The organism is Lysinibacillus sp. NPDC093210 (assembly GCF_044753985.1).
In the GTDB taxonomy this organism is placed as follows: Bacteria; Bacillota; Bacilli; order Bacillales_A; family Planococcaceae; genus Lysinibacillus.
This window is the reverse complement of the sequence record NZ_JBIVOE010000003.1, coordinates 146,401-261,743: the sequence shown is the minus strand read 5'-3', so window position 1 is coordinate 261,743 and position 115,343 is coordinate 146,401. Positions and strand designations below refer to the sequence as shown.

Here is a 115,343-nt window from a genome sequence, read left to right as displayed (position 1 = left end):
TGATATAGTCTGATCTTATGTGAAAGCATAAGAATGTGGCAGAAATGACCGCATCGCAAAAGTATTTTAAAATACTTTTATGTAACAAAAAGCGTGGGGCACAAATGATTATGCTGGCAGATTGGCATCCTGATATCGTAGAATTTATTATTTCAAAAATGCAAAATCCGCGTATTCTACGATACCTAATGGAAAATACAGCAGATGAGACGATTATTCGTCTAGCAAAAGAAAAATTAAACTTTAAGCCACTTTCAATGCAAGAAGAAGCAATGTATCAAGGCATTGTTAATTATAAAGGTATTGAGGGATTAGGCGGATTCGACAATGGGATTATCCGTGAAGCAGAAAATAAATTACGTGACGGTGGTACGTACACAGTTCATAACTCTGAGTTTTTAACAGGTGCTAATATCTCTGTGACGTTAACAAAAGAATTTATGGAAGCTGTTGAAGCAGATGCTGACTTTGAGCTTCGTTTCCCAGCAGTTGAAGAATATTCAAAAGAAGAAATGGCTATATACAACAGTGAATGGCATAAAGTTGGAGACGTACGTGAATGGGAGAAGATGGGCTACAAAGTTCGAACATATCGTACAATTAAAGCAAAAGAGCTTTGGAATCTAATCAACGTATGTGCAACATACTCTGCAGAGCCAGGTATTTTCTTTATCGACAATGCCAACGATATGACAAACGCTAAAGCTTATGGCCAAAGCGTTGTTGCGACAAACCCATGTGGGGAACAACCACTTGCACCATATTCAGTTTGTAACTTAGCAGCTGTTAACTTAGCACAATTTGCAAATAAAGAAAACCAGACAGTTGATTATGAAGCATTACGTGAAACGGTCCGTGTTGGTGTCCGTATGCAGGATAATGTAATCGATGCAACACCTTACTTCCTAGAAGAAAACCGTGTACAAGCTCTTGGTGAGCGCCGTGTTGGTTTAGGAGTAATGGGCTTAGCGGATTTACTTATTTATTGTGAAAAAGAATATGGCTCAGAAGCGGGCAATGAACTTGTAGATGAAATCTTTAAAACAATTGCAGAAACAGCATATGAGGCTTCTACAGAGTTAGCAAAAGAACGTGGCAGCTTCCCGTTCCTAGTAGGAGCGACAGAGGAAGAAACAGCACGTTTACGCAAAGCATTTACGGAAACAGGCTTCATGCAAAAAATGCCTGCACACATTAAAGAACAAATTTTAGAAACAGGTATCCGTAATTCGCATCTACTAACTGTTGCGCCAACAGGTTCTACAGGAACAATGGTAGGCGTAGCAACGGGTCTAGAACCGTACTTCTCATTTACTTATTACCGTTCTGGCCGTTTAGGTAAATTTATTGAAGTAAAAGCGGAAATCGTTCAGGAATACTTAGACCGTCATCCAGAAGCTACAGAAGATAAACTGCCTGAATGGTTTGTGACTGCAATGGAATTAAAACCAGAAGCGCATGCAGATGTGCAATGTATCATTCAAAAATGGATTGACTCTTCGATCTCTAAAACGGTGAATGCACCAAAAGGCTATACAGTTGAACAAGTAGAAAAAGTATACGAGCGCCTATATAAAGGTGGCGCTAAAGGTGGTACGGTCTATGTTGATGGTAGCCGTGATTCACAAGTTCTTACACTAAAAGCAGAAGAAAATGATATGGATCAGTTATCATTTGAAGAAGAATTAGTAGAAGAGCACACAAAACGCCCAGTCGTATTAATTGATACGATTCAAGCACTTGAATCTACAACTGTTATTGGCTCGGATGTTGGAAACACATGCCCAGTATGTCGTAAAGGTACCGTCGAAGAAATGGGTGGCTGTAACACTTGCACAAACTGTGGTGCACAATTAAAATGTGGTTTGTAAATTGAATTAATATAAAGATGATGTAGATATAAATCATCTCTCCTCTATAGATTATTAGAGGTGAGATGATTTTTTTGATGTATAGTTATGTTACTATCATTGTAAAGATTATGAAGAAGTTATTTTAAACTTCAAAGTAGGTTTCTTAAAAAAATTGAGGGGAGAAAGTAATGGAGCGTTCATCGTGTAATGTAACTAAGATGGTAGGTATTGCGTTAGCTATTTTTTCGATTTTTTATGTTCGAAAGTGTTTGGCTGGGAAAGCTCTCTTTATTTCTAGTGGTATTAAAGTTGATTACCCTCTTATTAATCTGGAAAATAGTGAAGTCACTGCCTATGTGACCTATAAAGGAAAGACATATATGCGTATACAATATAATGTGTTAACCGAAGAAACAAATGTAAATGGAAGTATAGAAACATTAAAATTAAATCGTTTGTTTAAAAATGGTATTTCATTAAATGATGCTGAGTTTATAGAAACGGTTCAAAGTTCAGCACGTTTTTTTATTGAAAATGAAATCACTAATCCTCTAGATTATTACGGTCAAAATTAAGGGATTTATTAAACGGGCGAGGAGTTTTAGTTCTATATGCTACTATTTGTTTCACCAATCCCAATCAAAAAACTGCATCCATTTGGATACAGTTTTATTTTTTTCGAATTAGTGTATCCCCAAGAGGGATGCCAATCACAACAACTAAAACTGTTAGAATTAATAGCCCTCTAAAAATATAATACGCAACTTGGTCAAACATTTTATCCCTCCTTCTCTTCTTCCTATTTCCTACCTATATTCTTTAATACCCAACTGCTGATGAGCCAAACTAAACGAAATAAAGCGCAAAATTATCGTTGCTTGCTTTATTAGTTTAGTTTACTTCGTTACAACATATGTATGCAGCCATTACTTTTTATTTTGGAATTTTCAACAAGACGCCATTGTTTAATGCGCATCGCTGTATTACGTAAACTAATGAGGCAGAAAAGTGGAAGAAAAATATTATAGTATCAACTATTAGTATCTGGTGTTAAAATTAGAATTGGGATTTTAAATTAATTGTTAGGGGGGAAATAATAATGTTAGATACTCAAAAAATTAAAGAAATAATTAAACATCGGTATCCATTTCTTTTAGTGGATAAGATTTTGGAATTAGAAGAAGGAAAACATGCAGTTGGAATTAAAAACGTGACTGTAAACGAGGAATTTTTTAACGGGCACTTCCCTCATTACCCAGTTATGCCGGGTGTATTAATTGTAGAGGCATTAGCTCAGGTGAGCGCTGTTGTGATGTTAACTAAAGATGGAAATCAAGGGCGATTAGGGCTATTAGCAGGAATAGATAACTGTCGTTTTAAACGGCAAGTAAAGCCTGGAGACCAACTCCGTCTTGAGGTGGAAATCACTCGATTAAAAGGTCCTATTGGAAAAGGGAAAGGTATCGCTACAGTGGACGGAGAGTTAGCTTGCGAAGTAGAAATACTATTTGCCTTTGGTGACTGAAGCCATTTGAGTGAATTAAATAATAAACAATTATGAGCCTGTAACTATGATTTCTTAATATCTTAGATACAGGTTTTTTTGTCAGTTATAATTATAAGAATGTTTGCCGAGAAGAATAAAAATACTTGTAAAAATAAATATTTTTTGGAAATTGAACCTATGTTGATTTGCGTATCGTCTAATAGCCGAATTTGAAGTAAGTAGAAAGGGAGGGTAGTAGAGTGGATAGAGAAGAAAAAGATTTTTTACTAGAAAAAATAATGATTGAATATGGAAATGAGTTGGTACGGTTGGCATTTTCTTATGTTAAAGATTCGGAGACTGCTAAGGATTTAGTACAAAACGCGTTTATCAAATGCTACAAAAGCCTTGATTCGTTTCGATTTGATGCACAAATAAAGACATGGCTCTATCGGATTACAATTAATGAATGTAAAGATTATTTAAAAAGTTGGCATTACAAAATGGTACAGGTAAAAAGTTTTATAAGTGAAACCGCAAAGTCGATTCACCCATCAACAGAAAAAATGGTTATCGATAAATACAAAAATGAGGAAATAAAAGATACGATTTTTTCTCTTCCGAAAGTTTACCGTGAAGTCGTTTATCTATATTATTTTGATTCGTTAAAGTCTGAGGAAATTGCTGAAATTTTGGACGTTCCAGTTAATACTGTGAAAACGAGATTAAGAAGAGCAAAACAAAGATTAGAGTTGATAATAAAGGAGGCGGAACTAAATGGAAGATAAACGCTGGAGTGAAAAATTGCACAGGACATCTGAACAAGAGCTAAGATTTACGCAAAAAGATCGTCATGAAGTATTTGAACAAATTCGTCAATTGGAGAAGAACAATAATAAAGGAAAGAGCTCTCTTATTTCTGCCCCAAAAAAATTCGTGCTACTTACAGTTTCTTTATTAGCGTTAGGGTTGTGTCTGTTTTTGTTTATTCCATCGCTTTTTCCTGGAAACGTTAATAAAGAACTGAACAGAAGTGATGCAAGTGGAACAGCTGTTCAGGAAGATCAACTTTTAACTACGCTAATTACTGTGAAGGCCGAAGAGGAGAATAATAGGATACCTTTTAACCTTTTACTTACATATAGTAAAAATCAAAAGATGATGAAAGTTGTTTCTATTCCGAGTGAAACTTATACACCGATAGATAACAGTGATGGAACGACCACGTACGATAAATTGTTATTTGCTTATGCCTTCGGTTCGGGTGGAGCTGAAAATGTTAGGGCAACTGTTTCAAAATTATTTGATTTACCAATTGATTATTATGCAGTTATAGATTTAAAAACCTTTACCGCATTGATTGATGCTGTGAATGGGATAGATTATGACTTGCAAGAAGATACTCGAGTAAGAGCTATAACGAGAGTAGGATTTGATTTCGAAAAAGGGACGAATCGTTTAAATGGGGAAGAGGTTGTGGCATTAATGATGGCAGCAACAGACGGCAGAAATTTAAGTGAAGATAACCTATTAAACCTCATTCGTGCAGTTATTCATAAAACAGAAAACGAAATGCCACAAACACAATTAAAAGAACTTTTGTCCCCAATTGAAACTAATATTTCGTTTGATCATTTGTTTGAGGAAAAAATAGACGTATATTCAATAAAATCGTTGTCTTTAAGTGATGGAATTAGAGAAGATATGAAAGGTGGGAAATACTTCGTTATGTTTGAGAAAGATTATTTAAAATCTGTTTCAGAAGAGTTAACTACTTTTAACTAAGTGAAAATTGGTCATGTTGGTATATTTAGGGTTGTAACTTTATACTAAGAGAAAATACAAATGTGTGTTAATGAATTATAGATTAACACACATTTTTTCATTTGCTGTCAATAGAGATGTGGTTACTACATCTCAAGTTAAAAGGGGATGTTCAACAATCCATGTGATTGTTGATTGATTGTTCCCGTACACCGGAACAGGATTGTTAAAGAAAACAAAAATAAAATTAAAAGAGGGATAATATGAAACACTATCCTATTGTAAAAGATATTATCGATAATTGGGATCCAAAGCGATTTTTACATTTTACACCTGATGATGAATATGACCCGGAAATAAGGATGATTGTAGACCTTTTACCATCAGCAACTTCTGTTGAAAAATTAGCGGTTGTCATACATGAGGTATTTGTCAAAATGTTTTCGGTAGATGAAGTATATTCGATTAATAATTGTTATCCAATTGCGTTGGAAATTTGGACCAAAATCAACAATCATTATACGCGGGGTGTAATGGAATAAGTCAAATTAAAAATTGAGCATCCTTGATAATTAAAGTAACTAGTGTCTAATCCCAAATAAGCGGATAGACACTTTTTTATGTAAACCGACCAGTCGTCGTGAATCCATTTGGAGATAAAATAAATTATTTCATAAAGTAGGGATTTTGTAATCTTGCTAGAATCTTTAATAAAAAGGGGGAGAGAATATGTCACGTTTACCTATTATTGTAGCGCCGATGTTTTTAGTATCTAATCCAGCAATGGTCATTGAGGCGAGTCGAGCGGGGGCTATTGGCTCGTTTCCGTTATTAAATGCAAGACCGGCGTCTACTTGTGCCGAATGGCTACAAGAAATAAAAGAAGCATTACCAACAGAGCCGTGGGCTGTCAATTTCATTTGTCATCCTGTAGCAAATGCACGTTTTGAGGAAGATTTACAGTTAATTGAAGAATATGAGCCGCCTATCGTTATTACATCACTAGGCAACCCGAAGCGGGTCATCGACATTGTTCATAGCTATGGCGGTAAAGTCTATGCGGATGTAGCAAACGTTAAGCATGCTGAGAAATCAGCCGCAACGGGTGTAGACGGCTTGATTCTTGTTTGTGCAGGGGCAGGTGGACATGGTGGACAACTAAATCCATTTGGCTTTGTATCTGCCGTTAAAAAATTCTTTAATGGAACGATTATTTTATCGGGTTCAATCTCTAGTGGTGCAGATGTTTTAGCAGCGCAAATAATTGGGGCGGACTATGCCTATCTAGGCACTCGTTTTATCGCTTGTCATGAAGGAAATGCACCAGACGATTATAAAAAAATGGTCATTGATAGTAAAACGGATGATGTTTTGTATACGGATGCCTTCAGTGGGGTCCATGTTAATGTGCTAATTCCATCTTTACTAAAGGAAGGCATTGATCCATCGTCATTGAAGCCAAGAGAAGACATTGATTTAACGCACCTTGTGAATGTAAAAGCTTGGCGTGATATTTGGTCGGCAGGGCATGGTGTCACAAATATTGAAAAACGTGAGTCAGTCCTTGACATAATCACAACATTACATGAGGAATATAAAAGTGCAAAGCAGCAACTGAATGCTGTACAGTCTTTATAGGGCAAATATATTATGAAAGAAAGTAAAACGCACAATGCGCTTCAATCAACACATTGTGCGTTTTTATATTGAAAAATTTTTAGTCGTGATTTAATGTAGCAGCAATTTCTGGCTGCTGTTCGACTTGAAGTAACATATTGAATGATGCAATCGCTACTTCTACTTGTTCGTCCAGAGGCTCTCTTGTTGTTAATAATTGTAGCCATAGACCTGGATAGCCTAAGTAGCGTAGCAGAGGAATGTTACGACATGCATTTGTTGCCTGTAATACTTCAAAGGATACCCCGAGTACAACAGGAATTAATAATATACGGTCTACAATTCGTAACCATAGTGGATCTGTTGGCACGAAGAAATACAAAAACATACCAACAAACACAGTGAATAACATAAAGCTACTACCACAACGATAATGTAAACGAGATTGCGCTTGTACATTTTCTACAGTTATATCCAGACCAGCTTCATAGCAATTGATCACTTTATGCTCGGCACCATGGTATTGGAAAACGCGTTTAATAATCGGTGTTAAAGAAATAAAATATAAATAGGTAAGCAGTAAAAGAAGCTTAATGCCACTTTCAAGAAGGACTTGACCTACTTTACCTTCTATCCATCTCGAGAAGAAATCTGCAATAAATACAGGGATTAATGTAAAGGCGAATTTTCCGAATAAAAAGGAAAGGATTCCGACAACAGCTACTCCTAAAATCATTTGTAGCTTCGAGCCGCCTTCTTCTATATTCTCTGCTTCTTCGCCAGGTGTAACGTCATAACGATCTCCTGAAAATTGCATATGACGTGAACCTAAACCTGCTGATTCAATAAGGGCAATAACGCCACGAACGAATGGAATTTTTTTTAGCTTCTGCAGGATTGGTTTTTGTACCTTTTTAAAATGATAATAATCAATGGAATCATCGTTACGGCGAATGGCAGTAATCGTATGTTCCTTTCCTCCGAACATCACACCTTCTAATTGTGCTTGTCCCCCGTAAACAGGTGAATTGCTCAAGGCTAACACCACTCTCTTTATATATTTCAACTGTACCATTGTACTAAATTTAGCGAAAAACCTCTAGAGGTACGCATAGTAAATTTTCTATATGGTTACACTTATTGTGTAATTTTGTATTTTCAGAAAGTGTGCTTTGCTATTAAGCAGTGTCGTAAGACTTTGAGCCGTTGTGATAAGGATAATGCTGCAATGCTTGCATACATAATGGTCAAAATAGGAGGGGTAAATATGAAGGTAGGCTTAATTACTGCAGTTGTTTATGCTATTGTTTTAGCATTTTGTTTAAAAGGTCTTCATTATTTTCATTTAATTTCTTGGAATCCGATTGGCTTTTATAAAAAGTGGGACTTGTTCGAGGATAGCTCCAAACTATTTCATTGGAGTTTTCTAACATTAGCGCTATTTATAGTAGGTTTCTTTTTATATATGACTTTGCGATATACGCATATTATACCGGCAGTGTTGACTTCTTTTTTGATAGGTCTAATTGTAACGATCACATTAGAATGGTTCGTGTTGGACTTGCCATTACAATCGACATCGTTTAAAAAACTATCAATTCCTTTTATCGTTGTCGTTATTTGCCTACTGCGTTTTTTACTTGAAACAGCTAATTTTCATCAGAAAGAGCATACAGCACAAAAAGGAAATTAGTTGCTGTATGCAATTGGTATGATAAAATAAAAAGCAAGTACATAGAAAGAGGCGAATACTGCGTGAAGTTATTATGTTTGAATGGACCAAACTTAAATCGACTAGGGAAACGAGAGCCCCATATATACGGACATGAAACACTAGAAGATGTAAAGAATAATGTTCAAAATCTCGCGGCTTCTCTTGGTGCTACAGTCGAGTTTCGTCAATCAAATCATGAGGGTGTCCTTGTTGATTGGGTACATGAAGCAGAAGATGAAAAGTATGATGGTATTATCTTTAATCCAGGTGCATATACCCATACAAGCGTAGCATTACATGATGCAATTGCAGGAGTTGCTGTACCAGTTATTGAAGTACATATTTCCAATATTCACAAACGTGAGGCTTTTCGCCATCATTCCTACCTTGCACCAGCCTGCCTTGGCCAAATTAGTGGACTTGGTACGAAAGGCTATGAACTAGCACTACGCACTTTTATTGAGAGGGAGAAATAATTATGTTGAAATTACAAAAGCTTCGTAAAACACTTCAAGAACAAAACATCGATGGCATTTTAATTACAAATGGGTACAACCGTCGATATATGACAGGGTTTACAGGGACAGCAGGTGTGGCAATCGTGTCACAAAATGATGCTGTATTCATTACTGACTTCCGATATACAGAGCAAGCAGCTGCGCAAATTAAGGATTTCCGAATAGTGCAGCACGAAGTAACGCTCCTAGAAGAAATTGCGACACAAGTTAAAGCAATGGGTATTAAATCATTGGGATTTGAGAAAGATACTGTAAGCTTTGGCACATATGAGTTATATAAAAGTGTGATTCAAGCTGATTTAGTGCCCGTTTCTGGATTAATTGAAAAAATTCGCTTGATTAAGACTGAACAAGAGATTAATATTATTAAGGTTGCGTGTGAAATTGCCGATCACGCATTTACACATATTTTAGACTTCATCAAGCCAGGTAAAACAGAGCTTGAAGTTTCGAATGAATTAGAGTTTTTCATGCGACAACAAGGGGCAACACAGTCCTCTTTTGATACGATTGTAGCGTCTGGTCTTCGCTCAGCACTACCACATGGTGTTGCTACGAATAAGGTTATTGAAAAAGGCGACTTTGTCACACTAGATTTTGGAGCACTATACAATGGCTACATTTCGGATATAACACGTACAGTGGCAGTTGGTGAGCCATCTGAAAAATTAGTAGAAATGTATAATACAGTACTTGCATCACAACTTTTATCACTTGAAAAAGTTGGTCCTGGTTTAACGGGTATTCAGGCAGATGCAATTGCGCGTGACTATTTAACAGAAAAAGGCTATGGTGAGGCATTTGGGCATTCTTTAGGACATGGTATTGGTCTTGAAGTACATGAAGGCCCTGGCTTATCGAAGCGTTCTGAAACGGTATTAGAACCGGGTATGGCCGTTACGATTGAACCAGGTGTTTATGTGCCAGGAGTCGGTGGTGTGCGTATCGAAGACGATATTTTAATCACTGAGTCAGGTAATGAACTGCTAACACATTCGACTAAAGAACTCATCATCTTATAAACAATGGAGGAACACAAATGATTTCAGTAAACGATTTCCGTACAGGTCTAACAATTATTGTTGATGGCCAATTATATCGCGTGTTAGATTTCCAACACGTTAAACCAGGTAAAGGTGCTGCATTCGTACGTTCTAAATTACGTAACCTACGTAATGGTTCTGTGAATGAAAAAACATTCCGTGCTGGTGAAAAAGTAGAAAAAGCACAAATTGATAACCGTAAAATGCAATATTTATATGCTCAAGGTGATGAGCATGTATTTATGGATTTAGAATCATATGAGCAAACTGAACTAGCTTCAGCAGCGATTGAATATGAATTAAAATTCTTAAAAGAAAACATGGAAGTACACATCCAATCTTATCAAGGCGAAATGCTAGGTGTAGAATTACCAAACACTGTTGAATTAGAAGTAACAGAAACAGAACCAGGTATTAAAGGTGATACAGCTTCAGGTGGTACAAAACCTGCAACACTTCAAACTGGTCTTATCGTTCAAGTTCCATTCTTCGTTAACCAAGGTGATGTGTTAATTATCAACACTTCAGAAGCTTCATACGTATCACGCGCATAAGCAATGACGAAAAGAGGCTGCGACTCTTTGGGAATAAAAATATAGCAGATAGTACTAGTTGATGGTAGCGGAGGCGGACTCCTGCGGGAATCCAGGCAACGTAAGTCGCAATAAACCGCGCGTGTGCGAGGGTTGCGGCTTACTGCGCTGAGCGGAAAGCATCCGCCGTAGCGGACATCAACGGTATAATAGAAAAAGTGTTAGATTGATTGCAGTCAATCTAACACTTTTCCTTTTTTTCATACATATATCGCAAAGTACAAAAATATGTAAAAATTTTGCAGGTATAATAGCGAAATAACGTTTACAATACAAGTAAGGGGTGAATGCAATGTTACTAAAATTAGAGATGCAATATCCAATAATTCAAGCACCGATGGCTGGAGTTACTACACCTAAATTTGTTGCAGCCTGCGCGGAGGTAGGTATTCTGGGATCAATAGGAGCGGGCTATTTAGATGGAGAGCAAACTAGAAGCTTTATAAAAGAAGTGAAAAGGCTTACTGACAAACCATTTGCGGTCAATTTATTTGTACAGGAAGAACCGCGTATTGATATAGATGTCCTCCAACAAGCGCGGATGGCGCTGCAACCTTACTATGATGAGTTAGGATTATCGCCTGTACAAAGTGTGACTTCTACTGAAGTGTTTGAAGGGCAATTGCAGGCAGTATTGGAAGAGCAGGTAGCTGTTTGCTCGTTCACATTTGGCATACCTTCTACAGAGGTTATTCAACGTCTACAGGACAACGATGTTTATGTCATTGGCACAGCTACTACGTTAGAAGAAGCTATTCATATTGAACAATCAGGTATGGATGCAGTGGTATTACAAGGTGGCGAGGCTGGTGGTCATCGTGGATCTTTTATTGAACCACTGCAATTAATTGCTCGAGAAGATTTATTACAGCAAGTAGCGGGCAAAATTTCAATTCCTATCATTGCAGCTGGTGGAATTGTCTCAAAAGAGGATGTGAAGCATGCTCTTTCTGGTGGTGCACAGGCGGTACAAATCGGTACAGCTTTGTTAGTAGCAGATGAGTGTGAAATATCATCACTATACAAAAATGCTATATTACAGTCGAAGGCACAACAGACGACAATTACGTATGCGTTTACTGGCAAAGCGGCACGTGGCTTAGCTAATCGCTTTACAGAACATATGAAGGATGCTGTCGTAGCACCTTATCCATTACAACATTATTTAACGTCTACTATTCGTAAAGAAAGTACATTGCAAGGAAATGCACAATATTTATCGATGTGGATGGGTGAAAATAGTCATCTAGTGCAACCAGGCACTGTAAAAAGCATCATTGAAAAATTAGTCTAGGTGCCGTCTAGGTGTCAGGCACTCAAACAATTCTGAATTGTTCCGCGGAAAGCGAAGTGGATTTTTGCGTTTTAGAAGCCTGATATTGTATTGGGAATCTTGTAAAGTTCCATATACGAGGTGTCAGGCACTCAAACAATTTACCATGCATTTTATAATTTACCAAGTAAAAATCCACGTAGACTCCTGCGGGAACAGCACCAGTTGTAAGACGCAACAAACCGCGCGACAGCGAGGGTTGCGGCTTACACTGTGCCTGCGGAAAGCGAAGTAGATTTTTGCGTTTTAGAAGCCTGATATTATGTTAGGAATCTTGCGAAGTGCCATATACGAGGTGTCAGGCACTCATACAATCATGCTATATTGCCAATTACCAACTTTTGTCGAGAAGAAGAGATCTCTATACATATTGTATAGAGGTCTTTTTTATTGGGGAGCAACATATATTGCTGTACACGAGGGGGCGTATGAATGGAATTACAAGACGTATTAAGAGTCGCTGGAGTGGGACTAGTAGTAGCGCTTCTTCATGTTTTTTTTGATCAAACAGGGAAGAAAGAATTTTCATTTTTCTTATTTTTTATTGCCTACTTATATATGACAGCAGAATTACTCCGATTTTTGCGTCTGTTTTTCACTGAAATATTAACATTCTTTCAGTGGTTGACCTCATCTGGGTAAGTAAATGGAAATTGTCATTGTTGCTGTTGTCATGCTGCTTTTATTGTTGCTTATAAAAGAAGTCATACAGCCACTCCACGCGCTAATTAGTGTTATGTTCTCGTTTTTGCTGTTCAGTCTTTTGTTTACGACACTCCTGTTGCCATTCGTCAAACAATTACTCGGAATGCTTACATTTTTGCCTTATGCAAAAGCCATTGTTATAAGTGCGAGCCTTTTTTATGTAGGGCAATGGGTGTCTATGTTACTAGTGGAGAATAGCTATAAAGTTCTCGGCAGCGTTGTTTTCGATGCTGTAAAAATTGTTATTTTGTTGTATTGGTTTAAAGAATTTTTGGATGTTTTACAGGGGGTGTCAGCTATTTTACAAAGGTTAAACTAAGGGGCGAGGCCGGTGCAGGAGCAACTCATTTCGTTTTTCATCGATCCATTTTTTCTCTTGCTCAAAATGACGCTTATATTGTGTGGCTACGTCATCATTTTTTTGATTGTCAACATGATATTACCAGAATTTGAAAAAGGGACAAGAATACTTTTTTTTCTCATTGTATTAGCGACTATAGGGCCAGTAGTCGTCAATTCATTTCAACTAATTGATGAGATTGCAAAAGGACTTTCACATATATTCACGGCATTTTACCCCATTCTTACTTCTAGTTTTTTGTTATCTAGTAGCATAACAGCCATTGCTTCTTGGCAGCCTTTTTTGCTTTTTTTTGTACAAGTCCTAACGATTATTAGTAGTAAATGGCTTATTCCAGGTGTGCTTTTTGCCATTGTTTTCGATGTATGTAGTGTCATTGTCAAAGAAATATCTTTTACGAGAATTGCAGAGTTAATTCGTTTTACCATTATGAGCATTGTTTCAGCGTCCGTCATTTGCTATATCATTTTAATGTCGGCAAGTGGAGTTGCTGCATTTAGTGTAAATAAAGCTGTTGCAGAGCCAGTAAAAAAATTAATAGAAGAAAATATTCCAGTAGTCGGTTCCTTTATCGTTGATAGTTTTTCGATGTTTCAGCATATGACCCAATTTTCTACTTCAATTAGTAGTATAAGTGCCTTTATCGCGGTTATCACGGTATCGTTTATACCAACTGTCCAGCTAGTAGTGAGTGCGTATTCGTTGAAACTATTAGCGGCTATTTTAGAACCGATTGCTTTTGATGATATTTGTAAATTACTCGATCATGTTAGTAAATCTCTATTCACTTTATGTGCAGTATCATTTCTAATTGCTTTTTCATTTATGTTTTCTTGTTTTTTCCTTATCGTTTTCGTGCAAGTGATGGCTGGGGGGAGATAGATTGATTCTTTTATTGGCGTTGCTCTTTATTTGTCAATTTTTTGTATTTCTAACTGATGACCAACAAATAATTTCACTAACAAAACTCGTCATTACGTTAGTATTTTTGCAAATGCTATTAAAGATTCCATTTATCAATTCATAGGAGGAAACAAGCGTACATACACTTGAAAAAGAGAAGATGAAAGGAGGCAATATAGAAGTGATGTGGAAAAGGTACGAAAAAAAACAACGTCATTTATCGTCTTAATGCTTATTGCTGCCTCCGTAGGAATTTTCATCGTGTTTCCAATGTATCAAACGAATTCAACAAATGAACGAGTAACACCGAATACGAATGAAGAAAAACTTGAGCAAACGCTTAAGGCTATGCAAGGCGTTGGGGAGGTAAAAGTATATTTTTATTACGGAGAGATGACAGATGCGAAGGATGAAAATAAACTATTTAGCCAGTATTTTCGAGGGACTGACCAAAGTACGAAAGATGTAACAGGAATGCTAATTGTTTCAGAAGGTGCATCAGATATTTTTGTCAAAAATGAAATACGTGCTGTCGTCAGTCAAGTGATGCAATTACCCATTCATCGAATTATTATCGTTCCAATGGAAAATAAGGAGGAAAAGTAAATGCGCGTACGTAGAAGAACAGTTTGGTTTATGACATTATTAAGTCTTGTAGCAGTAATTTCAGTTTATTATTTGGTTGATCCTGCAAAACAATTTAATGGCTTAACAATCTTTACAGATGATACATTACAGCAAACAGCAATTACGGGTGTTACAGATCAGGAGGCAACTAATAAAGATGTAACACAAGAAGTATTGTCTCCAAGTCACTTATTTGAAGAAATGCGTATGCAAGTTAGTGATGAAAGAAGTCAATTACGTCAACAACTAACACAAAAAATTGGTTCAGAAGAATATACTGCTGAAGAAAAAAATGAGGCTTATAATGAAATAGACGGTTTGATTAAACAGGAATCGGCAGAGGCAATGCTTGAAATGCTCATTAAATCTTTAGGCTATTCCGATGCTTTTGTTAGAGCGGAAGGTGAGAAAGTTTCTGTTACAGTTATGGCAGAAGAGTTATCAAAATCACAAGCAAATGAGATTATTTATTTAGTGAAAACAGAGTGGGAAGGCGCAAATGACGTCCAAGTTAAATTCAGTGCAAACAACTATTAAAAAATTTAAAGAAAAAAACGAATATTCCGTTTATTAACTTGCGGTTGTTATATATCAGCATAATGAAAAGGCTTTCGTTTAGTAAAAGAAAGCCTTTTATTATGTTTATATTTACTTAATTTTCATTTAAGTGTTTCAAATTGTGTCAAAAAAATATAGAATAGTGATTGTAGTAGATTTTATTTCATAAGGAGAGTTAGAAATGTTCAAAATTCAAGAAATTCGTGAAATTATCAAATTAGTAGATTCTTCTTCAATCGACGAGTTCGTTTATGAAGTAGATGGCGCAAAAGTTAAATTAAAAAAGAATGGTGTTGTTGTTACTGAAACTGTGGCACCTAAAAAAGAAGAAATTGCCCCTGTTGTACAACAATCTGCACCAGTAGCACCTGTAGCAGCTCCAGCCAAAGTCGAAGAAGCACCAGCACCCGCAACACCTGCAAGTAACGACCCATCGTTACATAAAATTGTATCACCAATGGTAGGTACTTTCTATGCAGCTCCAAACCCAGATTCACCAGCATATGTAAAAGTGGGCGATAAAGTAGGCGACGAAACAATCGTGTGTATCGTAGAAGCAATGAAGTTATTCAACGAAATCGAAGCAGAAGTTAAAGGTGAAATCGTTGAAGTACTTGCTAAAGATGGCGATTTAGTAGAATACGGTCAACCATTATTCCTTGTAAAAGCTGAGTAAGGAGTGCTAACCATGAAAAAAGTTTTAATCGCAAACCGCGGCGAAATCGCTGTTCGTATTATTCGTGCCTGTAAAGAGTTAGGCATCAAATCAGTTGCCGTATATTCTGAAGCAGATGCAGATGCATTACATGTGAAGTTAGCAGACGAAGCTTATTGTATCGGTCCGAAGCTATCAAAAGATTCTTATCTAAGCTTCCCTGCATTATTAAGCGTAGCAGAAAAAACAGGAGCAGACGGTATCCACCCAGGTTACGGTTTCGTTTCTGAAAATGCTGATTTTGCTGAAGCATGTGAAAATGCGGGTATTAAATTTATTGGTCCTTCATCTGATTCAATTAAAATCATGGGGATTAAAGACGTTGCTCGTACAACAATGGAAGCAGCAGGTGTTCCACTTGTTCCAGGTACTGGAATTGTACCAGATATCGAAACAGGTAAAGAGTGGGCTGCGAAAATCGGTTACCCTGTTATCATTAAAGCAACTGCTGGGGGTGGCGGTAAAGGTATCCGTGTAGCTCGTACAGAAGAAGATCTTGTAAAAGGGATTGATATTACGCAAAAAGAGGCTGCTGCAGCGTTCGGTAACCCTGGCGTATATTTAGAAAAATTCATCGAATACTTCCGTCACTGTGAAATTCAAGTGTTAGCTGATAGTTTCGGTAATGTCGTACATTTAGGCGAGCGTGACTGTACAGTTCAACGTCGTATGCAGAAGTTAGTAGAGGAAGCTCCATCTCCTGCACTATCATCTGAACGTCGTGCAGAAATGGGTGCAGCAGCGGTGAAAGCAGCAGAAGCATGTAACTATGAAGGCGCTGGTACAATCGAGTTCATCTACGACTATCAAGAGGACAAGTTTTACTTCATGGAAATGAATACTCGTATTCAAGTAGAACACCCAGTAACAGAAATGATTTCTGGTGTCGATCTTGTTCAACAACAATTAAAAATTGCATCAGGTGAGAAACTTCCATTCACACAAGATGACATTAAAATAAATGGTTGGGCAATTGAATGCCGTATTAACGCAGAAAATGCATACAAAAACTTCATGCCATCAGCTGGTACTGTAGACACTTATATTACACCAGGTGGCTATGGTGTACGTATCGATTCTGCTGTTTATGCAGGTTATACAATTCCTCCATACTACGATTCAATGGTAGCAAAACTTATCGTTCATGCAGATACTCGTGAAGAAGCAATTGCAAAAATGAATCGTGCGCTTAGTGAATTTGAAGTTGCTGGTCCTGGTATCAATACAACAATTCCATTCCACCAAGCACTTATGAACAATGACGTTTTCAAATCTGCGCAATTTAACACGAAATTCTTGGAAGAAAACGATGTATTAGGGACAAACAAATAATTGTCTTGTTCACCCTTCTGACTTTTATTAGTCAGGAGGTTTTTTTGTGTTTAAAAGAACTAGTGTTCACCTTTCATTTTCTATTTTATGTTAAAATTATAAAACATTAGAAATATAGGATTAGCAGGAGGATAACATGGTTTTTAATAATTTCGAAGAATACGACGACCCACCTATATATGATAAAGAAAATGAAACATACATGCCTGAATTGCCATTATTGCTAAAATGGGCATCAATTACACAAGGCACAATTATTGAGTTAGCTTGTGGCACAGGGAGACTGACGATTCCAATGGCGAAAAATGGTTGTAAACTGATAGGGGTAGACATACATAAAGGTATGTTAAACGAAGCAAAGAAAAAATCAGCGAATCTTGGATTACCAATTGAATGGGTGGAACAAGACTGTATGAAACTAAACTTAACAACAAAAAGTAATTTCATTTATTCAGTAGGAAATTCATTTCAACATTTTCTTACTAACCAATCGCAAGATAACTTACTTTCCTCAGTGAACAAACATTTGGAAATAGGAGGCATCTTCATTTTTGGTACAAGGTTTCCAAGCGTTGAGGAATTACTTCAACCAAGTACGGAAGAATATTGGAGAACGTATACTGATCGTGATTCGCTTCATATTGTTGATCTTTATACAATTAGTCATTATGATGCATTAAGTCAAATTCAACATTATACGACGATTAGAAAGTATAAAAGCAGTGATAGTCAAATTGTGGACGAAAAGAGCACAAAAATAAGTTTAAGATATGTATTTCCAAAAGAAATGGAAAGAATATTATTTTACAATGGTTTTAAAATTGTGGATGTATATCAGGATTGGCATGAAACTTCAGCAACGAATGATAGTTATGAGTTAATCTATGTTTGTAAAAAATAAGCTAGAGATATTTGGTCATATTCACTCTTCCTTCTGACTTTTACTCGTCAGGAGGTTTTTATGTCAGAGCATCACTTGAAAAAGTTGAAGTTTCGGGGCAGATATAGAACTGGCGTATATGAATGAACCCATCTTCGTAAGTACCTCATCGTTTAATTATAGGAAATTTTTAAAGACGAAAGCATTTAGTATCCAACTAATTACTGAAACGATAATAATACTCCACGCATATTTCTTACGTTGTCTAACGCCAACAATGCCCATAATGGCCCCTAATAATGGTGATAATAATAAACCGATAATATAGGCAAAAATATTGTAGGTTTTATAACCGTAAAGTTCGTTTTTTTCATTTTCAATAGTTCTACTATCCATCTTCAATCCCCCCGTCTCGGCTGTCTGGAATATCTTTCTAATAAAGCAATTGTAGCACGGAGGGGGAGTAAGTAGTAGATAAAATAGAATTGTTAAAAACATGAAACAATTTTTTTCTCTAATTAAAACGACACCTGCAACAAAATATAGTATTAAATTTAAAACATCAACGACAGCTTCTGAAAAATCATCAATTAAATTTGGTCATCCATTTCATTCCTTCTGTAGCTGTTTTCATAATGTTGAAGCTTCTTTATGTAACTTTTAACATAGCCCCAAGGTAAATTGGATGTTGAATAACATGTGTTAAGAGCTGTTTCTGAAAATCTTGCAAAACTTATTGTATCTTTTAAATTTGGACGTTTTTGGATGGAAATGATTGAATGTGATTTTTTGATGTACTATAATAAAACCGTAATACGAGTGTCAAGTGGCAAGGTTATTTGTAATCGTTTTATTGCAAATGATAGGAGGAAATAAAGTTTAGGGCGAAGTTTATCGATATACAGTACTTATGTGTTCAAAAACAATAAACTTAGAACGATATTAGAAATCATCCAAAAGCATTCGCGATAATAGTCCATTTAAACTTCTTGATAAATCATAGGAAAAATTTCTAGGGGGATATCAAAATGAAAAAAACATTCAAAATTACAGTGCAAGAAGGATTACATGCAAGACCAGCAACAATACTTGTAACAACAGTATCAACGTTTGAATCAGAAGTATCCATTACATACAAAAAAAAATCTGCGAATTTAAAATCCATTATGGGTGTTATGTCCCTAGCCGTATCACCAGGATCTATCATCGAAATTGCAGCGGAAGGTTCAGATGCAACTGAATTATTAGATAAAGTAACTAAAGTAATCATCTCTCAAGGGATTGGTGAAGAATGCTAGAAATAAACGGAATTGCTGTTTCTGATGGTATCGTCGTAGCAAATGCTTATTGTTTAGTAGAGCCAGATTTGTCGTTTGAAAAAGAAAAGATTACGGATATTGATGCAGAAAAGGCTAGACTAAAAAGGGCATTATTAAAAGCTAAATTAGAATTAGAAGACATTCGCACTATGGCCGATAAAAAATTTGGCGCAGAAAAGGCTGCTATTTTTTCAGCGCATTTACTGCTGTTAACTGATCCGGAAATAAATGCAACAATTGAAACAAAAATTAGTGATGGTTGGAATGCAGAATTTGCTGTCCAAGAAACCGCCAATACATATATTGAACTGTTTGAATCAATGAATAATGAATACATGCAAGAACGAGCAGCAGATATTCGCGATGTTTCAGCGCGCTTACTCGCTCATTTGCTAGGGGTAGAAATACCGGATTATAGCCGTATAACTTCTGATGTCATTATTGTTGCAGAAGATTTAACCCCATCTATAACGGCTCAATTTGATACAACCTATGTAAAGGGCTTTATTACTGATATAGGAGGTAAAACTTCACATTCAGCTATTTTAGCGAGAATGATGGAAATTCCTGCAGTCGTAGGGACTAAAACTGCTACGCAAGATATCGTACAAGGGGCTCCAGTTATAATTGATAGTACGTGTGGTAAAGTTATTGTGAATGCGACGAAAGACGTACTCGATGACTACTTAGAGAAACAGAAAGCTTTCTATGAGGAGAGACAATTACTGAAGCAGTACCGTTTTGTTGATAGTGTGAGTGCTGATGGTTATCATGTGGAGATCGCAGGGAACATCGGGAAGCCAGAGGATGTAGATGTAGTACTTGAAAATGGTGGGGATGGAATCGGACTATTTCGTACAGAGTTTTTATATATGGATCGCCATGAATTACCGAATGAAGAAGAGCAGTTTATAGCATATAAAACGGTTCTTGAAAAAATGCAAGGCAAACCAACCGTTGTTCGCACTCTAGATATTGGTGGCGATAAAAACCTTTCTTATTTAAAACTACAACATGAGATGAATCCTTTTTTAGGTTTTCGTGCTTTGCGCCTTTGTTTAGCGAAGCAGGACATTTTCCGTACACAATTACGTGCCCTTTTAAGAGCAAGTATTTACGGTAATTTAAAAGTTATGTTCCCAATGATTGCAACACTAGACGAGTTTAGAGAGGCAAAAGCTATATTATTTGAGGAAAAACAAAAACTTTTTGATGAAGGGATTCCAGTTTCAGAAACAATTGAAGTTGGTATGATGGTTGAAATTCCTTCAGCAGCCATTATTGCTAATGTCTTCGCGCAAGAGGCTGACTTTTTATCGATTGGAACGAATGATTTAATACAATATACATTAGCAGCAGACCGTATGAATGAAAAGGTTTCCTATTTATATCAGCCATATCATCCAGCCATTTTAAGACTTGTAAAAACTGTCATTGAGGCTGCACATAAAAACGGTAAATGGGTAGGGATGTGTGGTGAAATGGCTGGCGATGATATAGCCATTCCGATTTTATTGGCACTTGGATTAGATGAATTTTCAATGAGCGCTCCATATATTTTAAATACACGTGCCCAAATTTCTAAACTTTCTAAACCGGAACTAGCTGAACATCTTGAACAATTATTTACTCTAACAACAGCTATTGAAGTAGAAGCTTACGTTAAAAAGTATTTGTTAAAATAATAGCAACATAATAGAACGATAATTGAGGCTATAGTAAAAATCGAAGCTTTTGAATTTACCTGCAGTTTTTATAATCAATTTAAATATTGATTTTGCATCTGAAAGCAAATAAGAAAATGAATGAATAAATAAGAGGGTGTAGGATTATTATTACAGCGGAACGACATCATATGATTTTAGATTTGTTAACTCTTAAAGGTGTAGTTGAGTTGCAGAATTTAGTCCAAAGAACGAAAACATCTGAGTCCACTATAAGGAGAGATTTAGCACTTTTAGAAGAGCGCGGACTTTTGAAGCGGATTCATGGAGGTGCAACTCATCCATATTCAAAAATTGAAGAGCCAACAATGCAAGATAAATCATCTAGCAATCTTCATGATAAGCAAATTATTGCTAGAGCTGCAGCGAGCATGATTCGTGATGGAGATTGTGTTTATTTTGATGCGGGCTCAACTGTTTCTGAGATGATTCCGTTTGTCGTCAATAAAAAAATTGTCGTGGTTACAAATGGATTGATGCATGTTGATGCATTAACGTCAGCCGATATTACGACTTACTTCTTAGGCGGTAGAATAAAAATGAATACGAAAGCAATAGTGGGCTCTGTTGCACAAGAAAATTTAAAACAGTATCGATTTGATAAATGTTTTCTAGGTATGAACGGTGTAGATATAAAGTATGGATTTACAACACCTGATCCAGAAGAAGCTGCACTCAAGAAAACTGCAATGGAATTATCTGAAGAAACGATTGTTTTGGCTGATAAGAGTAAGATTTCTGAAATTTACTTTGCAAAAGTTGCAGAGATAGAAAAGGCAAGTATTATAACGACGAATATCGATAATGAAACCGTTGAAAAATATTTAGAAAAAACAAACTTGAAGGTTGTGACACCATGATTTATACAGTAACGTTAAATCCTTCGATTGACTTGATTGTTGAGGTTGCGGATTTTAGGATTAATCATTTAAATCGTATAGAGCGTGAGAGCAAATTTCCAGGAGGAAAAGGTATTAATGTAGCTCGTGTTTTAAACACGATTGGCGTCCAATCTGTTGCATTAGGTTATATTGGAGGCTTTACAGGAGCATACATTCAAAACGCATTGGAAAGTGAAGGAATTCAAACAGATTTTGTAAAAGTACAGGAAGATACACGAATCAATATAAAGTTGAAAACAGGAGACGAGACTGAAATTAATGGTCAAGGTCCTGCTTTAACTGAGCAAAATTTGCAGGATTTATATAAAAAGTTAGAGCGCTTACAATCAGGCGATTTTTTAATATTGGCAGGCAGCATTCCTCCTTCACTACCTACAACCTTTTATTGCGATTTAACGGAGAAATATCGTATACGTGGCGTGAAAGTAGTAGTGGATGCGGGTGGTAAGGTGCTTGCTGAAGTGTTACAACATAAGCCTTTTTTAGTAAAACCAAATCATCATGAGTTAAGCGATTTGTTTGGAGTACCGATTAAAACGATGGATGAAATCATATCATACGGCAAAAAGGTTGTAGAAATGGGAGCGGAAAATGTGATTGTGTCAATGGCTGGCGACGGTGCACTGCTTTTTACCAACGGTGAAGTTTACAAGGCTTCTGTTCCAAAAGGAGAAGTAGTAAATTCTGTAGGCGCAGGTGACTCGCTAGTAGCGGGCTTTATTGGGACTTATGCGAAAGAACAAAACTATAGTAAAGCGTTCCAAGTTGCAGTTGCAACAGGAAGTGCTACTACTTTTAGTGAAGACTTAGCTTCAAAAGAAAAAATTGATTTTTTATTAAATCAAATTATAATCAAAAAAATTTAATATAGGTGGTGTAGTCGACTATGAAAATTACGGATTTATTAAAAAAAGATACCGTTATTATCAATTTGGCTGCTACTAGCAAAGATGCAGCTATAGAGGAAATGGCAAAAAAGTTAGATATAGCTGGTCGTTTAAACAATTTTGATGTATTTAAAGAAGCGATTATAAAGAGAGAATTTCAGAGTACTACAGGTATTGGAGAAGGTATTGCAATTCCCCATGCGAAAACAGAGGCAGTAAAAACACCATCTATTTTATTTGCAAAATCTGAGGCAGGTGTAGATTATGAGGCATTAGATGGACAACCAGCACATCTTTTTTTCATGATTGCGGCAAGTGCTGGTGCGAATAACGAACACCTTGAAACATTATCTCGTCTTTCTTCCTTATTGATGGATGCAACGTTGCGCAAGAATTTACTCGCAGCTCAATCTCCAGAAGATGTGATTCGAATAATTGAAGCGAAAGAACAAGAAGATGATGACCATGAAGAGGTCAATGCAAATAAAAAAGACAGCGATCCCCTCATACTAGCTGTAACTGCATGTCCTACAGGTATTGCCCATACATATATGGCGGCTGATGCCTTGAAGGCAAAAGCAAAAGAAAGAGGAATTACCATAAAGGTTGAAACAAATGGTTCAACAGGTGTTAACGACGCCTTAACAGCAGAAGAAATTGACAAAGCCACAGCGATTATCATTGCGGCAGATAAGCAAGTTGAAATGAACCGTTTTGTCGGTAAGCATATCATTAAAGTACCTGTTGCAGCGGGTATACGCAAACCAGATGAGTTGCTTGACTGTGCTTTAAATCAAGATGCACCAATTTTTAATGTCACAGGTGAATCTAGTGGCAATAGTGAAGAAGCCATCGTTGAAGGGAGGTTTAAGGAATACTTCTATAAACCACTGATGAATGGTGTTTCTAATATGTTACCGTTTGTTGTAGGTGGCGGTTTATTAATTGCCTTATCTTTCTTAATCGGTGGTATAAATGCAGAAGGTCCTTTTGCTAAAGCCTTAAATGTGATAGGTGGCGGAAATGCTTTTGCATTACTAATTCCCGTATTAGCTGGATTTATTGCGAAGGGGATTGCAGATCGTCCCGGTTTAGCACCAGGAATGGTTGGTGGTTTTTTGGCAGCTTCAGGTGGTGCAGGGTTTTTAGGGGGGTTAGTCGCAGGGTTTATGGCAGGTTATGTTGTAATCGGTTTAAAAAAGATATTCTCTCGTTTACCTCAGTCATTTGAGGGGGTCAAGCCTGTATTGTTATATCCGTTTTTCAGTATGGTGACTGTTGGCTTAATGATGATTTTTGTTATCAATACACCAGTCAAATTAATTATGGATGGATTAACTTTCTGGTTAAATAGTTTAAGTGGCACAAATATCATATTTTTAGGTATCCTCCTTGCGGGTATGATGGCAGTTGATATGGGAGGGCCAATTAATAAAGCAGCCTTCACATTCGGAATTGCAATGATTGATGCCGGTCATTATGCACCTCAAGCAGCGGTCATGATTGGTGGTATGATTCCGCCTCTTGGATTAGCTCTTGCTACAACATTCTTTAAAAATAAATTTACGTTAGCCCAACGTGATGCGGGGAAAACAAACTATGTAATGGGGCTTTCCTTCATAACAGAAGGAGCCATTCCATTTGCAGCAGCAGATCCGATACGTGTAATTGTAAGTTCTGTTATTGGTGCAGCAATTGCTGGTGGTTTAGCTTTGTATTTCGGTTGTATGTTACAAGCTCCACATGGTGGCATCTTTGTCATTTGGGCCGTGCATAACCCACTTATGTACTTAGTGTCGTTAGTAGTTGGCTCAGTGGTAACAGCAACCATCGTTGGATTGTGGAAAAAACCTTTGTTAATTAGAATGGAGAACAATATTTCTACACAGAAATAGCAATGATATCAATATACTTGTTCTTTTTAAAAAGAGCAAAAGAAGCTATGGTCCAGTTGTACACAAAAAATGAAAAGCGTCTTTCCTAAGCCAAACCTTCCTTTTTATAGTATAATAAGCATAACAACAGCATTTGCTTGCGATGCGTAGTGGAAAGGATGATATTGTATGGCAGAGAAAGTAGGACAATCTTTCGTACAACCAACACCTTCTGGTAAAGAAGAGCTTGGGAAAATTGAAGTAGCTGCAGAAGTAATCGAAATTGTAGCTGGAATAGCGGTTAACGAGGTAGAGGGTATCGCAGCAACTCGTGGCAATATTGCAACAGGCGTCGTTGAACGCTTCGGCAAAAAAGTACACAATAAAGGCATTAAATCAGGTGTCACAGAACATGGTGAAATCGCTATTGATGTATTTTGTTCTGTAAAATATGGCTTTTCGATTCCGAAAGTGGCAAAAGATGTACAAACGCAAATTCGCCAAGCGATTTTAAATATGACTGCACTTGAAACAGCAGAGGTGAATGTACATATTACAGGAATTCACTTCGAAAAAGAGGAAGTAGTAATACATTAATAAAAAAGAGGAGTTGCCAGCTTGGTGAATATTTCACCATAGCAGGCAACTCCTTTTTTATTTTGTATAACCACGCAAACGGTTTATAAAGCAATATCTTTTGGTTTCTTCCAGAAAAATGCGAGGATAATACCAAAAACTAAGACGATCGTAGCGAAATAATATGGATAGTTTAAATCAATGTCGAATAACATGCCGCCAATGATTGGTCCAAATATATTTCCGAGACTTGTGAACATTGAGTTCATGCCTCCGACAAAGCCTTGCTCATTCCCTGCAATTTTTGATAAATAGGAGGTAACAGCAGGTCGGATTAAATCGAAGCCGACAAAAATAAAGAATGTAACAAACAATATAGCGAAATAATGATTAACCATTGTCATCGCAAAGGTCAGAGCGGCAGAAAGAATGAGTGAGTATCGGATAACGTTGATTTCACCCATTTTCTTAGTAAGCCAATCAAATAATAATAATTGTGCAAGCGCGCCAATAATACCACTTCCGGTAATGATAATGGCAATATCTGATGGTGTAAATGCAAATTTATGATCGACGAATAAACTAAAGAGTGATTCGAATGCTGCGAGACCAAATGAAAGGACAAATATAAGCACAAATGCTATGAAATACAAAGGGCTAAAAATACGCTTAGCACTGCTTAAAATAGAAGGTGCAGTTTCTGTATCATCCTTTGCACGCGAAGGTTCTTTTAATAGTGTAAACGACAATAGTGCTGCAATGAAACCGAGTACACCTGCTGCGTAAAAGGGTACACGTGTGCCATATTCCGCTAAAAATCCACCGAGACCTGGCCCGATAATAAAGCCAGTGCTAATGGCTGCACTCATATAGCCAAGTGCCTTTGGACGCTGTGCCATTGTTGTGATATCAGCGATAAATGCAGTTACTGCTGGCATGATAAAAGCAGCACTAACACCACCAAGCATGCGTGATAAAAATAAAATTTCAATTGAACGACCCATACCGAATAATAATTCCGAAAGACCAAAAATAATTAGACCAACAACAATCATAATTTTTCGACCAACTCGATCGACTAGTCTACCTGCGATAGGCGATACAATAAGTTGGGTAATGGCAAATGCTGCAACCATATAGCCAACGACAGAGCCTGTTATATTCAGTTCATTCATGATAGTTGGCAATACGGGAATAACCAACCCTATCCCTAAAAAGGCAATGAATAAATTGGATAACAAAATAGTTAAGGTTAAAGCTTGTTTCTTGTTCATTTTTCTCTCCTTCAACAGTTCACGATACATGAGATTGATAATCTACTAGATGATTTCCTTCTAATACAATAAACCCTATAGTAACTATAGGGTCAAAAGATTTGTTTTTATTTTTGTATTTATATTCAATGCGCTATTAGTGTGGAAGTAAAACGAAATAGTTATACTGCGTACATCAATTAAATTCCTGTTAAAAGAGGGGTTTGAGCGCTAGAAAGATTGCTAAATAAAAAACTACTCTAAAGCATTTTGTCTAATTTTTAATTCGACAATAAATTTCTTTTCACGCTCAGAAGAGATTGTTGTAGGCATATATAATTCATAAACAGTTGATTCAAATGATGCTTGATGTGAATCTACATATTTTTTAAGCTTTTCATAAAAAGAGAAATACGTGTCAGGGTGATAAATAAAAGCGATGCAAGCATATTTGCCTTCCTGTACAATCGTTTGTTTTACATTAGAAGAAAGTTTAGAAAAAGTTCGTTCAGTTAATAGTGGTGTAAATATTGCATCATAAATAATATCGTTTACATCCTTGTAATAAGCGAGCGGATAGATACATCCATAACGACTGTTTAAAACACTTCCTTCATTTTCAATAATTTTTGTTAATGTTCCATAGTACGTATTGGTGCTAGACGTTGGTGTAAGTTCAGTCGTAGTGACCTGTAAAATTGGCATTTCCTCCTCGAATCGCGTGTATACCTCTCCAAAGATAGGAATTTCAATTTGCTCTTGCATTTGTTTTTTCGTTTTCAGAAGGGTATATTTCACTTCGTTGAGTCGTGAAATTTTTTCTTCTAAACGTTGCTCTTGTTGTTCTAAAAAGGCAAGTAGCTCTTCAGATGTCAGCATAAGTGCCTTTTTAATGTCCTCAAGCGAAGTGCCGATATATTTTAGCGATTTAATTATATCCAAATAAAAAATCTGACTATCTTTATAGTAGCGGTAATTGCTAGCGGTATCCGTATAAGCAGGTTTAAACAAATCTATTTGGTCATAGTATCGGAGTGTCTGCACAGAGAGATTTGCTAATTTTGCGACCTCACCAATAGTATAATAATGTTCTTTCATAGTTGGCCTCCACTAGAGAATAATGTTACATTTGCTTTCGTTTATTGATTTTTGAAGATGATAAAAAGTTATGTTGGATATATTATAAATCTTTTTTGACCTGTATCAATTATATAATTTTATGTAGGATCTAATAATAAGGAAGTCAATAGATAATTATGATTGTGAATGTAGATACAGTTTAAAGTATTTTCGGCTGAAAATTAAAATGGTTTAGTCACGTGGTACAATGTTTCAAAGTTTAAGCGATTGCTTTCACCGTGTAGAAGAAATTTCGGGAAATCTAAGATTATCTTCGATTTTGGGGAACTTTAAAAGGTGTTTTTCCGTATAACTAATTGAAAGATTTATCAAAGGAAAAATAAAGGTAGCATTTCTTTTTTTTTATATCAACAAAGTTGAAGGTAAAAATAAGTAGAAAGTTGCTTGAAAAAGGTTTCAGATTATTGAAAACTTGCTTGAATTCGTGTTTCTCGTATGAATTTATGCTATTATAAACCTTAATGCCACTTAAGAAGGAGAGCTTTACATGAAACGACATGAAGCACGTGAAAAAGCGTTGCAAGTTTTGTTTCAGCTAGACAATACTGATCTTACAGTCGAAGAAGCAAAAGAACATATTAAAGGTCAACCAACAAATGCTTTCTACGAAAAGATTGTAAATGGAACAGCTGAACATTTAGAGGAAATTGATGCGGTATTATCGCAGCATCTAGAAAAGTGGTCACTTGCCCGTCTACCAAAAATTGAGAGAACAGTTTTAAGACTAGCTGTATACGAACTTTTATACATGCAAGAAACACCAAAAAGAGTAGTACTTAATGAAGCAATCGAGTTATGCAAAACATTTGGAGACGATGGATCGTCAAAATTTGTCAATGGCGTACTTTCTAAATTTACAGAACAATAAAAACGTGTTGAATTGGAAGGAGTAACTAAGGTTTATGTCAAGTGCAATTATTAATGGTAAAGAGATTGGTCAAGAAATTCGTAATTCAGTAGCAGAGCGCGTTGCTCGATTAAAAGAGCAAGGATTAACACCAGGCTTAGCAGTTGTTCTAGTTGGGGACAACCAAGCTTCGGCTACATATGTGAGAAATAAGCAAAAATCTTGTGAAGCTATCGGGATGTTTTCAGAGCTAATTAAGCTACCTGAGGAAACTACACAAGAAGAGCTTTTAGTGCAAATTGAATTATTAAATAATCGTGAAGATATTCATGGAATTTTAGTACAATTACCACTGCCAAAACATATTGATGAGAATATTGTTATAGCTACAATTGCTGTTGAAAAAGACGTTGATGGCTTCTCGCCTGTAAGCGTTGGGAAGATGATGCTTGGCCAGGAAACATTTTTACCATGTACACCATTTGGCGTGATGAAGCTTCTTGAATATTCAGGAATTGAAATCGCAGGAAAGCATGCAGTAATTGTTGGTAGAAGTCATATCGTTGGCAAACCAATGGGCCAACTATTATTACAAAAAGATGCAACAGTGACATATACACATTCAAAAACACCGGATTTACCTTCATTCACAAAACAAGCGGATATTTTAATTGCAGCGGTTGGTCGTGCTAATTTTATTACAAAAGAGCATGTCAAAGAAGGGGCTGTTGTTATTGATGTCGGTATTAACCGTGATGAAAACAACAAACTATGCGGAGATGTAAACTTTACAGAGGTTGATGGTATTGCATCTCACATTACACCCGTTCCAGGCGGTGTAGGACCGATGACAATCACAATGTTACTCTTCAACACAGTGCAAGCGGCAGAAATAAAACTTGCAAATAAAATGAAGTAATAAATTGAATAGAATCTTTCGTTTGCTTAGAGAGCCATCTCAGTACTTTTGAGGTGGCTCTCTTTTTGCAAAGTACATAGTTGGCGTGTTTCAATAAGAGAAATTTCGACAGAGCAAATTGAATCGCCCATAGAACAGATGAAATCGCCGGTAAAATAAAGCCAATCGCCGATAGAACAAATCAAATCGCTGATTAACTAAAGACAATCGCTGAAAAACAGACATATAGTAGCGACTTTAATACGCGCCAAGATGGGAATAAATATGTTACAGTATAGTTTTCAAGTAGTCTGAAAGATAGTCGTTTTTTCTAGTGAAACTGTATTTTCTCACGTCATGTGCAATAAAAAATGTTATGATAAGTGTAGTTTTGTGAAAAACTTGATTTTAGTAAAGGAGCCGAAAATTATGTCATCAGCTTCTTATTTAACTGTAAAAGCGTTAACGAAATATATTAAACGAAAATTCGATGCAGATCCACATCTGCGTGAAGTTTATGTCAAAGGTGAGTTGTCAAACGTTAAAATCCACCAATCTGGGCATATTTACTTTACTTTAAAAGATGATGGAGCACGTATTGCTGCAACTATGTTTAAAACCGCAGCAACAAAATTAGCGTTCGAGCCAAAAGATGGCATGCAGGTATTTATCCGAGGGGATGTAAACGTTTACGAAGGCTATGGTACATATCAATTATATGTGCAGGAAATGCAGCCGGATGGTATCGGTAGCTTGTTTGTTGCCTTTAACCAGCTGAAAGAGCAGCTCCAAAAAGAAGGGCTTTTTAAACCTGAATGGAAGCAACCAATTCCAAAGTTTCCTGAAAAAATAGGGGTCTTAACGTCCACTACTGGCGCTGCCATTCGTGATATTTGTACAACATTAAAACGACGTTATCCACTAGCGGAAATCATTATTTATCCAACGCTTGTACAAGGAGCACAAGCTGCACCAAGCATAGTACAAAATATTGAACGTGCTAATCAAGATGCTTTTTGTGACGTATTGTTAGTTGGACGTGGTGGAGGATCAATTGAAGATTTATGGGCGTTTAATGAAGAAGTTGTTGCACGCGCCATATTTGAAAGTCGGATTCCAATTATTAGCGCAGTAGGGCATGAAACCGATACGACGATAGCAGATTTTGTGGCAGATTTGCGTGCTCCAACTCCTACTGCAGCAGCTGAAATGGCTGTTCCTGATCAACAGGAGTTATATCAACGCGTACTGACGCAAAAATCACAGCTTCACCAAATTGTGAGGGCGCAACTAATAACAGAGCGACAACGTCTAAATAAGCTACAGCAGTCTTACCCTTTATCGATGCCAGATAGATTGTATCGTCCATTTACAGAACGATTAGCACAGCTTGAGGCGACGTTACAAAAAGCAATGCAGGTTGATCTGATGAAAAAAGAAGCTAAGCTTCAAAAATTGCATAGTGCTGTGGAGCAGCAATCACCGAAAAAAGCACTTGTTTTTCATCAAAGAGAGCTGGAACACCGTGTTCAGCAGTTAACACGTTCGGCTTCACAGTATGTGACAAAGCAAAAACAACAATTTGAGGCGTCTGTGCGAACACTTGAAGCTTTAAATCCACTTGCTATTTTAACTCGAGGATTTACAGTAGCTTACAAAGATGACAAAATGTTGAAATCGTCTACTGACTTAAAGCGGCAGGATCAACTAACACTGTCCTTCCACGATGGGAAAGTAATTGCAGAAGTGACAAATGTCTTGCCAAATAATAAGGAGGAATAGAAATGGCGAAAAAGCAACAAACCTTCGCAGAAGCAATGACGGCACTTGAAGAAATAGTCCGCCAATTAGAACAAGGTGATGTACCATTAGAAAATGCGATTGATTTATATAAACAAGGCATGGAGCTTTCGCAATTTTGCCATAGTAAACTACAGCATGCCGAAGAACAATTAATTTCAATTGTCCAGGAGACCGGTGAAACAACAGCATTTGATCCGCTAAAGGGAGAGAACTAGTTAAAATGAACGAACAATTAAAACATTTTATTCAAAGCAACACACCACAAGTAGAAGCTGAAATGTTTGCACTTGTTGAAAAAATTGACGCACCGACCAATTTAAAGGAGTCGATGCTATATTCATTAAATGCAGGAGGCAAGCGTATTCGCCCACTGTTTGTATTAGCCGTTTTAGAACTATACGGTAAAGACATAAAAGCAGGGCTTACAGTCGGTGCCGTTATTGAAATGATTCATACGTATTCTTTAATCCACGATGACCTTCCAAGCATGGACAACGATGATTTCCGTCGTGGTAAGCCGACCAATCATAAAGTATTTGGAGAGGCACTAGCAACACTTGCAGGTGATGCATTAAATACACTTGCCTTTGGCATTTTAGCACGCATGGAGATTTCAGCAGAGCAACGAATTGAACTTGTTAATCTTCTAAGCGTCGCGGCTGGTGCCGAAGGGATGGTTGGCGGACAGGTATTGGATATGGAAGGTGAGCAACGTCAGCTTAACCTAACTGAACTAGAGCATGTTCATGTCAATAAAACAGGTGCACTATTAAGATTTAGTATTGAATCAGGTGCAGTTCTAGCCAATGTATCACAAGAAGATCGAGCTACTTTAAAGGAATATGCGCATCACATCGGCCTTGCCTTCCAAATTCAAGACGATATTTTAGATATAGAAGGAACAACGGAGGAATTAGGCAAAACTGCAGGTAAGGATGTAGCTAGTGATAAAAGCACATATCCTGCATTATTAACCTTAACTGGTGCTAAAGAAAAACTTGCTGACCATTATCAGCTCGCAATAGCAGCGCTTGATAAGTTACAAGTAGATGTAAGCTTATTGCGTGAGTTTGCGGCCTATATTGTTCGTCGTAAAAACTAAGAGAAAAAATGGGCTTTACAGGTCAAGAATATGCTAGAATAGGTGGGGACGTTTGCCAATAGGCAAACAAAAAAGTGTTCGTACTGTTAGCATATGGATAACACTGTTATAATGGTGGAAACACGATTGCGGTGAATAATTTATTGAAAAGGTGTGTGAGAAAGGTGGATTTAAACAACATTTCTAGTCCATCCTTTTTAAAAAACTTAGATAAGAGAGGGCTTGAACAGCTTGCAAAAGAGATTCGAACTTTCTTAATCGAAAAATGTTCTGTCACAGGTGGTCATATCGGACCGAACCTAGGTGTTGTGGAGCTTACACTTATGCTTCATAAAATGTTTGACAGTCCAAAAGATAAGTTTTTATGGGATGTTGGCCACCAAGCTTACGTGCATAAAATTTTGACAGGTCGTGCGAGTCAATTTGACACATTACGTCAGTTCAAAGGGCTTTGTGGTTTTCCAAAGCTTGTGGAGAGCGAACATGATGAATGGGAAACAGGTCATAGCTCGACATCGTTGTCAGCAGCCATGGGTATGGCAGCAGCACGTGATATAAAAAACGAAAAAAACTTCGTCGTACCGATTATTGGGGACGGTGCTTTAACAGGCGGTATGGCGCTTGAAGCTTTAAATCATATTGGGCATGCAAAAACAAACATGATTGTCATTTTAAATGATAATGAAATGTCCATTGCTCCAAACGTTGGAGCATTACACAGCATCTTAGGACGCTTGCGTACTGCGAAAGAATATTCAAAAGCAAAAGAAGAGCTAGAATCGTTAATCAATAAAATTCCTGTTCTAGGTGGCAAGCTTGCCTCTACTGCAGAGAGATTAAAGGACAGTTTGAAATACCTAGTGGTTTCTGGTGTCTTTTTTGAGGAATTAGGTTTTAAATATTTAGGTCCTATTGATGGTCACGACTTTGAAGCGCTTGAAACAACATTATCATATGCTAAAAAAGTAAAAGGCCCAGTTCTTGTTCATGTCATTACGAAAAAAGGTAAAGGCTACAAACCAGCTGAAGACGATACAATTGGCAACTGGCATGGAACAGGTCCATATAAAATGGAGACTGGTGCATTTGTAAAATCAGAGACAAAAGGTCCTGCTTGGAGCAGTTTAATCGCTGAAACAGTGCGTAAAATTGCGCATGAAGATGAACGAGTTGTTACAATCACACCTGCAATGCCTGTTGGCTCAAAATTACAAGGCATTCAAAAAGATTTTCCAAAACGCTTTTTTGATGTGGGCATAGCTGAACAACATGCTGCAACAATGGCTGCAGGTCTTGCTACTCAAAAAATGAAGCCGTTTTTAGCTATTTACTCAACATTTTTACAACGTGCTTATGACCAAGTACTTCATGACATTGCACGTCCAAATTTGAATGTTTTTATCGGGATTGACCGTGCCGGCTTAGTTGGTGCAGATGGCGAAACACATCAAGGCGTCTTTGATATTGCATTCCTTCGTCATATTCCAAACATGACGATTATGATGCCAAAGGATGAAAATGAAGGTCAGCATATGGTGAAAACAGCCATTGATTATAATGGAGGTCCGATTGCTCTTCGCTATCCACGAGGAAATGGGATAGGTGTCCCGTTGGATGATGAGCTTATGGCTTTACCAATTGGAAGTTGGGAAGTATTACGTGAGGGGAAAGAAGCTACCATTTTAACATTCGGTACAACGATTCCTATGGCAATGGAAGCAGCACAAATGCTAGCTCAAAAAGGCATAGAAATTGAAGTAGTGAATGCACGTTTTATTAAGCCAATGGATGAGGATATGCTTCATCGCATATTTACTAGCAATAAGCCAGTGCTAACGATTGAAGAGGCAGTATTACAAGGTGGCTTTGGTAGTGGTGTATTAGAATTTGCACATGACCATAGTTATTTAAATGCAATAATCGATCGAATGGGCATACCTGATCAATTTATCGAGCATGGAAATGTAGACCAACTGCTTGAGGAAATTCATATGACAGCAGAAGATACAGTGGCACGCATGCAAGTGTTACTACAACAAAAACAGCAAGTAGGTTTAAACAAATAATGACAAAACAACCGAAAGAACGTGTAGACATTTTACTTGTTGAGCGTGGACTATGTGAAACACGTGAGAAGGCAAAAAGATCCATTATGGCGGGTCTTGTCTTTTCCAACGAGATACGTATTGACAAAGCAGGAGAAAAGATCGCAATCGATGCTCCGCTACAAGTAAAAGGTTCTGATTTAAAATATGTGAGCCGTGGTGGCTTGAAGTTAGAAAAAGCTTTGCAAATTTTTGATATGTCTGTAGAAGGGAAGCTGATGCTTGACATCGGCTCTTCTACAGGTGGGTTTACAGACTGCGCCCTACAAAATGGGGCTAAACATTGTTATGCCCTTGACGTAGGTTCGAATCAGTTAGCATGGAAAATTCGTTCTGATGATCGTGTAACGGTTATGGAAAAAACAAATTTTCGTTACACAACAGCTGCTGATTTAACAGAAGGCTTACCAGAGTTTGCCACAATTGATGTCAGCTTTATCTCTTTATCCTTAATTTTACCAGTACTAAAAACGGTATTAATGCCAGGTGGCGATGTAATGGCACTTGTTAAACCTCAGTTTGAAGCAGGTAAAGAAAATGTAGGTAAAAAAGGCATTGTCCGTGATAAAAAGGTACATCTCGATGTTTTAGAAAAAACAGCTGCTATGGCAACGAAAGTTGGCTTTGTGGTGAAAGATGCTTCTTATTCGCCGATTACAGGTGGGGAAGGAAATATTGAATTTTTATTCCATCTAGTGAATCCAATTGCTGATGAAGTGATCCCGCCATATACAGCTTTTAATGCACTCGTTGAAGAAGCGCATAGTGCACTAAAATAACACGTGCTCAGTAAGTAGAGCCGTGTTTTTTCTTGTGCTTTTATGCTGGAGATGGTAGTGTAATTATACAAATATTTAACTATTTATAAGAGGTGAATGATATGAATAAAGGACAAAGACATATACGTATTCGAGATATTATTGCGAATCACGAAATCGAAACGCAAGATGATTTAGTCGATTTTTTAAAGGATGCGGGCTATAATGTGACACAAGCAACCGTATCGCGAGATATTAAAGAACTGCACTTAGTTAAAGTGCCTTTGCAGGATGGACGCTATAAATATAGCTTACCCGCAGACCAACGATTCAATCCAGTTCAAAAATTACATCGTGCGCTAGCTGATGCTTTTGTAAGCATTGACGGTGCATCGCATTTTTTAGTCATGAAAGCACTTCCGGGTAATGCAAATGCAATTGCTTCATTACTTGATCATTTGGATTGGCCAGAAATTCTAGGTACAATTTCTGGAGATGATACAATTTTAATTATTTGTCGCGATGAAGGTGAACGAGAAAATACAAAAAATCGCTTATTAGACATGCTATAAACTGTAACTATAATCGAACGAATTTGATTGCTACAGATGCTTTGTTTTTCACGTTATTGGTGTTGAAGTGGATATTTTTGCATCTGTTAGTACGAATTTTAATAGCAGTTGAATTTAATTCAGAGGTGACATTTTGTGTTAAGAGAGCTTAGTATTCGAAATTTTGCCATCATTGAGGATTTAACGGTTAGTTTTTCAGATGGTCTAACTGTGCTAACAGGAGAAACCGGTGCTGGTAAATCCATAATTATTGATGCGGTACATTTACTTGCTGGTGGTAGAGGCAATTCGGAATTTATACGTCATGGTGCTAAAAAAGCTGAGTTAGGTGGGCTATTTCAAATTTCAAGTAGTGCACATCCTGTATATAAGAAGCTAGAGGAAGCAGGCATTGAAATAGAAGAAGATTCCATTATTTTGCGTCGGGACTTAAATGATTCTGGCAAAAGTGTATGTCGGGTTAATGGCAAATTAGTGCCTTTATCGGTTTTACGTGACATTGGAGCAAGTCTTATTGATATTCATGGACAACATGAAAACCAAGAACTGATGGATGAAAAGCAACATATTCATTTACTCGATCAATTCGCAGAAGAGCAACTATCACCAATTCTTGAAAAATACAGTAAACAATATAACGAATATCGTGCATTGAAAAAAGAATTAGCTACAATTTCTATAGATGAGCAGTTAATGGCCCAGCGCATTGATTTGTATCAGTTCCAAATGAAAGAACTAGAGGATGCAAATTTAAAGCTAGGAGAAGAAGATGAGCTTCTTGATGAACGTCGCCGTCTAATGAATTTTAATAAAATTTTTGAACGTTCCAGTGCGGCTTATGAAGCGATTCAGGGTGAAACAAAGGGTCTTGACTGGATAGGCACAGCCATGGGAGCGCTAGATGATGCTGCGCTGATTGACGAGCAGTTTAAAGAGGCTTCTGAGTCGGTAACAACAGCCTTTTACGCATTGCAGGATGCAGCATACCAAGTGAAAAATGTTTTAGATGAGCTGGAATTTGACCCAGCACGTTTAAATGAAGTAGAGCAACGACTGGCGCTGTTCCAAAACTTAAAGCGTAAATATGGCTCAACAGTCGAGGAAATGATTGCCTATTACGAAAAAATTAAAACAGAGCTAAGCGAGCTTTTAAATCGCGATGAAATTTTACAAGTAAAAGAACGTAAAGTACTTGAGATGGAAGTTATATTAGGCGAGCTTGCTGAAGAACTTTCAGTTGTTCGAAAAAAAGCGGCAAATGACTTAAGTGAAGCCATCATGGCAGAGCTCCGTGAATTACATATGGAAAAAGCGAAATTTATCGTAAATTTTGATGTTTTACCTTATTTTGATGTTAATGGTAAAGACCAAGTTGTTTTTTATATTTCAACGAATGTCGGCGAACCACCAAAATCTTTACCGAAAATTGCTTCTGGTGGAGAACTATCACGTATGATGTTAGCACTTAAGACGATTTTCTCTTCTTCAAATGGTGTTACGTCGATTATTTTTGATGAAGTGGATACCGGAGTAAGTGGTCGTGTGGCGCAAGCAATTGCAGAAAAAATTGCAGCCATTTCTGTTAATTCACAAGTGTTGTGTATTTCGCATCTTCCGCAAGTGGCTGCAATGGCCGACCATCATTACTTTATTAAAAAAGAGGTTGAACATGATCGCACATATACATCATTAGCTGAAATCGATACCCATGCACGTATTGAGGAAGTGAGCAGAATGATGTCAGGTGCAGAAATTACCGAATTAACTTTACAGCATGCGACAGAATTGTTAAAAATGGCTAACGAACGAAAAAAACAAATGCGTTAATTTTATAAGGAATCCAGAGGCAGGTCAACTGTTTCTGGGTTTTTTTCATTTTGCGCAAATATTTACCGCTTATAAGAACGGTACAACAACACATAGTATAAAGACAAAATTCAAAAGGAGGTGTCGTATGAATCGTCGTTGGCGTCAATTTGTCATTTTGCCTATGCTCATCGTTTTGTTATTTATGCCCATACAGGCTTTTGCGGCCAAAAAATTAATACCGATGGGCGAAGCAATTGGAATTCAGCTTCAGTTATCACATGTCTTTGTTGCTCATGATGTGTTGTTAGCTTCCAATCAATGGATGAAAGGAGGCGCTGTTATTGAAAAAATAAATGATACAACAGTAAAAACACTCGCTGAGGCCAAGCAAGCAATTGCTCGACAAGGGCAACAAAAATGGACGATAAAAAGTGAAGGAAAAGAAGTAACAGTTGACTTACAAGAACAAGAAGCAGAACATGTCATCTCTTTTTTAAAGGATGAAACAGATGGAGTAGGGACATTGACATACATTGATCCAGAGACACAAAATTACGGAGCGTTAGGCCATCAAATTGTTGATTCAACTCTTCAAGAAGCACCTGTCTTCAGAGCAGGCTCCATTTTCTTAGCATCCATCCAGCAAATCCGTAAAAGCCTACCTGGTCAACCCGGCTATAAAATATCCTCAATTGAAAAACATCAGGAACGATTAGGTAGTATTGATAAAAATACGGTATATGGAATTTTTGGCCGTTGGGAAGATAGTTATCAACAAAGATTGCCAAAAGCCATCGAAATTATGCATGCAAAAGATATAAAATTGGGACATGCTGAAATTTACACAGCTATTGAAGGCAGTAAAGTCGAAACATTTTCCATCGAAATTACAAAAGTAGAAAATGAACGACTTGAATTTATTGTCTCTGACGAAAAGCTCATTGAAAAAACAGGTGGAATTTTACAAGGCATGAGTGGTAGTCCAATCATACAGGACGGGCGTTTCGTTGGTGCTGTCACACATATGTTTGTAGAAGAGCCAAAAAAAGGGGCAGCTATTACAGTGGCTGAAATGTTAAGAAAATCATCATGAATGAAATGGGGCTGCCTCTGGTAGCTCCGTTCGTTCTTTCTTGAAAAAAATAGGTTAAACTAGCTCTTTCCCTAAGTATTTCATGCTTATTACTGAACACTTTAGCGATACTTAAAAAAAAGTGTAGTTTTATCTCAGTTTTTTCACTAAAATAAGTGGTAAGAGCATTCGACAATTTGCTGTTAAGTATCGTAACTTGTCGATAAAAAAAGAAAGTATCGGACTACATACTCATTTTTGGAAATAGAAAAGGTTTTTAAAGCAAAAATGTCGAAAATTCCACAGTGTGTCAAAATAGACATTAGGGGTAAAAGGTTTTGTGCTTTGAACAGTCAAAGCAAAGTCCAGAAGGAGGAATTGAAATGACAAAGGTAAAAGTGGCGATAGCAGATGATAATCGTGAATTATTAAAAACAATGGAGCAGTATTTTCAAGGTCATCCCGAAATTGAAATAATTGCAACTGCCTCAAACGGGAAAGTATGTCTTCAAATGCTTGAAGAGTTTTCTCCTGATATTTTATTATTGGATATTATTATGCCTCATTTAGATGGGTTAGCTGTTTTAGAGGCGATGTATCAAAATGATCGAATGTCTTCAATACAAGTCATTATGCTAACTGCATTTGGTCAAGAAGATGTGATGAAGCAAGCGGTGGATTTAGGGGCTTCTTATTTTATGCTAAAGCCGTTTGAATTCGACCAGCTCGTTCAAAAAATATTACATTGTGCTGGACAAAAGGCAGCTATACCAAAAAAGTCAAGTGTATTACAGCCGACAACTCCTCAAAAATTAAATCAACATCAACTTGATAGCACCATTACAGCTATTATTAAAGAAATCGGAGTTCCAGCACATATTAAAGGTTACTCTTATTTACGTGAAGCTATACAAATGGTGTTTGAAGATATCGAGTTATTAGGATCTGTGACGAAAATTCTTTATCCTGAAATTGCAAAAAAATTCAATACAACACCATCACGTGTAGAACGTGCAATTCGTCATGCCATTGAAGTTGCATGGAATCGTGGCAATTATGAGTCTATTTCGTCGATGTTTGGATACACAGTCCATCATTTAAAGTCTAAACCAACAAATAGCGAATTCATCGCCATGATCGCAGACAAAATTCGTATTGATATGATGGCGAGCTAACGGTTTTAAGGGCATTTGGCTTAATGGGGAATTAGACCTTCCATCTATTATAGATACCGCTTATATAGCGATTCGTAACGCCTTTTTTAGACAGTTTGCGTCGACTGTTTGAGGGGGCGTATTTTTTATGTCTTAATGCTGTATATTTATAGATAAAACGCTCGTAAAAGGATAAGTTGTAAAGAAAACGGCGTTATGCGCGAGGTTTATGGAAAGTCATAACTATTCAATAATTGGCTATGTAGTAAGTTGCGTAATATTCTATTGATACTTTAGTCTGTAATATTGTAGTAAAATGTAATATATACTATATAAAGGTTGAATAAGTGGAGGGGAACACAAATGGGGCTTTTTGATGGTTTGATGGGGAATGCAAGCGAAGTGAATTTGGATAAATTACAGGAAGAAATGAAAGAGATTTTAATACCAAATGAGACAATTCAAAATGCTTATAAAATCATTAGAGATACATTTATCTTTACGAATAAGCGACTGATTTTAATTGATAAACAAGGCGTAACAGGTAAGAAAACGGAATATCATTCTATTCCATATAAGAATATTCTACATTTTTCAGTTGAAACGGCGGGGACATTTGATTTAGATGCAGAGCTGAAAATTTGGGTTTCAGGTAGTCAGCTACCAATTCAGAAAAATTTCAATAAATCCACTAACATCTACAAAGTTCAAAGTGTATTAGCAGAATACGTGTTAGGATAATATTCAATTTTGACGGTTAACAGTATTTAAGCTGTTAATCGTCTTTATTTGTATTAACTTGTCTGGACGTAATTACGCCGAGAAGTAATTGATGCGATATAATTTAACGGGGTGATATAAATGAAAAGTGTAAACTTTCAACTTGACCATCATAATTCATTAGAATTAACACAAATAAATGATCAGTTGTTTGAGGTACGACTTGAAATGAATGGCCGTATTAGTATTTATTATATGACGCGCGAACAGCTGGGCTCTGATGACCGAATTGAAGCCATGCAAAAACGATTAGTAAGTGACTTTTTTTCGGATAATAAATCAATCTAAACCTATTAACATGAACATTTCATTTATAGCTCTGCCAGTCAAACGCCTCTTTAAGTAGGGGTGTTTTTTTAGTAGGCAAGACCTAAAACATAAAATTGTAGCTAAGTGGATATAGCCATTTACTTTTTTTATTTGCTTTATTGCGGATTACCTAAAATGCTACTGTGATTTTAAGCATTAATGGCATTTCCACATTTGAAATGAAGGAAAAGGTGTTTTTTTATAGGATATATCGTCTATTTTTTAGAGGAAAATCGTATGAGCTATATGTAGGACTTACTGATAAAGTAGGGGTATTTTCTTTATGAGTAGTGACAATTGTCTCTAAACAAATGTAAATAGATTGTATATACTTACATATAGAGGGAAGGAGGAGGTAGCGTGATTCTAGTTCGAAATGATAACTTCGAAATATCTGAAGAAAACGGAAAGGTATTTATGCTTACATACAGTGCGGGATTTCCATTAAAAGAATTTGATGGTATCTTACGTAGTCATCCACGACTAAAATTATCAAATTTTTCTATATTAAAAACTGTACTAGCGACAGAAAGCACAAGTCCTGTTGAAATTGGACGCTGGCTTCCAAATGTTGAAGCGGAAATTGCACGAGATAAAATGTCTGCCTCTATATTTATATATGAAACACATGATTATATTCAAAAAAATAAAGAGAAATTAACAGAACAAATTACAGACACACTAGCAAGCCAAGGGATAATCTATGGCATTTTAGAGTTTGATATTTTAAAAATTGAGCCAGGAAAAGCCTTTTTAATTGCCCAAGGAACACCACCTATCGCAGGCATAGATGCACAAATTACATACTTACCAAAACCGGAGAGAAAACCTGTCATTCGTGAAGATGGGAAAGCTGATTACTATGACATGAATTTTATTTCAGAAATTTCTGAAGGTTCTTGGCTTGGGGAGAAAATTCCTGCAACGTTGGGCAAGCCTGGTCAAAATGTACTCGGTGAAATTATTGCGGCAACACCAGGTCGTGATTTTCCCATTCGATACGATAAAAAGTCAGCCTATGAAGTAGAAGAGGACGATAAAATTGTCATTCGTTCAAAAATTGCTGGCGTGTTAGACGACGTCAAAGGTATGATTGGTGTTAACCGACATCTACCAATACATGGAGATGTGGGTGTTGAGACAGGCAATTTAGAATTCAATGGCTCTTTAAGTATTAAAGGAACCGTTACAACAGGCTATACAGTTATTGCGACTGGAGATATATCAATCGAAGGAGCAGAAGGTGTAAGTGGCGCTAAACTGATTAAATCGATCGAAGGTGATGTTTACATTCGTGGAGGAATTTTTGGTTTGGGCTCAACACTTGTAGAAGCGGGTGGTAATATTTTCGTTAAGCACGTAAATGAAGCTAATTTAGTAGCAGACGATAGTATCCATATCGGCTTTTACTCGCTTGGATCCCAACTTACTGCGCATTCTATATTTGTAGATGAGCGAAAAGGTAAAATTATCGGCGGGCGTGCTGTTGCTAAAAATACTATAGTTACAGCAATCTCTGGAAACCGACTTGAGCGTAGAACAGATCTAATCATAGAAAGTGTCAACAAACAAGAAAGTTATGCATTGATGCAAAGCAAAGCAACACAGCTAAAGCAACAGCAATCTGAAATTTCAGAACTCGAAGCAAAGATTACGAGTTTATTACCACTTCTTAAGCAAATGTCTACACAGCAAATTGCCTCATTTGAAGAAACAAAACAACGATTGTCAAAATTGAAGGCAGAAGCGGTTACAATGGATCGTGAAATTAAGTTAATGATGGACGAAATGCGTCACGCTGGAAAGGAAGAAATCATCGTAACAAAAGAAGCCTACCCAGGTACGTATATTCAAATTGGTAAGAAATCCTCGTTACTAAATAACATGACGAATGGAAAATTTCTGCTTGAGTTCGGTGAGTTAAATGTATAAGGAATCTTTCATCCCTGTGTTTGCGCATCGAGGGGCGTCAGCTTATGCTCTCGAAAATAGTTTCAAAGCATTTGAGAAAGCGTTAGAGTTAGGCGCAGATGGGATTGAATTAGATATTCAGCTATCAAAAGAAGGAACTCCAGTTGTCTACCACGATCCGCAGTTATCAAGATTAGTAGGCTCTAATAAACTGGTAAATGAATGCACAGTAGCGGAACTACAAAGCTTTAAATTAGGAAAGCCTTTGAGAAGATTTTTTTCAGCGTATCGAATTCCAACATTTGATGCAGTTTTAGCATGGGCGCATAAACAGCAGCTACCTCTTAATATCGAATTAAAATCGACCATTCTTGATAATAAGGATGCGCTCGTTCAAATGCTTCACGGACTTATATTACCTAAAGGCAGTCATTTTTCCTCATTCCATTATGAGCTTTTAGAGGTTGTGAAACGTCATGCGCCACAGTTTGAAACAGCTTTAATCGCTACTAAAAAATTGAAATGGGATTTGCTATGTGATTATAAGGCAATTGATTGTGTCCATATGCATAAAAGATATTATAAGCCCCGTTATTTAGAGGCTTGTGTAACTAGTTCTAAGACATGTCGCTTTTATGCGATTGACGGTAGTGAAAACTTTTTGACGAATCCTCATTCATCAGTGATTGGGTGGATTACAGATTTTCCTGATAAAGTAATCACCGTTCAGCAACGTCAATAAAAATAGCTATCCAGTAAGTCAAGATGAAGTGACTTATTTGGATAGCTATTTTTATTTTTTTTGGAAGCGCGGAGCCACTTTTCCGTTTTTTCGATCGCGGTGTAATAAAAAGCCTGCGAAAAAGCCAAAGCCGACAACAAAGAAAATGATGCCAACAACAAATTGCAGCCATAAAAATGGAAAAGGTGAGATGAGCTTACCGAATAATGTATCACGCATAAATTTAATGCCACCTGCAGCCATTAGACCTGGAATAAGCATTACAATAAACGCAGCAAATCGAGCCATGCATGTCCCTCCTCATACCTAAATATAATTGTACCTGTGGATATGGGAATGTCAAGAAACCCTATGAATCTTAGAAGTCTGGGAAGAGAGAAGGAAGAAGTTCAAAAACTATTAACTGTAACTGAATTTTTAGAAAATTCTTACTTAGTAGGAAAAGTGTAATAATAGTTGCGAAATTGTGAATTTGTCAGTATTGTAAAATTAAATGGAGCGATAATATCCATTGCAAAACATATTTATCATTGTTTTTAAATTTGATTGGGATGGGCATTAGGGGTTGCACTTTCCAAAGCAAAGGGGCGAGTTTTCATGGAAATCTTCAAGTATATGGAAAAGTATGATTATGAACAATTGGTATTTTGCCAAGACGAAGCATCTGGGTTAAAAGCGATTATCGCTATCCATGACACAACACTTGGACCAGCATTAGGTGGTGCTCGTATGTGGACCTACGCGACAGAAGAGAATGCGATAGAGGATGCATTGAGATTAGCACGTGGGATGACATATAAAAACGCGGCTGCTGGTTTAAACCTTGGCGGTGGAAAAACGGTCATTATTGGGGACCCATTTAAAGATAAAAATGAAGAAATGTTCAGGGCTTTAGGGCGTTTCATCCAAGGGCTTAACGGTCGCTATATTACAGCTGAGGATGTTGGTACAACAGTAACAGATATGGATTTAATCCATGAAGAAACGAATTATGTTACAGGAATCTCACCAGCGTTCGGTTCATCAGGTAATCCGTCACCAGTAACTGCTTACGGTGTTTATCGTGGTATGAAAGCAGCTGCAAAAGAAGCATTTGGTACGGAGTCGCTAGAAGGTCGCACAATTTCGGTTCAAGGGCTGGGGAATGTTGCATACAAGCTTTGCGAGTACTTACATAACGAAGGTGCAAAACTTGTAGTAACTGATATAAATCAAGCTGCGATTGATCGTGTTGTCAATGATTTTGGTGCTAGAGCTGTAGCGCCAGAAGAAATCTATTCACAAGAAGTTGATATTTTCTCACCTTGTGCATTAGGAGCAATTTTAAATGACGAGACAATTCCGCAATTAAAAGCGAAAGTTATAGCTGGTTCTGCTAATAACCAGTTACAGGATTCACGACATGGAGACTATTTACATGAGCTAGGTATTGTCTATGCACCTGACTATGTTATTAATGCGGGTGGCGTAATAAATGTTGCTGATGAATTATACGGCTATAATCGTGAACGTGCGATGAAACGTGTAGATGGGATATACGATAGCATTGAAAAAATCTTTGAAATTTCAAAACGAGATGGCATTCCTACTTATGTAGCAGCTAATCGTTTAGCAGAAGAACGCATTGCTCGCGTATCGAAATCACGTAGCCAGTTTTTAAAAAATGAAAAAAATATTTTGAACGGTCGTTAACAACGTCTATTCGTTAAAAGAAGTCGCATAGTCGACTTCTTCTCTTTAAATAATGGTATATAAAGAATTTTATTATAGATAAATAGTAACAAGAAAAGATAGCGCAGTAACTTCAAGTGAACGTAATAAGGTGCACCTTTCATTTCAATATTTCTATGTATAGAAATATTTGACTGTGGCGATACAGCTATTTCCTCGATGGATTTCACTGTCACACATGTTGGATAGAAGGGCTTTAGCACTTTTCTCATAAGGAGGAATAAAATATGGCTCAAAATTATGATGTTGTTATTTTAGGGGGAGGGACAGGAGGCTACGTAGCAGCAATTCGTGCAGCACAATTAGGCTTGAAAACAGCTATTGTGGAACGTGAACGACTTGGTGGTACCTGTCTACATAAAGGCTGTATTCCTAGTAAGGCGTTACTAAGAAGTGCAGAAGTGTATCGTATGGCCAATAAAACTGCAAGTGAATTTGGTGTAGACATTTCAGGGGTTACATTGCAATTCAATAAAGTGCAGGCACGCAAGCAAGCAATTGTAGAGCAATTAAGCCAAGGTGTGAATACACTGATGAAAAAAGGCAAGATTGATGTATATGAAGGAACGGGAAGAATTTTAGGTCCATCTATTTTCTCACCAATGCCAGGAACGATTTCTGTCGAGATGCTTAATGGAGAAGAAAATGAAATGCTTGTTCCGACCAATGTTGTCATTGCTACAGGTTCGAAACCTAGGGGAATGGCAGGGTTAACAGTGGATGGTAAATACGTCATGAATTCTGATCACGCTTTGCAAATGGAGGAATTGCCAACGTCATTACTAATTGTCGGTGGTGGTGTAATAGGTATTGAGTGGGCATCGATGCTTTGTGATTTTGGGGTGTCTGTAACAGTAGTTGAATATGGCCCATCAATTTTACCAGCAGAAGATGCTGATGTCGTTAAAGAAGTTACAAAGCAGCTTGAAAGTCGTGGCGTACGCATTGTAACGAATGCACGACTAGATACAGATACATTCAAAATAGAAAATGATAACGTTTTCATTTCTGCTAAGCTTCAGGATAAGGAAGAAAGTTTCATGGCAGATAAATTGTTGCTGTGTGTAGGACGTGAAGCAAATATCCATGGTATCGGTTTAGAAAACACAGATATTGAAATAGACAACGGCTTTATTAAAGTAGGCGATTCTTATCAAACGAAGGAATCACATATGTATGCTATTGGAGATGTTATAGGTGGTTTACAATTAGCACATGTTGCATCTCATGAAGGTTTGTCTGCTATTGAACATATAGCGACTGGAAAAATAGCACCGCTAGATGTATTGAAGGTACCGAAATGTGTTTATTCCTTCCCAGAAGTAGCTAGTATTGGTTTAACGGAAAGTGCTGCCCGTGAGCAAGGATACACATTAAAGGTAGGTAAGTTCCCATTTAAAGCTATAGGTAAAGCGCTTGTCAATGGAGATTCAGATGGCTTTGTAAAAATAATAGCTGATGAAGAAACAGATGATATTTTGGGTATTCATATGGTAGGACCGCATGTAACGGATTTAATTGGAGAAGCTTCATTAGCAAAATTATTAGACGCAACTCCTTGGGAAATTAGTCAGGCAATTCATCCACACCCATCACTAAATGAAGTATTAGTAGAATCTGCCCTAGCTGTTGATAAGCGGGCGATTCATTTTTAACTTAGAGATAGCAACAGTCATTCACTTCTAGTAGCGGGGGATGCATGCAAACATACTTGAATTCAATAGGGGTTCAAATCCCTGTTGATCCAAGTTAACAGTCACGGCTTATGTCGCGGATTTTATAGAGAAGCTTTTCGAGTAGGATCGAAAAAATCGGACACAATGATGCCGAGGCGTGAAAATACTGTCATAAATTATACTAGAGTAGCTTGTGCAAGTATTGCAGGTGCTTTAGCATTTTTTCTAATGCGAAAGGGGTGTTCATATGCAAGACGTTCAAATAAAACATGAAGATTTAGGTTTATCGACTGAAGATGTCCTTGCTATGTTCGAAACGATGTTAATGGCAAGAAGACTAGATGAGCGCATGTGGCTATTAAACCGTTCAGGTAAAATTCCATTTGTTATTTCTTGTCAAGGACAGGAGGCAGCTCAAGTTGGAGCAGCCTTTGCATTAAATAAGGATATAGATTATATTGCACCGTATTACCGAGATATGGGTGTTGTATTGCATTTTGGAATGACGCCAAAAGAGTTAATGTTATCAGCTTTTGCAAAAGCTGAAGACCCGAATTCGGGCGGTCGCCAAATGCCTGGGCACTTCGGACAAAAGAAAAATCGAATTTTGACTGGTTCTTCGCCAGTGACAACACAAGTTCCACATGCTGTAGGTGTGGCACTTGCAGGACGTTTGCAAAAAGAGGATTTCATTACCTTTGTCACATTAGGAGAAGGTTCTTCTAACCAAGGTGATTTTCATGAAGGGGCGAATTTTGCAGGTGTGCATAAGTTACCAGTAATCATAATGGTAGAAAATAATCAATATGCAATTTCAGTGCCAGTAGAACGTCAGTTAGGTTGTGCAAAAGTATCCGATCGTGGTATTGGCTATGGGATGCCAGGAGTAACAGTTGATGGTAAATGTCCATTACAGGTTTATAAGGTTGTTAAAGAGGCAGCAGAACGTGCTCGTAGCGGTGCTGGTCCAAGTCTAATAGAAACGGTGACATTCCGTTTAACTGCCCATTCTTCTGATGATGATGATCGCCAATATCGAACTGCTGAAGATATTGCAGAAGGCAAAGCGAAGGATCCGATTGTATCATTCGAGAAGTATTTACAAGATGCTGGAATTATGACTGAATCTCTTCGAAAAGAAATAGAAGAGCGTGTCATGGCTGAGGTGAATGAAGCGACGGATTATGCAGAAGCAGCTCCGTATGCCCAACCTGAGGATGCCATGAAATATGTATATGCACCAGTGGACGGAGGTGACGTGTAATGGCAGTTATGTCTTATATTGATGCGATTACATTAGCGATGAAGGAAGAAATGGAACGAGATGACCGCGTTTTCATCTTAGGAGAGGATGTTGGTCGTAAAGGTGGCGTTTTTAAAGCAACTACTGGTCTTTACGAGCAGTTTGGTGAGTATCGTGTGTTAGATACACCACTTGCTGAAAGTGCTATTGCAGGGGTCGGTATTGGTGCTGCAATGTATGGTATGCGCCCAATTGCTGAAATGCAGTTTGCAGACTTTATTATGCCGGCTGTAAACCAAATCGTATCCGAGGCTGCGAAAATCCGTTATCGTTCTAATAATGACTGGACTTGTCCAATTGTAGTGCGTGCTCCTTTCGGTGGTGGAATTCACGGCGCACTTTATCATTCACAATCGGTTGAAGCACTTTTTGCTGGAACGCCTGGTTTGAAAATTGTCATTCCTTCTACACCTTATGATGCAAAAGGATTGCTAAAAGCAGCGATTCGAGATGAAGATCCTGTATTATTTTTTGAACATAAGCGTGCGTATCGACTAATTAAGGGTGAAGTCCCATTAGACGATTATACATTACCGATTGGCAAAGCAGATGTTAAACGCGAAGGTGAAGATGTTACAGTGATAACGTATGGTTTAGCAGTTCATTTCGCTTTACAAGCAGCAGAGCGTTTAGCAGCAGATGGTATTTCAACACATATTTTGGATTTACGTACAGTGTATCCGTTAGATAAAGATGCAATCATTGAAGCGGCAAGTAAAACAGGCAAAGTATTGCTTGTTACAGAAGATAATAAAGAAGGTAGCATTATTAGTGAGGTAGCAGCCATTATTGCAGAGAATTGCTTATTTGATCTTGATGCGCCTATCCAACGATTAGCTGGTCCAGATGTACCTGCGATGCCATATGCACCGACGATGGAAAAGTTTTTCATGATAAATCCTGAAAAAGTGGAACGTGCTTTGAGAGATTTAGCTGCTTTTTAACTTACAGATGAATCTCCTATATCTTTGGAGATAAATACTTAATTGTAATCTCTTTTTGAGTAAGCGTTAGGGTCGCTTACTCAAAAAAAGCTAAAGCCTCCGGCGGTAGTCACAGATTTGAAACTAGCTTGCTTTGTAAACGCAAAATCTTGGCTAAGGTTACTACCGAGGCGTAATTGATGGGAGGAATAGATAATGGCGATTCAAAACATTACGATGCCACAGCTCGGTGAAAGTGTAACAGAAGGTACAATCGAAAAATGGCTCGTGCAACCAGGCGATACAGTAAAAAAATATGATCCATTAGCAGAAGTTGTGACAGATAAAGTAAATGCAGAAATCCCATCCTCTTTTGAAGGGGTAATTACAGAGCTACTTGCTGAGGAAGGGCAGACGTTACCTGTTGGTGCGGTTGTTTGTTCAATCGAAATAGCAGGTGACAATGAGTTACCTGAAGCGCCACCTGCGAAAAAATCAACAGTAAGTTCAGCGATTCTCAATGCTGGTATTCAGAAAAAACAAGAGACGCCAAAGGAAACTACTGTTGCAATTTCATCAGAAAAACCAGTAAGACAGCAAAAAGCACGCTACTCACCAGCCGTACTTAGACTAGCACAAGAACATGATATAGCACTCGAGCAAGTTGTTGGTACAGGAGAGGGTGGCCGTATTACACGAAAAGACCTTCAACAATTAATTGATGCTGGCAATGTACCGACGGCAAAGGATGCACCATCTTCTGAGCCAGTTGCCGCTGTCAGTAATGAACAGGTCACTACATCAGAACCAGCTGCAAAACCAGCAGTATCTGTGCAAGAGACACAAGCGGGTGATATTGAAATACCGGTTACAAATGTGCGTCGTGCCATTGCTAATAACATGGTGCGTAGTGCTCAAGAAGTGCCGCATGCTTGGATGATGATGGAAGTTGACGTAACGGAATTAGTTGCTTACCGAGATAGCATTAAGACGGAATTTAAACAAAAAGAAGGGTTTAATATTACCTACTTTGCGTTCTTTGTAAAGGCTGTTGCACAAGCACTTAAAGAGTTCCCAATGATGAATTCTATGTGGGCAGGAGATAAAATTATCCAAAAACATGACATAAATATTTCCATAGCAGTAGCAACAGATGATGCACTTTTTGTCCCTGTTATAAAACACGCTGATGAAAAATCAATTAAAGGGATTGCTAAAGAGATTCATGAGCTCGCTCAAAAAGTTCGCACAGGCAAACTGACAATGGACAATATTAAAGGTGGTACGTTTACGGTTAATAATACGGGTGCTTTCGGCTCTATGCAGTCAATGGGTATTATTAATTACCCGCAAGCGGCCATTCTTCAAGTGGAAAGTATTGTAAAAAAACCAGTCGTTTTACCTGGCGGAATGTTTGCGGCACGCGATATCGTAAATTTATGTTTATCTTTAGATCATCGCGTACTAGATGGATTAGTTTGTGGTAAATTCCTAAATAGAGTAAAAGAAATACTCGAAAATACAAATAAATCTTCGACGTCAGTCTACTGATGACTTGTCGGAAACCTGTTGTATAACGGTTTCCGATTTTTTTTTGCTTTTCGAGTAGCAAATTGTCATGTAGAATAACAAATAGAAACTACTAAGGGGGGAAGCTGATTAAGCGTCCGCATGTCAAACAACATGAAAAATATTGAATTTGAAAAGCCGTCCTATTCAGAATGGCAAGATGCAGCAATCAAAGCTTTAAAGGGAAAACCATTCGAGTCTCTTTTAACGAAAACAAATGAGGGTGTTACGTTAGAACCTCTTTACACGCAAGAAAGTTTAGTAGCAAAACTAGGAGATGAGCTAGATAAACAAGTTGCCACAATCCGTTCCCTACAAAATAGCGAAGTATTTCGTGTGGCACAGCAAGTGTATGCAGATACAAGTGAAGCATTCTTCGCACAGCTTGATGATAGCTTAGCCCGTGGTAATGAGGTAGTAACAGTTGATAGTCGTATAAACTTTGAATGGACTGAAGAAATATTGGCACAATTGGCTACTTATTTCTCTGAATATTCGTTTAAAATGACGGTAAAAGATGAAAATGACCCATTATTGGCAGTATTCGACAACATCCCGACTGAACAGCGTGAAGATGTAAACGGCTTCATTTTTTCTAACAATCCAATCAAGCTTGTAGGATTGCCAAATGTACGCACTTTAAGTGCAGACACAGTTGTTTTCCATAATGATGGCGCCAATGCTGTGCAAGAATTAGCATACGCACTTGCTATTGCAGCAAAATATGCAGAGCAAGAAGAAAACTTTGAAGCTTTTGCACAAAAATTTTATGTTTCTTTTGCCATTGATACGCAATTCTTCACAGAAATCGCTAAACTGCGTGCTTTTAAAGTGCTTTGGAAAGCGTTCTCATCAGCTTATGGTGTGACAGAAAATGTGAAAATTCCAACGCTTGCCGAAACTTCACTTCGAAGCTTCTCTAAATTGGATGTTTACGTAAACTTACTTCGCGCTGCAAATGAAGCGCTTTCTGGATTAATTGGCGGAGCGGATGTCTTTACAGTTCACCCACATGATGCATTAACGAAACCGACAGAACAGTCTGTTCGTATTGCTCGCAATGTATCTTTAGTGTTAAAAGAAGAAACAAATGTGTTAAAAATAACAGATCCCGCTGGTGGTTCATACTTTATTGAATCATTAACAGCCGATTTCGTAAAAGAAGCTTGGGCATTATTTTTAGAAATTGAGGCTGCTGGTGGTTTTGACGCTTATACTGCATCAGGTAAATTAGCTGATGAGTTAGAAGTATCTTACCAAGCGCGCATTAAAGCTGCACAAACACGCAAACAATCGGTTATCGGTACAAATATTTATGCAAATCCTGCAGATGTACTTGATAGCGAAACAAACCCACTATTTGCAAATATTAAGCGAATTACTATACCATTCGAGCAACTGCGCTCACAAATGACTGCAGCCAAAGTGAAAACTGGCATCCTAGCATTAGGTTCACTAAAAAGCTCAAAGCCTCGGGCTGATTTTGTGTCTGGTTTCTTAAACACTGTTGGTCTTGTACCAGAAAAAAGCGAACCAGCTGTATCAGCTGAGGAAGCGCTTGCTTGGTTAAAAGCAACAGACGCAAAATATGTTGTCATCGCAGGTAATGATGATGCTACAAAAGAAATGATTCCAGTGATTTTAGCTGAGAAACCAGCACACGTTATTGTTGACGTTGCAGGTAAATTTAAAGACGAAGAAGAAGCTTGGTTAGCAAATGGCTTAAACGGCTTTATTTTCGCAGGACAGAACATCATTGAAAAATTAAATACGGTGTTCGCTAGCATGAAGGAGGTCCAACGATGAGCAAGCCAAATTTTAGTGCGATTGAAATCGAAAAAGTATTAACATCTGAAGCTCCTGCTGCTTCAGATGAAAAATTCCTGACAAATGAAGGTATTGAAATTAAAGATATATATACAAAAGATGATATAAAAGATGTAAAACACTTAGATGATGTGGCAGGTATTGCACCAAATACACGTGGACCATACCCTACTATGTATGTAGCTCGTCCTTGGACAGTTCGTCAGTATGCAGGGTTCTCCACTGCTGAAGAATCTAATGCGTTTTACAAACGTAACCTTGCAATGGGTCAAAAAGGTCTTTCAGTAGCATTTGACTTAGCGACGCACCGTGGCTATGATTCTGATCACCCACGCGTAACAGGTGATGTTGGTAAAGCAGGGGTAGCAATTGACTCAGTAGAAGATATGAAAATTTTATTTGATCAAATTCCTTTAGATCAAATGTCTGTGTCAATGACGATGAATGGTGCCGTACTACCAGTACTTGCGTTCTATATCGTTGCCGCTGAAGAACAAGGAGTAACACCAGAACAGCTTGCTGGGACAATCCAAAATGATATTTTAAAAGAATACATGGTACGTAACACTTATATTTATCCACCAGCAATGTCGATGAAAATTATTGCAGACATCTTTGAATTTACGGCTAAATTCATGCCGAAATTTAACTCTATTTCTATCTCGGGTTACCATATTCAAGAAGCGGGTGCTACAAATGACATTGAGCTTGCTTATACATTAGCGGACGGTCTTGAATATGTTCGTACTGGTTTAAAAGCTGGTATTGATATCGATGCCTTTGCACCACGATTATCATTCTTCTGGGCTATCGGTATGAACTATTATATGGAAGTTGCGAAAATGCGTGCTGCTCGTCGTATTTGGGCACAAATGATGTCTACGTTCAATCCGAAAAACCCAAAGACGTTAGCATTGCGTACACACTCTCAAACATCTGGATGGTCTTTAACAGAGCAAGATCCATTCAATAATGTGACGCGTACTTTAATCGAGGCGAATGCTTCATCTATGGGTCATACGCAATCACTTCATACGAACGCACTGGACGAAGCAATTGCATTACCAACAGACTTCTCTGCACGTATTGCACGTAATACACAACTATTCCTACAAGAAGAAACGGCTATGACAAAAGTGATTGATCCTTGGGGTGGCTCGTATTATGTTGAGAAATTAACAGATGAAATCACAAAATCTGCCTGGGCGTTAATCGAAGAAATTGAAGAACTTGGTGGTATGGCAAAAGCAATTGAAACGGGTCTTCCAAAAATGAAGGTTGAAGAAGCTGCGGCTAAACGTCAAGCGAAAATCGACTCTAAAACAGAAACTATTGTAGGCGTGAACAAATATCGTCTAGAAAAAGAAGAACCTATCGACATTCTTGACATTGACAACACACTTGTTCGTCAAAAACAAATTGAACGTTTAGATGCGATGAAAGCATCTCGTAACGAGGCAGAAGTTCAAAAACATCTTGCTCGCTTAACGAAGGCAGCACAAGATGGAGAAGAAAACTTACTTGCAGTAGCGGTAGATGCTGCTCGTGCTCGTGCATCGCTAGGCGAAATCTCTGATGCAATCGAGGTAGTATCAGGTCGTCATAAAGCAATCATTCGCTCAATCTCAGGTGTCTATTCTGCAAATTTCTCTGATGAAGAGCAAATTACAGAAGTAAAAAATATGACAGATGAGTTCCTTGAAAATGAAGGTCGTCGCCCACGTATTTTAGTAGCTAAAATGGGGCAAGACGGGCATGATCGTGGTGCTAAAGTAATTGCAACAGGCTACGCTGACTTAGGCTTCGATGTAGATATTTCACCACTATTCATGACACCAGAAGAAACAGCACAAATGGCAGTTGAAAATGACGTACATTGTATCGGCGTATCGTCACTAGCAGCAGGGCACAAAACATTAGTGCCTGCGTTAGTTTCTGAACTGACAAAGTTAGGTCGTGAAGATATTATCATTATCGTGGGCGGCGTTATTCCGGCACAGGATTATGAATTCCTTTATGAAGCAGGGGCAGTAGCGATCTTTGGTCCTGGTACAGTTATACCTGTTTCAGCAATTAAAATTATTGAGGAAATTTATAAACGTTTAGGTTACGAGGAAGTGTCTAAATAATGGACAAAAACAAAGAGATGCAGGAAAGTGCTCTATTTGTCATGGATGGCGTGGAGGCATCTCACGATGGTATGCAATATGGCGTACCAAAAAAATTCCGAAAGAAAAAAGCTGACAAACTTGATATACAGGAGCTTGCACGAAATGTCCGTGCGGGCTCACGTGTACAACTGTCCAAAGCAATTACGCTCATTGAAAGCTCAAATATGACACATAAAGTACAGGCTCAAGAGCTATTACAGGAGCTTTTACCGCATACAGGCAACAGCGTCCGTATTGGTATTACGGGAGTACCAGGGGCAGGGAAAAGCTCTTTCATTGAAGCTTTCGGAACGATGTTATGTGAGATGGGTAAAAAAGTAGCAGTCCTTGCAATAGACCCGAGTTCTTCTTTATCAGGGGGCAGCATTTTAGGTGATAAAACACGCATGGAAGAACTAGTGAAAAAGCCTAATGCATTCGTTCGCCCGTCACCGTCTGCAGGTACCCTAGGGGGTGTTCATAAAAAGACGCGTGAAACGATGCTTGTCTGTGAAGCAGCAGGGTATGATGTGATTTTAATTGAGACTGTTGGTGTTGGGCAAAGTGAAACGTATGTCCGAGGTATGGTTGATTTCTTCTTATTGCTAGTGCTAACAGGTGCAGGTGATGAACTTCAAGGCATGAAAAAGGGCATTATGGAATTAGCCGATGCAATTGTTGTGCATAAGGCTGATGGTGATAATGTGCGACTAGCGAAAAAAACAGTATCCGAATACAAGCAAATTTTGCATTTCCTTCAACCTGCAACACCAGGATGGATGTCTACTGCTATGCCAGTTAGTTCGTGGGAAAAAAAGGGACTAGACAAAGTATGGAATACGATCGGTGACTTTAGACGAACTGTAGAAGCGAATAATTACTGGTCCATCCGCCGTCAAAATCAAACAAAAGATTGGTTCCAATCAATGATTACAGATCATCTAATTGATGCATTTTATGGGGATCCAAACCGTAAAGAACAGGTGCAGTTACTAGAGCGTCAAATTCTTAATGGGCAATTGACGGTAACGCAAGGTGTAGATCGTTTATTTAGCGATGAGCAAGCACAAAAATAATGTACGCTTTTATATGAGCATGTAGGTGCACAAATCTATCACTTACTGCTATGATAGGAGATGTATGAGCGCTATCTAAAGCTTAAAGAAGCGCGAAATTGAAAGGAGCTATCGCTTTATGAATATGGATTACGATTTATTTATGCAAGAAATTTTAAAAACAGCACGTGCAGAAATTGAGGCTGCAGGCTATGAGCAATTACGCACACCAGAAGCTGTTGAAGAGGCGTTTGCTCGTCCAGGTATAACATTAGTGATGGTAAATTCAGTATGTGGCTGTGCGGGAGGCATTGCTCGACCAGCAGCAGCTCAATGTGTACATTACGATAAACGACCAGATCATTTAGTTACTGTATTTGCAGGTCAAGATAAAGAAGCAACAGCAGCTGCTCGTTATCACTTCGGTGAAGACCACCTACCATCTTCTCCATCATTTGTTCTTTTAAAAGATGGACAAGTAGTAGCTGAAGTTGGCCGTTATGAAATTGAAGGCCATGATCCAATGTCAGTAGTGACAAACTTACAAGCAAATTTTGAAGAATATTGTGAAGAACTTTAATATTTTTCAATAATCTCCATACCTATGCATGGTGAGATTATTAATAGGGTTTAGCTTTTATTCATTTGGCTAGAGTGACTTGTGCACTTTAGTCAAATCCTTTTGGAATTTTTGTAATATTGGCTAAATACATGTCTTGCTGACTAAAAATTTTTACTAGATAAGAAAAGCTTCAAATGAATAATTATTCGTTTTGAAAGTTGCAGGATGGGAGGCAGTCGACTTGAAGAAATTTTCAATCGGCTATCGTACATTAAAAACAGCAATCGGGGCAGCTATTGCCATTGCGATTGCGCAGTATTTTGAATTGGCTTCTTATGCTTCAGCTGGTATTCTAACGATCCTATGTGTGCAGCCAACAAAGAAAAAATCACTTCATGCTGCTTATACCCGCTTTGTCGCAAGCATAGTTGGTATGCTGTATGCATTTTTGAGCTTTGAGCTATTTTCTTATCATCCGCTCACTTTGGCAGGAATGCTTGTATTGTTTATACCGACTATTGTGTCGTTAAAGGTAGCAGATGGCTTTGTATCAAGTGCGGTCATTATTATGCATATATACGCTGCTAAAGGCTTTTCGTTAGCACTTGTTACTAATGAGTTTGCTTTGATGGCTATCGGTTATGGTACTGGAATAGCGATAAATATGTATATGCCTGACATTCAAAAGGAATTAAATTACTATAGAGTTAAAATAGAGGAACTATATAGAAAGATTTTTTTAGAAATAGCCAGCTATTTAAGACAAGGAGATACATTATGGGATGGGCAGGAAATTATTCAAGCTATCAAAACGTTGAATGATGCCAAATCATTAGCTTTTAAAGATGTTGAAAATCATTTTACCCGAAGACAAAATGATTACTATGTATATTTTGATATGCGTGAACAACAGCTTGAAATAATTGAACGAGTACTCCCAAAAATAACCGCACTACCTGTTATAGTACAAGAAGCTGAAATCGTTGCGGACTTCCTACAAGATCTTGGAGAGCATGTCCATTCAGGAAATACTGCAGGCCATTTTAGGGAGAAATTAGAGCTAGCAAAGAGAGATTTTGCCGAATTACCGTTACCGACAAATCATCAAGAGTTTATTGCTCAGGCTGCGCTCTATCAATTCATTGAAGAAATGGATCGTTATTTAGAGATAAAGCAATCATTCAAGGGTTTAAAGGTAAAAGGAAAGCGCCCACAGTAGTGTGGACGCTTCGCACTTTCTTAAACTAGCATTGATAAACCAAATGCAAGAGATGAGATTATCATAATTGCAATCATAGTATAAACAACGATTTTCTGAAATTTTTTATTACTCATATGCTCGTTCGCTCCTTCTTTTCTTATAAATAGTTTAGCAAATCTGAAAAATTTCTCAAGTAGTAGAGTTTTGACAAAAAAATCTGTAAAATAGGGTATGTACCATAACAGAAGGAGATGTCACCATGGAGAAAGTAGACCATATTGGGATTGCAGTGCGCGATCTTGATGAACGCATTACATATTATACAGAAACTTTAGGTTTAAAGTTACTGAAAGTGGAAGAGGTTGAATCTCAGCAAGTTCGTGTTGCATTTATCGACGCTGGCAACGTGAAACTGGAATTACTAGAACCGATGAGCGAAAAAAGTACTATTCACGGATTCATCGAAAAGCGTGGCGAAGGTATTCACCATGTTGCTTTCGGTGTAACAGGAATTCGTGAGCGGATGGCAGAACTTCGTGAAAAAGGTGTGCGCCTTTTATCAGAAGAGCCAGGACCAGGTGCTGGTGGTGCAGAGGTTGCTTTCTTGCATCCTAAATCATCTTTCGGTGTGCTATATGAATTATGTGATAAAAGTGGAAAAGGGGAAAAGTGATTAGTATGGATATGTTCGATAAAATTAATGACTTATATGATCGTAAGACGGTAATTGAGCTTGGCGGTGGCTATGAACGCATCGAAAAGCAACATGAAAAAGGTAAGCTAACTGCTCGTGAGCGTATTGAATTATTACTAGACGAAGGTACGTTTTTCGAAATTAACCCATTCATTACACACCGTACAGTAGATTTTGGTATGGACAAAATGGAAGGCCCTGGCGACGGCGTCGTAACGGGTTTTGGTAAAATTAACGGACGTCCAGTTTACTTATTCTCTCAAGATTTCACTGTATTTGGTGGAGCACTTGGTGAAATGCACGCTAAAAAAATGGCGACAGTAATGGATCTTGCTGCTAAAAATGGCACACCGTTCATCGGCATTAATGATTCAGGTGGCGCACGTATTCAAGAGGGTGTACTTTCTCTAGATGGTTACGGACATATCTTCTACCGTAATGCGATTTACTCTGGTGTTATTCCACAAATATCAGTAATTATGGGACCTTGTGCAGGTGGAGCAGTTTATTCTCCAGCTATCACTGACTTTATCCTAATGGTTGATAAAACATCTCAAATGTTCATTACTGGCCCAAAAGTTATTGAAACAGTAACTGGTGAAAAAATCTCTGCTGAAGACCTTGGTGGCTCTAAAGTGAATAATGCAGTAAGTGGTAACGCTCACTTCCGTGCACCATCTGAAGAAGCAGCCATTGATCAAATTAAACAATTATTAAGTTACTTACCACAAAACAATAAAGAAAAAGCACCTCGTCAGTCACGTCCTGAAGGTGACGATTACCGTCCAGAAATCGTGGATACTGTTCCAATCGAAACAACTCGCCCATACGATGTGCGTAAAGTAGTGGAACAAGTAGTAGACGAAGGTTCATTCATGGAAGTTCACTCTGAATTTGCGAAAAATGTAGTAGTAGGCTTTGCGCGTATTGCAGGTGAATCAGTAGGGCTTGTATGTAACCAACCTAAAGTTTTAGCTGGTGGTCTTGATATCGATTCTTCTGATAAGGCAGCCCGCTTCATCCGTACTTGTGATGCGTACAATGTACCAATTATCACATTTGAAGATGTTTCTGGATTCTTCCCAGGCGTAAAACAAGAGCACGGTGGAATTATCCGTCATGGTGCGAAAATCCTTTATGCATATTCAGAAGCAACTGTACCAAAAATCACAGTAATTTTACGTAAAGCATATGGTGGTGCCTACGTTGCACTTAATTCTAAATCAATTGGCGCTGACCTAGTATTCTCTTGGCCAAATGCTGAGATTGCTGTAATGGGTGCAGCGGGTGCTGCAAATATTATCTTCGCGCGTGAAATTGCGAAGTCAGAAGACCCAGAAGCAACGCGTGCTGCGAAAATAGAAGAGTACAAAGAGAAGTTTGCCAATCCTTACGTGGCAGCATCTCGTGGTATGGTGGATGATGTTATCGATCCACGCGATACACGTATTAAACTTATCCAAGCATTAGATATGCTGTCAAACAAACACGAAACGCGTCCAGAGAAAAAACACGGAAACATTCCGCTATAATAATGGACAAACCCAGTAGCCATTTGGTTGCTGGGTTTTTGTATGAAAGATAAAACAATAGTCAAATAAAAGAAATTTATAAAATGGCAGATAATTGAAACATTTCTTTCGCTCAACCGTACAAATATAAAAGGGGAGTTGAGATGAATGGAATGGCAACAATTACAGACTGAGCAGGAAAAACTTCAAGGACAGCTGAGAAATGCTAAGCGATTAAGAGAACAAAGGTTTTTAATTGAAGGGCAAATCGAGCATGCACAGCAGGAAATTACTAAGCATTCTACGGAACACAATCAAATTCGTATGAAACTTGATAAACTAGAGGGCTTTTCGTTTATGAATATGATACGTACATGGACAGGACAACAAGATGAGCTACGTGCAGAGAAAGTCGATAAGGCAGCCATTTTGGAATTGAAAATCAAGGAAGCAAAAAAGATGCTTACAGATTTAACAACTGATTTTGAGCAGGTAAATCAAAAGCTTAAGCAAATTAATGAAAAGCAACTGCAAGAAGCATTAGACATACTACATATAAAAAAGAAAAGCTATCTCCAAATACATGACCCCGAAGTTGCGCAGAAAATAGAACAGCTTGCAAATGAAGAGCTTATAACGAAACAGTTGATTTCTGAAATAAAAGAAGCGGAGGATGCGGGTGACATTGCGCTTACTAAACTTGGGCAGGCAGCTGCATCTCTGCACTCAGCGAGTGGATATTCGACATGGGATACGTTTTTTGGTGGTGGTCTTATCGCCACACATTTAAAGCATGATGCGCTTGATAAAACCGAAAGTTACCTTCATAATGCACAAATTGCTTTGCAACGATTTCATAATGAATTACTTGATGTACAGGATATGTCTACTAAATCTTTGCAAGTTGAAACAGATGGCTTCGTAAAATTTGCAGATTATTTCTTTGATGATATTTTTTCGGCTTGGTCAGTCCATTCAAAAATTTCTACAGCAAGAGAACAAGTATCACGTGTACAGGATGATGTACATAATACAATTAGACGTTTGCAGGAAAAACATAATAGAGCACTTGAATATTTGGAAGTATTACAAACAGAAAAGAAAGTGATTTTACAACTATAAAAAGCCTGTGGAAAGAGTTACTCACACTCTTTTCACAGGCTTTTAGTGATTTATAATACAAATTAAAGAAGTTACTTCTAGCGCATTATTCCAACTCTTCAGTCAATGTGCTAAACTAATACATATATTATGACGTGGAAAAACACGTAAATCAAGGGAGTTTTACAACATGACAAGTCGTTTAGTAGAAGAGTTTTTTGAGCTCGTACAAATCGATTCAGAGACAAAACACGAACAGCTTATTGCACCAGTTCTAATTGAAAAATTAACAGCACTTGGTTTTTCTGTAGTGCAAGATGATGCACATACTCGCAATGGTCACGGTGCTGGAAATATTATCGCGACATTAAAAGGTTCTTTAGATATAGAGCCAATCTATTTCACTTCCCATATGGATACGGTTGTACCAGGAAAAGGTATTAAACCTTCTCTTCGTGAAGATGGCTATATCGTTTCAGACGGCACAACGATTTTAGGTGCTGACGATAAAGCTGGTCTAGCAGCTATGTTTGAAATGGCAAAACGTTTAAAAGAGCAACAAATTGAACATGGTGACATCCAGTTCATCATTACAGCAGGAGAAGAGAGTGGTCTAGTAGGAGCGAAAGAATTGGATCCTACTGCTATTATCGCAAAATATGGCTTTGCAGTTGACAGTGATGGCAAAGTTGGTGGAATAGTGACAGCAGCGCCATTCCAAGCGAAAATTTTTACGAAAATTATCGGTAAAACTGCGCATGCAGGTGTTGCTCCTGAGAAAGGGGTATCTGCAATTACTGTTGCTTCAAAATGTATTGCACAAATGAAGCTTGGGCGATTGGATGAAGAAACAACAGCGAATATTGGCCGCTTTGAAGGTGGGCAAGCTACAAACATCGTGTGTGATGAAGTGAATATTTTAGCAGAAGCACGTTCAATTGATAAGGCTAAGCTAGATGCCCAAACAAAGCATATGCAGGATACGTTTGAGCAAGTTGCAGCTTCAATGGGTGCACGTGCTGAAGTAGAAGTAAAACTCATGTATCCAGGCTTCCGTGTAACAGAGTCAGATAAAGTCGTGCAGGTAGCTATGGCGGCAGCGCGTAATATTGACAGAACACCTCAATTAGGTATCTCTGGTGGAGGCTCTGATGCAAATATTATTGCAGGTTTTGGTATTCCTACGGTTAACCTATCAGTAGGGTATGAAGATATTCATACAACAAATGAAAAGATTCCTGTAGAAGAATTAGAAAAACTGGCAGATTTGCTAGTTGAAGTCGTTAAAGAAACAACTAAACACGAGCGCTAAAATAGAAGGAAGTGACCTCATGGAAAGTGTAAAGGCAGTAGTATTTGCATGTGGTACAGAGGAATATGCTGTACCGGTGGAGCAAGCAATATCCATTGAAAAATTAGAGCAAGTAACCCCGATTCCGCATTTACCAAATTATTTACTAGGTTTTACTAGAAATCGAGGAGAACTTATTCCAGTATTAGATTTTGAACGTATACTCTATAACCGTACGTCAAATGCACCGACAGCACGTGTTATTGTGCTAAATACAGATGTAGTGAACTACGGGCTGCTCGTGACAGAAGCTAGAGAAATTCTCGATTTAGATGAATCTGTTTTAAAGCAAATGGGTCTTGTTAATTATTCAAAAACACGCTATTTTACAGCTGTAGCGAATTTAGAAAATCGTATGATTACTTATGTAGACCCAAAAATACTCGTAAATTCCTTAGATGGCATTCGAGAAATTATCAATTATTTACACAAAATGCTTGAAAATGAGAAAGAAAACGTACAAGCCTAAGTATTATATGACGAAAGGCAGTAAGATTTCTTTTAAAAACCCCCTCCAACTAACAATGTTGGAGGGGGTTTTCATTTGGATTAAGAAAGTCGACCACTGTAGTCTTCAAACTTAAATTCACGAATTACTTTAATGCCTTCTTCATCGTTATAAGAAACGATAGATGGCAGGTTTACACCGTTAAACATATGATTTTTTACCATTGAGTAGTGAGCCATATCAGTGAAAACAAGGCGATCTCCTGGTTTTAAGGGTTCCTCAAATGAGTAATCACCGATAACATCACCAGCAAGGCATGTAAGCCCGCCTAAGCGATATGTGTGTGCTAGCTCATTTGCTTGTCCTGAACCGATAATCATTGGACGGTAGGGCATTTCAAGCACGTCTGGCATATGACAAGTTGCAGAAGTGTCCAAAATAGCTAAGTCCATCCCGTTTTTCTGAATATCTAGAACCGTTGCTACTAAATAACCTGTATTGAGTGCCACAGCTTCACCAGGCTCTAAATAAACAAGGAGATTGTATTTATCTTGAATATAATTAATGATATTCACTAGTTTTTCAACATCATAATCTTCACGAGTGATATGGTGACCACCGCCGAAGTTTAGCCATTTCATTTGGTGTAAAACATCACCAAATTTTTCTTCGACAACTTCAATGATGCGCTCTAATGTATCAGAGTTTTGCTCACACATCGCATGGAAGTGTAAGCCATCAATACCGTCAAGTTGAGATTTGTCGAAGTTAGCTAATGTTGTACCAAGACGAGAGTTAGTATAGCAAGGATCGTAAAGTGCTGTTTCAATTTCAGAGTATTCAGGATTTACGCGAATACCACATTCAATTGTTTTCCCAGCAGCTTTTACCTTGTCTTTGTACTGAGCCCATTGGTTGAAAGAGTTAAAGACGATGTGATCCACATAGCCAAGAAGCTCGTCCATCTCATGCTCTACATAAGCAGGTGCATAAACGTGAACTTCTTTCCCCATTTTTTCATAACCAAGACGCGCTTCAAATAGAGAGCTTGATGTAATACCAGCTAAGTATTCACCAACTAAAGGGAATGTTGAATGCATCGAAAACCCTTTAAGTGCAAGTAAAATACGGCAGCCAGTACGATCTTGTATCGACTTTAAAAGCTCAAGATTTTTTGTTAATAGTCGTTCATCCACTACATATGAAGGTGATGGAACTTTTGTGAAATCAATTGGTTTCATCGGCTATGTTCCTTCGCATCTATCTCAAGGTCAAGTAATTCTGGATTATGGCTTTCTTGCCATGGAAGACCCCATTTATTTAAAGCATCCATGTATGGATCTGGATCAAATTCTTCTACGTTCCAAACGCCAGGCTTTTGCCATTGACCGTTCATTACAAGCATTGCACCGATCATTGCAGGTACGCCTGTAGTGTAAGAAATCGCTTGTGAACCAACTTCGTTATAGCACTCTTCGTGGTCACATACGTTATACACGTAGTAAGTTTTTTCCTTGCCATCTTTTAAACCACGGATAATACAGCCGATATTTGTTTTACCTTTTGTACGCGGCCCTAGTGATGCTGGGTCTGGTAATACTGCTTTAAGGAAGTGGATTGGCTGAATCATTTGTCCTTCGAATTCGATAGGTTCAATTGATGTCATGCCTACATTTTCTAATACTTTTAAGTGTGTTAAGTATTTTTCAGAGAATGTCATCCAGAATCGAATTTGCTTTAGACCTTTAATGTTTTTTGCAATTGATTCTAATTCTTCATGATACAGCAGGTAAATATCTTTTGGACCAATTTCCGGTAAGTTATATACTTCTTTTTTCTCAAGTGGTGCTGTTTCAATCCACTCGCCATCTTTCCAGTAACGACCATTCGCTGTAATCTCACGAATGTTGATTTCTGGATTAAAGTTTGTTGCGAAATGATAACCGTGGTCACCAGCGTTGGCATCTACGATATCGATATAGTGGATTTCGTCGAATTCATGTTTTTGAGCATGCGCAGTGAAAACGCCTGTTACGCCTGGATCAAATCCACTACCAAGAAGCGCAGTTAAGCCAGCTTTTTCAAACTTTTCTTTATAAGCCCATTGCCATTTATATTCAAATTTTGCCGTTTCAGGTGGCTCGTAGTTTGCAGTATCCACATAGTGCACACCTGTCGCTAAGCAAGCATCCATAATCGTTAAGTCTTGATAAGGTAACGCTACGTTAATAACAACATCAGGTCCGAAGCTTTTAATAAGCTCGATTAATTCCTCAGTATTGTCAGCGTCTACCTGTGCAGTATGAATCTTTGTTTTTCCGCCGTCTAGTTTTTCTTTTAGAGCGTCACATTTTGAAACAGTTCTGCTTGCGATACAAATTTCCTCAAATACGTCCGAATTCTGAACACACTTGTGTACCACAACACTGGCTACTCCGCCAGCTCCTATAATCAATGCTTTACCCAATTGTCTACCCCCAAGTTCATATAAAGTATTGTCAAACAAGCTGATTATACAGAAAATTGATATACTACTCAATCATTGTTTTTAAATTTCTACAAAAAAATTTTTTTTTCTACATTTATTAGGCACACTCAGGGGGGAATACCTAAATTGTGTGAGTGACTGACACTGAAGTTCACAGCACTTTCCGTGAGGACGTTTTAAGGAGAAACAATCGTTACGCATGGCTTAATACGCCTTACGTTACGTGTGTTCTCGCATAGTCTTGGTGGATTATTACTTGGATATTTATAAATTGTTTGAGAATTGTGTGAGTGACTGGCACTTAAACTTGACGCTCTACGTCCCCCCATAAATAAAAAATGATAATCAGTAGCGTACTTAATAATCCCATCACGAGGCCATAGGTGCTGAAGGCCACTTGTACTTGACTTTGCAAAGCATAAATGAAAATGGCTCCTAGTATAAGTAAATTGCCCATTATTAGTAATAACAGATGAAAACGTCTATTCATAGCAAGCCCTCCTAAAATGAAATTTACTAGCCCCAAAGATGAAGAAATTTTACTTCAATTATCTCATAATTCAGAAAAATATCCAAATAATAACTATTATTATAATGAAAAACTAGAAATTAAAATTAAGACTATTGTATTTACTCCCAAACTAGCCAGTTTTCTAAATTTTTGCTTCAATCATTAGCATGTCGTAAACTGAATGTTTTCGAGAAGTAACAATAGGGTGACATTATGTATATTAAAAAAACGGGTTATTCATGCATTGGTTTTCATGATAACTACTGTTTTTCTCTCTAAAGATGGTAAACTACCTATAAGACTTTTCTTTTGGTGAAGGTGAGGATTATATAGTGATAAAACAATTTAATGAACAAGTACAACAAGTAAATGAATTATTTGTAAGTGGTCAAGTAAAAGAAAGCTATAATTTGGCTAAAGCATTATTAGTGGATGAATCATTTGAAGCAGATACTTCGTTTCCAACTATTCAACAGCATGTGGCACTTTTAGAGGCAAACGGATATGCCAATATGCCAATCCCAAATGCTGAAAAAGTGAAGCAAAGTGTTGAACGCGTAGATGGATCGTATCCTGAGCGTGATGTCCTCGCCGCATATATAGGAAGTCAGGACGATGAGCAATTTGGCAAAGTAGTGGATGAACTATTAGCGGGGGCTATTGAAGCACAGGCGAATGCATACTATATAATGGCTGAATATTTTGTACTCGCAGAAAATCCTGATAAAGCAATGGTGCAATATGCGGAGGCTATTAAACTACAGCCCAATATTGCACTTTACTGGGGAGCATTTGCACAATTTATTAACCGTCTGGAAGCGAGCCCATATTTAGCACTTCGTCTCATTGAGGAGGCGATTCAGCTAGATAGTATGAATCCGCGTTGGTACTATATACAAGGGAATATCTTTTTCCAGCTAGTGGCATCTACAAAAAATTTAAGCTACATACCTGCATTGGAGGAAGCTTGGCAAAAGGCGAAAAAGCGTTGCTCTGCTAAGCAAGTTGAGTTAAAGGTGGAAATTGCTAAGTCTGAGGATCTACTAACTCAATGGAAGAAACAGATGTTGTAAGTAGGAAATAATTCTATATTATAAGAGGCACTTCAATTTCTATGCAAAGCACACTATGCATATTTATAAATTATTTTGGTGACTGGCACTGAACAAGTTTGCGTTCTAGCAGGATTTTAAGTGTTTTTTTTAATTGAATTTTTATAAATTGTTTGGGTGACTGGCACTTAATAATGAATAAATATAAAAAAATAAGCTAATTCTGTATTTTTATGCTAGAATATTTATATAAACGGACGTAAGAAGCTTATTTTATAGCATGAAAGAAGTGTTTGTTTGAGTTTATATGTTGCGTATGTATTAGTTGGACTTGCTATTGCAATGCCTGTTGGAGCCATTACTGTCGAAATGACAAAGCAGGGGTTAAAAAATGGCTTTATACATGGCTGGGCGGTAGGGCTTGGAGGGATGACGGTTGATGTAGTATTAGTTTTTGCCCTTTATATGGGACTAGCTACTATATTAGCCATGCCGATAATTCAACTACCAATGTGGATTATTGGAGCCGGGTTTTTGTTTTTACTTGGGCTAGATTCTATAAAAAACGCCGACAAGGATATTACGCTTGCGGGTGAAAAGGTGACAAAATCATTTTTCGCATCGTATCGAAATGGGCTGCTAGTGGCCATTTCGCCAGGAAACCTCGTTTTTTGGGTAAATGTATTTGGTGTTGTTCTAGCAAAATCATATAATCAAGATGAATCGGCAAGCTTCCTAGTAATAGCTGCTGGAATACTTAGTGGTATTTTACTGCACGACATAGGTTTAATGACAATTGTTTCAGTTACGCGTAAGGCGATGAGTCGTAAGATGATTAAAGCACTTACAATGATATCAGGAGTCTTATTAATTGGTTTCGCAGGTTATTTCATTTATGAGTTTATTCAAGGAATAAAAATGTACAGATAAAAAAATAAGCATCGACAAAAGGCATTGAGAAGGGGATTCTCAATGCCTTTTATGTTGCAACAAAACACTATATTAAGCATAAAAAAGACTATAAACGATTCGTCTATAGTCTTTGAAGCTGTCATATGCAATGGTTATGCAGTAATTTCATGATGTTCATGAATGCAGGCTAAAATTTCTTCTGCTACTTGATGAGCCAAAGTTAGTTCAGAAGTAAAGCCTACACACGAACAGTTCATTTCCCCTAAAATGTAACAATCTTCACCTGTTTCATTTGTATCAAGCATGAAATCAGCTGTCCAAATAAGTGGTAGGTCGTAATTGCCTAATAAGTTAGTTACAAGAGGTAGCTGTGTTAAAAAGTTTTGTACAAGTTCTTCCCAATCCTCTGGTTTGTCGTAGCGATATTGAGCACCTGAGAAAAGTGTTGCACTAAAGGCATCTTCACTATCCGCTGGTTTTTTATGTACCACGTGAACTGGTTTGTCACGCAACATAAATAAGCGGATTTCGCCTTCAGTAATACGTGGAAGGAAACGCATATCAATTAGCATACCGTTTGTGCCAGTGATGTACTGCTCGCAAAATGTCATAAACTCGCCTAGCTTCCAATACTCTACGTGATTATCTTTTGCTTCGGTACATTTAATTTCGGCATCAAGAGGTACTTCAGTAGTACCATCAGCAAGTGGTTCAACTAGCTTTACTCGCCATATACCTTCGCCAGTAGAGCCTCTGTTTTGCTTTAATACACGCTCAGTAATCGCAAGAGAGGTAGGGAATTGTGCCTTAAATGCGTCAATTGTGTAATAAGCAAAAGTATCATCGGGTACTAAATTTGTAGAGACTAATTTCGATAATACATCTTTCGAACCGTAGCCAATCATTGCATCTGGATGTGGCATGCCAATGACACCAGCTGCACATAAATCACGAAGCATCTCAAAATATTCTTCCTCGTGTTCTAGATTACCAGGGTTAATGCGAGATACATAGGCAATACCATGTTCTTTGACGTATTCAAAAATTTCGTCTTTCTTTGTGATATCAAAGAACACTACTTCCGCATCTTGTCCACGTTGTTTAAGTGCATTTACCATCGGCATCGTATCCTGTCTGAAGCCATCGGGTCCCTTATCAGTGCCTCCACGTACTTCGAAGAAAATTACTTTTCTATTCATATACATACCTCCTTATTTTCATGATATTTTTTAGTATACTGGACAAACAAGGAGAAAAGATATATGAAATATGTAAATTTTATATATAATTTCATAGTTGGAATTTTCAATCTAGTAGTTTATAACTAATATTTTTTGGAATTATCTAATTTTAAAGTAGTCTACTCATTAATTGGATTTTTATTCCAACTTAAGCTGTTTTTTCTGAAATACAGTAAGATATAAAATCATGCATAGAATAAGTAAAGTACCCAGCATTTGGAAGCCCCCAAAGGGAATTTGTAGCCAAAGTACACTTGTTAAAACAGCCGTTAATGGTTCCAGGCTACCAAGTAAGCTTGTTTCTTTTGGTGATAAATAATGCAAACTTGCAATATAGAACCAGAATGCAAGCATTGTCCCAAATATAATGATAAAGAAAAAGTAAGCGCTCGTTGCAATGGTCCAGGTAGATAGATCAATATGCCAAGGCTGATAAAAAATGCTCATCACTGAACCCCCAATTACCATTGCCCAACCGACCACAAGTAAAGAATGAAATTGCTGTAAAAGTGGCACAGCATACAATGTATAAAAAGCGACCGAAAGCCCCGATAACACACCCCAAATTACGCTCATCATTGGAACGGAAAGTGTTGAAAAAGAGCCATTCGTCAGCAATAAAGTAGTACCTGTAAGTGTAAGTATTACTGCAATTCCATCCTGCTTCGTTATTTTGCTATGTCTTTGGATGATATAAAAAGCGATGATGAAAAGAGGGGCTAAATATTGCAGTAAAGTCGCTACAGCAGAATTGCCGATAGCAATCGACATCATGTATGTGTATTGTACAGCGAGCATACCGAGTATACTAAATAGAATTTGTCTAAAAGCATCTTTCTTTGTTCGCCACATGACAAAGATGGATTGCTGGCGGTGTGTAATCTTGTAGATGGCAATTAACAGGATGCCTGCTAACAGAAGTCTACTCGAAACGAGCCAACCAACCTCAATTTGTTCTTGTTGGAATAGTTTTTGCGCGACTGTTCCACCAATTCCCCAAAAACTTGCACCAAGAATGACAAGTATAAAACCAAAGATATGTTTTTTATTTTGTTGATTTATCACTATAGCATCTCCTAAACTATCAATATAAAGTTATTATAAACACTTATTACAAGGCGAAATATCGAATTATATGGTTAAAAATATCAATATATTGAGGTGGTTACAATAGCACTAACGCACATTAAAGTAGCAAAGGATTTACAGGAATTAACGTTACATGGCTCGAATGCATTTCCAGTCGCATTATATGAAACGTATTTGCGGTTAGATCGGCGTGATTTTTTACCATTACATTGGCATAAGGAAATTCAATTTGTCTATGTGGTAAGTGGACGTGTCAACTATCGTGTAGGTGCTGATGTATTAGTACTTGAAGAGGGCGATGGCTTATTTGTCAACGCAGCATGTTTGCATGAAGCGAAACCTTATAACGTTGAACAGTCCAAGCTTTTTTGTATTAATGTGGATCCTAAATTATTGGGAGGACATGAAGGGAGTATATTGACAGCTAAATATGTGAGCCCATATGTAGAAAATAATAGACTGCCCTTTGTAAAGCTTTCTGGAGAGCTTGCGCAAGCTGTTGAAAGAACGGCTCAACTATTAAAAGAACGAAATGCTTATTTTGAAATTCAGGTGTGGAGAACATTATTATTGATATGGGAATCGATATTAGTGCAATCAAAGTTAACAGTGGAAACGATGCAGTCATCTATAATTGTTCAACACGAGCGTGCAAAAGAAATGCTCGATTTTATCCATTGCCATTATCAAGAAAAAATAACGCTTGAAATGTTAGCTGCACATGTTTTTATAAGCAGGGAAGAATGTAGTCGTTTCTTTAAAAAAATTGTTGGTATCACACCTTTTACGTATCTTTTACATTATCGTTTACGAAAAAGTATAGAACTTTTGCGAGATAGTGAGCATTCCATCACTTTTATTGCTTCGCTAACTGGCTTTAGTACAGTTAGCTACTATATTGAACGGTTTAAGGAGTATACGGGCTATTCACCGCATGTGTATCGTAAAAAATTTCTAGCACAACAACGGAATATGGAATAACAGGACAAATCAGTGAACAATCAATGACAAGTTTGAAAATAATACGCAGTTTGTTTAGTGAAAGGGTTTGCAAATAATACCAAATATTTTAAAGTTATTTATATAGTTAAATGTAGAATTAGAAGCGATAGTAATCTAAAAGGAGTGATACGACATGATAGCCTTAAAAAAGAAGCAAAATATTTGGCTTGTGTTTTTATTGGCTGTATTAATTAGCAACTACTCGCTTTATAACACTGAACTGGGTTTGTCGATTTTACCAGCCGAAACAGCAGGCGTTGTACTCGGTTCATTACTCGATTTTATAATCGTTATACCGGTGTTATTTATGCTTTATAAACGAAAGTTTTCTGTCAAGCGAGCGATTATTTTAGCCGCTTCAGGCTGTATTGCTGCACGTTTTATTATTCCAATAGATCATTTGCAGCCATTTGTTGCAGTAACATGGGTTGGTTTTGCGGTTGAAGGGGCACTCATCGTTATTGAAGTTTTATTTGTTACAACACTTGTCTACTATATGCCTAAAATTTTAAGAGATGTACGGGCAAGTGCACTACCAGATATTTTCTCTTTTCCGCAAGCTGTTGAAAAACATGCACCTAAATACCCTATTATTCAATTGCTCTGTACAGATTTACTCGTTCTTTATTACGGGTTTGCAAGTTGGAAGAGAAGAGAACGCGCTGGATTAACTTTGCATAAAAGCTCCAGCTATATCGCTTTTCAAATGATGATGATACATGCAATCGTCATAGAAACAATCGGAATACATTGGTGGCTTCATGACAAATCAATGATATTATCTATCCTATTGTTAATGCTTAATGTATACTCGGTCCTATTTTTCATTGCCGATATGCAGGCAGTTCGCCTTAATCCTATCTATGCAACAAATGATTCACTTTATTTATCTTTAGGTTTAATGAAACGAGCGACTATTCGCTTTGCTAATATCGAGAAAATGGAAGAAGACCCACAACTGTTAAAAGAAAAATTATCGAAGGATACTATTGATTTTATCGCACGTGATTTTGGAGAAGCATATCCACAAATCATGCTGAAAATGAAAGAACCAGTTGAAGTAACGTTTATGTTAGGCTTTAAAAAAAGATATAACAACGTGGCGATTAAAGCCGATCAAGAACATGAATTAAAGGAAATACTACAGCAGGGAATGGAAAATAATGAAGGATGATGTTGACAAGCAAGCGCCTCGCACACACTTGTGCGAGGCTTTTTTATTTGAATACGCTTATAGGAAATTGTATGTCTGTAATAATTGCTTAGATAGCCACCTTTATGTATTGTAATATCAATTGCCATCCGGTCAGTTTCTTTGCTATGCATACGAAGGAGCATAGAAAGTTTCATCAATGTTAGTGATGCTATTACTTTTTATTCGGGAAAATTATATAGGAAAAGCTAATAATAGCATCAATTATTAAAATGATGCCCCAAACTTTCATTACTTGTAAAAGGGAAGATGTATCAGTAAGTTGACCGATAAATACGATCATTGCATATAATAAACTAGCACTAATTACGTAGGCAATGACATGTAGACCAAGCATTTTTATTTCATGAATACCTTTTGCTAGTCCTGTTAATCGTTTCTTTTCAACTGGCAGTTTTAAAAACCACTGTTGAAACTTTTCATCTGCCCAAGTAATCATCGTTTTACCATATGCTATTGAGACACCTATATAAACAGCGGCGATACCGTGAGAAATGGATGCTGGTGTCCCTGCTCGCAAATCCATGGCAGTTAGCAATACTAATAGTAGGTCAATAACAGGTGTAAGAGCAAAAAAGAGTATGCTAAGTTTAGGCTTTTTAAAACGGTATCTACAAACCAGACCTATTAAGATGACAATCCAAAAGGCTATTTCTGCAGTAATAATCCAAGCAATCATAAAATATTCTCCTTATTTGATACAGTTGTATTTAATTAAATTTACCATATGTTTCAATGTAATACACAAGTAAATTGCCCATCTAGTATTAATCTAGATGGGCAATTGCTTTTAGTATGTCCTCGCTAACAGCCTCCCAAAATTGTTGCTGTACTAAATCATTATATGTATATAGCTCTTTATTTTGTACGTGTCCATAAATTTCAGCAATTGTTTCCTTGTGAAACTGTAGGCGATGATTTAATGCTTGTCGTTCTTCTTCGATACAAAAAATCTTATAGATATCCGCTAGTCGTTCGAGCTTAGCACACTTTTGTTTTGTCGCCTCATATTGGACTTGATGAAAACGACCTACTGCCGTTAGCATCGAGATTTTTGCACGATGCTCAGCTTGTAATGTGCGATATTCTTCCTGACGTATGGCCAAGCGGTACCAAAATTCATAACGCAACGGTAAATCCCTTATTTCATAAGTAAGTAATGAATTTAAAATACTGCTCACTTGTTCATATGGTTCAATGATTTTCTCAGATTCTTTAAATAATCCAAACATTATGCCACCCCCTGTCTTGTTTAATACTACAGAATAGTATTAAAATCCTTTTAAATTTTTGAGTAATTGACGAATCGCTGATAAACCCAATCAAATCGCTATTTGCACACTCCTTAACTAATATACAAGGCATGATTTTTCATAAAAAACAAAAAAGAGCATTTACAAAATGAAAATATTTGTGTTAACTTAATATTTGTAACTGGTTAACACAAAAGAAAGGGAGGTTAAGATGCAACATTTTTGGGTTGTTGGTACAGATACGGATGTTGGTAAAACAATTGTTACCACATTATTAATGCGAAATTTGCAAAAACAGGACTTACACGTGACGCCTTATAAGCCGGTACAAACTGGTGAAGTACATGATGGTAAGCAATCCTATTACTACGATACGACTATGTATGAAAAATATTCTTTACAATTGCTCGACAAAGAAAATTTAAATGGCTATTCGTTTAAAGAAGCCGCATCACCACATTTTGCGGCTCAGCTGGAGGGGCAACAAATAAATACACAGCGATTATTAAGCCAATTGCAGCAATTACAGCAAAAATGGGATGTTGTTATTTGTGAAGGGGCAGGAGGGCTTTTTGTACCATTAGATTCATATGACGAAACGACACTTTTGGATGTTATTGTTCAAAGTAAACTACCAGTAGTCGTTGTTACTCGCACAACGCTCGGTACGATAAACCACACGCTTTTAACGTTAGAAGCATTAAGTAAACGTAAAATAGAAGTTCTTGGCATTGTATTTAACGGTGACACGGGTAGTGGGATGGAGCAAGATAATATTAAAACAATTTTACGTCATCACCCATTACCGTTTGCGACTATACCGAAGCTGAAAGATATATCACAAATTATTGACTTTGCTATTACAGATACATCATTGTTTGAAAGGCTGTCAAAACATGAAGCAAGTATTAACTGAGTTACAAGAAACCGATTTGCAACATGTATGGCATCCATGTTCACAAATGAAGGACTATGAGGACTTTCCACCAATTGTTATTAAAAAAGGGCAAGGTGTATGGTTGTACGATGAAAAGAATCATCGCTATTTAGATGCGGTATCCTCCTGGTGGGTAAATTTATTTGGACATGCCAATCCACGTATTAGTCAAGCTTTAAGTGAGCAAGCATTTACGTTGGAGCATGTAATCTTTGCAAATTTCTCACATGTACCAGCTATTAAGCTCGCACAAAAATTAGTAGCTTTAAGTCCACATAGTTTGCAAAAAGTATTTTTTGCAGATAATGGCTCATCCGCTATAGAAATCGCATTAAAAATGAGTTTTCAGTATCACATGCAAATAGGAAAAACGACGAAAAAACGATTTCTAGCATTAACGGATGCATACCACGGCGAAACACTTGGCGCTTTATCAGTAGGTGGTGTTGATCTTTATAATGAGGTGTATCAACCACTTTTATTGGATACAGTGCGAGCACAGGGGCCAGATTGTTTTCGTTGCCCTTTCAATAAAAACCCGCAAAGTTGTGATGCTCAATGTATTCAATTTGTTGAAGAAGAGCTGATTATGCATCATATGGAAATTACAGCGGTCATAATTGAGCCACTTATTCAAGCAGCGGCAGGCATGAAAATGTATCCAGTTATTTACTTACGACGTTTACGGGAGCTATGTACAACATACGATGTCCATCTAATAGCAGACGAAATCGCGGTTGGCTTCGGTCGAACAGGTACTCTTTTTGCCTGCGAACAAGCTGAAATTTCGCCCGATTTTATGTGCTTGTCCAAGGGCTTAACAGGTGGTTATTTACCGCTTTCTGTCGTGTTAACAACAAATGAAGTATATCAAGCATTTTATGATGATTATGCGACAATGAAGGCATTTTTACATTCGCATAGTTATACGGGGAATACACTTGCTTGCCGTGTTGCCCTAGAAGTATTGTCGATGTTTGAAGAAGAGCATTACATAGACATTGTGCAAGACAAAGGTGAACGCATGCGTAAGTTAGCAGTACAGGCTTTCAGTGAATTGCCTTTTGTTGGCGAATACCGGCAAGTTGGCTTTGTCGGGGCAATAGAGCTTGTGGCGAATCGCGATAAAAAAGAGCCATTACCGAGTGAAGAGCGTATTGGCTATCAAATATATAAAAGAGCATTAAAAAAAGGATTACTTATTCGTCCACTAGGGAATGTTTTGTATTTTATGCCACCCTATATAATAACGGACGAGGAAATGCAATTTATGATTCAAACAACAAAAGAAACAATTGTTCAATTTTTTGAAGAACGGGGGAATAATGCATGTTTCAACGACAATCAACGCTCTCACTTGTAATGATAGCGATGTTTGCTGCTTTAACAGCTGTTGGTGCATTTATTAAAATACCACTTCCTGTAGTGCCGTTTACATTACAAATTGTTTTTGTTTTTTTGGCAGGCTGCTTACTTGGTGGTCGCAATGGATTTCTAAGTCAGCTCGTTTACATAGGAATTGGTTTAGCAGGCATGCCAGTTTTTACACAAGGAGGAGGCATTACATATGTATTGCAACCGACCTTTGGTTACTTAATAGGCTTCGCACTTGCAGCATTAGTGATTGGTTTTCTAATTAATCGGGTAGAGGCACCGACGAAAAAACACTTCATCGGTGCAAATCTTGTAGGGCTTATCATTATTTATGCAGTAGCTGTGCCGTATTTATATGTGGCATTGAATGTATGGTTAAATATGAAATCAAGCTGGTCTCATGTTTTCTTAGTAGGTTTTCTTAATAGTATTGTTGCAGACTTTTGCCTAGCAATTGCCTGTGCCCTTTTAGCTGAACGATTATATAAAGTATTTCGTTCCGCTAGAGCTTTAAAACTTGTGCGAGTTGAAAAGGAGAATGTTCAGTGAATTGGTTACAGTTAGCAGATGAAGTGATAGCGGGCAAAATTATTAGTAATGACGAGGCGCTTGCCATTTTAAACAGTGATGACGATGATATTTTAAAGCTAATGGACGGTGCCTTTGCTATTCGTAAGCATTATTACGGCAAAAAAGTAAAGTTAAATATGATCATCAATGCTAAGAGTGGCTATTGTCCAGAGGATTGTGGTTATTGTTCACAGTCATTTAAGTCGACAGCGCCTATTGAGAAATATCCATTTATAACGAAAGAAGAAATATTAGCAGGGGCAAAACGAGCGTTTGAAAATAAAATAGGTACTTACTGCATCGTAGCAAGCGGACGTGGGCCGACTCGAAAAGATGTCAATGTAGTGAGTGAAGCAGTTGAAGAAATTAAAGCACAATATGGCTTAAAAGTTTGTGCTTGTCTTGGGTTACTGAAAGAAGAGCAGGCACAACAATTAAAAGAAGCAGGTGTCGATCGCTACAATCATAATTTAAATACATCTGCGCGTCATCATTCCTATATTACGACTACACACACTTATGAAGATCGTGTAAATACGGTTGAAGTTGTGAAAAAACATGGTATTTCTCCTTGCTCAGGGGCCATTATTGGGATGAAGGAAACAAAAGAGGATGTCGTGGAGATTGCACGTGCCCTGCACCAACTGGATGCGGATTCGATTCCAGTTAACTTCCTTCATGCAATCGATGGGACAAAGCTAGAAGGAACATATGAGTTAAATCCTCGCTATTGTTTAAAAGTTTTAGCGTTATTCCGTTATATAAATCCAACGAAGGAAATTCGTATTTCTGGTGGACGCGAAGTAAATTTAGGTTCTCTCCAGCCATTCGGAATGTATGCAGCAAATAGTATCTTTGTCGGGGATTACTTAACGACTGCAGGGCAGGAAGTGAATAGCGATTTTCGCATGCTCGAAGATTTAGGATTTGAAATAGAACTTACAAAAAAGCAAGAAGAAGTATTTTGTTAAATTCATCATCCTTATAAAATAAAATCTACTACTACTACTACTACTACTAAATGATGATTAAAATTGGAAGACCGTTTGTATGTCGTAGAAAAGGCGTACAGACGGTTTTTCTAGTAGCCAGTTATGCTTGGACAAAAGTTATCGTAGGCAAGTAAACAGTTCGTAATTTATACCTAAAATATGAAGATTTTCACAAATTGTTCAATGAAAGCGTTTTGAAATTGAACAGTTTGTGAAGGGCTTCACATAAAGCTTTATTTTTTAAAAAAAGAGCGTAAAATAGGAATCAGCAAGAAGTTGTTATAAGACAGTTAGTTCTTTGTATCACATATTTGGTGATTGTTATATTACAAAAATAAAATGGAAAGGAGCGGTTAAGATGTGGGTTGTAACAGTATTTGAGAATAAAAATATTCGTATTTTCGAATATACAAACAAAAATGAGGCAACAGCAGCTTTAGCGAAATTTAAGAAAAATGCCGTTTTAACATATACAAAATAATACTTTAATTAGTTTAAAGAAACCACATTGTACGCAATAACGTACAATGTGGTTTCTTTGTTTTTATTAGTGTATGAGTATTGAAAAGGCACTATAAACTAATAAAAGTGCCATTAAAATATTAAATGGTTGACGATATTTATTAAGTACTTTGCGAAAAGCTGAACCGAATAGTGCCCAGCAAAATGTACTTGTAATGCCAACGAATCCTAAAAATAGGGCGAAAAAAATGTAGCTCGGTAACGATGCGTAATATGGAAGAATATAGGTTGCGACGACTGTGATGCCAAATAGAATACCTTTCGGATTTACAAATTGCAGGAAGGCACCGAGTAGCAAAAAGCTACGTCTATTTTCCTCAGAATGGTGACTATTTTCATCATTCTCTTTAGAGGTTAATATTTTAATAGCTAAATATAACATATAGCCCACCCCCAAAATGGTTAATGGAAGTGTAATTATGGGCATGACGCTGATGAGGGCAATATTAAAAAAACAACTTAATGCAGTTATTGTGAAAAAACCAATTCCAACACCTAGACAAAACTGTATGGTTTTTCCCAAACCATATTGATTGGCAAATGCCATTGCCATAATGTTGTTCGGACCTGGTGTAAAGCTTGTAATAACTACGAATACTAAAAAAGATATGTAAGGCATTTTAGTCCTCCTTGTATTTTGTATGTTATAATGTCTGAAATAAACAATATAACGTCGTTCTTTTTATTATACATAACGTACGTTATATTGTACATATTGTAAGAGGTGATTGTAATGGAGGAAATTCATCTTATTTTTGCCAAAAATTTAAAAGCAATTCGAGAAAAAGAAAAATTAAGCTTAGAAAAAGTTTCTCAGCTATGTGGCGTAAGTAAAACAATGATTGGACAAATCGAAAGAGGAGAGTCCAGCCCGACGCTTACAACTATATGGAAAATCGCAAATGGACTCAAAGTATCTTTTACTTCACTAATCCATCAACCGCAGACGGATACTGAAGTCATTTTAAAAAAGGATATTCAAGTATTGTCAGAGGATGATGGAAAATATAGAGTATATCCGAATTTTCCATTTCAAGAAGATAGTCGATTTGAAATTTATACGATTGAAATTGATAAAGATGGGAAATTAAGCGCTGAGGCTCATAAAGAAGGGACAGAAGAGTTTATTACTGTTTTTGAAGGTGAATTATTGATTCGGGTTAATGACAATGAGTATATATTAAAAAATGGCGATTCTATCCGATTTAGAGCTGACCGACCTCACTTCTATAGTAATAACGGTGAGATATTAACAAAGTTAGGGATGACTATCTATTATCCTTATGAAAAATAAAAAGCCGTATAAGCGCTTATCGAGAGCGCTTATACGGTTCTTTTTGTTTTTATAAAATGCTGCCTAAACGTTTAATCCCTTCACGGATAATTTCAGGTGTTGCATTTGTATAGTTTAGACGCATTGTGTTTACGCCTGTTTTTGATGTATAGAATGGGTCACCAGGAACGAAAGCGACTTTTTGTTCCATTGCTTTATTGAAAATGTCTAATGCGGAAGCTCCGTTATTCATCGTAGCCCAGATGAACATCCCACCATCTGGTCTTGTGTATTCAACATGTGCAGGGAAGAATTCTTGCATTGCGTCTAGCATTGCATCCGATTGATTTTTATATAATGAAACAATTTTTTTCACGTGCTCTGTATAGTCATTATTCGCTAAATAATCATAAATGACATATTGAGAGAAAATATTTGTGTGTAAATCAGTCGCTTGCTTTGCTGTTTCAATATGTTTCATTAGCGCTTTGTTTTTTGTAATGACAAAGCCAAGGCGCATACCTGGTGTAACTGTTTTAGAGAAAGAACCTAGTAAAATACTATTTTCGAGTTTTCCGGCACCGATATAAGGTAATGGCTCACCTTGGAAGCGTAATTCTCCGTACGGATCATCTTCAATTAGTGCTACGTCATATTTAGAAATGATGTCATAAATTTGTTGACGTTTTTCCTTTGAATACGTTAGTCCCGTTGGATTTTGGAAGTTAGGAACAGTATAGATGAATTTAACGTTAGGTTGCTGTAAAGCTTTCTCTAACTCTTCTAAATTAAGACCATCGTTTTCAAGTGTTACACCATAAAAAGTAGGTTCACTTAATGTGAATGCTTGAATAGCACCTAAATAGCCTGGCTCCTCAATCACAATGCCATCACCTTTATTAATAAGTACTTTCCCAATCAGTTCAAGTGCTTGCTGTGATCCAGTTGTTATCAATATATCATCCGCATGGATATCTAGCCCATGAACACGGCGGTATTTTGCAGCAATGTATTCACGTAGAGGCGCATATCCTTGTGTAGATGAATATTGGAATAATCGACTACCATTTTCGTTAATGGCATGATCTACAGATGCTTTTAATGCATCGATTGGGAAAGAGATTGGGTTTGGAAGCCCGCCTGCAAAGGAAATGACATCCTCGGCATCCGTTACTTTCAAAATATTACGGATGAATGAAGATGGTGTGTTTAAGATTCTTTCAGAATATTGCATAATGTTATCGGTCCCTTTTTTCTGATTTTTTAAAAATTATATCATTGTAATCATTTGCATACAATATTATGATTGTATGCAAGACAATTAAAATATTGTATGCAAATGCGAAGGAAAGAGGGCTTGAAAAATGCCATTCAATTCATTTGAGGAATACCCAATGAGCTGGAAGCCAAATATCCGCAATATTTCATGGCCAATATATATTGCAATTGCTGAGCAGCTTGAACAGGATATTAAAGAAGGCATTTTATTGCCAGGTACAAAGTTGCCACCACAACGAGAGCTTGCTGATTTTTTAGATGTGAATTTAAGCACCATTACTCGTGCGTTTAAGCTTTGCGGACAGCAAGGTCTAATTTATGCTTCAATAGGGAGCGGTACATTTGTTTCTTCTGATGCCGCCACGAATAAAATTTTATTACCTACCAGTCATTCTGCTCATATGATTGAGTTGGGCTCAGTATTGCCTGCTACCTATGCCAATGAGGAAATAACGCGCTATATAAAAAAAATGCTGAATGATTCTAATTTTAGTAAGTTATTTCAATATGGGCGACCCGAGGCGAATGCCTGGCAAACAGAAGCTGCAACAAAGCTTTTGGAAAAAGTCGGCTTTCAAACAGATCAGCCTATATTGCTAGGGGCAGGGGGGCAAAATGCAATTGTCGGTACACTAGCAGCATTATTTCATGCAGGAGATCGTATCGGAACAGACCCGATTACTTATGCTGGGATAAAAACGGCGGCTAATATGCTTGGTATACAGCTAGTGGCAATTCAGCAAAAAGATGGAGAGATGACAAAAGAAGGGCTCTTATATGCTTGCAAAAATGAACATATCAAAGGACTTTATGTTATTCCTGATTTTCATAATCCAACTACCCATACAATGTCAATTGAGACTAGGAAAATGATTGCAGAAGTGGCGAGACAAAAAGATTTAATCGTTATTGAGGATGCGATTTATAGTTTTTTACAAGAACAGCCACTTAAGCCCATTGCATTTTATGCACCCGAAAAGGTAGTTTATATTGCAAGCGTGTCCAAAACAATCTCACCTGGGTTAAGGCTATCTTTTGTTGTGACGCCTAGTGCTTTAAGAAAGAAAATTATTGAAACATTATATAATATTAATATATCTGTATCACCAGTCATGGTGGAGCTTACTGCAAGATTGATTCAAGATGGTGTTGCACAAACGATTTTAGAGAAACAGCGATTATATGCTAAACAGCAAAATGCCCTAGTTAATCAATATTTAGGTGAATACAACATTTTAGGCAATGATGAATGCATTTTTAGATGGCTTATATTGCCTGAAAAATTTACCGGTGTGCAGTTTGAATTACTTGCATCGAAAGCGGGCGTACAAGTGTATGCTGCAGAGCGTTTTGCAGTGGGCAATGCAAAACCTGTAAATGCAGTACGATTGGCGATTACTGCACCTGAAAATAGCATGCAGCTAGAGCAAGCCTTAACGGTGTTAAAGGAATTGCTCGAAAGTGATGGTGACTATACTTTTATAGATTAAAATAGAAAGTACATAATAATGGTATGTGTGGTGAAATGATGGAACATAAAGGACGGATTATTTTTCATGTTGATATGAATAGTTTTTATGCATCTGTTGAACAGGCGCATGACCCAAGTTTAAAAGGGAAACCGATTGCAATTGCAGGAAACCCAAAGGAGCGTCGGGGAATATTAGTGACATGTTCATATGAGGCAAGGGCGCTTGGCGTTTATACGACAATGACGGTACATGAAGCTAAACGAAAATGTCCGGATCTGTTGTTGCTACCACCAGATTTTCAAAAATATCGTGAGGCTTCCAAAGCAATGTTTGCTATCTTACGAAGCTATACGGAACTAGTGGAGCCAGTATCAATTGATGAAGGCTATATGGATGTTACGCTGTTAAGTAAGGAGCGCCATGCACTTCAAATTGCCCAGGAAATACAAACACGATTATTAACAGAGTTGGATTTACCATGCTCGATTGGTGTTGCCCCTAACAAGTTTTTAGCCAAAACAGCATCAGATATGAAAAAACCGATGGGTATCACAGTGCTAAGACTAAGAGATATTGAACAAGTGCTTTGGCCACTTGAAGTAGTCAAAATGCATGGTATTGGTGAAAGTACTGCCAAAAAGTTAAATGACCAGGGTATTTTTACAATCGGAAATTTGGCTATGGTTGAGGAACATAAAATCAAGCATATTTTAGGAAAGAATGGGGTTAGACTTCGTGCCAGAGCAAATGGAATCGATATAAGAGAAGTAGACCCAAATGCCATTTATGATACAAAAAGTGTCGGCAATTCGACGACATTACCGCAAGATGTAACAGATATTCGGCTCCTTCATAAAACAATTGATGGGCTGTGCAAAAAAGTAGCTGAACGACTCGATGCGAAACGTCTCGCAGGTTCCACAGTCAGTATACAAATTCGTGATGCTGATTGGCACAATCATACTCGCTCAAAGTCGATGACTAATGTAATTTATCGCTTTGAAGATATTTTTGAAATTGCTTGTGCGCTCTTTGATAAACATTGGGATGAGTCGCCTGTTCGGTTGCTCGGTGTAACTGTTTCGAATGTAGTTGATCGAAAAGATTATAGCCAACAGCTGTCTATTTTTAATTTTGAAGAGCATGTAAAAGACGAGCCTATTTTAAAGGTAGTGGATGAGATTGAAGGGCGTTTTGGGAAAGGCATCATTAAACGAGGTGTTGATATAGGTAAACGATCATCTTATCAATCACAAACAAGCTTTAGCAAAGATTTTTTAGACGATCACGAATAGAAGAGCCAGCCTAAGACCAAAAGGGGCATTACGTTCAACGTAAGCCCCACCTATGCCTTTTATTTCATCGGATTAATAATTCCATAAAAAACAATATCTTCAAATGAGTCGTTTTTATAAACGTGGTCTTTTAAAGTACCTTCATATTGCATACCGCACTTTTCCATAATCTTACCAGAAGCGGGATTTGATTTAAAATAGCGAGCGTAAACACGATGATAGTTTTTCTCTGAAAACACAAAGTCGATTAGTGCCTTGGCTGCTTCCGTTGCATAACCTTTGCCCCAATGCGCTTCACCAATCCAATAAGCGATTTCGCCATTTTTATATTGTTGATGATTTGAAATACCGATAGCCCCATATAACTGACCACTTTGTTTGTCTGTAATCGCAAATTCATACATTTTATCTAAGTCATAGTGCATTTCATGATTTGCAATCCATGTAAGAGCGCAATCTAATGAGTATGGATAAGGTAAATTCAACGTGCTTTTGTATATATTGTAATTGTTACAATATATACTCACTTCTGGAGCATCTGTTTCTTTAAAAAGACGTAGCAGTAGACGATCTGTTTCTAGTGTTTTTTCGGTTTTACTATAAATCATGTTATTCCTCCTATTCTTCCAATTATTTAATGCTATGAAAAAGTAGTGTAACACGTATAATGGTTATTTTGTATATTTTAGGTAATTAAATTTGTGTTTCACTTGAAAATGAATGTTAGAACAATTCACGTCTTTGTTCTAACAATGACGTTTTGTTCCTAACAAAAAATAAAATAAGTGAATAATTAGCAAACCTATATGGCACATTAACATATAGGAGGTGGAAGAAAAATGTCTAAAATTATCGGTGTCGAACAATCATTATCAAATGTTGAAGATGCTTTAAAAGCAAAAGGTTATGAAGTGATACAGCTTCGTAATGAAGAGGATGCAAAAAAATGCGATGCTTGTATAATTACAGGCCAAGACAGAGATGTTATGGGAATTAGCGACCCTATAATGGCAGGACCTGTTATCGATGCGGCTGGGCTTTCTGCTGATGAAGTAATACAGCGTGTAGATCATTATTTCCACTAAATATGGCCAAGGGTGCTGTTTTTGAAGTCTGAAGGGACTTCAGAGCGGCGCCTTTTAATTTCCATACGAAGCTGCGAAGTTCATTTCTGAAGTAATATCTTTATAACAGCATTTCCTTTATAATTAACACTAGCTACATATTTTTAACAATCATGGGTAGACATAAGGGGAGAGAATGAAATGGAAATACTTCACGCGACTTTGGATGAATTAGAAGAAGTAACAGTGCTATTTGATGAATATCGCCAGTTTTATGGACTTGAATCAGATAGAAGTAGTGCTAAAGCATTTATCCAATTACGAATGGCTTTAAAAGAATCCATTATTTTTATTGCTGTAGTAAATGGGAAAACAATTGGCTTCGCACAATTATATCCAACTTTTTCATCTATCGCTTTACAGCGTGCATATATATTAAACGATATATATGTAACGGACGATGCTAGAGGCCAAGGGGTGGGCAAAGCATTGATGGAGAAGGTGTTTCAATATTGTGAGCAACAATATGCACGGTATGTTACGCTTCAAACGGCTACAGATAATGTGCATGCACGAAAGTTATATGAAAATCTTAATATGAAACAAGATCAATATTGTAATTATGTTAAGTATTTTAATTAAGAATAAGCATCTCGTCCATTTTGGATGAAGATGCTTTTTTGTGTTTTATTTACGATAGCGTGGTAGTTTGCAATATAAAAGAAGTAAGTCACTAATAATTAAAAGGATTTTAGAAACATTTGTAAAATATATATATTAATACCTTAAAGGAGGACAGACAATCATAATAAGAACTAGAGGAATCAAACAATTTATACAATGTGCGTGGTAGTTACTAACTTATATAAAACTAAAGGAGCAAAAAATGAAAGCGATTGTATTTGATTTTGATGGAACATTGGCGAATACTTTACCAATTTGTTACTATGCTTTTCAAAAAGTATTTAAAGAGTATGATAATAAGGATCTTACGGCAAATGAGATTAAGGAAATGTTTGGTCCTTCTGAAACAGGTATTATTAGAAATAATCTCTCAAATCCTAATAAGGAAGAAGCTATCGAATATTACTATGCTCAATATTCCGAATTACATAGAAGTTTGGTAGAAGCTAATCCTGAAATTCGAGGACTATTGAACACTTTGAAAGAGGCAAATATAAAAATAGGAATTTTTACGGGAAAGGCAAAAAGAAGCTTGGATATCTCTCTAAAAGCATTAGATATGGAAGATTTATTTGATGTCATCATAACTGGTGATGATGTATTAAAACCTAAACCAGATCCAGAGGGGTTATTAAAAGCATTATCTATTTTAGGCATAGAAAAATGTGAGGCAGTTTATATTGGAGATAGTGATGCGGATATCGTTGCAGGTTTGCAGGCAAATGTCTATACGATTGGCGTACAATGGTTAAATGAATACCAAACCGAGGAATTTAACGCACAACCAAATTCAATCATAAAAAGTATCACAGAATTTAAGCGTTTCTTAAAAGTTGGGATTTTATGAGTTACCAATGGCTGGAATGGGCAAAAAAAATACAAGCCTTATCTCAGGCAGGCTTAGCTTTTTCTAAGGATATCTATGATATCGAGCGTTATGAGGAATTGCGTAACATTAGTGCAGAGATTATGTCACAACACACTGAACTTGAAATGACCAAAATTAAAGATTTATTTACGAATGAAACAGGTTATCAAACGCCAAAAGTGGATGTTCGTGGTGTTGTTTTTAAAAATAGTCAAATATTAATGGTAAAAGAGAATATTGATAATAAATGGGCATTACCCGGAGGATTTTGTGATATTGGATTATCTCCTTCAGAGAATGTAGTAAAGGAAATTAAAGAGGAGTCTGGTTATAAAGTAATGCCAGTCAGGTTACTTGCGTTATTGGACAAAAATAAACACCCGCACCCTCCTGAACCATATCATTACTATAAGATATTTATTTTGTGTGAGATTATTGGAGGGGAAGCTACTATAGGTATTGAGACGAATAATGTTCAATTTTTTTCGCAACATCATTTACCTCCACTTTCTACTAATAGAAATACTACGTCACAAATTGATCTTCTCTTTGAATTTTTGCGGACTCCAGAAAAGGAAACTTTATTTGATTGAGATGAATGCAATTTTTCGAACGTAGTTGATAAAAGGCATCGAGAGTTCAACTCGATGCCTTTTGTCATTTTTTTATTTTAGCAGTCGCTAGTTACTGTATTTCAAGCGTATATGGTTGTGTACTAGCTTTGCCGTTTATTTCACTAACTTCTATATAATACGTTCCTTTATCTAGTTCAACAGAACCTACTTCAGTATCTTTGTCTCCGTATAGATCTAATGTTTCAACCGTTTTTCCATTTGCATCAATAATACGAATTACACCATCTAAACCTTTTTCAGTTTGTAAGGAGAAGAACACATCACGTTTGCGGTCATTGTAGAATTCGAAATAGTCTTTATCGCCAAATGGCACACTAGCATTTAAATATTGATTAGCCACATATTTATCGCCGTTTTTCGTTAGCTTAGTTGGTTTTGTTGGCAAACCATGCACTAAAGTGGAATCTGCATCTTCATCCACATTTTTATGATTAAATAAAGATAAAGTGTATGGTTGAAGCGATACGAGCCCAATGTCCGAGCCTGTAAGAGTAATAAAATAACCGTGATTTCTCTTCGCTAGGAAAGATGTGTTGACCTCTGAAGTACCTGAGAGACCAAGAAGTATTTCAAATAGGTTTTCACCTTGTCCAAACGGTATTTCTGTCGCTAGTTCATCGTCATCGATTTGCATATTGCCGTTTGTATCCTCAATAATTGAACCAGAAAATTTCAAGTCAAATTGTAGTTCCTTTGGTATTTGATTGAGTTGTACATTTGTATAGGGTACGGAGGATAACAGAAGACTCAAGACTGTATCCTCGCCTCGATGTTTATAGTAGTAATAATCTTTATCATCATTATAGATGAGATGATTTTGATAATCGATACCTGGTTCAATTCTCTGAGCATTGATGTCTGTATTAATTTCATTGTTTTTGTCTTTGGGTACAGCTGCCATTTTCCTTGATGTAAGTGTATATGGTTCGATGGAACGTCCACCAACATTGACAATTTTCATAACATAAGCTTTATCTTTTTTCAGAGCAATTGTTTTAGGGGCGTTTTCATCAATTGTTACTCCGTAAAGTAGACCAATAAGCCCCGAATCATTCGTTAATGAAGAAAGTGGTAGCAATTCATTCGTTTCCTCATCATATTCAAATATAGTGCCAGTTGGTCCTTGATTATATCCTTTTTTAATATGAAAACCATAAATCGCATCTTCCGGAACGGCAAATACGAAATAATCTTCATCATATTCAGTTTGGAAGTATGCTTTTTGATCTTCACCGATATCAAAAGGAATCGCATTCGGCATAATGAGATCCGCATCTAAATCGTTTTCCTCAAAATCGGAACCGGAAAGAAGATTTAAAATATTATTTACTCGTTCACCTTTTTTTGCTTTATTTTGAGCTGGTGCGTCATTGCTATTTTGTACATCGTTTTCAAGCATTGGCTCATTCAAAGGAAGTCCGTCTTCATCTTCAGGAAGATGAACAACTTCTCCTTTTAACGTGTAAGGAATAATCGATTCATTTATGTTCGCCTTTTCCTCATTATCAATACCGCCATTAAAGAGCATATCGAACGTCAATGCGCCACTGTTGTCATTGGATACACTTAGTACATACTCTTCATCAGGGATTGCATCGAAAACGATACTTACACTTTCACCTTTTGCTGAGCTGGAAGATGCTTGTATTGGGTAGGGTGCATTTTCATTCCATTCTTCTTCATCTACTTGTTCTGTTGAGATGTTATCCAAATCGCTTTTTAAATGGATTTCCATTGATGCTGTCACACCTGGTATACCAGATAAATCAAATTTCAATGTAGATGGTTGCGTTACTGAAAAGATAAAGTAATCTTGATCACTTTGTTGATCATCTGACAGTAACGTATAATTTTCCCCTACTGTACTAAAAGGGAACTGTTGAATTTTATGTGCGCTATCCATTGCTAATGAATCGATTGGTATTTCATTTGTCGTTTGCGCTGTGAAAATATAGTTTGAAGCACCTTTTAAGCTATAGCTACCATTATGATCTTTGACGCCAATAAGAAGCGTTCCTGCTTGCTCTGCTTTATAAAGGTATCCTTCATGTTTTCCTGCGCGGACATCATTGACATTTATCATTTCAGACTCATCTTTTTGACCTGTAGGGTAGAAGTATAAGTCAAATGCATAGTCATAGTTGCTAGCTCCTTTTAATGACAGTTGAGCATATTCACCTGCGTCCAATTCAATTTTATACCATTTCTTTTCATCTGGTAGCTTGAATTCACCTTTTTCGGTATTCATACTATTTTTATTAAGCACTGTGGCATTATTTAGGCGCTCTTCTTTTGTTTCAGAATAGCGCTTTGGTAGGTTGTTTAAATCGAAGTGCATTGCTTTTAATGGGTCGACGAGGCCATGGCCATAGGTTAGATCGTAGCCTCTTTCACCTAAATCCTTTGCGGTCATTTCGAGTATTGCCTCTATTTCATGAGGCTTTAAAGTGGGATATTTTGATTTTAGTAGGGCTGCTACACCCGCAACTACAGGAGATGCCATTGAAGTCCCACTAAAAGCTGTGAAGGAGGATCCCTTTTTTTGATCATAAACGGTACTATAAATATCTTCTCCTGGCGCAACTAAGTCCACTGATGGTCCATAGTTGGAATAGCTTGATAGCTTATTACGTTCATTTGTAGAACCAACGCTAATGACACCTTCGAAAGAAGCGGGGAAGGAGTATTGATCTGTTGAATCATTGCCTGCGGCAGCTACAATCGTAATGCCTTTATCGATTGCTTTTTTAACGGCTTCCTGTATTAGTGGAGATTCTCCGTAGCCACCGAGACTCATATTAATAACGTCAGCGTTTTGTTCAATAGCATAAAGTATACCTTGCGCAATAACGAAATCATTTGCAGTTTGTTTGCCGTTAAAGACATCTATTGGAAGAATCTTAGCTGTTGGAAAAATACCATGTCCGCCAAGCCCATTATCTTTAGTAGCTGCAATAATGCCTGCTACATGCGTCCCATGTGGATCAGAAAAGGACGTATTGGCAGGTGTAGCTGCATTATATGGTGGAAGCACTTGAGACTTCAATTCTGGATGTTTATAATCAACACCAGAATCGATAACTGCTACTTTGACCTCATGATTTCCTGCTAATGATAAAGCCCTATCAATTTGCAGTAGGTTTAAATGATACATATCCTTCTTCTTTGGATCAACTACATTACTAAAGGATTGGTACTTGTAGCTTGGAGATACACTTTTGACTCCATCTTGCTTGGCATAATAAGAAACAGCCTCTGTTAATGTTACGCCTTTTTTTAGTTGGATTACTTCGTAACCTAATGAAGGAATCGATCGAATTACTTTTGAACCAATTTTACTATGTACGGTCTTAGCAAGACTCGAATGTTTGACGATAATAGTATCGGCACTAATCCATTCGTTTCCTCCTGTTTGATAGTTGAACTGCTTTAACGCTTGCTTTTTGTTGCTAGCGAGCATACTTGTCACCAATTCTGGGTTCTGTGGTGCTTCAGCAAAGGCAGAAGCAGCAGGAACCATTAGTGCAGAACATGCTACGACAGCGATTGATTTCATCACCCAGTTTTTCAATTGTTTTTCCTCCTTGAGTAAATAATGGTATTTCACTATTTATAACGGATGGAGAATAGAAAGGTTTCATACTACAATAAAATTTTTTAGAAATTGTTTGAGAATTGTTTGAGTGCCTGGCACCCGAACAGGCACCGAAACAATTTAGAGCTTTTCGATAAGTCTTTGTAAGTCTTCCTTCGAACGAGGCATCGGCATGCCAACGTCAAATAGCTTTTTGTTTTGTAAGGCGAGTGTTATTTCAAAAACCCAAGGACGTTCAAGATGGGCTTGTTCCAGTAACTTTTCTTGATAGAACAATTCGACAGGATTCCCATCGTAAATGACTTTCCCAGCCTCCATAACAATTATTTGATCCGCCCATTCATAAGCCAAAGCGATATCATGGGTCGCCAATAAAAAAGTTCGGTGCCCATTTTCTAATTTAGCTAAGTAATGTAAAAGTTGTGCAGCATAATAATTGTCTAGTCCAGCAGTCGGTTCATCTAATAGTAATACAGAAGGTTCCATGGCCAGCACACCTGCCATGGCAACACGTTTTTTCTGTCCGACACTTAAAAAATGTATGGGTTTATCAAGTAATGACTCAACCTCTGTTTGTGCTACAGCCCAGGCGATTTTTTCCTCGATTTTTTCTGGAGACCACCCAAGATTTAATGGCCCGAAAGCGATATCTTGCTTTACTGTGCCTGAAAAAAGTTGATTGTCAGCATCTTGAAATACGATGCCGACTTGTTGACGTAATGCTGATAATGCTTTTCTAGAATAGCTAAGCGCTTCGTTGCAAAACGTAATGCTGCCATCGGTCGGTTTTAAAATTCCATTTAGATGCTGAAATAGTGTTGATTTCCCAGCACCATTATGACCTAGTAGGGCGATTTTTTTCCCTTTGGGAATTTGCAATGAAATATCTGTAAGGGCCTCGGTTCCGTCTGCATAGGCATATGATAAATGTTTAAGATCAAAATAAAGCTCTGTCATGAGAAATAACCTCCATATAATACGAGGAATAAAAAAATAAGAACAATTCCAAACCAGTTTTTCTTGCTATAACATACACTGTCTTGCCAATAAACAGATTCGCCACCACGTGCCTGCATCGCATTATTTAGTTCACGACTACGTTGAAACATTTCTGCAAACAATGCTGCAATAAGCATGGAAATCGACCGTAGCCATTGTATAGGCGATTGATAGCCAAGGCGTGATTGTTGAGCAAGATGAATTTTTTGCATGCTATTTAAAAAGATGAAAATAAATCGATACGTTAACTCTACTAATTCTACAAATAAAGCAGGCAGATGCCATTGACGTAAGACGTGACAAATAGATTGGACCGAAGTCGTTAAAATTAAAAAGTATAAACAGCTAATACTGCCTAATACAGAGAAAAAAAGCTGCTGTGCTGTGATCAAGCTTTCATTTCCGATGAAAAAAGTCCAATTACTAAGAGAAAATGCCCAGAAATGTGCTGGAAGGTTACTAGAATTTGGCGCAATTGAAATCAAAATAGATAGTAAACTGGATAGCAGAAAAAATCCTGGTAACAGCAGTAATTTCGCATAATATTGGAAAGGGATTTTTGCGCCTAAAATGATAAAAGCACTCATTACAATAAATGTAATGAGTGAAATAAGTTCATCTCTCACGATAAGCGACAATAGCAGTAACCCCAAGGAAAACGTCATTTTTTCTAACGGATGAACGGACGCTAGTTTATTCATATAAGCATACTTATCAATGAGTAACATCGCTTAACCTTCCTTATGCTTGCCTCGCATATAGCCTACGAAATAGCCAATAAAGCCAGCACCAATCGCGGCTTGTAATACGAATAATAAGCTTTCGATTTCACCACTTGGTGGCTCCCATAAGCTTTCAAACCATGGTTCATATTCTGCATTAATTTCACCGATTGCAGCTTCAGCTTCTCCGTCTGCACCACCGAATTCTGCACCTTTTTGTACAAAAAGAGGGATGATTGCTAGAAGTACAACGACAGCTAGTAGCAGTAAATTCTTTTTCATCCTAATGTGCCTCCTTTGCAGAGAAAACACGTAGTGCCTTTAATTCGCTCACATTGTATTTTTTTAAGAAATTCATAACGATAACTGTTAAAATCCCTTCACTAATTGCTAGAGGGATTTGCGTTAAAGCAAAAATACCTGCAAATTTTGTGAATGAAGCCATAAAGCCTCCTACTTCAGAAGGGAAAGCCAGTGCTAATTGAACTGAAGTGACAACATATGTACCTAAGTCCCCAAGCATCGCTGCAAAAAAGACAGCAATAGAGAATGATAGGCCGATTTTTTGAGAACCTTTAAAGACATAATATGCAATAATTGGTCCTACAATCGCCATTGAGAAAGCATTCGCACCTAAAGTGGTAATACCACCATGCGCTAAAAGTAATGATTGGAATAATAAAACGATTGTTCCAATCACACTCATGGCTAATGGTCCGAAAAGAACTGTACCAAGACCAACACCAGTAGGATGTGAGCAACTTCCTGTTACTGATGGAATTTTCAGTGCCGATAAGACAAATGCAAATGCACCTGATAAGCCTAATATCATTTTCGTTTCAGGATTTTCGTCAATTGTTTTACGAATAGAACGTAATCCTAAAATAATAAATGGAATTGAAATGACCCACCAAAAAATCGCCCATTCAATCGGCAAAAATCCTTCCATGATATGCATAGCAAACGCTCGTTTTGGTACTAGTAAAAAAGCCACTAAGAAATAACTAAGTTTCCAAAAAGAAAATTTCAAAACCTTTCCTCCTCAACAGTAAATTTCGAATGTAGCGTGCGCAATAAAAAAGCACTTCTCCGTTTCGGAAAAAGTGCATAGCTGAAAAAGCAAATCGAATTGTCATTTGCCAAGCCGCACACCTATCCTCGTAGGTTGAAACGATCACGATTTTCTCGGCAGGTCTCCTGGCTTTAGTTCAACATTTTATAGGCCTTCCCGTCCTATGGACAGTGACATTTTCTATAAAATTCCCTAGTACAGTGGCGGGACCGCGCCGGACTTGAACCGGCTTCCCTTTTAAGCGAAATGAATACACTTCGCACCGAAAAAAGATGAAGTTGTGAGTTTTCACGAAGAAGTGTAACATGTTTTTCCAATCAGAAGCTATCCTTTTTTTGTAAAAAGTTTTTGTAAAAAGAATAACAATCTAGAAAATTCAGATAAATGTAAGAAAAAATCGATCAATTTCAATGAAATATTTGTTGAAATTTTATTAAAAATCTAATAAATAAAAAAGAAATGTTGAAAAGTATAAAAATAATAGGCTATGATAGAAACAGTTTTATATTCGTTTTATTAACATTTCATTTCAAAATTTAAATATAAATCCATCATTAAGTGCTCGAAATACTTCGAGATAATAGGGAAATCGGTGTAAACCCGGTACAGCCCCCGCTACTGTAATAGCTGATGAAATCGCAATGCCACTGAAGACTTGGGAAGGCGCGAAAGTAAGAGGAAGCTTAAGTCAGGAAACCTGCTTAATTGATGACATGCAAACTTTTCGGAGGGAGAAGTGAAGCGAGAGCGGATACGTATATATTCGTTTTTATTTTGGCTTCTATAAAACCTTTACTCTTCGATATCGAGTAAAGGTTTTTTTCTTTTTCCTAAAAGAAGAATGAGGGGAGAAAAGCAATGACAACTTGGAATTTAGAGGGCATGAAAACCCATCTTTTTATTTGTAATGGCAGTAGTTGCATGAAAAAAGAGGCTGAGGAAATTACGCTCGCAATTCGAGACGAAATAGAGAAATTAGCACTCGATAAGGAAATACATACGACAAGAACGCGTTGTAATGGCAGATGTAAAGATGCTTGTGTTGTGATCGCGTATCCACAGGGAAATTGGTATCGTGTACCAACAGTTGAGCATGGTAGAACACTTGTACAAGATTTAAACCATGATTCTTTACATAGTGAGCATGTTTTTACACTGACAGAAGGTACGTTGCAACGTACCCCGCAAACAACAGCCATTAAAGGCATCGACAAGGTGAAAGAGGGGTAAAAAATGGCGCAAAAAGGAAAGATTTTTGTTGTAGGCTTTGGACCTGGGGATTTCAAACATATTACGACGCGTGCTGTAGAGGCATTGCAACAAAGTGAATTTATTATCGGGTATAAAACGTATGTGGAGCTCATTCAAGATTTAGTAAGTGCAAAGTCGATTGTTAGTACTGGTATGACTGAAGAAGTGTCACGAGCACAAGAAGCGGTACGTCAAGCGGAGGCCGGAAATATCGTTTCTGTTATTTCGAGTGGTGACTCAGGCGTATACGGGATGGCTGGACTTGTATATGAAGTACTAATTGAGCTTGGTTGGACGGAAGCGACTGGGGTTGAAGTCGAAATAGTACCAGGGATCTCTGCTATTAATTCGTGTGCAAGTTTGCTAGGCGCACCGATTATGCATGATTCTTGCACGATTAGTTTAAGTGATCATTTAACACCTTGGAATTTAATAGCAAAGCGTGTTGAAGCTGCGGCGATGGCTGATTTTGTAATTGCTTTATATAATCCAAAAAGTGGTCGCCGTACACGTCAAATTGTAGAAGCACAACGGATTTTACTAGAATATCGATCACCGGATACACCTGTAGGACTTGTGAAAAGTGCCTACAGAGATCGTCAGGAAATAACGATGACAACTTTAGCAGAGATGCTCGAGCATGATATCGGCATGTTAACTACAGTTATAATTGGAAATTCATCGACATTTTTCTATGACAATAAAATGATTACACCGCGTGGCTATCAGCGCAAATATACACTTGGAGAAGAAAAACAGCCTTTACGACCACATCAGCGTTTAAGAGAAGAAAATGAACCGTGGGCAATGAACCAAGAAACCGGTACTGCACGCCATGACTTTGCTGCAGATCCAAATGCAGGACGTCTGAAAAGTAGTATAGCGATAGCACCTGCGCCTGTATCGGTACCAGAAAAATCATCTTTGGAAATGGCAGCAACTGCACTAGCCATGGTTAAAGGAACAACTGTCACAAAGGCAACAACAAAGATAGTTCAGCAAAAAATGGAGTCGATTTTTGAACTAGCTGTTAGTCCTGGGGTAGCAAATAAATTTTTCACTCCACAGCAAATGATGACGTTAGCTGAAGTTGTGGGAGATGAAGGCACGATGGAATATACACCTGACCATCAAATTCATTTGAAAATCCCAACGACAGACCCAGAAATTATTACTGAAAAGTTAAGAGAAGTAGGCTTTTTACTTGCACCGATTGGCGATGTACTGTCATTAAAGGCTTGTGATTTCTGTTATGGGGAGAAGGCTGATTCAATCCCATATGCAGAGGAAATTCAAGAAAAACTTGGTGGGTTGTCGTTGCCAAAAACGTTAAATATCGGCTTTAATGGCTGTGGCATGGCGTGTTATCGTGCAGTGTTTGACGATATAGGTATTGTCTACCGGAAAAGTAAATTTGATGTTTTTATCGGTGCGAAACCAGTAGGTCGTACAGCACATGCGGCACAGCCGGTCGTAGAGGGACTAGAGCCAGAACAGCTTATTCCGCTTATTACAGACATTATTGAGGAATATAAGGCAAATGCACATCCAAATGAACGCTTATTTAAGTACTTCAAACGGGTGAAAAAAATATTGCATTTTACGTATCAAGATATGTCGTCAAAAATAAAAGTAGAGCCAGCTCCGTGCGGCGACTAGTGAGGAGAGAAAAGATGAAAGCAATTTTATTTGTCGGCCATGGTAGCCGTTTAGCAGCAGGAAATGACGAGGTACGAACGTTTATAGAGCAAATGACACCACGTATCGATGAAAGCTTTTTAGTAGAAACATGTTTTTTAGAATTTGCCTCTCCAAACATTGAAGATGGTATAACGAACTGTGTGAAGAAGGGTGCTACTGAGGTCCATGTAATCCCAATTATTTTACTTCATGCTGGACATTCAAAACTGCACATTCCAGCAGAAATCGAACATGCACGTGAGCATTATCCTAATATTACATTCACGTATGGGCAAACAATCGGTATTCATGATGAAATTTTTGCTATTTTAGAAGACCGCTTAGCAGAAATCGGCTTCAATGCTGAGGAAGAGCGTAAGGATACTGCTATTTTATTAATTGCACGAGGTGGCAGTGACCCAGCAGCTAATGGCGATTTTTATAAAATTACACGTTTGTTATGGGAAAAACTAAACGTTCAGTATGTGGAAAGCGCATTTATGGGTGTGACAGATCCGCGTGTTGAAGAAGGCATTGACCGCTGTGTCAAGCTCGGTGCTAAAAAAATTATTATGCTACCGTACTTTTTATTCACAGGTATTTTAATGGAACGTATGAATGGCATGTGCAAGCAATTTAATGAGCAGTATCCTGACTGTGATATCCAAATCGCTAACTATTTTGGCTACCATGATCGTTTACAAAATGTGTTGTTAAACCGTATTGAACAAGCTGTTAATGGTACATCAACGGGTATGCAGGATTTAGAAAATTATCGTGCTTATGCGGCGGTACATGGACATGCGCATCATCATCACCACCATGACCATGACCATGACCACGACCATGACCATGACCACGACCATGACCATGACCACGACCATGACCATGATCACCATCATGATCATCACCATGACGAGGAGCTAGTAAAATGATTTTCATGTTAGCAGGTACGAGCGATGCAAGGAATCTAGCACTTGAATTGCAGTCAGTGGGCTATGCTATTACGGCTACAGTTGTTACAGATTCAGCCGCTACAAGCCTTACAGAGGTAGGTCTACCACATCTAGTTGGTAGACTTACTGCTCAAGAAATGGCAACAATACTTACAGAACAAGGGTATCGCTTAGTTGTCGATGCCTCACATCCATTTGCAGAGGAAGCTTCTAAAAATGCGATGGCAGCAGCAAAGAGTGCAGGTGTTCCATACATTCGTTATGAACGCGCAAATGAGCATTATGAACACCCTCTTATTACAGTTGTTAAAGATTATGAGGAAGCAGCACAGTTAGCAGCTGAAAAACGAGGCGTGATTATGCTGACAACTGGCAGTAAAACACTTGCAACGTTTACAAAGGTGTTACAAGGCTTAGAAAATACACGTGTTATTGCACGTATGCTTCCTCGCCTTGATAATATGGAAAAATGTGAAGCACTTGGTGTGGCGCAACGAGATATTGTTGCGATTCAAGGTCCCTTTTCAAAAGAATTAAACGAAGCACTATTTCGTCAATACGATGTTACATTGATGATCACAAAAGAAAGTGGCAAGGTCGGCTCAGTCGATGAAAAACTAGACGCAGCACTTGCTTGTGGCATTGAAACGATTTTAATTGCACGACCAAATATTCAATATGGCCAACAATACTCCTCTTTTGAGGAAGTACTACAAGCTGTACAACACATACTTTAGGAGGCAATCCATATGGATTTCAAAACAGATTTTAAACCATTAACAGTAGACCCAGACAAAATTTATGATTATAGTTTCTCAATAATTGCAGAGGAAATGGGCGAACATGATTTTACAGAAGATGAGTGGAAAATTGTACGACGTATTATCCATGCTTCTGCTGACTTCGAATTAGGACGTAGCGTCATTATTACACCAGGAGCAATTGAAGCAGGCATTAAGTCGATTCTTGCAGGTCGTCATGTCATTGCGGATGTACAAATGATTGAAAGTGGTTCAGGCAAAAAACGTTTCCAAAAGCATGGTGGGGATTTACACTGCTATATCGCAGATGAAGACGTTTCTATTGAAGCGAAAAAGCAAAATACAACGCGTGCCATTATTTCAATGCAAAAGGCATCAAAATTACACGAAGGTGGCATTTATGCAATCGGAAATGCACCGACAGCCTTACTAGAGTTAATACGTTTAATTAAAGAAGGTTTAGCAAAACCGGACTTAATTATTGGTATGCCAGTAGGCTTTGTGTCAGCAGCAGAGTCGAAAGAAGAGCTTTTAAAGCTAGAGGGGATTCCTTATATTACAAATGTTGGGCGTAAAGGCGGTAGTACAGTGACGGTTGCTGCTTTAAATGCCGTTTCATTATTAGCGGACGAACAGGCGAAAAAATAATGGAGCGGAAGCCAAAAAAGGATCCTAAAGACATGCGTCACGGTTATACAACGGGAGCCTGTGCAACTGCAGTTACGAAAGCGGCATTACTAGCACTCATAACAAATGAAGAACAAGAAACGAGTACAATTCATTTGCCAATTGGGCGAGATGCAACATTTACAATTGAAAAATGTACGTTTGGAAGCAACGTAGTAAGCTGTGAGACGATTAAGGATGCTGGTGATGATCCAGATGCGACGCACAAAGCCCTTATTATTGGCACGGTGAGTTGGGCTGATACACCGGGGATACATTTAGATGGTGGTATCGGCGTCGGGCGAGTAACAAAGCCCGGCTTACCTGTTGCTGTTGGAGAAGCAGCGATTAACCCTGTACCACGTAAAATGATACATAGTACCGTACAAGATGTGCTAGAAGAGTTTCAAATTAATCGCGGCGTTAATGTTGTTATTTCTGTACCAGAGGGCGAGGAAATTGCAAAAAAAACATTAAATGGACGGCTTGGCATTATTGGCGGCATTTCCATTTTAGGCACAAGGGGAACCGTCGTGCCTTTTTCGAGTTCAGCTTATATGGCAAGTATTGTTCAAGCTATTAGTGTCGCAAGGGCAGCTGGCTGTGAACATGTAGTAGTAACAACAGGTGGGCGTAGTGAAAAGTTTGGGATGGCCCAATATCCTACATTACCTGAGGAAGCGTTTATTGAAATGGGTGATTTTGTAGGCTTTACATTAAAGCATTGTAAACGACTTGGCATTAAGCAAGTATCGCTCGTTGGGATGATGGGGAAATTTTCAAAGGTGGCTCAAGGGGTAATGATGGTGCACTCCAAAAGTGCAGCCATTGATTTTAATTTTTTAGCACAGTTAGCCATTGATATTGGGGCAGATGAAGAAACAGTAGCACAAGTAAGAGAGGCAAATACCGCATCACAAGTTGGTGAAATAATGGCTGAAAAAGGCTATGATGCTTTCTTTCATCGCCTATGCGAGGCGTGCTGTTATTCATCTTTACATCATATTAGAGGGGGCTTGACGGTCTCCACATCGATTTATTCGATGCAGGGACAATTATTAGGAAGGGCTGATGACATTGCATCAATCGATGAAATTGATTGGGATCGGGGATAACGGACAGGAAAGTTTACTACCACAGTATAGACAGTGGATTGAAGAGTGCGAGGTGCTCGTAGGTGGTGAGCGTGTCCTTGATTTTTTCACAAGCTTTACAGGAGAAAAAATAGTCATTAAAGGTGGTCTTTCGACGCTTGTTGAAAAACTTTCCGAAGAAACGCGTAAGACAGTTATTTTAGCATCTGGTGATCCACTATTTTACGGCATCGGGGGCTATTTAGCAAAGAAGCTAAATATCGAAGTATATCCGTATATGAGCTCGATACAGCTTGCGTTTTCAAAAATGGGCGAAAGCTGGCAGGATGCCTATGTAACTAGTATTCACGGGCGACCAATGAAAGGCTTAGCGCAACGTATTGATGGTAAAAAGAAAGTGGCATTACTAACAGATGCAGACAATAATCCAAATGCGCTAGCACGTTATTTAAAGCATTTTGGTATGACAGAATACTGTGCTTTTGTGGCAGAAAATTTACAAGGTATTGATGAAAAATATGGCTGGTACTCTCTTGATGAATTAGAAGAAGCAGAATTTTCATCTCTCAATGTTGTAATCCTACAGCAAACGTCAGCTCCGAAGCGCTATGCACTTGGTATTGATGATGAAGAGTTTTCGCAACGTAAGCCAGACAAAGGACTGATTACGAAAAAGGAAATTCGTGTGTTAAGTTTGCAAGCAATGCAGCTTCAAAAGGACAGCACGGTTTGGGATGTTGGCACATGCACAGGATCCATGGCAATTGAAGCTGGTAAATTGGCACCAGAAGGTCAAGTGTATGCAGTGGAAAAAAATGCTCCTGATTTAGAAAATTGCCTACAGAATCAACAGAAGTTCCGTGTCGATGTAACAGCTATTCATAGTAAAGCGCCTGCAGGACTCGAGCATTTTCCAGACCCAGATGCGATTTTTATCGGCGGAACAGGTGGGGAAATGGTGGAGTTATTACAGCTTTGCTGTGCGCGCTTAAAGCCCAATGGTCGCATTGTCTTAAATGCTGCTACAATTGAAAATTTATATAAGGCAGTTGAGGCGTTTAAAGCTTGCGGCTTTGCAGTAGAAATTTTACAGGCGCAACTTGCACGTAGTAAACCAATTTTAGATATGACTCGCTTTGTCCCATTAAACCCGATATATATTATTTCGGCATATCGAAAGGAAGAAAATCATGAGTAATCTTGGTATTTTATATGGCTTAGGCGTAGGCCCTGGCGATCCAGAATTAATTACAGTAAAGGCATTCCGTGTTATCCAGGAGTCACCAGTTATTGCCTACCCTAAAAAATTAAAGGGTAGCAAAAGCTATGCACATCGCATCGTAGACGTTTACATTAATCCAGAGGAAAAAGATATGCTTGGTCTTGTTTTCCCAATGACGAAGGATGAAGCAGTTTTAGAACGTGAATGGACGAAATCTGTTGAACTTGTTTATAGTAAATTGAAAGAAGGCAAGGATGTTGCATTTGTGACAGAAGGCGATCCCCTTTTATACAGTACTTTTATCCATATGATGAAGCTAATGCAGGACATGCACCCAGACGTAGAGATTCGTACAGTACCTGGCATTTCATCATTCAATGGTTCTGCATCACGTCTAGGTATTGCTCTTGCGGATGGAGATGATCGTGTCGCAATTATTCCAGCACATGATAATTATGATGCAATGCGTGAGGCAATTGAAAGTCATGATGCAGTCGTATTTATAAAAGTAGCAAAGGTTATTGATTTAATGTTAGAAGTTCTGCGTGATTTAGACTTACTTGATAAAGCCTCCGTTGTAACAAAAGTTACATCTGATGAAGAAATTATTTGGGATGTACGTGAACTAGATGGTGTAGATTTAGAATATTTAACGTTAATGGTGGTGCGTAAATAATGAAGAAAATTTATATTGTCGGTGCAGGCCCAGGAGACCCAGATTTAATTACTGTAAAAGGTTTACATATGCTACAAACAGCGGATGTTGTCATGTATACGGATTCGTTAGTCAATGAAGATCTTATTGCAAAGGCAAAGCCAGACGCGGAAGTAATTCGCACGGCCGGCATGCATTTAGAAGAAATGGTTGCAGTCATGGTAGAGCGTGTCAATGCTGGTAAAGTAGTAGCACGTATGCATACAGGCGACCCTGCGATGTATGGTGCAATTATGGAACAAATTGCATTATTGAAGAAGGAAGGGATTGGCTACGAGGTCATTCCAGGCGTTAGCTCGGTTTTTGCTTCAGCGGCAGCAATCGGTGCGGAGTTAACAATTCCCGATTTAACACAAACGCTTATTTTAACTCGTGCAGAAGGGCGTACACCTGTGCCTGAGTTTGAAAAGCTACGTGATCTTGCTAGCCATCATTGTACGATTGCGCTGTTCTTGAGTGCAACATTAACAAAGAAGATCGTCAAAGAATTACAAAGTGCGGGATGGTCTGATGATACGCCAATTGCAGTAATCCAGCGTGCAACTTGGCCCGATCAAAAAATTGTTCGTACGACATTAGTAGAGCTTGATGAGGCGATGCGTGTCAATGGTATACGTAAGCATGCGATGATTTTAGCTGGTTGGGCATTAGACCCGAATATTCATGATAAAGATGAGTACCGTTCAAAATTATATGATGCGACCTTTACACATGGCTTCCGAAAAGGTGTGAAGACAAGTGATTGAATTACAAGAAGGTATACTTCCTGAAGTTGATCAGCGTAATCCTTATGCAGTTGTAGCCATTACGAAGCATGGTGTTCAAATAGGACGCAAACTACAGCAAACATTTGCAACAAGCGATTTATATTATATGAGTAAATTTGAACATGGCGACGAAGATGAAAAGCATATTCAGCTTTTTACAGGTACGGTGCGCTTATTACTACCAACGCTTTTTAAGCAGTATAAAGGATTAATCTTAATTATTTCACTTGGTGCGGTTGTACGCATGATTGCACCAATTTTACAGGATAAGAAGACCGATCCAGGTGTGGTCGTTATTGATGACCGTGGGGAAAATGTGATAAGTGTGCTATCAGGCCATTTAGGTGGAGCAAATGAGCTAACACATGAGGTTGCAGGTGCGCTAGGAGCGAACCCTATTATTACAACAGCTTCTGACGTTCAAAAAACAATTCCTGTTGATTTATTTGGTGCACGTTTTGGCTGGGTTTGGGACAGTGCAGATAAGCTAACACCTGTTAGTGCCTCTGTGGTCAATGAGGAACACGTTGCGATTGTACAGGAGGCTGGGGAACGTGATTGGTGGATGCGTGATACACCAATGCCTGAGCAAATAAAAATTTACCCATCGGCACACGACGTGATTGAAGCGAAACCTCATGCTACGCTGTTCATCACCGACCGTATAATTGAACCCGAGGAAGAAGTGCTGCTAGAGAATGGCGTCATTTATCGACCAAAATCAATTGTACTTGGCATGGGATGTAACCGCGGGACGGCTGTTGAAGAAATTGAACAAGTCATTGATGAAACGTTAGCAGAGCTGAAGCTTTCGAAAAAAAGTGTAAAAGCACTTTGTACTATTGATTTGAAAAAAGATGAACCTTGTTTTATTGAAATAACAAAAAGATATGATTGGGCGTTTGTAACGTATACCCCAGAACAGTTAAATGAAATCAATTTCCCATCACCATCTGAAACGGTTTTTAAATATACAGGGGCATATGGGGTAAGTGAACCAGCTGCTATGCGCTATGCACAGGTAGATTCACTCGTACTACCAAAGAAAAAGTCAGGCAATGCTACGATTTCTGTAGCAAGATTAGTATTTTAAGGAGGGAGCCTATGCAAACAAATCGCTTTGTACTTGCAGGGACAGGTAGTGGTGTTGGCAAGACAACATTCACAATTGGCCTTATGAAAGCATTGCAGGAAAAAGGTAAAGTCGTGCAAGGCTTTAAATGTGGTCCTGATTATATTGACCCTAGCTACCATACTGCGGTAACAGGACGTGTGTCGCGTAATATTGATAGCTGGATGTTTTCGCATGATGCGGTACGTGATATTGTTGCACGTGCGAGCATGGATGCCGATGTTTCGATTATAGAAGGCGTTATGGGCTTTTATGATGGCAAAAGTCCGTTATCTGATGAAGGCTCGGCAGCTGACATTAGTGTTGTTACAGAGAGCCCTGTGATTTTAATTGTCAATTGTGCAAGTATGGCTCGCAGTGTAGCGGCAGTTGTAAAGGGCTTTCAGCTACTATCTGATCAGCCAAACATTGTCGGCGTTATTGCGAACCAAGTAGGTAGTGTTGGCCATTATGAAATTGCTAAAGCTGCGATTGAGCAGGAATGTGGAATTCCGGTTATAGGTTATCTAAAGCGTGAAACAGGCATTGATATTCCAAGTCGCCATTTAGGGCTTATTCCTGCGATTGAACGAGGTGAGCTCGATTCATTTTTTGACAAGCTAGGTGCTTTAATGGCAGAGACGATTGATTTGGATTTATTACTGTCATTAACAAAGGCGCCAGTTCTACAGGAGACAGGTCAACTATTTGCTGAGCAACCTGCAAAAAATATTTGTATTGCGGTAGCAAAAGATGCTGCATTCAACTTCTATTACGAGGAAAATTTAGCACTTTTACGAGCAAAAGGAGCAACATTGCAATTTTTCTCACCACTTGCAAATGAACCTGTTCCAGCCGAAGCAGATGGTTTATATATCGGTGGAGGCTTCCCAGAGGAATTTGCCGATACGCTAGCAAAAAATACTGTCGTGAAAACATCTATTCGTGAAGCAATCGCAAAAGGTTTACCGACATTAGCTGAGTGTGGAGGCTTTATGTATTTGACTGAGGCGATTACGAATAGTCAAGGTGAGCGCCATGAAATGCTAGGTGTTATTCCTGGTGAAGTAGCGATGCAAACAAAGCTTGCGGCACTTGGCTATCGTGAAATCTTTGGGACAGCGTCTAACTTTTTAATCGGTAAGGACGAACAAGCAAAGGGCCATGAATTCCATTATTCATCATATAGTGGTACCCATGACGCTCCTGCTTACGAAACAAAAGGGCGTTTTGGCAATAAAGTAGAAGGTTACCAAACAGGGAATTTGGTAGCTGGCTATACGCATTTTCATTTTGTTTCTAATCCTAAGCTTGTTGATAACTGGTTAACAGCATGTAAGAAGGTGAAAACAAATGACTAATTACTTTCCTATCCATTTAAATATTGAATATAAAACTGTTGTTATTGTTGGTGGAGGTCATGTAGCGACGCAAAAGGTTACGTCATTGCTACCGACTAAAGCAAACATTGTAGTAGTTAGCCCAACGTTACACGACACATTAGCGCCACTTGCAGAATCAGGGCAAATAACATGGCGTGAAAAAGAATTTGAGCCACGTGATTTAGATGATGCAACACTTATTATTGCAGCGACGAATGATACAAACGTCAACAATGCGGTACAAGAAGCGGCGCAACATTGGCAGCTCTTAAATCGAGCAGATGCACAAGGTGAGAGCGACTTTATAACACCTGCAACAGTTCGTCGCGGTCCTTTAGTGTTAACGGTTTCCACATCTGGTGCAAGCCCAGCACTTGCACGCAAACTAAAAGAAGATTTAGCTGAGCAATTTGATGCAGTATATGAAGATTACGTATGCTTTTTACAGCAAGCTCGTCTAATGGTTACTGCTAAATTTGATAAGGGTAATCAAAGACGTGCCGCGTTACAAGCACTACTTGAGCCAAACTTATTAGCATGGACACGCAGTGGAGAGATTGACCGACGTGAGGCCTATTTACAACAACTATTGACGGGAGAAACGCGATGAAAGAGGGAATTGTATATTTAGTAGGGGCTGGCCCGGGAGATCCAAAGCTCATTACAGTGTATGGGCTAGAATGTATTCAAAAGGCCGATGTCATTGCATACGATCGTCTAGTGAATCCAAAATTATTAGATTTTGCAAAGAAAGATGCAGAGCTTGTGTACTGTGGTAAATTGCCAGGTAAGCATCATCTTATTCAAGACGAAATTAATGCATTGCTTGTCGAGAGAGCGCAAGAAGGCAAAGTTGTAACACGTTTAAAGGGTGGTGATCCTTTTGTTTTTGGTCGTGGTGCTGAAGAGGCGGAAATATTAAAAAATCACGGCATACCCTATGAAGTGGTACCAGGTATAACAGCAGGAATTGCAGCTCCTGCCTATGCAGGTATTCCTGTTACACATAGAGATTTTGCCACAAGTTTTGCACTAGTTACAGGACACGGTCGCGAGGAAAAAGGACAAGATTTTTTAAATTGGCCAGCACTTGCAACTGGTATCGATACTGTCGCATTTTACATGAGTGTAGGCAATATTGCATATATCGCAAAAAAGCTCATTGACAATGGTCGTCCCGCGACTACGCCCGTTGCGGTAATTGAATGGGGTACAACTGAGCAACAGCGTACGATAACAGGGCCACTAAACGACATTGCTAGTATTATTGAACGTGAGGGTTATCATAATCCTTCAATGATAGTCGTAGGGGATGTTGTCAATGTACGTGAAAAAATTCAATGGTTTGAAGAGCAAGGGCTCGCTTTTAGCTAATGTTGCTAGGGCACCTTGCTATTCTCTTATATAAATAGATAGACGGGCAAATGACAAAAAAGATGTACTTAAAGGAGGATAACTTCATGACAGTAATTGAAGCATTAAAAAATCGTCGCGCAATTCGCAACTATACAACCCAGCCTATTGAAAAGGAAAAAATAGAGCAAATTTTGCAAGCCGCAACGTATGCACCAAACGACCGGATGCGTGAGCCTTGGCATTTTTATGTAATCCAAGGTGATGCGATGAAACGTTATGAAGCAATGGCTAGTACATATTTGCAAGAACGTTTTCCAACGAAGCCAAATTTAGTTGAAAGTTCATTAAAGGTTGTTCAAACAACACCTGTTGCAATTGTTGTGACAGCCGATATTGTGGAAGATGATGAAGATGCAACTGAAGATAATATTTTTGCTGTATGCAGTGCGATTATGTCCATGTGGCTAGCTGCAGATGAGCTAGGGCTTGGATTTGTATGGCGTACGCGAGGCGTTGGACTTGTCCATGATGCACGCATGCATACATTTATCGGTGCAAGTGAAAATCAAAAAGTTGTCGGTACTATTTTCATTGGTTACCCAGAAGAGCAAGAGCTTAAAGACAAAAAACGAACTTCATTTGAAGAGAAAACAACTTGGCTTTAAGGAGGCAGGAAAAAATGGCTAGAAAAGGCTTGTTTTTAGTATACACAGGTGATGGCAAGGGGAAAACGACAGCTTCCCTTGGCGTGACATTGCGCGCAGTAGGACGTGGTTTAAATGTGCGGTATATGCAGTTTATAAAATCGCCAGAGCGAACGTACGGTGAACAAATTGCCCTATCGAAACTTGGGGTAGAAATGGAGCAAATGGGCATAGGTTTTACATGGACAAAAACGCCAGAGGAGCACCGAGTTGCATTAGCAAAAGCTTGGCAAAAAACAAAGGAAGCCTTACAAGATGACAGCATTGATTTACTCGTTTTAGATGAGCTTAACAATGCATTGGCAATTACAAAATTCCCAATCGATGACGTTCTCCCATTAGCTGAAGTACTCGAAGCCATCGAGAAACGTCCTCCTACAATGCATCTTGTCGTAACAGGACGCAGTGCCAATCCTGCCCTTGTTGCCATGGCAGATTTAGTTTCAACAATTGATGCAACGAAACATTATTACGAAGAGGGAATTCCTGCTGTCAAAGGACTTGAATTCTAAATCCATCTGTCCAATTTTCGTTTTTACATTCAATGGGGGGATATTCAGGAATGATTTAAAGTCACTGAATATAAGCTACCCTCCTAACTATCAAGGAGGGAAATCAGAATGTCAGCAAAGTCAATTATGATTCAAGGAACAGCCTCTGACGTTGGTAAAAGCATGATATGTACGGCCTTATGTCGCATTTTTTCAGATGATGGACTAAAAGTGGTACCTTTTAAGTCACAAAATATGGCGCTTAATTCATTCGTAACCGAAGATGGCGGGGAAATTGGCCGTGCGCAAGGGGTACAGGCGGAAGCGGCTCGTGTTGTAGCGACAACAGATATGAATCCGATTTTATTAAAGCCAAAGCAGGATATGGTATCTGAGGTTATTGTACATGGCAAGCATTTTTTAAATATGGATGCTAAGAGCTATCGCAATCAATTTGTACAACAAGCGATGCCGATTGTTGAGAAGTCTGTACGTACTTTACAAAATACATATGATGTCATTGTGCTTGAAGGTGCGGGAAGCCCGGCTGAAATTAATTTAAAGGATCGCGATATCGCCAATATGCGTATGGCACATTTAGCAGATGCGGCAGTTGTGTTAGTAGCTGATATTGACCGTGGCGGTGTATTTGCATCCATTATTGGGACGCTAGCTTTGCTCGATGAAGCAGAGCGTGCACGTGTAAAGGGACTCATTATTAATAAATTCCGCGGTATGCGTGAGCTTTTAGACGATGGCATTGAATGGGTAGAGCGTGAGACAGGCATCCCTGTTTTAGGCGTTGTGCCATATGTAGATGTGAATATTGAAGCTGAAGATTCATTAGCACTGTCTGCACTGCGATTTAAAAAACCAAAGCCTGGTGAATTTTCGGTTGATGTGGCGATGATTCGTTTACCTCGCATTTCGAATTTCACAGATATCGATCCATTTTTTGATGAGCCAGAGGTCGGTGTACGTTTAATCGGCAATGTGGCAGAGCTTGGCACACCAGATTTGCTCATACTACCGGGCACTAAAAGCACAATGGATGATTTAGCATGGCTTAAGGCACAAGGCTTTGCTCAGGCGATTTCGAACTTACGTGCAAGTGGAACTAAAATCATTGGCATATGTGGTGGATTTCAAATGCTCGGTGAAGTGTTACTCGATCCAGATGCAGTTGAAGGAAATGGCGACTCGGCACAGGGTCTCGGCTTATTACCGATGGAAACCGTATTTGTAGGAAATAAAAAAACCGTACAAATGTCCGGGACACGCGGAAATGATACATTGACTGGCTATGAAATTCATCTTGGTCGTACAAAAATTTTACGAGATGAAGTATCACCTTTTTTACATTTAACAGATGGTCGTGAAGATGGAGCAGTAAGTGCAGACGAGCAAGTAATTGGTACATACTTCCATGGTTTATTCCATAATCGTAACTTTACACGTCAGCTTGTCAATGATATTCGCATATCAAAAGGGCTGGCAACATTGCCGACAGATGTTAAAAGCGATGCTGAGCGTAGGGAAGATGCCTACAATATGCTGGCATCACATGTACGTGCTAATTTAAATATGGAAAAAATATATGAGATGCTAAAAATTGAGGTACATGGATGACAAGAAAAGGACCGTTAGCTATTAATTATGAAGCATTATGGCAAGAAGGAATGAAGGATTGGCAAGGTCAAATGCCAGAGCGCATGGTCAATGATCAATTAGAGGAACAATTTTGGTCTCAATCGATAGCGCGCAAAAAAATTGGCCAAACCGATCCTTATGCAGCTCGTATTTTTCAAGAAATAAAAAAACATATACAACCACATCATTCTGTAGTTGAAATTGGTCCAGGATGGGGCAATTATACGTTTCCGCTTGCAGAATATGTGCGTGACTTAACGTGTGTAGATAGCTCAGACAGCATACTTGCTTATTTACAGCATTGTTTGCAAGAAAAGAGCCATGTATCTTATGTTCATGCGAAGTGGGAGAAGCTTGATGAAAATGAGTTACAAGCACATGACATTGTAATTGGCGTCAATTGTTTTTATCGCATGTACGAAATTAAATCGGCTCTTTACCACATGAATCGGCTTGCTAAAAAACGTGCGATTATCGGCATGACAACGGGTCCAATTCAACCGCATTATGAGGTATTACATGACAAGTACGGTTATGACATTAAATATCCGCGAAGAGATTATATTGAATTTTTGAATTTACTATATGAAATGGATATATATGCAGAATGCGACATTATTCCGTTAAAGCGTACGTATGAATATGAATCCTATGATCAGCTTGTGACAACACAAAGCAAAAAAATATTGAGTGCTGACTTTAATAGATCACATGTTGAGGAAGCGCTTGCCCCGTTTATAGAAGAAAAAAACGGACGATATTACTATCGTCATGATTTCCATGCTGCACTCGTATCGTGGGAACCTAAGTAACAGAAAAACCTTTGGTGATAGCTTTCACCAAAGGTTTTTCTTCTGTTTCGCAATAGGGTACAATAGAACGACAGAAAAAGAATTGAGGTGGCAGTTGTGCAGCTGCATTTTTTAGGAACAGGCGCAGGCATGCCTTCAAAGGAACGTAATACGAGCGCATTAATGGTAAAGCTACTAGATGAAAACGGTGAAATGTGGCTATTTGATTGTGGAGAGGCGACACAACACCAAATTTTGCATACATCTTTAAAGCCACGTAAAGTATCGAAAATATTTATCACGCATTTACATGGTGATCATATTTTTGGTTTACCAGGATTTTTGAGCTCGCGTTCATTTCAAGGTGGTGATGAGCCGCTGACTATTTTTGGTCCAGCAGGCTTACAGCAATGGGTAGAGCAAACCTTTGCACTATCAAAAACACATTTAACTTATCCATTACAATTTGTAGAAGTACGCGAAGGTATTATTTACGAAGATGAAAAGTTTACAGTGCATGCTAGTGAATTACGTCATGTTGTCCCATGTTTTGGCTACCGTATAGAGCAAAAGGATTTACCTGGCGAGTTACTGATGGAGAAAGTACAAACTTTCGGCGTACCAAAAGGACCTTTGCTTGGCCAGTTGAAAAGAGGACAAGACATCAAACTTGAAGATGGTACAATAATAAGAGCAAAGGATGTTATTGCTCCTCCCAAAAAAGGCTTTACACTCACTATTTTAGGGGATACAAAATATTGCGAAGAAGCGATTTCATTGGCTAATCAATCAGATGTCATTGTACATGAGGCAACATTTGATGGGAGCACAACGGATTTAGCTGCTAGCTATGGTCATTCGACAAATGTCGAAGCGGCAATGGTAGCAAGTAAAGCAGGGGCAAAATATTTACTTCTTAATCATTTAAGTGCACGTTTTTTACCACATGATTTACCAGTCTTTTTAGCAGAAGCCCAAGCAATCTTTCCACAAACTTTCCTCACATCAGACCAATCGGTATTTAATTGGGGTCATGATAAATTATTTTAATTGACCAACAAGTGATCACTTTAACTAGTTTAGATGCTTTCACAAAAGGCTAACTTCAAGCAATGATGAATGAACTGACTGCCGATATTGATATGTTAAAGGATACAGTTGAAAAGCTAGAGTCATCTGCTGGTAAGTATAAAATAGAGTTGTTAAAAGCTAGGGTATTTGTAGAAATATAGTGCGCTTAGTAGATGATTTCCGTATAATTAAGTAAAAGGGGAGTGGTTGTATGGATCAACAAAAGATGCCACCAGCTGTTTTACGTTTACTTGTTATCTTTCCAAACGTGTTAAGCTATTTATTATTAGGCGGCCTCATTATTTATGTTACTTCAAATTATGATTTGTTAAAATCGACAGAGAGCTTAAAGGTATGGCTAATTTTTATCGCAGTCCTTGCACCAGCAGCAGCCTATACAACCTTTAGTATTGTTAAAAAAATTCGCGCTGGTCATATGTAACATATAATAGCGTACAAAGTAACACGTTGCATCTCTTAGAGGATGCAACGTGTTTTTTAATAGAAAAAAAGTAAAACCTAGCTCGGAAAATTGTTGAATTGCATGGAAAGAGAATAAAAAAATGTCATATAGGAAAACTAAAAATACAAAGTGTAAATCGTTAATATAAAGAACTGAGGTGCCGTTCATGAATCAACCAAATTGTGATTCTGCTCCATTAAAACAAACAATCAAAGAAGAACTTAGTCAAGTTATTTTGTCTTTACAGCAAAGTTTAACCGCAATGGATTCGGTAGAAGATTGCTTACTTGCAGATTTGGAAAAAATTAAAGAACAATTTGTAACGATTGAAATGCAGGCAGCCACGTTTTATTTAAATTGCTATTTGTCTCCATTCACAGAAAAATATCCAGAGCTATCGATTTGCGTACAAAATATGTCAAAAAGACGCCATGGTGGATTAATTGTATTTGAAAGAGAGAGTCCTATTGAACATCTTATAAAGCCGGGGATTCATATTGGCGCAGAATTAACACATTCTTTGTTAGAATCTATTTTTTACCCAGGCAATCCTCTCCATGATGGTGCTGTGTTAGTAAAGAGTAATCGAATTATCTCAGCAGCAAATGTATTACCTCTTTCAGACATATATACAGGCGATAAAAAACTTGGAACGAGACATCGAGCTGCGATAGGCTTAAGTGAGCTCAGTGATGCTTTAATCATGGTTATATCAGAAGAAACAGGAAGAATTTCTTTTGCTTTTAATGGAAGCTTACATCCAATTACTTCAGATGGTATTTTATAAAGTAAAATAGGCTCTATTTGTGATATCTCAAATTCGAGATATTTTCCTTGCAACTTCGTCACTTGCGTGGTAAAGTGATGATACAGTTCGAGGAAGGGAGGGCAAAGTGATGGAAAAACATACACTAGGCTCACTAACATGGCTGCGAATGATGCGCTTTACCAATCAAAGTAATCAGCTATCTAATGAATTTTTAAAGCGTTTTAACTTAACAACTGCACAGTTTGATGTACTAATTCAAATCAAAACATACGCACCGTTAACACAGTCACAACTAGCGGAAAAAGTTACAGTAACGCAAGGTGGTATCTCTCGAATGCTTGCCCGTCTTGAAAAAGAAGGACTAATTGAGCGTAAGCAAAACTGGAAAACCAAAACAATATCACTAACAGTAAAAGGTGAGCATTTGATTGATGCAGCTACACCAAGTCAGCTTCACTTTCAATCCTCATTTTTCGAAGAAGTTTTATCAGAGGAAGAAATGAAATCATTATATACACTTATGTCAAAACTAGAAAAGCATAGCCGAGAAAAAAAATTACCTGAAGCGTGATTTTTTTTACAATGTCACTTGCGTAGTCAAGTGAAAATTAGGAGGACTCTACATGAATAAATTAAGCGGACATCATCATATTTCAATGTTAACGAAAAATGGCAAACGCAATAATGAGTTTTATACAAAAATCCTTGGTTTACGTCGTGTGAAAAAAACGGTCAATCAAGATTCACCTTCCATGTACCATTTATTTTATGGTGATCGTACAGGAGCAGCTGGAACAGAATTAACATTTTTTGAAATGCCTGTAGCAGGACGAACGGTACGTGGAACAAATGCGATTACGCGAATAGGCTTATTAGTACAAAGCTATGATAGTTTATTATATTGGAAAAAGCGTTTTGAGCTTTTACAAGTGGAACATAGTGACATTGCGACATATGCGGGCAAAGATGCTTTATTTTTTGAGGATCATGAAGGCCTGCGCATGGTGCTTTTAAATCATGATGGACAGTCGACACCAGCCGAATGGCAAGTATGGGATGGTACCGATATTGCATCAGAGCATCGTATTTTAGGCATGGGGACTATTGAAATTACTGTTCGTTATTTACAGCGTACAGTGAATTTATTACAAGAGCTTTTTGACTATACAATTGTCACTGAAAATGACAAAGAAGTACGACTTCAATCAATTGCTGGAGAAACGTTTGGAGAAGTCATTGTTAAGGAATTGGAGGGGCCGAGTGAAAAGCCCGGTCGTGGTAGTATTCATCATCTTGCATTACGTGTGGCAACGGTAGAAGAACTTAGAAAATGGGATGAATTAATTAAAGCACGTGGTTTAGACAGCTCAGGTGTTGTCGATCGTTATTACTTCCAAAGCCTCTATTTTAGAGATCGTAACGGCATTCTCTTTGAGATGGCGACAGATGGACCTGGATTTACAGTAGATTCCGCTATAGAGGATTTGGGGAATGAACTTGATCTGCCACCATTTTTAGAAGGAAAACGCGCAGAAATCGAAGCTATTTTAGAACCACTTGATTAAAGGAGAGAGCATAATGGAAAAATATCGTATCGATCAATCACAAGGTTTAGAATTTGGACTTTATTCACTGGGAGATCATATTCCAAACCCATTAACAGGTGAACGGATATCTGCCCAGCAGCGGATACAGGAGCTAATTGAAATGAGCCAACTAGCGGAGCAAGCTGGCATCGATGTATTTGGAGTAGGCGAAAGTCATCAATCGTATTTTACAACACAGGCACATACGGTCGTTTTAGGCGCAATTGCACAAGCAACGAAAAAAATTAAAATAGCAAGCTCTGCAACTGTATTAAGTGTATCAGACCCAGTAAGAGTATATGAGGATTTTGCGACAATTGATTTAATTTCAGATGGGCGTGCTGAAATTGTAGCAGGTAGAGGTTCACGCGTTGGTGCCTATCATTTACTTGGCGTCGATTTACAGGACTATGAAGAAATTTTTGAGGAAAAATTAGAGCTATTAAAAAAAATTAATGAAGAAGAGCTTGTCTCATGGGAAGGGATGTATAGAGCACCGCTTCATAATGCACAAATTTTGCCACAGCCTAAAAATGGTTCACTACCAATTTGGCGCGCTGTCGGAGGGCCGCCAGCAAGTGCTATAAAAGCAGGGTATATGGGCATTCCGATGATGTTAACGACATTAGGTGGTCCAGCAATAAACTTTAAACCTTCAGTCGATGCATATCGTGAGGCTGCTGAAAGAAGTGGTTTTGATGCAGAGCAGTTACCAATTGCCACTACAAGTTTATTTTATGTGGCAGATACTTCAAAAGAAGCTTTGCAAAATATGTATCCACATCTAAATGGGGGCTTCCAAGCAATTCGTGGTGGTGGTTATCCAAAACAACAATTTGCTCAAGCAGTTGATACACGTGATGCCTTAATGGTGGGAAGTAAGGAACAAATTATTGAAAAGTTGCTGTATCAAAATGAACTATATGGCATGCAACGTTTTATGGCACAAATTGATTTTGGCGGGGTGCCTTTCGATCAATTGATGAAGAATATCGAAATAATTGGCAATGACATCTTACCAGCAATTAAAAAATATACAGCGAAATAAGGAGCGAGCAGCATGAAAATTGTAGCACTAGCAGGTTCAATCGTCGGCTCTAAAACAAAAATAGCCATTCATAAAATTGTTGAACTACTAAATGAAAAATACCCAGAGCATGATGTAACAATACTTGACCTAGCTCAGTATAATATTGCATTTAGTGATGGCCGTAATTACGTAGATTACGAGGGTGATACGAAGTATGTGGCAGAAACGATCATGGCGGCTGATGCATTAGTGATTGGGACACCAACATTTCAAGCTTCGATTCCGGCAACATTAAAAAATATTTTCGATTTACTTCCTGTAAATGCTTTTCGTGATAAAACGGTGAGCGCAATAGTAACAGCGGGGACATCTAAACATTACTTAATGGTAGAGCAACAATTAAAGCCAATTCTTGCTTATATGAAAGCTCATATTGTACCGACCTACGTTTTTATAGAAGAAAAGGATTTCTTACGCAAAGAAATTGTTAATGACGATGTTCTTTTCCGCTTAGAGCGTTTAGCAGAAGATACAGTTATGGTAGCAGATGCCTTCGCAGAAATTCGTGCTAAAAAAGATGCGGAGTATGATTTTTAACACAAACTTAAGGGGAAAACTACTAATTTAAGAGGATAATAGGAACACTGCATGGTAATCATGCAGTGTTTTTTACATACAGATAACTACTGCTGTTGATTTCCGTTGCGGGTGGACGCTTTCCGCGGGCACAGCGTAAGCCACAACCCTCGCTAATGCGCGGCTTGTTGCGTCTTACGTGCTGTGCTGTTCCCGCAGGAGTCGCCACCCTCCACTCCAATCAACTAGTGTCAATACCCTCTTTCGGAGGAAAAAGTGAAAATACAGTACAAGTATCGCACTTATGAATAGATAGTATAGTCGTCTGCTTCCATCATTAAATAGATTTAGAAGTCTACTGCTGTTGATTTCCGTTGCGGGTGGACGCTTTCCGCGGGCATAGCGTAAGCCACAACCCTCGCTAATGCGCGGCTTGTTGCGTCTTACGTGCTGTGCTGTTCCCGCAGGAGTCGCCACCCTCCACTCCAATCAACTAG

Annotated in this window: 117 protein-coding genes, 1 pseudogene and 2 riboswitches (1 of these 120 running past the window's edge); of the genes and pseudogenes, 97 read left to right on the top strand and 21 right to left on the bottom strand. The window is 38.0% G+C overall.

The window, feature by feature from the left end; genetic code table 11:
* The 8 genes and pseudogenes from ACIP9C_RS10505 to ACIP9C_RS10470 all read left to right on the top strand — a co-directional run.
* Window positions 1-13, top strand: partial view of an LAGLIDADG family homing endonuclease gene (locus ACIP9C_RS10505; RefSeq protein ID WP_401010330.1) — the 3' end only. It extends 839 nt beyond the left edge of the window; the window shows 13 of its 852 coding nt (coding positions 840-852); the start codon falls outside the window, past its left edge; the stop codon is at window positions 11-13.
* A 76-nt stretch (window positions 14-89) separates the two neighbouring features.
* A pseudogene (locus tag ACIP9C_RS10500) lies at window positions 90-1,871 on the top strand (vitamin B12-dependent ribonucleotide reductase); the annotation flags it as partial.
* A gap of 170 nt (window positions 1,872-2,041) precedes the next feature.
* Window positions 2,042-2,428 carry a hypothetical protein gene (locus ACIP9C_RS10495; RefSeq protein ID WP_401010328.1) on the top strand — a complete coding sequence of 129 codons (387 nt, stop codon included), beginning with the start codon at window positions 2,042-2,044 and terminating at the stop codon, window positions 2,426-2,428.
* 524 nt (window positions 2,429-2,952) lie between these two features.
* Window positions 2,953-3,378 (top strand): 3-hydroxyacyl-ACP dehydratase FabZ, encoded by a 426-nt coding sequence (gene fabZ / locus ACIP9C_RS10490; protein WP_401010326.1) that lies wholly within the window; start codon window positions 2,953-2,955, stop codon window positions 3,376-3,378.
* Between the two features lie 221 nt (window positions 3,379-3,599).
* Window positions 3,600-4,127: a sigma-70 family RNA polymerase sigma factor gene (locus ACIP9C_RS10485; protein ID WP_401010324.1), complete on the top strand. Its 528-nt coding sequence runs from the start codon at window positions 3,600-3,602 to the stop codon at window positions 4,125-4,127.
* Complete coding sequence (locus ACIP9C_RS10480) at window positions 4,117-5,124, top strand: LCP family protein (protein ID WP_401010322.1); 1,008 nt, start codon at window positions 4,117-4,119, stop codon at window positions 5,122-5,124. The genes ACIP9C_RS10485 and ACIP9C_RS10480 overlap by 11 nt, the downstream gene beginning before the upstream one ends.
* Before the next feature lie 242 nt (window positions 5,125-5,366).
* Window positions 5,367-5,645 (top strand): DUF1871 family protein, encoded by a 279-nt coding sequence (locus ACIP9C_RS10475; protein WP_401010320.1) that lies wholly within the window; start codon window positions 5,367-5,369, stop codon window positions 5,643-5,645.
* Between the two features lie 187 nt (window positions 5,646-5,832).
* Entirely contained in the window at window positions 5,833-6,741 is a 909-nt protein-coding gene (locus tag ACIP9C_RS10470) for an NAD(P)H-dependent flavin oxidoreductase (RefSeq protein ID WP_401010318.1), read from the top strand.
* A gap of 79 nt (window positions 6,742-6,820) precedes the next feature.
* Here the strand turns inward: ACIP9C_RS10470 and ACIP9C_RS10465 are convergent, their stop codons facing one another.
* Entirely contained in the window at window positions 6,821-7,795 is a 975-nt protein-coding gene (locus ACIP9C_RS10465; RefSeq protein WP_401010316.1) for a DUF1385 domain-containing protein, read from the bottom strand.
* Window positions 7,796-7,987: 192 nt separating this feature from the next.
* Here ACIP9C_RS10465 and ACIP9C_RS10460 point away from each other — a divergent pair, with 192 nt between their 5' ends.
* From ACIP9C_RS10460 to ACIP9C_RS10400, 13 genes are all read left to right on the top strand, one after another.
* Window positions 7,988-8,413, top strand: coding sequence for a hypothetical protein (locus ACIP9C_RS10460; RefSeq protein ID WP_401010314.1), 426 nt, complete (start codon window positions 7,988-7,990; stop codon window positions 8,411-8,413).
* A gap of 62 nt (window positions 8,414-8,475) precedes the next feature.
* Window positions 8,476-8,910: a type II 3-dehydroquinate dehydratase gene (aroQ, locus tag ACIP9C_RS10455; RefSeq protein WP_173479071.1), complete on the top strand. Its 435-nt coding sequence runs from the start codon at window positions 8,476-8,478 to the stop codon at window positions 8,908-8,910.
* Window positions 8,911-8,912: 2 nt separating this feature from the next.
* On the top strand, window positions 8,913-9,974 hold the full coding sequence (locus ACIP9C_RS10450; RefSeq protein WP_401010312.1) for a M24 family metallopeptidase: 1,062 nt from the start codon (window positions 8,913-8,915) through the stop codon (window positions 9,972-9,974).
* Window positions 9,975-9,991: 17 nt separating this feature from the next.
* On the top strand, window positions 9,992-10,549 hold the full coding sequence (gene efp / locus ACIP9C_RS10445; protein ID WP_401010310.1) for an elongation factor P: 558 nt from the start codon (window positions 9,992-9,994) through the stop codon (window positions 10,547-10,549).
* A 331-nt stretch (window positions 10,550-10,880) separates the two neighbouring features.
* On the top strand, window positions 10,881-11,882 hold the full coding sequence (locus ACIP9C_RS10440) for an NAD(P)H-dependent flavin oxidoreductase (RefSeq protein WP_401010308.1): 1,002 nt from the start codon (window positions 10,881-10,883) through the stop codon (window positions 11,880-11,882).
* 471 nt (window positions 11,883-12,353) lie between these two features.
* A complete protein-coding gene (locus ACIP9C_RS10435; protein WP_008179863.1) occupies window positions 12,354-12,563 on the top strand; it encodes a hypothetical protein in 210 nt (69 codons plus the stop codon).
* 4 nt (window positions 12,564-12,567) lie between these two features.
* Window positions 12,568-12,945 (top strand): hypothetical protein, encoded by a 378-nt coding sequence (locus ACIP9C_RS10430; RefSeq protein WP_401010307.1) that lies wholly within the window; start codon window positions 12,568-12,570, stop codon window positions 12,943-12,945.
* A 12-nt stretch (window positions 12,946-12,957) separates the two neighbouring features.
* Window positions 12,958-13,869, top strand: a complete 912-nt coding sequence (locus ACIP9C_RS10425; RefSeq protein WP_401010305.1) for a stage III sporulation protein AE — start codon at window positions 12,958-12,960, stop codon at window positions 13,867-13,869.
* Window positions 13,870-14,076: 207 nt separating this feature from the next.
* Window positions 14,077-14,496 (top strand): hypothetical protein, encoded by a 420-nt coding sequence (locus ACIP9C_RS10420; protein ID WP_401010303.1) that lies wholly within the window; start codon window positions 14,077-14,079, stop codon window positions 14,494-14,496.
* The gene (locus ACIP9C_RS10415) at window positions 14,497-15,054 is read left to right on the top strand and encodes a SpoIIIAH-like family protein (RefSeq protein ID WP_401010301.1); all 558 of its coding nucleotides are present in this window, start codon (window positions 14,497-14,499) and stop codon (window positions 15,052-15,054) included. It abuts the gene before it with no gap.
* A gap of 202 nt (window positions 15,055-15,256) precedes the next feature.
* Window positions 15,257-15,751 carry an acetyl-CoA carboxylase biotin carboxyl carrier protein gene (accB, locus tag ACIP9C_RS10410; RefSeq protein ID WP_401010300.1) on the top strand — a complete coding sequence of 165 codons (495 nt, stop codon included), beginning with the start codon at window positions 15,257-15,259 and terminating at the stop codon, window positions 15,749-15,751.
* Between the two features lie 12 nt (window positions 15,752-15,763).
* Window positions 15,764-17,122 carry an acetyl-CoA carboxylase biotin carboxylase subunit gene (gene accC / locus ACIP9C_RS10405; RefSeq protein WP_401010298.1) on the top strand — a complete coding sequence of 453 codons (1,359 nt, stop codon included), beginning with the start codon at window positions 15,764-15,766 and terminating at the stop codon, window positions 17,120-17,122.
* Between the two features lie 136 nt (window positions 17,123-17,258).
* Window positions 17,259-18,023: a class I SAM-dependent methyltransferase gene (locus ACIP9C_RS10400; RefSeq protein WP_401010296.1), complete on the top strand. Its 765-nt coding sequence runs from the start codon at window positions 17,259-17,261 to the stop codon at window positions 18,021-18,023.
* A 156-nt stretch (window positions 18,024-18,179) separates the two neighbouring features.
* Here the strand turns inward: ACIP9C_RS10400 and ACIP9C_RS10395 are convergent, their stop codons facing one another.
* Entirely contained in the window at window positions 18,180-18,398 is a 219-nt protein-coding gene (locus ACIP9C_RS10395; RefSeq protein WP_401010294.1) for a hypothetical protein, read from the bottom strand.
* 632 nt (window positions 18,399-19,030) lie between these two features.
* On the opposite strand from ACIP9C_RS10395, the gene ACIP9C_RS10390 reads away from it, so the two are divergent.
* From ACIP9C_RS10390 to ACIP9C_RS10365, 6 genes are all read left to right on the top strand, one after another.
* Window positions 19,031-19,300, top strand: coding sequence for an HPr family phosphocarrier protein (locus tag ACIP9C_RS10390; RefSeq protein WP_401010293.1), 270 nt, complete (start codon window positions 19,031-19,033; stop codon window positions 19,298-19,300).
* The gene (gene ptsP / locus ACIP9C_RS10385; protein WP_401010291.1) at window positions 19,294-21,006 is read left to right on the top strand and encodes a phosphoenolpyruvate--protein phosphotransferase; all 1,713 of its coding nucleotides are present in this window, start codon (window positions 19,294-19,296) and stop codon (window positions 21,004-21,006) included. Before ACIP9C_RS10390 ends, ptsP begins: the two co-directional genes overlap by 7 nt.
* Window positions 21,007-21,152: 146 nt before the next feature.
* Complete coding sequence (locus tag ACIP9C_RS10380; protein WP_401010674.1) at window positions 21,153-21,905, top strand: DeoR/GlpR family DNA-binding transcription regulator; 753 nt, start codon at window positions 21,153-21,155, stop codon at window positions 21,903-21,905.
* On the top strand, window positions 21,902-22,813 hold the full coding sequence (pfkB, locus tag ACIP9C_RS10375) for a 1-phosphofructokinase (protein WP_401010290.1): 912 nt from the start codon (window positions 21,902-21,904) through the stop codon (window positions 22,811-22,813). Before ACIP9C_RS10380 ends, pfkB begins: the two co-directional genes overlap by 4 nt.
* 20 nt (window positions 22,814-22,833) lie before the next feature.
* Entirely contained in the window at window positions 22,834-24,729 is a 1,896-nt protein-coding gene (locus tag ACIP9C_RS10370; RefSeq protein ID WP_401010288.1) for a PTS fructose transporter subunit IIABC, read from the top strand.
* A gap of 168 nt (window positions 24,730-24,897) precedes the next feature.
* Window positions 24,898-25,305 (top strand): Asp23/Gls24 family envelope stress response protein, encoded by a 408-nt coding sequence (locus ACIP9C_RS10365; protein WP_401010286.1) that lies wholly within the window; start codon window positions 24,898-24,900, stop codon window positions 25,303-25,305.
* An 83-nt stretch (window positions 25,306-25,388) separates the two neighbouring features.
* Here ACIP9C_RS10365 and ACIP9C_RS10360 read toward each other — a convergent pair whose 3' ends face one another.
* Both ACIP9C_RS10360 and ACIP9C_RS10355 read right to left on the bottom strand, forming a co-directional pair.
* Window positions 25,389-26,558, bottom strand: a complete 1,170-nt coding sequence (locus ACIP9C_RS10360) for an MFS transporter (protein ID WP_401010284.1) — start codon at window positions 26,556-26,558, stop codon at window positions 25,389-25,391.
* 234 nt (window positions 26,559-26,792) lie between these two features.
* Window positions 26,793-27,635: a MerR family transcriptional regulator gene (locus ACIP9C_RS10355; protein WP_401010282.1), complete on the bottom strand. Its 843-nt coding sequence runs from the start codon at window positions 27,633-27,635 to the stop codon at window positions 26,793-26,795.
* A 529-nt stretch (window positions 27,636-28,164) separates the two neighbouring features.
* Between ACIP9C_RS10355 and nusB the strand changes: the two genes are divergently transcribed.
* From nusB to ACIP9C_RS10280, 15 genes are all read left to right on the top strand, one after another.
* The gene (gene nusB, locus ACIP9C_RS10350; RefSeq protein WP_401010280.1) at window positions 28,165-28,545 is read left to right on the top strand and encodes a transcription antitermination factor NusB; all 381 of its coding nucleotides are present in this window, start codon (window positions 28,165-28,167) and stop codon (window positions 28,543-28,545) included.
* Window positions 28,546-28,579: 34 nt separating this feature from the next.
* Window positions 28,580-29,443, top strand: coding sequence for a bifunctional methylenetetrahydrofolate dehydrogenase/methenyltetrahydrofolate cyclohydrolase FolD (gene folD / locus ACIP9C_RS10345; RefSeq protein ID WP_340823865.1), 864 nt, complete (start codon window positions 28,580-28,582; stop codon window positions 29,441-29,443).
* A 408-nt stretch (window positions 29,444-29,851) separates the two neighbouring features.
* Window positions 29,852-31,204 (top strand): exodeoxyribonuclease VII large subunit, encoded by a 1,353-nt coding sequence (gene xseA, locus ACIP9C_RS10340; RefSeq protein WP_401010277.1) that lies wholly within the window; start codon window positions 29,852-29,854, stop codon window positions 31,202-31,204.
* Between the two features lie 2 nt (window positions 31,205-31,206).
* Window positions 31,207-31,440: an exodeoxyribonuclease VII small subunit gene (gene xseB, locus ACIP9C_RS10335; RefSeq protein ID WP_173479030.1), complete on the top strand. Its 234-nt coding sequence runs from the start codon at window positions 31,207-31,209 to the stop codon at window positions 31,438-31,440.
* A gap of 5 nt (window positions 31,441-31,445) precedes the next feature.
* Complete coding sequence (locus ACIP9C_RS10330; RefSeq protein WP_401010275.1) at window positions 31,446-32,327, top strand: polyprenyl synthetase family protein; 882 nt, start codon at window positions 31,446-31,448, stop codon at window positions 32,325-32,327.
* A 164-nt stretch (window positions 32,328-32,491) separates the two neighbouring features.
* Entirely contained in the window at window positions 32,492-34,393 is a 1,902-nt protein-coding gene (dxs, locus tag ACIP9C_RS10325) for a 1-deoxy-D-xylulose-5-phosphate synthase (RefSeq protein WP_401010273.1), read from the top strand.
* The gene (locus tag ACIP9C_RS10320) at window positions 34,393-35,211 is read left to right on the top strand and encodes a TlyA family RNA methyltransferase (RefSeq protein WP_340823869.1); all 819 of its coding nucleotides are present in this window, start codon (window positions 34,393-34,395) and stop codon (window positions 35,209-35,211) included. The genes dxs and ACIP9C_RS10320 overlap by 1 nt, the downstream gene beginning before the upstream one ends.
* 101 nt (window positions 35,212-35,312) lie before the next feature.
* Complete coding sequence (gene ahrC, locus ACIP9C_RS10315; protein WP_173479026.1) at window positions 35,313-35,762, top strand: transcriptional regulator AhrC/ArgR; 450 nt, start codon at window positions 35,313-35,315, stop codon at window positions 35,760-35,762.
* 135 nt (window positions 35,763-35,897) lie between these two features.
* Window positions 35,898-37,589: a DNA repair protein RecN gene (gene recN / locus ACIP9C_RS10310; RefSeq protein ID WP_401010270.1), complete on the top strand. Its 1,692-nt coding sequence runs from the start codon at window positions 35,898-35,900 to the stop codon at window positions 37,587-37,589.
* 127 nt (window positions 37,590-37,716) lie between these two features.
* Window positions 37,717-38,664: a SpoIVB peptidase S55 domain-containing protein gene (locus ACIP9C_RS10305; protein ID WP_401010268.1), complete on the top strand. Its 948-nt coding sequence runs from the start codon at window positions 37,717-37,719 to the stop codon at window positions 38,662-38,664.
* A gap of 362 nt (window positions 38,665-39,026) precedes the next feature.
* Complete coding sequence (gene spo0A, locus ACIP9C_RS10300) at window positions 39,027-39,818, top strand: sporulation transcription factor Spo0A (protein WP_173479023.1); 792 nt, start codon at window positions 39,027-39,029, stop codon at window positions 39,816-39,818.
* A 342-nt stretch (window positions 39,819-40,160) separates the two neighbouring features.
* Window positions 40,161-40,538, top strand: a complete 378-nt coding sequence (locus ACIP9C_RS10295; RefSeq protein WP_024361163.1) for a PH domain-containing protein — start codon at window positions 40,161-40,163, stop codon at window positions 40,536-40,538.
* Between the two features lie 120 nt (window positions 40,539-40,658).
* Window positions 40,659-40,865, top strand: a complete 207-nt coding sequence (locus ACIP9C_RS10290; RefSeq protein ID WP_401010265.1) for a hypothetical protein — start codon at window positions 40,659-40,661, stop codon at window positions 40,863-40,865.
* A gap of 381 nt (window positions 40,866-41,246) precedes the next feature.
* Window positions 41,247-42,818 (top strand): flagellar assembly protein A, encoded by a 1,572-nt coding sequence (locus tag ACIP9C_RS10285; RefSeq protein WP_401010263.1) that lies wholly within the window; start codon window positions 41,247-41,249, stop codon window positions 42,816-42,818.
* Complete coding sequence (locus ACIP9C_RS10280; RefSeq protein ID WP_401010261.1) at window positions 42,811-43,539, top strand: glycerophosphodiester phosphodiesterase; 729 nt, start codon at window positions 42,811-42,813, stop codon at window positions 43,537-43,539. Before ACIP9C_RS10285 ends, ACIP9C_RS10280 begins: the two co-directional genes overlap by 8 nt.
* Window positions 43,540-43,590: 51 nt before the next feature.
* On the opposite strand, the gene ACIP9C_RS10275 is transcribed toward ACIP9C_RS10280, so the two are convergent.
* A complete protein-coding gene (locus ACIP9C_RS10275) occupies window positions 43,591-43,827 on the bottom strand; it encodes a DUF2627 domain-containing protein (RefSeq protein ID WP_340823878.1) in 237 nt (78 codons plus the stop codon).
* 309 nt (window positions 43,828-44,136) lie between these two features.
* Here ACIP9C_RS10275 and ACIP9C_RS10270 point away from each other — a divergent pair, with 309 nt between their 5' ends.
* The 10 genes from ACIP9C_RS10270 to ACIP9C_RS10225 all read left to right on the top strand — a co-directional run bounded on the left by ACIP9C_RS10270 (window position 44,137) and on the right by ACIP9C_RS10225 (window position 57,554).
* Window positions 44,137-45,231 carry a Leu/Phe/Val dehydrogenase gene (locus tag ACIP9C_RS10270; protein WP_340823879.1) on the top strand — a complete coding sequence of 365 codons (1,095 nt, stop codon included), beginning with the start codon at window positions 44,137-44,139 and terminating at the stop codon, window positions 45,229-45,231.
* Window positions 45,232-45,497: 266 nt separating this feature from the next.
* A complete protein-coding gene (gene lpdA, locus ACIP9C_RS10265; RefSeq protein WP_401010258.1) occupies window positions 45,498-46,925 on the top strand; it encodes a dihydrolipoyl dehydrogenase in 1,428 nt (475 codons plus the stop codon).
* Between the two features lie 268 nt (window positions 46,926-47,193).
* A complete protein-coding gene (locus ACIP9C_RS10260) occupies window positions 47,194-48,210 on the top strand; it encodes a thiamine pyrophosphate-dependent dehydrogenase E1 component subunit alpha (protein WP_401010256.1) in 1,017 nt (338 codons plus the stop codon).
* Window positions 48,210-49,193 carry an alpha-ketoacid dehydrogenase subunit beta gene (locus ACIP9C_RS10255; RefSeq protein WP_401010254.1) on the top strand — a complete coding sequence of 328 codons (984 nt, stop codon included), beginning with the start codon at window positions 48,210-48,212 and terminating at the stop codon, window positions 49,191-49,193. Before ACIP9C_RS10260 ends, ACIP9C_RS10255 begins: the two co-directional genes overlap by 1 nt.
* A gap of 195 nt (window positions 49,194-49,388) precedes the next feature.
* Window positions 49,389-50,723, top strand: coding sequence for a dihydrolipoamide acetyltransferase family protein (locus ACIP9C_RS10250; RefSeq protein ID WP_401010252.1), 1,335 nt, complete (start codon window positions 49,389-49,391; stop codon window positions 50,721-50,723).
* A 132-nt stretch (window positions 50,724-50,855) separates the two neighbouring features.
* Window positions 50,856-52,547 carry a methylmalonyl-CoA mutase family protein gene (locus tag ACIP9C_RS10245; RefSeq protein ID WP_401010250.1) on the top strand — a complete coding sequence of 564 codons (1,692 nt, stop codon included), beginning with the start codon at window positions 50,856-50,858 and terminating at the stop codon, window positions 52,545-52,547.
* The gene (gene scpA, locus ACIP9C_RS10240) at window positions 52,544-54,697 is read left to right on the top strand and encodes a methylmalonyl-CoA mutase (RefSeq protein WP_401010248.1); all 2,154 of its coding nucleotides are present in this window, start codon (window positions 52,544-52,546) and stop codon (window positions 54,695-54,697) included. The genes ACIP9C_RS10245 and scpA overlap by 4 nt, the downstream gene beginning before the upstream one ends.
* Entirely contained in the window at window positions 54,697-55,794 is a 1,098-nt protein-coding gene (gene meaB / locus ACIP9C_RS10235; RefSeq protein ID WP_401010246.1) for a methylmalonyl Co-A mutase-associated GTPase MeaB, read from the top strand. The genes scpA and meaB overlap by 1 nt, the downstream gene beginning before the upstream one ends.
* A 118-nt stretch (window positions 55,795-55,912) precedes the next feature.
* Window positions 55,913-56,353 (top strand): BrxA/BrxB family bacilliredoxin, encoded by a 441-nt coding sequence (locus tag ACIP9C_RS10230; RefSeq protein ID WP_340823892.1) that lies wholly within the window; start codon window positions 55,913-55,915, stop codon window positions 56,351-56,353.
* A 223-nt stretch (window positions 56,354-56,576) separates the two neighbouring features.
* Complete coding sequence (locus ACIP9C_RS10225) at window positions 56,577-57,554, top strand: aromatic acid exporter family protein (RefSeq protein ID WP_401010244.1); 978 nt, start codon at window positions 56,577-56,579, stop codon at window positions 57,552-57,554.
* 20 nt (window positions 57,555-57,574) lie between these two features.
* Here ACIP9C_RS10225 and prli42 read toward each other — a convergent pair whose 3' ends face one another.
* Entirely contained in the window at window positions 57,575-57,670 is a 96-nt protein-coding gene (gene prli42, locus ACIP9C_RS10220) for a stressosome-associated protein Prli42 (RefSeq protein WP_340823895.1), read from the bottom strand.
* A gap of 125 nt (window positions 57,671-57,795) precedes the next feature.
* On the opposite strand from prli42, the gene mce reads away from it, so the two are divergent.
* From mce to ACIP9C_RS10195, 5 genes are all read left to right on the top strand, one after another.
* A complete protein-coding gene (gene mce, locus ACIP9C_RS10215) occupies window positions 57,796-58,209 on the top strand; it encodes a methylmalonyl-CoA epimerase (protein ID WP_340823896.1) in 414 nt (137 codons plus the stop codon).
* A gap of 5 nt (window positions 58,210-58,214) precedes the next feature.
* Window positions 58,215-59,762 carry an acyl-CoA carboxylase subunit beta gene (locus ACIP9C_RS10210; protein WP_401010241.1) on the top strand — a complete coding sequence of 516 codons (1,548 nt, stop codon included), beginning with the start codon at window positions 58,215-58,217 and terminating at the stop codon, window positions 59,760-59,762.
* Window positions 59,763-59,909: 147 nt separating this feature from the next.
* Window positions 59,910-60,863, top strand: coding sequence for a hypothetical protein (locus ACIP9C_RS10205; protein WP_401010239.1), 954 nt, complete (start codon window positions 59,910-59,912; stop codon window positions 60,861-60,863).
* A 169-nt stretch (window positions 60,864-61,032) separates the two neighbouring features.
* Window positions 61,033-62,154 carry a M20/M25/M40 family metallo-hydrolase gene (locus ACIP9C_RS10200; RefSeq protein ID WP_401010237.1) on the top strand — a complete coding sequence of 374 codons (1,122 nt, stop codon included), beginning with the start codon at window positions 61,033-61,035 and terminating at the stop codon, window positions 62,152-62,154.
* 19 nt (window positions 62,155-62,173) lie between these two features.
* A complete protein-coding gene (locus tag ACIP9C_RS10195) occupies window positions 62,174-62,662 on the top strand; it encodes a chemotaxis protein CheW (protein WP_401010235.1) in 489 nt (162 codons plus the stop codon).
* 80 nt (window positions 62,663-62,742) lie between these two features.
* Here ACIP9C_RS10195 and nspC read toward each other — a convergent pair whose 3' ends face one another.
* From nspC to ACIP9C_RS10180, 3 genes are all read right to left on the bottom strand, one after another.
* Complete coding sequence (gene nspC, locus ACIP9C_RS10190) at window positions 62,743-63,882, bottom strand: carboxynorspermidine decarboxylase (protein WP_401010233.1); 1,140 nt, start codon at window positions 63,880-63,882, stop codon at window positions 62,743-62,745.
* Window positions 63,879-65,108: a saccharopine dehydrogenase family protein gene (locus ACIP9C_RS10185; RefSeq protein WP_401010231.1), complete on the bottom strand. Its 1,230-nt coding sequence runs from the start codon at window positions 65,106-65,108 to the stop codon at window positions 63,879-63,881. The genes nspC and ACIP9C_RS10185 overlap by 4 nt, the downstream gene beginning before the upstream one ends.
* Before the next feature lie 322 nt (window positions 65,109-65,430).
* Window positions 65,431-65,619, bottom strand: coding sequence for a hypothetical protein (locus tag ACIP9C_RS10180; RefSeq protein ID WP_401010229.1), 189 nt, complete (start codon window positions 65,617-65,619; stop codon window positions 65,431-65,433).
* A 353-nt stretch (window positions 65,620-65,972) separates the two neighbouring features.
* Here ACIP9C_RS10180 and ACIP9C_RS10175 point away from each other — a divergent pair, with 353 nt between their 5' ends.
* Together ACIP9C_RS10175 and ACIP9C_RS10170 are read left to right on the top strand one after the other, a co-directional pair.
* Window positions 65,973-66,713 (top strand): tetratricopeptide repeat protein, encoded by a 741-nt coding sequence (locus ACIP9C_RS10175; RefSeq protein ID WP_401010227.1) that lies wholly within the window; start codon window positions 65,973-65,975, stop codon window positions 66,711-66,713.
* A 276-nt stretch (window positions 66,714-66,989) separates the two neighbouring features.
* Window positions 66,990-67,622 (top strand): LysE family transporter, encoded by a 633-nt coding sequence (locus ACIP9C_RS10170; protein WP_401010225.1) that lies wholly within the window; start codon window positions 66,990-66,992, stop codon window positions 67,620-67,622.
* A gap of 134 nt (window positions 67,623-67,756) precedes the next feature.
* Here the strand turns inward: ACIP9C_RS10170 and ACIP9C_RS10165 are convergent, their stop codons facing one another.
* Both ACIP9C_RS10165 and ACIP9C_RS10160 read right to left on the bottom strand, forming a co-directional pair.
* Window positions 67,757-68,803, bottom strand: coding sequence for a Cj0069 family protein (locus tag ACIP9C_RS10165; RefSeq protein WP_401010223.1), 1,047 nt, complete (start codon window positions 68,801-68,803; stop codon window positions 67,757-67,759).
* Between the two features lie 180 nt (window positions 68,804-68,983).
* Window positions 68,984-69,907, bottom strand: a complete 924-nt coding sequence (locus tag ACIP9C_RS10160) for a DMT family transporter (protein WP_401010672.1) — start codon at window positions 69,905-69,907, stop codon at window positions 68,984-68,986.
* Window positions 69,908-70,006: 99 nt separating this feature from the next.
* On the opposite strand from ACIP9C_RS10160, the gene ACIP9C_RS10155 reads away from it, so the two are divergent.
* Window positions 70,007-70,915 (top strand): AraC family transcriptional regulator, encoded by a 909-nt coding sequence (locus ACIP9C_RS10155; RefSeq protein WP_401010221.1) that lies wholly within the window; start codon window positions 70,007-70,009, stop codon window positions 70,913-70,915.
* Window positions 70,916-71,069: 154 nt separating this feature from the next.
* Window positions 71,070-72,110: a beta-carotene 15,15'-monooxygenase gene (locus tag ACIP9C_RS10150; protein WP_401010219.1), complete on the top strand. Its 1,041-nt coding sequence runs from the start codon at window positions 71,070-71,072 to the stop codon at window positions 72,108-72,110.
* A 193-nt stretch (window positions 72,111-72,303) separates the two neighbouring features.
* Here ACIP9C_RS10150 and ACIP9C_RS10145 read toward each other — a convergent pair whose 3' ends face one another.
* Complete coding sequence (locus ACIP9C_RS10145; protein ID WP_401010217.1) at window positions 72,304-72,828, bottom strand: hypothetical protein; 525 nt, start codon at window positions 72,826-72,828, stop codon at window positions 72,304-72,306.
* Window positions 72,829-72,916: 88 nt separating this feature from the next.
* Window positions 72,917-73,381, bottom strand: coding sequence for a hypothetical protein (locus ACIP9C_RS10140; RefSeq protein WP_401010215.1), 465 nt, complete (start codon window positions 73,379-73,381; stop codon window positions 72,917-72,919).
* A gap of 232 nt (window positions 73,382-73,613) precedes the next feature.
* Here ACIP9C_RS10140 and bioD point away from each other — a divergent pair, with 232 nt between their 5' ends.
* The 5 genes from bioD to ACIP9C_RS10115 all read left to right on the top strand — a co-directional run bounded on the left by bioD (window position 73,614) and on the right by ACIP9C_RS10115 (window position 77,756).
* A complete protein-coding gene (bioD, locus tag ACIP9C_RS10135) occupies window positions 73,614-74,318 on the top strand; it encodes a dethiobiotin synthase (protein ID WP_401010213.1) in 705 nt (234 codons plus the stop codon).
* Window positions 74,299-75,702, top strand: coding sequence for an adenosylmethionine--8-amino-7-oxononanoate transaminase (gene bioA / locus ACIP9C_RS10130; protein ID WP_401010211.1), 1,404 nt, complete (start codon window positions 74,299-74,301; stop codon window positions 75,700-75,702). The genes bioD and bioA overlap by 20 nt, the downstream gene beginning before the upstream one ends.
* Window positions 75,669-76,262 (top strand): biotin transporter BioY, encoded by a 594-nt coding sequence (locus ACIP9C_RS10125; protein ID WP_401010209.1) that lies wholly within the window; start codon window positions 75,669-75,671, stop codon window positions 76,260-76,262. Before bioA ends, ACIP9C_RS10125 begins: the two co-directional genes overlap by 34 nt.
* Window positions 76,259-77,254 (top strand): biotin synthase BioB, encoded by a 996-nt coding sequence (gene bioB / locus ACIP9C_RS10120; RefSeq protein ID WP_401010207.1) that lies wholly within the window; start codon window positions 76,259-76,261, stop codon window positions 77,252-77,254. Before ACIP9C_RS10125 ends, bioB begins: the two co-directional genes overlap by 4 nt.
* Before the next feature lie 379 nt (window positions 77,255-77,633).
* Window positions 77,634-77,756 (top strand): hypothetical protein, encoded by a 123-nt coding sequence (locus tag ACIP9C_RS10115; RefSeq protein ID WP_340823925.1) that lies wholly within the window; start codon window positions 77,634-77,636, stop codon window positions 77,754-77,756.
* A 66-nt stretch (window positions 77,757-77,822) separates the two neighbouring features.
* Here ACIP9C_RS10115 and ACIP9C_RS10110 read toward each other — a convergent pair whose 3' ends face one another.
* Complete coding sequence (locus ACIP9C_RS10110) at window positions 77,823-78,416, bottom strand: LysE family translocator (RefSeq protein ID WP_401010206.1); 594 nt, start codon at window positions 78,414-78,416, stop codon at window positions 77,823-77,825.
* A gap of 114 nt (window positions 78,417-78,530) precedes the next feature.
* Here ACIP9C_RS10110 and ACIP9C_RS10105 point away from each other — a divergent pair, with 114 nt between their 5' ends.
* Window positions 78,531-79,091 carry a helix-turn-helix domain-containing protein gene (locus ACIP9C_RS10105; RefSeq protein ID WP_401010204.1) on the top strand — a complete coding sequence of 187 codons (561 nt, stop codon included), beginning with the start codon at window positions 78,531-78,533 and terminating at the stop codon, window positions 79,089-79,091.
* A 49-nt stretch (window positions 79,092-79,140) separates the two neighbouring features.
* Here ACIP9C_RS10105 and ACIP9C_RS10100 read toward each other — a convergent pair whose 3' ends face one another.
* A complete protein-coding gene (locus ACIP9C_RS10100; protein ID WP_401010202.1) occupies window positions 79,141-80,304 on the bottom strand; it encodes an aminotransferase-like domain-containing protein in 1,164 nt (387 codons plus the stop codon).
* Window positions 80,305-80,434: 130 nt separating this feature from the next.
* Between ACIP9C_RS10100 and ACIP9C_RS10095 the strand changes: the two genes are divergently transcribed.
* Together ACIP9C_RS10095 and ACIP9C_RS10090 are read left to right on the top strand one after the other, a co-directional pair.
* Window positions 80,435-81,838: an aminotransferase-like domain-containing protein gene (locus ACIP9C_RS10095; RefSeq protein ID WP_401010200.1), complete on the top strand. Its 1,404-nt coding sequence runs from the start codon at window positions 80,435-80,437 to the stop codon at window positions 81,836-81,838.
* A 38-nt stretch (window positions 81,839-81,876) separates the two neighbouring features.
* The gene (locus ACIP9C_RS10090) at window positions 81,877-83,115 is read left to right on the top strand and encodes a DNA polymerase IV (RefSeq protein WP_401010670.1); all 1,239 of its coding nucleotides are present in this window, start codon (window positions 81,877-81,879) and stop codon (window positions 83,113-83,115) included.
* A 59-nt stretch (window positions 83,116-83,174) separates the two neighbouring features.
* Here the strand turns inward: ACIP9C_RS10090 and ACIP9C_RS10085 are convergent, their stop codons facing one another.
* Window positions 83,175-83,723 carry a GNAT family N-acetyltransferase gene (locus ACIP9C_RS10085; RefSeq protein WP_401010198.1) on the bottom strand — a complete coding sequence of 183 codons (549 nt, stop codon included), beginning with the start codon at window positions 83,721-83,723 and terminating at the stop codon, window positions 83,175-83,177.
* A 231-nt stretch (window positions 83,724-83,954) separates the two neighbouring features.
* Here ACIP9C_RS10085 and ACIP9C_RS10080 point away from each other — a divergent pair, with 231 nt between their 5' ends.
* From ACIP9C_RS10080 to ACIP9C_RS10065, 4 genes are all read left to right on the top strand, one after another.
* Complete coding sequence (locus ACIP9C_RS10080; protein WP_401010196.1) at window positions 83,955-84,200, top strand: YkuS family protein; 246 nt, start codon at window positions 83,955-83,957, stop codon at window positions 84,198-84,200.
* Between the two features lie 180 nt (window positions 84,201-84,380).
* Window positions 84,381-84,821 (top strand): GNAT family N-acetyltransferase, encoded by a 441-nt coding sequence (locus ACIP9C_RS10075; protein WP_401010194.1) that lies wholly within the window; start codon window positions 84,381-84,383, stop codon window positions 84,819-84,821.
* Between the two features lie 244 nt (window positions 84,822-85,065).
* Window positions 85,066-85,710 carry an HAD family hydrolase gene (locus ACIP9C_RS10070; protein WP_401010192.1) on the top strand — a complete coding sequence of 215 codons (645 nt, stop codon included), beginning with the start codon at window positions 85,066-85,068 and terminating at the stop codon, window positions 85,708-85,710.
* Window positions 85,707-86,324, top strand: a complete 618-nt coding sequence (locus ACIP9C_RS10065; protein ID WP_401010190.1) for an NUDIX hydrolase — start codon at window positions 85,707-85,709, stop codon at window positions 86,322-86,324. Before ACIP9C_RS10070 ends, ACIP9C_RS10065 begins: the two co-directional genes overlap by 4 nt.
* Before the next feature lie 91 nt (window positions 86,325-86,415).
* Here ACIP9C_RS10065 and ACIP9C_RS10060 read toward each other — a convergent pair whose 3' ends face one another.
* The 5 genes from ACIP9C_RS10060 to ACIP9C_RS10040 all read right to left on the bottom strand — a co-directional run bounded on the left by ACIP9C_RS10060 (window position 86,416) and on the right by ACIP9C_RS10040 (window position 92,712).
* On the bottom strand, window positions 86,416-89,937 hold the full coding sequence (locus tag ACIP9C_RS10060) for a S8 family peptidase (protein WP_401010188.1): 3,522 nt from the start codon (window positions 89,935-89,937) through the stop codon (window positions 86,416-86,418).
* Window positions 89,938-90,081: 144 nt separating this feature from the next.
* A complete protein-coding gene (locus ACIP9C_RS10055; RefSeq protein ID WP_401010186.1) occupies window positions 90,082-90,918 on the bottom strand; it encodes an energy-coupling factor ABC transporter ATP-binding protein in 837 nt (278 codons plus the stop codon).
* Window positions 90,915-91,688 (bottom strand): cobalt ECF transporter T component CbiQ, encoded by a 774-nt coding sequence (cbiQ, locus tag ACIP9C_RS10050; RefSeq protein ID WP_401010184.1) that lies wholly within the window; start codon window positions 91,686-91,688, stop codon window positions 90,915-90,917. The genes ACIP9C_RS10055 and cbiQ overlap by 4 nt, the downstream gene beginning before the upstream one ends.
* 3 nt (window positions 91,689-91,691) lie before the next feature.
* Window positions 91,692-91,964 (bottom strand): energy-coupling factor ABC transporter substrate-binding protein, encoded by a 273-nt coding sequence (locus ACIP9C_RS10045; protein WP_173478982.1) that lies wholly within the window; start codon window positions 91,962-91,964, stop codon window positions 91,692-91,694.
* 1 nt (window position 91,965) lies between these two features.
* Window positions 91,966-92,712 (bottom strand): energy-coupling factor ABC transporter permease, encoded by a 747-nt coding sequence (locus ACIP9C_RS10040; RefSeq protein WP_401010182.1) that lies wholly within the window; start codon window positions 92,710-92,712, stop codon window positions 91,966-91,968.
* A gap of 140 nt (window positions 92,713-92,852) precedes the next feature.
* A riboswitch (cobalamin riboswitch) is annotated at window positions 92,853-93,036 on the bottom strand.
* Between the two features lie 257 nt (window positions 93,037-93,293).
* Window positions 93,294-93,473, top strand: a riboswitch (cobalamin riboswitch).
* A 139-nt stretch (window positions 93,474-93,612) separates the two neighbouring features.
* Between ACIP9C_RS10040 and ACIP9C_RS10035 the strand changes: the two genes are divergently transcribed.
* From ACIP9C_RS10035 to ACIP9C_RS09920, 24 genes are all read left to right on the top strand, one after another.
* Window positions 93,613-93,984, top strand: coding sequence for a (2Fe-2S) ferredoxin domain-containing protein (locus tag ACIP9C_RS10035; protein ID WP_401010180.1), 372 nt, complete (start codon window positions 93,613-93,615; stop codon window positions 93,982-93,984).
* Window positions 93,985-93,987: 3 nt separating this feature from the next.
* Entirely contained in the window at window positions 93,988-95,664 is a 1,677-nt protein-coding gene (gene cobJ / locus ACIP9C_RS10030; protein WP_401010178.1) for a precorrin-3B C(17)-methyltransferase, read from the top strand.
* Window positions 95,665-95,678: 14 nt separating this feature from the next.
* Window positions 95,679-96,620 carry a sirohydrochlorin chelatase gene (locus ACIP9C_RS10025; protein WP_401010176.1) on the top strand — a complete coding sequence of 314 codons (942 nt, stop codon included), beginning with the start codon at window positions 95,679-95,681 and terminating at the stop codon, window positions 96,618-96,620.
* The gene (gene cobK / locus ACIP9C_RS10020; protein ID WP_401010174.1) at window positions 96,617-97,378 is read left to right on the top strand and encodes a precorrin-6A reductase; all 762 of its coding nucleotides are present in this window, start codon (window positions 96,617-96,619) and stop codon (window positions 97,376-97,378) included. Before ACIP9C_RS10025 ends, cobK begins: the two co-directional genes overlap by 4 nt.
* 12 nt (window positions 97,379-97,390) lie before the next feature.
* The gene (locus ACIP9C_RS10015) at window positions 97,391-98,050 is read left to right on the top strand and encodes a precorrin-8X methylmutase (protein ID WP_173478976.1); all 660 of its coding nucleotides are present in this window, start codon (window positions 97,391-97,393) and stop codon (window positions 98,048-98,050) included.
* Window positions 98,050-99,183: a cobalt-precorrin-5B (C(1))-methyltransferase gene (locus ACIP9C_RS10010; RefSeq protein WP_401010172.1), complete on the top strand. Its 1,134-nt coding sequence runs from the start codon at window positions 98,050-98,052 to the stop codon at window positions 99,181-99,183. The genes ACIP9C_RS10015 and ACIP9C_RS10010 overlap by 1 nt, the downstream gene beginning before the upstream one ends.
* The gene (cbiE, locus tag ACIP9C_RS10005) at window positions 99,140-100,360 is read left to right on the top strand and encodes a precorrin-6y C5,15-methyltransferase (decarboxylating) subunit CbiE (RefSeq protein WP_401010170.1); all 1,221 of its coding nucleotides are present in this window, start codon (window positions 99,140-99,142) and stop codon (window positions 100,358-100,360) included. The genes ACIP9C_RS10010 and cbiE overlap by 44 nt, the downstream gene beginning before the upstream one ends.
* On the top strand, window positions 100,353-101,060 hold the full coding sequence (gene cobI, locus ACIP9C_RS10000) for a precorrin-2 C(20)-methyltransferase (protein ID WP_401010168.1): 708 nt from the start codon (window positions 100,353-100,355) through the stop codon (window positions 101,058-101,060). The genes cbiE and cobI overlap by 8 nt, the downstream gene beginning before the upstream one ends.
* Entirely contained in the window at window positions 101,060-101,845 is a 786-nt protein-coding gene (gene cobM / locus ACIP9C_RS09995; protein ID WP_401010166.1) for a precorrin-4 C(11)-methyltransferase, read from the top strand. The genes cobI and cobM overlap by 1 nt, the downstream gene beginning before the upstream one ends.
* The gene (locus tag ACIP9C_RS09990; protein WP_401010164.1) at window positions 101,838-102,959 is read left to right on the top strand and encodes a cobalt-precorrin 5A hydrolase; all 1,122 of its coding nucleotides are present in this window, start codon (window positions 101,838-101,840) and stop codon (window positions 102,957-102,959) included. Before cobM ends, ACIP9C_RS09990 begins: the two co-directional genes overlap by 8 nt.
* A gap of 11 nt (window positions 102,960-102,970) precedes the next feature.
* On the top strand, window positions 102,971-104,338 hold the full coding sequence (locus tag ACIP9C_RS09985; protein WP_401010162.1) for a cobyrinic acid a,c-diamide synthase CobB: 1,368 nt from the start codon (window positions 102,971-102,973) through the stop codon (window positions 104,336-104,338).
* Entirely contained in the window at window positions 104,331-104,969 is a 639-nt protein-coding gene (locus tag ACIP9C_RS09980) for a precorrin-2 dehydrogenase/sirohydrochlorin ferrochelatase family protein (protein WP_401010160.1), read from the top strand. Before ACIP9C_RS09985 ends, ACIP9C_RS09980 begins: the two co-directional genes overlap by 8 nt.
* Window positions 104,966-105,733, top strand: coding sequence for a uroporphyrinogen-III C-methyltransferase (gene cobA, locus ACIP9C_RS09975; RefSeq protein ID WP_401010158.1), 768 nt, complete (start codon window positions 104,966-104,968; stop codon window positions 105,731-105,733). The genes ACIP9C_RS09980 and cobA overlap by 4 nt, the downstream gene beginning before the upstream one ends.
* Window positions 105,734-105,819: 86 nt before the next feature.
* Complete coding sequence (locus ACIP9C_RS09970) at window positions 105,820-106,380, top strand: nitroreductase family protein (protein WP_401010156.1); 561 nt, start codon at window positions 105,820-105,822, stop codon at window positions 106,378-106,380.
* A 14-nt stretch (window positions 106,381-106,394) separates the two neighbouring features.
* Window positions 106,395-106,931, top strand: coding sequence for a cob(I)yrinic acid a,c-diamide adenosyltransferase (locus tag ACIP9C_RS09965; RefSeq protein ID WP_401010154.1), 537 nt, complete (start codon window positions 106,395-106,397; stop codon window positions 106,929-106,931).
* Window positions 106,932-107,039: 108 nt separating this feature from the next.
* The gene (locus tag ACIP9C_RS09960) at window positions 107,040-108,539 is read left to right on the top strand and encodes a cobyric acid synthase (protein WP_401010152.1); all 1,500 of its coding nucleotides are present in this window, start codon (window positions 107,040-107,042) and stop codon (window positions 108,537-108,539) included.
* Window positions 108,536-109,372 (top strand): class I SAM-dependent methyltransferase, encoded by an 837-nt coding sequence (locus tag ACIP9C_RS09955; RefSeq protein WP_401010150.1) that lies wholly within the window; start codon window positions 108,536-108,538, stop codon window positions 109,370-109,372. The genes ACIP9C_RS09960 and ACIP9C_RS09955 overlap by 4 nt, the downstream gene beginning before the upstream one ends.
* A 96-nt stretch (window positions 109,373-109,468) precedes the next feature.
* The gene (rnz, locus tag ACIP9C_RS09950; protein WP_401010148.1) at window positions 109,469-110,401 is read left to right on the top strand and encodes a ribonuclease Z; all 933 of its coding nucleotides are present in this window, start codon (window positions 109,469-109,471) and stop codon (window positions 110,399-110,401) included.
* A gap of 232 nt (window positions 110,402-110,633) precedes the next feature.
* Window positions 110,634-110,864, top strand: a complete 231-nt coding sequence (locus ACIP9C_RS09945) for an acyl-phosphate glycerol 3-phosphate acyltransferase (RefSeq protein WP_340823974.1) — start codon at window positions 110,634-110,636, stop codon at window positions 110,862-110,864.
* Window positions 110,865-111,051: 187 nt separating this feature from the next.
* Window positions 111,052-111,672 carry a sporulation-specific diadenylate cyclase CdaS gene (cdaS, locus tag ACIP9C_RS09940; RefSeq protein ID WP_401010147.1) on the top strand — a complete coding sequence of 207 codons (621 nt, stop codon included), beginning with the start codon at window positions 111,052-111,054 and terminating at the stop codon, window positions 111,670-111,672.
* Window positions 111,673-111,781: 109 nt separating this feature from the next.
* Window positions 111,782-112,225: a MarR family winged helix-turn-helix transcriptional regulator gene (locus ACIP9C_RS09935; RefSeq protein WP_401010145.1), complete on the top strand. Its 444-nt coding sequence runs from the start codon at window positions 111,782-111,784 to the stop codon at window positions 112,223-112,225.
* A gap of 52 nt (window positions 112,226-112,277) precedes the next feature.
* Window positions 112,278-113,219, top strand: a complete 942-nt coding sequence (locus ACIP9C_RS09930; protein WP_401010143.1) for a ring-cleaving dioxygenase — start codon at window positions 112,278-112,280, stop codon at window positions 113,217-113,219.
* A gap of 13 nt (window positions 113,220-113,232) precedes the next feature.
* Window positions 113,233-114,288 (top strand): LLM class flavin-dependent oxidoreductase, encoded by a 1,056-nt coding sequence (locus ACIP9C_RS09925; RefSeq protein ID WP_401010142.1) that lies wholly within the window; start codon window positions 113,233-113,235, stop codon window positions 114,286-114,288.
* A 12-nt stretch (window positions 114,289-114,300) separates the two neighbouring features.
* Complete coding sequence (locus tag ACIP9C_RS09920) at window positions 114,301-114,867, top strand: NADPH-dependent FMN reductase (RefSeq protein ID WP_401010140.1); 567 nt, start codon at window positions 114,301-114,303, stop codon at window positions 114,865-114,867.
* The last annotated feature ends 476 nt before the right edge of the window (window positions 114,868-115,343 follow it).

Coding starts and splice junctions, on each gene's coding strand:
- ACIP9C_RS10495 (WP_401010328.1), top strand. CDS start 2,042: ATGGAGCGTTCATCGTGTAATGTAACTAAGATGGTAGGTATTGCGTTA.
- fabZ (WP_401010326.1), top strand. CDS start 2,953: ATGTTAGATACTCAAAAAATTAAAGAAATAATTAAACATCGGTATCCA.
- ACIP9C_RS10480 (WP_401010322.1), top strand. CDS start 4,117: ATGGAAGATAAACGCTGGAGTGAAAAATTGCACAGGACATCTGAACAA.
- ACIP9C_RS10475 (WP_401010320.1), top strand. CDS start 5,367: ATGAAACACTATCCTATTGTAAAAGATATTATCGATAATTGGGATCCA.
- ACIP9C_RS10470 (WP_401010318.1), top strand. CDS start 5,833: ATGTCACGTTTACCTATTATTGTAGCGCCGATGTTTTTAGTATCTAAT.
- ACIP9C_RS10465 (WP_401010316.1), bottom strand. CDS start 7,795: ATGGTACAGTTGAAATATATAAAGAGAGTGGTGTTAGCCTTGAGCAAT.
- ACIP9C_RS10460 (WP_401010314.1), top strand. CDS start 7,988: ATGAAGGTAGGCTTAATTACTGCAGTTGTTTATGCTATTGTTTTAGCA.
- ACIP9C_RS10450 (WP_401010312.1), top strand. CDS start 8,913: ATGTTGAAATTACAAAAGCTTCGTAAAACACTTCAAGAACAAAACATC.
- efp (WP_401010310.1), top strand. CDS start 9,992: ATGATTTCAGTAAACGATTTCCGTACAGGTCTAACAATTATTGTTGAT.
- ACIP9C_RS10440 (WP_401010308.1), top strand. CDS start 10,881: ATGTTACTAAAATTAGAGATGCAATATCCAATAATTCAAGCACCGATG.
- ACIP9C_RS10435 (WP_008179863.1), top strand. CDS start 12,354: ATGGAATTACAAGACGTATTAAGAGTCGCTGGAGTGGGACTAGTAGTA.
- ACIP9C_RS10430 (WP_401010307.1), top strand. CDS start 12,568: ATGGAAATTGTCATTGTTGCTGTTGTCATGCTGCTTTTATTGTTGCTT.
- ACIP9C_RS10415 (WP_401010301.1), top strand. CDS start 14,497: ATGCGCGTACGTAGAAGAACAGTTTGGTTTATGACATTATTAAGTCTT.
- accB (WP_401010300.1), top strand. CDS start 15,257: ATGTTCAAAATTCAAGAAATTCGTGAAATTATCAAATTAGTAGATTCT.
- accC (WP_401010298.1), top strand. CDS start 15,764: ATGAAAAAAGTTTTAATCGCAAACCGCGGCGAAATCGCTGTTCGTATT.
- ACIP9C_RS10400 (WP_401010296.1), top strand. CDS start 17,259: ATGGTTTTTAATAATTTCGAAGAATACGACGACCCACCTATATATGAT.
- ACIP9C_RS10395 (WP_401010294.1), bottom strand. CDS start 18,398: ATGGATAGTAGAACTATTGAAAATGAAAAAAACGAACTTTACGGTTAT.
- ACIP9C_RS10390 (WP_401010293.1), top strand. CDS start 19,031: ATGAAAAAAACATTCAAAATTACAGTGCAAGAAGGATTACATGCAAGA.
- ptsP (WP_401010291.1), top strand. CDS start 19,294: ATGCTAGAAATAAACGGAATTGCTGTTTCTGATGGTATCGTCGTAGCA.
- pfkB (WP_401010290.1), top strand. CDS start 21,902: ATGATTTATACAGTAACGTTAAATCCTTCGATTGACTTGATTGTTGAG.
- ACIP9C_RS10370 (WP_401010288.1), top strand. CDS start 22,834: ATGAAAATTACGGATTTATTAAAAAAAGATACCGTTATTATCAATTTG.
- ACIP9C_RS10365 (WP_401010286.1), top strand. CDS start 24,898: ATGGCAGAGAAAGTAGGACAATCTTTCGTACAACCAACACCTTCTGGT.
- ACIP9C_RS10360 (WP_401010284.1), bottom strand. CDS start 26,558: ATGAACAAGAAACAAGCTTTAACCTTAACTATTTTGTTATCCAATTTA.
- ACIP9C_RS10355 (WP_401010282.1), bottom strand. CDS start 27,635: ATGAAAGAACATTATTATACTATTGGTGAGGTCGCAAAATTAGCAAAT.
- nusB (WP_401010280.1), top strand. CDS start 28,165: ATGAAACGACATGAAGCACGTGAAAAAGCGTTGCAAGTTTTGTTTCAG.
- folD (WP_340823865.1), top strand. CDS start 28,580: ATGTCAAGTGCAATTATTAATGGTAAAGAGATTGGTCAAGAAATTCGT.
- xseA (WP_401010277.1), top strand. CDS start 29,852: ATGTCATCAGCTTCTTATTTAACTGTAAAAGCGTTAACGAAATATATT.
- xseB (WP_173479030.1), top strand. CDS start 31,207: ATGGCGAAAAAGCAACAAACCTTCGCAGAAGCAATGACGGCACTTGAA.
- ACIP9C_RS10330 (WP_401010275.1), top strand. CDS start 31,446: ATGAACGAACAATTAAAACATTTTATTCAAAGCAACACACCACAAGTA.
- ACIP9C_RS10320 (WP_340823869.1), top strand. CDS start 34,393: ATGACAAAACAACCGAAAGAACGTGTAGACATTTTACTTGTTGAGCGT.
- ahrC (WP_173479026.1), top strand. CDS start 35,313: ATGAATAAAGGACAAAGACATATACGTATTCGAGATATTATTGCGAAT.
- ACIP9C_RS10305 (WP_401010268.1), top strand. CDS start 37,717: ATGAATCGTCGTTGGCGTCAATTTGTCATTTTGCCTATGCTCATCGTT.
- spo0A (WP_173479023.1), top strand. CDS start 39,027: ATGACAAAGGTAAAAGTGGCGATAGCAGATGATAATCGTGAATTATTA.
- ACIP9C_RS10295 (WP_024361163.1), top strand. CDS start 40,161: ATGGGGCTTTTTGATGGTTTGATGGGGAATGCAAGCGAAGTGAATTTG.
- ACIP9C_RS10290 (WP_401010265.1), top strand. CDS start 40,659: ATGAAAAGTGTAAACTTTCAACTTGACCATCATAATTCATTAGAATTA.
- ACIP9C_RS10280 (WP_401010261.1), top strand. CDS start 42,811: ATGTATAAGGAATCTTTCATCCCTGTGTTTGCGCATCGAGGGGCGTCA.
- ACIP9C_RS10275 (WP_340823878.1), bottom strand. CDS start 43,827: ATGGCTCGATTTGCTGCGTTTATTGTAATGCTTATTCCAGGTCTAATG.
- ACIP9C_RS10270 (WP_340823879.1), top strand. CDS start 44,137: ATGGAAATCTTCAAGTATATGGAAAAGTATGATTATGAACAATTGGTA.
- lpdA (WP_401010258.1), top strand. CDS start 45,498: ATGGCTCAAAATTATGATGTTGTTATTTTAGGGGGAGGGACAGGAGGC.
- ACIP9C_RS10260 (WP_401010256.1), top strand. CDS start 47,194: ATGCAAGACGTTCAAATAAAACATGAAGATTTAGGTTTATCGACTGAA.
- ACIP9C_RS10255 (WP_401010254.1), top strand. CDS start 48,210: ATGGCAGTTATGTCTTATATTGATGCGATTACATTAGCGATGAAGGAA.
- ACIP9C_RS10250 (WP_401010252.1), top strand. CDS start 49,389: ATGGCGATTCAAAACATTACGATGCCACAGCTCGGTGAAAGTGTAACA.
- ACIP9C_RS10245 (WP_401010250.1), top strand. CDS start 50,856: ATGAAAAATATTGAATTTGAAAAGCCGTCCTATTCAGAATGGCAAGAT.
- scpA (WP_401010248.1), top strand. CDS start 52,544: ATGAGCAAGCCAAATTTTAGTGCGATTGAAATCGAAAAAGTATTAACA.
- meaB (WP_401010246.1), top strand. CDS start 54,697: ATGGACAAAAACAAAGAGATGCAGGAAAGTGCTCTATTTGTCATGGAT.
- ACIP9C_RS10230 (WP_340823892.1), top strand. CDS start 55,913: ATGAATATGGATTACGATTTATTTATGCAAGAAATTTTAAAAACAGCA.
- prli42 (WP_340823895.1), bottom strand. CDS start 57,670: ATGAGTAATAAAAAATTTCAGAAAATCGTTGTTTATACTATGATTGCA.
- mce (WP_340823896.1), top strand. CDS start 57,796: ATGGAGAAAGTAGACCATATTGGGATTGCAGTGCGCGATCTTGATGAA.
- ACIP9C_RS10210 (WP_401010241.1), top strand. CDS start 58,215: ATGGATATGTTCGATAAAATTAATGACTTATATGATCGTAAGACGGTA.
- ACIP9C_RS10205 (WP_401010239.1), top strand. CDS start 59,910: ATGGAATGGCAACAATTACAGACTGAGCAGGAAAAACTTCAAGGACAG.
- ACIP9C_RS10200 (WP_401010237.1), top strand. CDS start 61,033: ATGACAAGTCGTTTAGTAGAAGAGTTTTTTGAGCTCGTACAAATCGAT.
- ACIP9C_RS10195 (WP_401010235.1), top strand. CDS start 62,174: ATGGAAAGTGTAAAGGCAGTAGTATTTGCATGTGGTACAGAGGAATAT.
- nspC (WP_401010233.1), bottom strand. CDS start 63,882: ATGAAACCAATTGATTTCACAAAAGTTCCATCACCTTCATATGTAGTG.
- ACIP9C_RS10180 (WP_401010229.1), bottom strand. CDS start 65,619: ATGAATAGACGTTTTCATCTGTTATTACTAATAATGGGCAATTTACTT.
- ACIP9C_RS10165 (WP_401010223.1), bottom strand. CDS start 68,803: ATGAATAGAAAAGTAATTTTCTTCGAAGTACGTGGAGGCACTGATAAG.
- ACIP9C_RS10150 (WP_401010219.1), top strand. CDS start 71,070: ATGATAGCCTTAAAAAAGAAGCAAAATATTTGGCTTGTGTTTTTATTG.
- ACIP9C_RS10145 (WP_401010217.1), bottom strand. CDS start 72,828: ATGATTGCTTGGATTATTACTGCAGAAATAGCCTTTTGGATTGTCATC.
- ACIP9C_RS10140 (WP_401010215.1), bottom strand. CDS start 73,381: ATGTTTGGATTATTTAAAGAATCTGAGAAAATCATTGAACCATATGAA.
- bioD (WP_401010213.1), top strand. CDS start 73,614: ATGCAACATTTTTGGGTTGTTGGTACAGATACGGATGTTGGTAAAACA.
- bioA (WP_401010211.1), top strand. CDS start 74,299: ATGAAGCAAGTATTAACTGAGTTACAAGAAACCGATTTGCAACATGTA.
- ACIP9C_RS10125 (WP_401010209.1), top strand. CDS start 75,669: ATGTTTCAACGACAATCAACGCTCTCACTTGTAATGATAGCGATGTTT.
- ACIP9C_RS10115 (WP_340823925.1), top strand. CDS start 77,634: ATGTGGGTTGTAACAGTATTTGAGAATAAAAATATTCGTATTTTCGAA.
- ACIP9C_RS10110 (WP_401010206.1), bottom strand. CDS start 78,416: ATGCCTTACATATCTTTTTTAGTATTCGTAGTTATTACAAGCTTTACA.
- ACIP9C_RS10105 (WP_401010204.1), top strand. CDS start 78,531: ATGGAGGAAATTCATCTTATTTTTGCCAAAAATTTAAAAGCAATTCGA.
- ACIP9C_RS10100 (WP_401010202.1), bottom strand. CDS start 80,304: ATGCAATATTCTGAAAGAATCTTAAACACACCATCTTCATTCATCCGT.
- ACIP9C_RS10095 (WP_401010200.1), top strand. CDS start 80,435: ATGCCATTCAATTCATTTGAGGAATACCCAATGAGCTGGAAGCCAAAT.
- ACIP9C_RS10090 (WP_401010670.1), top strand. CDS start 81,877: ATGGAACATAAAGGACGGATTATTTTTCATGTTGATATGAATAGTTTT.
- ACIP9C_RS10085 (WP_401010198.1), bottom strand. CDS start 83,723: ATGATTTATAGTAAAACCGAAAAAACACTAGAAACAGATCGTCTACTG.
- ACIP9C_RS10080 (WP_401010196.1), top strand. CDS start 83,955: ATGTCTAAAATTATCGGTGTCGAACAATCATTATCAAATGTTGAAGAT.
- ACIP9C_RS10075 (WP_401010194.1), top strand. CDS start 84,381: ATGGAAATACTTCACGCGACTTTGGATGAATTAGAAGAAGTAACAGTG.
- ACIP9C_RS10070 (WP_401010192.1), top strand. CDS start 85,066: ATGAAAGCGATTGTATTTGATTTTGATGGAACATTGGCGAATACTTTA.
- ACIP9C_RS10065 (WP_401010190.1), top strand. CDS start 85,707: ATGAGTTACCAATGGCTGGAATGGGCAAAAAAAATACAAGCCTTATCT.
- ACIP9C_RS10055 (WP_401010186.1), bottom strand. CDS start 90,918: ATGACAGAGCTTTATTTTGATCTTAAACATTTATCATATGCCTATGCA.
- cbiQ (WP_401010184.1), bottom strand. CDS start 91,688: ATGTTACTCATTGATAAGTATGCTTATATGAATAAACTAGCGTCCGTT.
- ACIP9C_RS10045 (WP_173478982.1), bottom strand. CDS start 91,964: ATGAAAAAGAATTTACTGCTACTAGCTGTCGTTGTACTTCTAGCAATC.
- ACIP9C_RS10035 (WP_401010180.1), top strand. CDS start 93,613: ATGACAACTTGGAATTTAGAGGGCATGAAAACCCATCTTTTTATTTGT.
- cobJ (WP_401010178.1), top strand. CDS start 93,988: ATGGCGCAAAAAGGAAAGATTTTTGTTGTAGGCTTTGGACCTGGGGAT.
- ACIP9C_RS10025 (WP_401010176.1), top strand. CDS start 95,679: ATGAAAGCAATTTTATTTGTCGGCCATGGTAGCCGTTTAGCAGCAGGA.
- cobK (WP_401010174.1), top strand. CDS start 96,617: ATGATTTTCATGTTAGCAGGTACGAGCGATGCAAGGAATCTAGCACTT.
- ACIP9C_RS10015 (WP_173478976.1), top strand. CDS start 97,391: ATGGATTTCAAAACAGATTTTAAACCATTAACAGTAGACCCAGACAAA.
- ACIP9C_RS10010 (WP_401010172.1), top strand. CDS start 98,050: ATGGAGCGGAAGCCAAAAAAGGATCCTAAAGACATGCGTCACGGTTAT.
- cbiE (WP_401010170.1), top strand. CDS start 99,140: ATGACATTGCATCAATCGATGAAATTGATTGGGATCGGGGATAACGGA.
- cobI (WP_401010168.1), top strand. CDS start 100,353: ATGAGTAATCTTGGTATTTTATATGGCTTAGGCGTAGGCCCTGGCGAT.
- cobM (WP_401010166.1), top strand. CDS start 101,060: ATGAAGAAAATTTATATTGTCGGTGCAGGCCCAGGAGACCCAGATTTA.
- ACIP9C_RS09985 (WP_401010162.1), top strand. CDS start 102,971: ATGCAAACAAATCGCTTTGTACTTGCAGGGACAGGTAGTGGTGTTGGC.
- ACIP9C_RS09980 (WP_401010160.1), top strand. CDS start 104,331: ATGACTAATTACTTTCCTATCCATTTAAATATTGAATATAAAACTGTT.
- cobA (WP_401010158.1), top strand. CDS start 104,966: ATGAAAGAGGGAATTGTATATTTAGTAGGGGCTGGCCCGGGAGATCCA.
- ACIP9C_RS09970 (WP_401010156.1), top strand. CDS start 105,820: ATGACAGTAATTGAAGCATTAAAAAATCGTCGCGCAATTCGCAACTAT.
- ACIP9C_RS09965 (WP_401010154.1), top strand. CDS start 106,395: ATGGCTAGAAAAGGCTTGTTTTTAGTATACACAGGTGATGGCAAGGGG.
- ACIP9C_RS09960 (WP_401010152.1), top strand. CDS start 107,040: ATGTCAGCAAAGTCAATTATGATTCAAGGAACAGCCTCTGACGTTGGT.
- ACIP9C_RS09955 (WP_401010150.1), top strand. CDS start 108,536: ATGACAAGAAAAGGACCGTTAGCTATTAATTATGAAGCATTATGGCAA.
- ACIP9C_RS09945 (WP_340823974.1), top strand. CDS start 110,634: ATGGATCAACAAAAGATGCCACCAGCTGTTTTACGTTTACTTGTTATC.
- cdaS (WP_401010147.1), top strand. CDS start 111,052: ATGAATCAACCAAATTGTGATTCTGCTCCATTAAAACAAACAATCAAA.
- ACIP9C_RS09935 (WP_401010145.1), top strand. CDS start 111,782: ATGGAAAAACATACACTAGGCTCACTAACATGGCTGCGAATGATGCGC.
- ACIP9C_RS09930 (WP_401010143.1), top strand. CDS start 112,278: ATGAATAAATTAAGCGGACATCATCATATTTCAATGTTAACGAAAAAT.
- ACIP9C_RS09925 (WP_401010142.1), top strand. CDS start 113,233: ATGGAAAAATATCGTATCGATCAATCACAAGGTTTAGAATTTGGACTT.
- ACIP9C_RS09920 (WP_401010140.1), top strand. CDS start 114,301: ATGAAAATTGTAGCACTAGCAGGTTCAATCGTCGGCTCTAAAACAAAA.